The sequence below is a fragment of the Otoolea muris genome (assembly GCF_943193115.1).
Taxonomy (GTDB): Bacteria; Bacillota; Clostridia; order Lachnospirales; family Lachnospiraceae; genus Otoolea; species Otoolea muris.
In genome coordinates this window covers 1-115343 of record NZ_CALPCY010000006.1, presented here as the reverse complement: position 1 = coordinate 115343, position 115343 = coordinate 1, and the positions used below count along the sequence as shown (strand labels likewise).

Sequence of the window (115343 nt, the reverse complement as noted above, 5' to 3'; positions counted from 1 at the left end):
CCGAAGGGCAGGGACGCCGACCTCCAGCATATGCGGGGAGGCGTTGAACATGCCCAGAAGCTGCGGCGTGAACGCCTGGAAGATGATAAGGCCGCAGAGCATGATGCCGACCGCGATGGCGACGCCGAGCTTTATGGTATCCATGATGCGCTTACGGCTGGCCGCCCCGTAATTGTAGGCTACGATGGGGATCAGGCCGTTGTTCAGGCCAAATACCGGCATAAAAATAAAGCTCTGGAGCTTGAAATACACGCCCAGCACGGAGACGGCCGTCTCGGAAAACATGATCAGAATCCGGTTCATACCAAAGGTCATAACCGAAGTGATGGACTGCATGACAATCGAGGGCACGCCGACGGTATAGATGAGGCCGATGACGCGTTTATTGGGCTTAAAACCGCGCAGCGAGAGACGGATGTCGGGATTTTTGGTGTGATTTAAGTACACAGCCAGCAGCATGGCAATGATCTGCCCCGTAACCGTGGCGATCGCCGCGCCCCGTATGCCGAGCCGCGGGAAGCCGAAGAGGCCGAAGATCATGATGGGATCCAGGATAATGTTGATAATGGCGCCTGTCCCCTGGGTGATCATGCTGTAAAAGGTCCGCCCCGTGGACTGCATCAGGCGTTCAAAGGTCATTTCCCCGAAGATGCCGAAGGAGCAGATGAGGCAGATCGTCAGGTATTGCGCGCCGAATTCGATGACCTCGGGGGTCACGGTCTGGCTGGCAAAAAAGATGCGCGAGCCGAAGATGCCGAAGAGGGCAAACACGGCGCAGCTTATGACGGCCAGGAATACGCCGTTGGCCGCCGCCAGATTTGCCTCGTCCTGGCGGCGCTCGCCCAGGGAGCGCGACAAAAGCGCATTGATTCCGACGCAGGTGCCCGAGGACACGGCAATTAAAAGGCTCTGCACCGGGAAGGCCAGAGACACGGCTGTGAGGGCATTCTCGCTGATCTGCGCTACAAAGATGCTGTCCACGATATTGTAAAGCGCCTGGACAAGCATGGATGCAATCATTGGCAGGGACATGGAGACAAGCAGCCTATTAATGGGCATGGAGCCCATCTTGTTTTCGCCGCTGTAAGCAGTTTCTGACATGGCAGTTCCTCCTTATGTTTTGTATGTATCCCCCGGAGAGGACAGAGTCAGGAACGATGATTTTGTCCCTGAATTTAGCATGCTAACCAGTATAGCTTATATTAAAATTACTGTCAATCAAAATATGCTTGTCAGGGAATCTCTGTTTATGATATCATTAATTCAGCTTAAAAGCCGGCTGCATCGGCTTTTATGACAAAGGATACCAGGATCAGAAGGCTGGCGCAGCATTTCGCAGATACTGAGACACGAATCATCCGCTATTTGCGGCCGCTGCGCCTGCAAGAATAGGAGCGGCCTTTTGAACCGCATAACATGAACACATAGAAGACAGAAGGAGGAATTGAAGGGATGAAGCCTTACAGCGAATTGACGAGAGAAGAACTGTTAGAGCTGAAGAAAAGACTGGCTGCGGAGTACCATGAATTTCAGGGAAAGGATCTGAAACTGGACATGTCCCGCGGAAAGCCCAGCACGGAACAGCTTGATCTCTCGATGGGCATGATGGATGTGTTAAACAGCGAGATGGATTTGACCTGTGAGGACGGCACGGACTGCCGCAATTACGGCATTCTGGACGGAATCAAGGAGGCCAAGGAGCTGATCGGCGATATGATCGAGGTAGCGCCGGACAATATCATTATTTATGGAAACTCCAGCTTAAATGTGATGTATGATACGATCTCCCGTTCCATGACCCACGGCGTTATGGGAAATACCCCCTGGTGTAAGCTTGACAAGGTGAAATTCCTGTGCCCCGTGCCGGGCTATGACAGGCATTTTGCCATCACGGAATATTTTGGTATTGAGATGATCAATATCCCGCTCGACGAGGCCGGCCCGGATATGGACATGGTGGAGCGCCTTGTCTCCTCGGATGACACCATTAAGGGGATCTGGTGCGTGCCAAAGTATTCCAACCCGTCCGGGACCTCCTATTCGGATCAGACGGTGCGCCGCCTGGCGAGGCTTAAGCCGGCCGCTCCGGATTTCCGCATCTACTGGGACAATGCCTACGGCATCCATCATTTATACGACGACGAGCAGGACAATGTGATCGAGATTCTGGCAGAGTGCAAGAGGGCCGGGAACCCGGATATGGTATATAAGTTTTCTTCCACCTCGAAGATCAGCTTCCCCGGATCCGGAATCGCGGCGATCGCTACCTCCCACAACAATATGGAGGATATCAAAAAGCAGCTCCGCATCCAGACCATCGGCCATGATAAGGTAAATCAGCTCCGCCATGTGCGCTATTTCAAGGATATCCACGGCATGGTAGAGCACATGAGAAAGCATGCGGATGTGCTGCGGCCCAAGTTTGAGGCAGTGGAGGAGATCCTGGAGAACGAGCTCGGCGGGCTGGGGATCGGGAGCTGGACCAAGCCCAAGGGAGGCTATTTTATCTGCTTTGACTCACTGGACGGCTGCGCGAAAGAGATTGTGGCAAAATGTAAAAAGGCCGGCGTGGTGATGACCGACGCGGGCGCTACCTACCCATACGGAAAGGATCCGCGCGACCGCAATATCCGCATTGCCCCGTCCTATCCGCCGCTTCAGGATCTGGTGACTGCATCGCGGCTGTTTACGCTCTGCGTGAAGATTGTCAGTGTCAATAAGCTGTTGCATGAGATGGATCAGCCTGTTCCCTTGCAGGCCGGCGAGAACTGATAGATGATATGGTATGGGCGTCCCGGGGAGAGGCTGCCCATACCTTTTTCAATGCCTCCTGCTGTGGCTGAATATTTTCGGAAAGGAAACAGATATGCTCAGGGAAAAAATGGGAATACTGTGGGAAAGGTTTGTAAACAGAGAGACGATCTCCTATGTGATATTCGGGGTTCTGACAACGCTGGTGGACTGGGCGGTTTACCGGATCGTGCGCTGGCCCGGGTATTCGGTTGCGTTTTCTACCGCTGTTTCATGGGCGTCTGCTGTGCTCTTCGCATTTATTACGAATAAGCTGTTTGTGTTCCGGAGCCGGGCTTTAGGCATGGCCGCGCTGGCGAGGGAGTTTATTTCTTTTGTCTCATGCCGGGCATTTACCGGGGTCTTTACCATTGTTTTTATGGTGGCGGTCGTGGACTGGCTTGGCTGGAATGAATGGCTGGGAAAAGCAGCGGTATCGGCGATCTCTCTGGTTATGAATTATGTATTCAGTAAGCTGTTCATATTCAGGAAGAGTGAAAACCGCGATCACTCAGCGGAGTCTGCGCAGTCAATGCGCTGACAGCGAAAAAAGGGCGGCATTACAGCCAGGCAGGAGGTTGATGTCCATGGACAGGGAGAAGATGCCCGGGATCGACAGAGATTTCGGAGACATGGGGGAGATAGAGGAGCTGCTTGCGGACGAGGAGCCCTGTGAGGACAGGGAACAGCCGGAGGGAAGGGAGACGTCTGAATACGGGGAGGAACCGGAGGGGGGAAGGCTGTCGGGATGGATACCGGAATCCCTGTTAAAGACAGGGCTAGTGCGCCCTTCGGACGGGCTTCTGGCCGCATTTTTTGTCCCGGTGATCATTCTGGTCGTGATCTTTGCCCAGAGGGGGATCTTTCCCTTTGGGGAGGAAAGCTATTTAAGGACAGATATGTACCATCAGTACGCCCCCTTTTTTTCCGAATTCCGTCATAAGCTGACGACAGGAGGAAGCCTGCTTTATAGCTGGGATATCGGCATGGGGGTCAATTTTGCGGCGCTGTATGCGTACTACCTGGCGAGTCCTGTGAACTGGCTGGTAGCCCTGTGCCCGCAGGGGCTGGTCATTGAGTTTATGACGTACATGATCGTCCTGAAAACGGGCCTGTGCGGCTTAAGCTTTGCCTGGTACCTGCAAAAGCACAACCGGGTGGATCGGTTCGGGGCGGGTTATTTCGGCGTTTTTTACGCCCTGTCAGGCTACATGGCGGCCTATAGCTGGAATATCATGTGGCTGGACTGCATTCTCCTGTTCCCGCTCATCATGCTGGGCCTGGAGCGGCTGGTTCATGAGAAAAAAGGATATTTTTACTGTATCATGCTGGGGCTTTCGATCCTGTCCAATTATTATATATCCATCATGATCTGCATGTTCATGGTCCTGTATTTTATCTGCCTTCTGTTTCTGGAGGGGAGGAAGGGATGGAAGGATTATGCGGTGATCACGTTTCAGTTTGCGGGGTATTCGCTGCTCGCCGGCGCGCTTTCCGCGGCGGTGCTGTTGCCGGAGATCGCGGCGCTTAAGGCTACCGCGTCGGGAGATTTCAACTTTCCAAAGGCCTTTGAGATGTATTTCCCGATTTTCGATATGCTGGCAAGGCATATCGCGAATGTGGAGCCTGAGATCGGGCTGGGGCACTGGCCGAATATCTACTGCGGCGTGGCCATATTCCCGCTGTTTCTCCTATACCTGGCCAACAACCGGATTCCGTTAAAAGAAAAGATCGTGTACTGCGGCCTTTTACTGCTGTTTTTTGCCAGCTTTTCCATCAATGTATTTAATTTTGTCTGGCACGGTTTCCATTATCCGAACAGCCTGCCGTGCCGTCAGTCATTCATCTATATATTTTTGATGCTTGCGCTGTGTTTCCGCGCCTATCTTTTTTTGGAGCAGACGCCAAAGAAGCATATCGCGATGGCGTTCTGGGGTTCGGTCTGCTACATCCTGCTGGCCCAGAAGCTGGTGACCGGGGAGGACTACCATTTTGCGGTATTCTATGTGGCCATCCTTTTTCTGGCAGCCTATACAGGGCTGATGTACTATTACCAGAACCCGCGCTGCCTGGGAACCCTGGCGGCGCTCCTCACGCTGGCGGCGACAGCAGTGGAGGCGGCGGTCAACACGACGGTTACCAGCGTGACGATCACCAGCAGGGAGGCGTATGTAAAGGACAATGAAGATGTCCGCCTCCTGACCGGCAATCTGCGGGAGTACGGCGAATTTTACCGGATCGATAAAACGAATGCCAGAACCAAGAATGACGGCGCGTGGATGAACTTCCCTTCTGTTTCCCTGTTCTCCTCCGTGGCCAGCGCGGATATGACGGAATTTTTCAAACGGATGGGGTGCGAGGGCTCTACGAATGCATACAGTATTATGGGAAGCACGCCGTTTGTAGACTCCCTGCTTGGTATCCGCTATGCCCTCTGTGAGGGAAAGCAGGAGAATACGAGGCGCTCCTTAAACAGCTTTTCCGGGGAAACGTATCTGTACGAGAACCCGTACACACTGCCCGTGGGCTTCATGATGCCGGATATCATCGCGGACGGGTGGCATCTGGATCTGGCGAATCCCATTGATGTACAGAATGAGTTCGCCTCCCTGCTCGGGGCGCCGGATCTGCTGGTTTACGTCCCGGGAGAAGAGTCAGGAGAAACTTTTCACTTTACAGCGGCGCATGATGGGGAGTATTATATTTATATAGGAAACCGCCAGGTGCGTACGATCCGGCTGACGATCGGAGAAAAGACGGATACCATTGAGAATGTAAAGCGCGGCTTTCTGATAGAGACAGGATGGCTGAAGGCGGGGGAGACGGTGCGCGTCGAAAACAAAGATGGACCGGAGATATTGGACGCGGGCGCATACCTGTTCAAAGAGGACGGGCTTGCCGCCGTCTATGAGAAGCTGAACCAGAATCCCTTTGTGACAGAAGAATGGGAGGATACGCTCCTCAGAGGCTCTGTGGATGCGGGCCAGGGCGGGGTGTTGTTTTTTTCCGTTCCGTATGATGCCGGCTGGGAGATCCGCGTAGACGGAGAAGAAGCGCCGGCCAGGAAGATGCTGGATGCGTTTATGGGGGTGGAGCTTACGGAAGGGATGCATTCGGTGGAGATGTCGTACCGGCCGAAGGGGCTTTGGCAGGGGGTTGTGATAAGCGCGGGGGCTTTGGCGTGGGCGGTCTTGATTGCGGTATTTGGAAGGGCGAAGAAATATAAGAGGCGGGATGAAAGAACCGCGGGGGGGGGGGGGAGACTGTCCGAAAACTCAAAGGATGGAAAATTTTCTCCCACTAACAATGAGAAAACAGGCATAAATTGCCAATACATCTCCCACTTTAATGCCGAAAACTGTAATGAAAATGGGATAGAGTCACATCAATTGTTAGTTTTCGGACAGTCTGGGGGGGGACGCCTGCGCCAGGCAGCGGATCCGACAGAACCGCGCTCTCGCTCAGTGAAAAGCGCAGCGGGCACTAAGCTCGAAAAGACCCCGCTAAGTGCCGGCGGTTTTCAATGGGGTTCCTTACGGATCCGCTGCCTGGCGCAGGCTGTGTTTTCGGCTGGCCTTTGTTTGATAGTATGCTGTTTTTGGAAAATTTTTTCAATGGCCTGTTGTTTTAAAAAAGCAGGATCCAGGGCTTAGAAGGAAGTATCAATGCATATAAAGAAAAGAGGAGAGACAGATGAAAAAGTTAGAAGAGTATGTAAGAAGCATCCCTGATTTTCCGGAGCCGGGTATTATTTTCCGGGATATTACGACAATTTTGCAGGATCCGGACGGCTTGAAGCTTGCGATTGACGGGCTTCTGGCTTCGCTTGAGGATGTGGATTTTGACGTGGTAGTGGGGCCGGAATCCAGGGGCTTTATCTTTGGCGTTCCGGCGGCTTATGCGCTCCATAAGGGGTTTGTGCCGGTCAGGAAAAAGGGGAAGCTTCCGTGCAAGACCGTTTCCATGGAATACGATCTTGAGTACGGCAGCGCCGTAATTGAGATGCACGAGGACTCCATCACGCCGGGACAGAAGGTTGTGATTGTGGATGATTTAATCGCAACAGGCGGCACGACGGAGGCGATTATCAAGCTCATCGAAAAACTGGGCGGCGAAGTCGTAAAAATCTGCTTCGTAATGGAACTGGCCGGATTAAAGGGCAGAGAGAAATTAAAGGATTATCCGGTAGACGCCCTGCTCACTTATGAGGGAAAATAAAAGGAACAGTCCTGCCCAACCGGGCTGTTACTCAAAATAAAAGGGTTCGCACCCACAGACGGCGCAGCGGGAGCAGTCAGTCCCCCTGCGCCGTTTTAACACTTAGGAACTGTCTCGAAATAACTTCCCATTAGTCCGCAGGATTTTTCATCGGGAGCGCCGCTCAAAAATCAGGCGCATAGCGGGCTATGTAACTAATTTTTGAGCGGCGCTGTCGGAGAAAAAGACAAGGAATATGGGAAGTTATTTCGAGACAGTTCCTTACCCGGGCTGCCTTTTGAAAAAAGAAGGAAAAACCGATTAAGGTAGGGGTTGCAGGGAAATAATAATAGCAATACAATATATAAAACGGTTCATGTGAGGCACGGAGACGCTACTGGCGTCCGGATTTGTAAGAAGCTACAGCTATAAAGCTCCGGCATTTGTTTTTTGGAAAAGAAGCGCAATGGAAAAGAATGATCTTTCAGTCACATCTGAATTCCAAAAGCGCTCCCAAACTTCAGCCAGCCAGTAACGTAGCCCGCGCCGGCTTCTATATCCATAAGGAACCCGTAGAAAACCGCCGGGCTGTACCAGGTGTCCGCTGTGCTTTTCTCCGGGCGGAAGCGGGGTTCCGTTGGATATAGAAAGCCGGCGCGGGCGGCCCCTCTAAGGCGGCCCTTAAGCGCAGAACCCCAATATAAAGCATCCCCCCACAAAATGATTGCATTTTTTGACAAATATAATTATAATAGTGATTATTCTTTCATAAATCGATAACCAAGGGCGCACAAGCCCGAAGCCGGGAGGCATTGAGTATGGGAAATTCGGAAACAATTAAAAAGCTGGATCAGGAGCTCATGGCTCCCGCTGATTTTACCAGTCCGGAGACGCTTTACCAGGAGCTGATCGCAGCGATTCGCAAATACCATCCGTCTGATGACATTTCTATGGTGGAAAAAGCATATGACATCGCATATAACGCGCATAAGGATCAGAGGCGCAAGTCTGGCGAGCCGTATATCATCCATCCGCTTTGCGTGGCCATCATTCTGGCCAATTTAGAGCTTGACAAGGAAACCATTGTGGCAGGGATCCTCCATGACGTGGTGGAGGATACGGTTCTGACCGAGGCGGAGCTGACGGCCATGTTCGGGGAAGAGGTGTCGCTTCTGGTGGACGGGGTGACTAAGCTGACGCAGCTCTCCTGGTCTATGGATAAGGTGGAGATCCAGGCGGAGAATCTGCGCAAGATGTTCCTTGCCATGGCAAAGGATATCCGCGTGATTCTGATCAAGCTGGCGGACCGCCTTCACAATATGCGCACTCTGCAGTATATGAAGCCGGAGAAGCAGAAGGAGAAGGCCCGGGAGACGATGGATATATACGCCCCGATCGCGGATCGTCTCGGCATTTCGCGCATCAAGACAGAGCTGGATGATCTGTCTTTAAAATATCTGGAGCCCCAGGTGTACTATGATCTGGCGGAGAAGATTACCCTGCGCAAGGGGGTCCGCGAGGCGTTTGTACAGGGCATCGTGGAAGACGTGAAAAGGCACATGGTCGATTCCGGTATTGAAGCCAGCGTGGACGGCCGTGTGAAGCATTTTTTCAGCATTTATAAAAAGATGGTCAACCAGGATAAGACGCTGGATCAGATTTATGATCTGTTTGCGGTCCGTATTCTGGTGAATTCGATCAAGGACTGCTATGCGGCTCTGGGCGTGATCCACGAGCTGTATAAGCCGATTCCGGGCCGTTTTAAGGATTATATCGCCATGCCCAAGCCCAATATGTACCAGTCTCTACATACGACTCTGATTGGAAACAGCGGGCAGCCCTTTGAGATTCAGATCCGTACGTATGAGATGCACCGCACGGCCGAGTACGGGATTGCGGCCCACTGGAAATATAAGGAGAGCGGGAGCAGCAAAACGTCCACGGACAGTGCGGAGGCCAAGCTTTCCTGGCTGCGCCAGATTCTGGAGTGGCAGCGCGACATGTCGGATAACAAGGAGTTTTTAAGCCTCTTAAAGAGCGATCTGGATCTGTTTACAGACAGCGTATACTGTTTTACGCCGACCGGGGATGTGAAGAACCTGCCGAGCGGTTCCACGCCGATTGATTTCGCGTACGCCATCCACAGCGCGGTGGGCAATAAGATGGTGGGCGCGCGGGTCAACGGAAAGCTGGTGAATATTGACTATGTGATCCAGAACGGGGACCGGATTGAGATTATTACCTCCCAGAATTCGAGGGGCCCGAGCCGCGACTGGCTGAAGCTTGTAAAGAGCACGCAGGCAAAGAATAAGATCAACCAGTGGTTTAAGACGGAATTAAAAGAAGACAATATCATGCGCGGGCGCGACATGATCGATAAATACTGCCGTGCAAAGGGCATCAATTTCTCAGACCTGAACAAGCCGGAATTCATGGAAAAGGTCATGAAGCGGTATACCTATAAGGACTGGGATTCGGTGCTTGCCTCCATCGGCCATGGCGGCTTAAAGGAAGGCCAGGTCATCAATAAGATGATGGAGGAGCGGACCAAGAAGCTCAAGAAGGAGGAGACAGACGCAACCATCCTGGACAATATTGCCAGCGAGGGGAGCAAGATGCCGGTTCTGGCGGCCGGAAAGTCGAAGAGCGGTATTGTGGTAAAGGGTATCCATGATCTGGCGGTCCGTTTTTCGAGGTGCTGCAGCCCGGTGCCGGGCGATGAGATCGTGGGATTTGTCACGCGCGGCCGCGGGATTTCGATCCACCGCACGGACTGTATCAATGTGATCAACCTTCCGGAGGAGGAGAGGGGGCGCATCCTGGACGCGGAATGGCAGCAGCCTGAGACGCCGACCGGGCGGGAGAAATATTCCACGGAGATCAAGATATTTGCCAATAACCGCATCGGCATGTTTGTGGATATATCCAAGGTATTTACGGAGCGCCAGATTGACATTACGTCCATGAATGTCCGCACCAGCAAGCAGGGCAAGGCTACAATTACCATGACCTTTGATATCCATGGGATCGAGGAGCTGAATAAGCTGTCCGATAAGCTGAGGCAGATTGAGGGAGTGCTGGATATTGAGAGAACGACCGGATGACGGACCGGAATCGCGGGAACAGGGCGGTTAAGGGCCGTCAGCCCGGCGAAGGAGGAGATAAAAATTGGAGATAAAAAAGCTGATTGTCGGGATGGTGCAGACGAACTGCTACATTGCCATAAATCCCGGGACAAAGGAGGCTGTTGTGGTGGATCCCGGCGACGAGGCGGGCCGGATCCGCTCTGAGGTTGAAAGGCTCGGCGTGAAGGCGCAGGCTATCCTGCTGACGCACGGCCATTTTGATCATGTGATGGCCATGGAGGAGCTGAGGGACGGGTGGGGCGTTCCCATCTATGCGTGTGAGAAGGAAGCAGAGGTTCTGGCAGATCCCGGTAAAAATTTAACGGGCCAGTTCCTTGGAGGAGGCAGCGCGCTCAAAGCCGATGTACTGCTGAGCGATCAGGAGACAGCCAGCCTGGCCGGCTATGATTTCAGGCTTCTGCATACGCCGGGGCACACAGGAGGTTCCTGCTGCTACTATGTGGAATCTGAAAAGGTTTTATTTTCCGGCGACACGCTGTTCCAGGAATCGTATGGCCGGATCGATTTCCCAACAGGGAGCGGGCGCCAGATAGCAGAGTCGATCGTAAAAGTCCTTTTTGCCCTTCCGGACGACACGGCTGTGTATCCGGGGCATATGGGGGACACGACGATTGGGGATGAGAAGCTCTATAATCCGCTGGCCTCGTATATAGGGAGGCTCTGATGATCGCAATTCTTCTGAACGATGATTCCTTTGAACAGGATATCCGCGAGCTTTTGATGGCTTTTTTTCCGGGGGAGACGTTTACCCACAGGGAAGAGGAGGCCGGGCAGGCGCGCCTGTGCTTTACGGGGCGCAGGACAGGGGAGAGGGGCGAATGCTTTGAAATGGCGCTTGGCGGCGGGCATTCTGCATCCATCCGCCCTGATTTTTCGGATCGCACGCAGGCGAAAAATGCGATCAAGCGTTCCCTGTACAGGCTCCTCTGCGGCCTGACCGAAAAAGAGCTGCCCTGGGGGTCGCTGACCGGGATCCGCCCGGCGAAGATTGCCACATCAAAACTGGCCGAGGGGCGCGATGCAGCGTTCATCCGGGACTATATGAAAGAAACGTATTTTGCAAGCGATGAGAAGATTAAACTGTGCATCGATGTGGCAGAGCGGGAGCGGGAGATTCTAAAGCGTGTGGATTATCAGAACGGCTACAGCCTCTATGTGGGCATTCCGTTTTGCCCGGCCACATGCCTCTACTGCTCCTTTACCTCGTTTCCGATTGAAAAATGGAAGGGAAAGACGCATCTCTATTTAAAGGCGCTGTTTCATGAGATGGATTATGCAGCCGGCCGGATGAAGGGAAGGACGCTGGATTCCATCTATTTTGGGGGCGGGACGCCGACTTCCTTAAGCGCTGAGGATATGGACGCCATTCTCTGCAGGACGGAGTCAGTTTTTCCGGTGAAAGAGGCGCAGGAATTTACCGTTGAGGCCGGCCGGCCGGACAGCATCACCCGGGAAAAGCTTAAGGTGTTAAAGAATCACGGTATCACGCGTATCTCCATCAATCCCCAGACCATGAAGCAGGAGACGCTTGATCTCATCGGACGCCGCCACAGCGTGCAGGAGGTTAAGGATACGTTCCATCTGGCGCGGGAGATGGGCTTTGACAATATCAATATGGATGTGATCGTGGGCCTGCCGGGCGAGACGCCGGAGGATGTCCGAAACACCATGGAGGAAATCCGGGCATTGGGTCCGGACAGCCTGACGGTTCATTCCCTGGCCGTCAAGCGCGCGGCCAGGCTGAATATCGAAAAGGAGCGCTACAGCGGCTTTAAGCCGGAAAATACGCAGGAGATGATAGAGATAACGGCCCGCTGCGCGGCAGAGATGGGGATGTCGCCCTATTACCTGTACCGCCAGAAGAATATGGCCGGTAATTTCGAGAATGTCGGCTACGCGGTGCCGGGAAAGGAATGCCTGTACAATATCCTGATCATGGAGGAAAAGCAGACGATCATGGGCTGCGGCGCCGGCACGACGACAAAGATGGTTTATCCCGATAAGGATCGGATAGAGCGGGCGGAGAACGTGAAGGAGGTCGGTCAGTACATAGAGCGGATCGACGAGATGATTGAGCGCAAGGAGCGGCTGTTCAGATAAGGGCCGCATCTGGTAATGATGTGAATCGCAGCCATCCGGTCAGGCTAAGCGGATACAGGGATGTGAACTGTAACCATTTCAGCGTGGCCGGGCGGCTGCTGTGGATAAGGAGCAGGCTATGGCATTGAAGAAAAAACCGGTGACAGGAATGAAGGATATCCTGCCCGCGGAGATGGAGCTGAGAGACTATGTGCTGAATATCATCAGGGAGACGTACAAAAGCTTTGGCTTTTCCCTGATTGAGACGCCCTGCGTGGAGCACATTGCGAATCTGACAAGCAAGCAGGGCGGGGATAATGAAAAGCTGATTTTCCGGATCTTAAAGCGGGGGGAGAAGCTAAAGCTCGATACGGCGAAGGACGAGGCGGATTTGGTGGACGAGGGGCTGCGCTATGATCTGACCGTGCCGCTGTGCCGTTATTTCGCCAATAACGCTGCCAATCTGCCGTCGCCCTTCAAGGCGCTGCAGATCGGCAGCGTGTGGCGCGCCGACCGCCCGCAGAAGGGAAGGTTCAGGCAGTTTGTGCAGTGCGATATCGACGTGCTGGGCGACGCGGGCAATCAGGTGGAGATTGAGGCCATTCTGGCCATCACGACAGCGCTCACGCGCATCTGCCCCGACAGGGCGTACACGGTCCGCGTCAATGACCGGGCGATCTTAAAGGGAATGGCGGATTACAGCGGCTTTTCGGAGAGCGATACGGATAAGGTGTTTATTACCCTTGACAAGATGGATAAGATTGGCCTGGAGGGCGTCAGAGAGGAGCTTTTAGAGCTCGGCTACGCGCCGGAGTCCGTGGAGACGTACACAAAGCTTTTGTCCTCTCTGGGAAACGGGGCGGATGCGGTTCGGGCCCTGGGCCAGACCCTTTCCGGCGTCATGGATCCGGAAAGGGCGGAGAACCTCGCGTATATCATGGATACCGTGCGGGATGTGTCGGACATCCGCTTTGATCTGGCATTTGATCCGACCCTGGTGCGCGGCATGGGCTATTATACCGGAACGATCTTTGAGGTGTCCATGGAGGGCTTCGGCGGCTCTGTGGCGGGCGGCGGCCGTTATGACCGGCTGATCGGCAAATTTACCGGCGTGGATACGCCGGCGTGCGGCTTTTCCATCGGATTTGAGCGGATCATAACCATCCTCATGGACAGCGGCTTTCAGATTCCCGGCTCTGTGGGGAAAAAGGTATTTCTCTATGAAAAGGGGATCGGCAGCGCGCGCTTTAAGGAGGTATTAAAGGCGGCCCAGAAGGAGCGGGCGGCCGGAGTCCGCGTGCTGGTGGCGCAGATGAACAAGAACAAGAAATTCCAGAAGGAACAGCTATTAAAAGAGGGATATGAGGAATTCGTGGAATTTTACCGCGAGGCATTGAAAGAGTGAGATCAGGAATCGAAATCAGGAGGGACATAGAAATGGCAGAATCAATGGCAGGCCTTAAGCGCTCCCATCGCTGCGCGGAGCTGTCCGCGGCCAATATCGGCGAGACGGCGGCCGTGATGGGCTGGGTGCAGAAGAGCAGGAACAAGGGCGGAATTATTTTTGTCGATGTCAGGGATCGCTCCGGCATCCTGCAGGTAATATTCGAGGAGGCTGACTGCGGGGCAGAGAGCTTTAAAAAGGCAGAACGGCTCAGGAGCGAATTTGTCGTGGCCGTGACCGGCCGCGTGGAGGCCCGCTCCGGCGCGGTAAATGAGAACCTGAAGACAGGAGCGATTGAGGTGCGCGCCGCTTCCCTGCGCATCCTCTCCGAGTCCGAGACGCCGCCTTTCCCGATCGAGGAGAACTCAAAGACAAAGGAAGAGCTGCGCTTAAAATACCGCTATCTGGATCTGCGAAGGCCGGATCTGCAGCGGAACTTAATGACGCGGAGCCGTGTGGCGATTCTGACGCGCGCTTTCCTGGCAGATGAAGGATTTTTGGAGATTGAGACGCCGACCCTGATTAAGAGCACGCCGGAGGGAGCCAGGGACTATCTGGTGCCCAGCCGCGTCCATCCCGGAAGCTTCTATGCGCTTCCGCAGTCGCCGCAGCTTTTAAAGCAGCTTCTGATGTGCTCCGGCTATGACCGGTATTTCCAGATCGCCCGCTGCTACAGGGACGAGGATCTGCGCGCAGACCGCCAGCCGGAATTCACGCAGATCGACATGGAGCTGTCCTTTGTGGATGTGGAGGACGTGCTGGATGTAAATGAGCGGCTGTTAAAAAAGCTGTTTCAGGAGATCTGCGGCTATGATCTGAAGCTTCCGATCCCGAGGATGACCTGGCGCGAAGCCATGGACCGCTTTGGCTCAGACAAGCCGGATCTGCGCTTTGGCATGGAGCTGCACAACGTGTCAGACACCGTAAAGGGCTGTCAGTTCGCTGTATTTAAGGGCGCGCTGGAAAGCGGCGGTTCTGTCCGGGGCATCAATGCAAAGGGACAGGGCGGCATGCCCAGAAAGAAGATCGACGCCCTGGTCGAGTACGCGAAGGGCTTTGGGGCCAAAGGGCTTGCGTACCTTTGCGTGCAGGAGGACGGAAGCTATAAATCATCCTTTGCAAAATTCATGACCGAAGATGAGCTTTCCGCGCTTGTGTCCGCCATGGACGGACAAGCGGGCGATCTGCTTTTGTTTGCGGCCGATAGGGACAAGGTGGTGTTCGACGTGCTCGGAAACCTGCGCCTGGAGCTGGCGAGGCAGCTCGGCCTTTTGAAAAAGGACGATTACCGCTTCCTGTGGGTGACGGAATTCCCGCTTCTGGAGTATTCCGAGGAGGACAGCCGCTACGTGGCCATGCACCACCCGTTTACCATGCCCATGGAGGAGGATCTGCCGCTGTTAGAAAGCGATCCGGGAGCGGTGCGCGCGAAAGCGTACGATATCGTTCTGAACGGCACAGAGATGGGCGGCGGTTCTGTCCGTATCCATCAGGCGGACATCCAGTCCAGGATGTTTGAGGTTCTTGGCTTTACAAAAGAAGCGGCCATGGAACAGTTCGGCTTTTTGCTGGAAGCCTTTAAATACGGCGTTCCGCCCCATGCAGGCCTGGCTTACGGCCTGGACCGCATGGTGATGCTCATGGTGGGCGCGGACAGCATCCGCGATGTGATCGCCTTCCCCAAGGTAAAGGACGCCTCCTGCCTGATGATGGAAGCGCCCGCGCCGGTTGAGGAAAAGCAGCTTGCGGAGCTGGGAATTGAGGTTTCCGAAGAGGAAGAGGGCAAATAAACGAAGCTGTTAAGGGTATAGGAACGACGGCGCTGTGAACCGCATAACAGAGCTTTGCTCCGGGCAGGGAGAGATGCAGACGCATTCCCTCTTTGTCCGGAGCTTTTTTGTTTACTCAGAGAAGAATTCAACGTTATTTCTGATAACAGTTCAGACAGCCTGAACTGTTACGGCATCTGCCGCGTTTTCGTACGGTCAGCGCAGCAGGTGCGCTGACCTACCTGAACTGTCACTATTTCTGCACAGCCCCTAACAATCCAGCGTAAACCAGAATTCCACTCCATTCTCCCGGTTTCTCACGCCATACGCCTTGTGATGGGACTCCATGATCGCCTTGACAATGGAAAGCCCGATCCCGCTCCCTCCGTACTCCCTTGTCCGGGCCTTGTCCACCTTATAAAACTTGGTCCAGATTCTGGGAAGATCGTCCTCCGGAATGGGAAGGCCCGTATTAAAGACCGATACGAGGACTTCGCGTTTTCCATCCCTTTCCCGCGCGTCCGTCCGGATTTCGATGCGTTTTTCGCCGTCCGCATGGTTGATGGCATTTGTGACATAATTCGTCACCACTTCTTCGATCTTAAACTCATCCCCCCAGACATAAAGCGGCCCGGCGCAGGAAAAGTCCACGCCAATACCCTTCTGCTTTAAGAGCAGGCCGGACGATGTAAGAATGCCGTTTATCAGCTCTGTCAAATCAAAGCGCTCCATGGAAGCCTGCTCATTGCCGAATTCCAGCGCCGTGAGGGTGAGGAGCTGCCTGACCATCTGATTCATCTTGCCCGCCTCGTCCACAATGACGCCGCAGTAATAATCGCGGCTCTCCTTATCATCGCCCATGCCCTCGACCAGGCCCTCCGCATAGCCCTGAATCAGGGCGATAGGCGTTTTGAGCTCATGGGAGACATTGGCAATAAAATCCTTTCTCATCTCGTCGATCTGCGTCTTCTTTTCGATGTCAAGCTGAAGCTGGTTATTGGCTGATTTCAGCTCCCCGATCGTCTCCTTTAACTGATCGGAGAGGACATTCATGCTGTTCCCCAGTATATCAATCTCTTCCGTCGAATGCCTGGACGGCACATATTTTGCCTCAAAATCAAGCTGCGACATCTTTTCCGAGAGCTGTGACAGACGGTGGATCGGCGCTGTGATGCGTTTGGTAATAAAATAGAGGATCAGGCTGCCGCTCAGAATGACGAATAGCCCCACCCACATCAGAAAACGGTTGGAGATCGAAGCGCTCTCCCGGATGCTCTCTAACGGGGTTCTCATAATAAAAATCGTCCGGTTGTCGGAAAAAAAGCCCCAGCTCTCGAGATAAAAGGTCTTGCTGCGCGGATCAAAGGTTTTCTGAATCATATAATTGTCATGCTCGCGCAGGATTTCCCGCAGGTAGGCGTCATAGCCCACGATATACTGGCGCACGCGCTCGCGCAGCATGTCAATATCGCGCGAGGAAGAAACCATGGCCGTATCCTGCATGCTGTCATAGATGAGCAGCGTGATATTGGACCGCTCGCGCATCTGGAGGATCGTGTCAGATAAGCGCTTCGCCTCCTGCTCTCCGGAAAGCGGGGCGTCACCATTCAGCTCCCCCTCCGCCTCACTTAGGGCCTTTTCCCCCTCTGCCTGCTGTTCCCTTAAAATCGCGTCGATCGCGTGATAACCATTCTCCAGGATCCGGATCTTATAATTCTGGTAATACGACTCCAGGAACCAGTTGTTAATACACCAGACCGCGCCGACGGACAGCGCCATGAGGCTGACAAAAATGACGGTAAACCGGGAGCGGATCGAGGACTTCATTCCGTCACCTCAAACTTATATCCCATACCCCAGATCGTCTTGATATACTCTCCCTTTGCGCCGAGCTTGCTGCGCAGCTTTTTGACATGGGTGTCAATGGTTCTGGCATCGCCAAAATAATCGTAGTTCCAGACATTATTGAGAATCTTCTCCCTGGATAATGCGATTCCCTGGTTCTCCGCAAAATATGTCATGAGCTCGAACTCCTTGTAGCTCAGATCCACGGGCGCGCCGTCCACCATGACCTGATGAGCCGTCTTGTCGATCTCGATGCCCCCCGCGCGCAGGATATCCTGCGAAACCGCGCTGCTCCGGCGCAGTATAGCCTCCACCCGCGCCACCAGGATCTTGGGGCTGAAGGGCTTGGAGATATACTCGTCCACTCCCAGCCTAAACCCCTGCAGCTCGTCGCTCTCCTCCCCGCGGGCTGTCAGCATAAGGACCGGGATCTGGGAATACTTGCGGATCGTTTTTAAGACCTCCCAGCCGTCTAGCTTTGGCATCATCACATCCAGGAGGACCAGCGCGATATCCTTTTGTTCAAAAAAACGATCAAGCGCCTCCTCGCCGTCGGCGGCCTCCACCACGGAAAAGCCCTTGATGGAGAGGAAATCGCGCACCAGCTTGCGCATTCTGGCTTCGTCGTCTACTACTAAAATTTTTAAACCTTCCATAAGATAATACCTCAATGATTACTGTTTGGATAGTTGTTATGTGTTTTGGGTAGTTTTATTTTAGCAGATTATTGGGGGGGATTCCATAGGTTCACAGACATTTCACAAGTTTGGGGGGCGCGGTTGTTACTATCACGGATCAATGGCAGTTAGTTAAGCGGACGATTGCGGGATGTTGTTTATCGTGGGGAGGCCGCCGTCGCCAGCCCCTGTATCCAACGGAACCCCGCTTCCGCTCGGAGAAAAGCGCAGCGGTACTAAGCTCGAAAAGACCTCGCTAAGTACCGGCGGTTTTCTACGGGTTCCTTATGGATACAGGAGCTGGCGACGGCTACGTTATCAGCGGGCCGGGAATCCGTTTCATCTCTCCGTAAGTCTTGTAATACCTTTATCTGGCACAGGCATAAATATCCTCTGCTTGAATTGTTGAATAGTATTATCATATATTAGCTCAACAAAAATTTAACTGTTATCACGTAAAAAGCGGATACCCCATTGTCTGAGGTATCCGCTCTGCTCACAGCACACATTCAATCAAACTTTCAAATTCTCTATATTCTCTTTCGTGAGGCCAGTATATCGGATAATTTTTTCGACAGGTTCGCCACCTGATATCATATTCCGGGCAATTCCCAGTTTAGCGTTCCGATCCGCATTATATAATGCCTGCGCCTCATCATGCCTTGCTTTTGTACGAAGTCTCTCTTTTTCACGGAACTCCGATGAAGCAGTAATCGTATAATAAGCATCAATCGCCTGACTCATAACCGGCGTCTCCATCTCTTTAATCTTCTCCAGTTCCTCTTCGCGATATCCCAAAAAAAGGTTTGCTCCATAACATCAAAAATAAAATCTGCATAAAACATCCGGAATAAACTTGACAAAAAAGAGAAAAGAAAATATAATAACAACGTAACATGATTTAACAATTATGTAACAATTAGAAAACAAAGTTTAACAGATACCCACTATCCCTTTGTTTTCCAACAAATTTTAAACTGAATAAAGCAAATATAAGTAAGGGGATTTTGAATGAATTTTAATAAAACCAGGAAACAGTTAGGATTGTTCGTTATGTGTACCGCTTTTACAATGGCCGGCCATCAGGCGGCTTTTGCCGGCCCGGTGAACGGGATGGAGTGTGAGATGGTGGCAACCGTGGACAGAAGCGGCGTTTCGATTTACGCAGAAGAGGATGAGACATCATCCGTTGTTTCTATGGCGCAGTCAGGCGTTATCTACGATGTCCTGGAGGTGTGTGATGATAACTGGATTAAGGTAGCCTCACAGGGCATGGAGGGCTATGTCAGAGCGGACGGCGGCGTACAATTAATGGAAGTGGACGGGACGGAAGGCGAGTCTGATACGGATATGGGCGGGACGGCTGTCCGCCGGGAGGTTTCAGGCGACGCGCGGCGGCAGGATTTGGTTGATTACGCGCTTCAGTTTGTGGGAGGCCGTTACCGTTACGGCGGGAACGACCCGCATACCGGTGTTGACTGCTCCGGCTTTACGAGATATGTCATGCAGAATGGAGCGGGCGTATCGCTCAGCCGTTCCTCAGGCTCCCAGGCGGCGCAGGGCAGAAGCATCAGCGCAGAGGAGATGAGGCCGGGCGATTTGATTTTTTATGGAAATGGCCGCGGCATCAATCATGTGGCGATGTACATAGGCGATGGACAGGTTGTTCACGCATCAACCGAGCGCACCGGGATCAAGACTTCCCCGTGGAATTACCGCGCGCCGGTTAAGATTGTAGACGTATTGGGATAAGCCGAAAAATTCCTTCGCACAGCGGCGGGACAGGCTGTTTTAAATAACCAAAAATTTCATGCTGCCTCCTGTATATTTAGAGACGAAACCGCCATACTAACGGTGTAGTAAAAAATATTCAGGAGGTAATTTTTATGTCTAGCAGAAACAGCTACAATGATATGGACAACAACAGCTCCAGAAACAGCAGCCAGAACGGCTACCAGAACAGCTCAAAGGACTGCCACAGAAACGGCGGGCAGAACAGCTCTCAGAATAACAGCCAGAACAGTTCTCAGAACAACAGCTCCAGAAACAGCAGCCAGAACAGTTCTCAGAACAACAGTTCCAGAAACAGTTCCCAGAACGATTCTCAGAATTGCGGCTACAGAAATAATTACTAATCAGCCATATCTGAATATGAAAGGGCATTTTCCGCAAAACCCGGAAAATGCCTTTTCGTATGCTGCGCGCAGGAAAACTACAGGCATACATAACAAGATGAAGGGAAAGCGCAGCGCCCGCGGACGTACTTTTGCGCGCTTCAAACCCGGAAAAGGAACATGCTGTGCACAGCCTGAATATAATAAAGAAAACGAGGACAGGAGGCGCCGGGGGATGTATGAAACCATACCGATCCAGCAGTTGGATGAATGGCTGGAGCGGGGCTATACAGGGAGGATTATCGATCTGAGGGATGCAGGGGCCTTTTGCTGCGGGCATATTTACGGAGCAGAGAACTATCCGTTTCATGAGCTGATGCAGAACCCTTCGGTCCTGACCGCACAGGAGCCGCTTTTGTTTTACTGCACAAGGGGAAGCGAAAGCCTCCTTGCCTGTAATTATTACGCGCGGCAGGGATATCAGGTGTATAATGTGGCGAATGGACTGAGTTATTATTGCGGGAAATATCTGACGCTCTAAAATAGATTTTCAGGAAAAGAGAAGATTGACAGGAATAACAAGGTAAATTAGAATAATACTGTTAGAGAGAAAGAGGAAGTAACCGTTCAGGCTGCCTGGACGGTTACTGTGCATGAAAAAAGAGAGGACGGTATATTGGATCGGTTTGAACTGACCGCCCCCTGCCATTTCGGCCTGGAGGCGGTACTGAAGAGAGAGATTACAGATTTGGGATACAGGATCACAGAGGTGGAAAACGGACGCGTGTCCTTTGAGGGGGAGGCAGGAGCGGTCAGCCGCGCGAATGTTTTCCTGCGCACGGCGGAACGCGTGCTTTTGAAGGTGGGAAGCTTTAAGGCCGTGACGTTTGACGAGCTGTTTGAAAAGACGAGGGCGCTTGCCTGGGAGGATTATCTTCCAAAGGATGCGAAATGCTGGGTGAAAAAGGCGTCCTCCATCAACAGTAAGCTGTTCAGCCCGTCGGATATCCAGCGGATCATGAAAAAGGCGATTGCGGGGCGCATGCAGTCAAAATACGGGATGGAGAGGATGCCGGAGACGGGAAGCGAATACCCGCTGCGCGTCTTTTTCCATAAGGATCAGGCGACGGTGGCGCTTGATACGAGCGGGGATTCCCTGCATAAGCGCGGCTACCGCCAGGCATCAGTGAAGGCCCCGATCACGGAGACGCTGGCGGCGGCGCTGATCCTGCTCACCCCATGGCAGAGAGAGCGGATTCTGGTGGATCCGTTTTGCGGAAGCGGGACATTTCCCATTGAAGCGGCGCTGATGGCAGCCGGTATCGCGCCGGGGATGAACCGTTCCTTCCTGGCTGAGGACTGGAACCATCTGATTCCGCGCAAATGCTGGTACGAAGCCATGGACGAGGCGTCGGAGCGCGTGGACGATAAGGCGGAGACGGATATCCAGGGCTATGACATCGACCCCGCGGCGCTTAAGGCGGCCAGGGAGAACGCGAAGCGCGCCGGCGTGGATCGCCTGATCCATTTCCAGCAGCGTCCGGTGCAGGAGCTCAGCCATCCGAAGAAGTACGGCTTCCTGATCTCGAATCCGCCGTACGGGGAGCGGATTGAGGAAAAGAAGAACCTGCCGCAGCTTTACAGGGCGCTTGGGGAGCGCTATAAGGCGCTCGATTCCTGGTCCATGTACCTGATCACCGCCTTTGAGGATGCGGAGCGCTGCATCGGCAGGAAGGCGGATAAGAACCGCAAGATCTACAACGGCATGATGAAGACATATTATTATCAGTTTATGGGGCCAAGGCCGCCAAAAAGAAAAGCGGGAGAGAGCGTTGAGGCGTAGACATGTATATCTGGCGCTTCTGGCGGTTTTAACGGTATGCACGCTGTTAAAAAGCCAGAAGAGGTTTACGTATGAGAGTGTGGAAAAGGGGAGCACGGCGGCATTCTGGCAGCCGGACTGGTTCTCCATTATTTCCGGCGAGATCAACCGGAGACGGATTCATCTGCGTGTGGACGGGCAGGAGATCACGGAAAAACGGTTTCCGGTCAGGATGTCGGCAGAAGGCCATTTCCTGATTCCGCTTCCGCTCCTGGCAAAGGGCTTTTCCTGCTCGGCGCATGTATACGGGGGAAAGCGCCTGGTCATGGAGCGCGGCGTCACCCGGGCGGAGATAGACGAGGGAAGCCGGGAGCTTTCGGTAAACGGAAAAACGGTTTCCCTGGAGACGGAGCTTGTAAAGGAGGACGGCCTTTATTATCTGCCGCTCAGCGCGGTAGAGCAGGCATTTTCATATAAGAGGGACTGGAATGCCGCCGCGAATACGATGGAGCTTACCTATACCGGCCGGGAGACCGGTTATCTGCCGGACCGGTATGACTACCGGGAGGCGGGCCGCGCGCCGCAGGTGAAAAATCAGGGGAGCCTGGGGACGTGCTGGGCCTTTGCCTCCCTGATGGCCCTGGAAAGCCGGCTGCTCCCGGAGCAGAATGTAAGCTTTTCCGAGGATCACATGTCCCTCAGGAACAGCTTCCACATGGATCAGAACGCGGGCGGGGAGTATACGATGTCCATGGCCTATCTCCTGGCCTGGCAGGGGCCGGTCCTGGAGGAGCAGGACGTCTACGGGGACGGCTATTCGCCGCCGGGGCTTAAGCCGGTCTGCCACGTACAGGAGATTCAGGTGCTGCCGTCCAAAGACTATGAGGCCATCAAGCGGGCCGTGTACCTCTACGGGGGCGTACAGAGCTCCCTCTATACGTCCATGGTGACCGGGAAGAGGGATTCGCGCTACTACAACAAATCGCAGGGCGCGTATTATTACAACGGAAATGCAAGGCCCAACCACGATGTGGTGATCATCGGCTGGGACGACGGCTATGCGCGGGAGAATTTCAGCGTCGCGCCCGAGGCGGACGGCGCGTTTATCTGCGCCAATAGCTGGGGCGGCGAGTTCGGGGACGAGGGATATTTCTACGTGTCGTATTACGATGTCAATATCGGCATCCACAACGTCCTGTACTCCCGCGTGGATGAAACGGACCGCTTCCATCACATCTACCAGTCGGATCTGTGCGGATGGGTGGGGCAGCTCGGCTACGGCCGGGAGAATGCGTATTTTGCAAATGTATACACAGCGGGCAGGGGCGAGGAGCTCGCGGCAGCGGGATTTTATGCCACAGGGCCGGACACCTCCTATGAGGTCTATGTCGTGACCGGGTTTGAGGGAAGCGCCCAGCTCGGGCGGCGAAGGCTCATGGCCTCGGGAAAGCTTGAAAGCGCCGGCTTTTATACCATTGATTTCGACAGCCCCGTCGCGCTGGCGGACGGAGAAAAGTTTGCGGTGATTGTCAATATTGCCACGCCCGGCTCCGTGCATCCGGTGGCCATCGAATACAATTCGCCGGATAAGAAGCTTAAGGCTGACATAAGCGACGGGGAAGGCTATATCAGCTTCCGCGGGACTTCGTGGGAGCGGGTGGAGGAGAGCCAGAAGTGCAACGTGTGTCTGAAAGCCTATACAAGAGATCGGGAAAGGGAAGAAAAGCATGAGAGATAAAATCATATTTGCCACGGCAAATGAGGATAAGCTGCGCGAGATCCGGGCGATTATGTCCGGTCTGGACTGTGAGATCATAACCATGAAAGAGGCCGGCTTTGAGGGCGGGATCGCGGAGGACGGGAACACGTTCCGGGAAAACGCGGAGATCAAGGCCCGGGCGGTCTGGGCCGCGACAGGGGGCATTGTGCTCGCGGATGATTCGGGCCTTGTGATTGATTACTTAAACGGCGAGCCGGGCGTATACTCGGCCCGCTATCTGGAGGGAACCCCGTACCCGGAAAAAAACAGGATTTTAATCGAGCGGCTGAAAGACGCCAGGGGAGAGGAGCGCAGCGCCCGTTTCGTGTGCGATATCGCGGCCGTCTTCCCTGACGGGCGCGTGATCCATGCGGAAGCGGCCATGGAGGGCCTGATCGCAGAGACGCCGGCCGGGAGCGGCGGCTTTGGCTATGACCCGATCCTGTACCTGCCGGAATACGGGAAGACCTCGGCCGAGCTTCCCATGGAGGAGAAAAACCGGATAAGCCACAGGGGAAAGGCGCTGAAACGGATGGAGGAACTGCTGAAAAACGTGTTGGAGGAGAGAAGATGAAGATACTGATTGTGAGCGATACGCACCGCCGGGACGGAAATCTCCAGGAGGTGATAGAGAGAACCGCGCCGTTTGACATGCTGATCCATCTGGGGGATGCGGAAGGCAGCGAGGATCGCATCGCGGCGTGGTGCAGGGAGCAGAACGCGGACTGCGAGGTGCATATGATCCTGGGGAACAACGATTTCTTTTCCAGCCTTGAGAGGGAGAAGGAGATTTCGATTGGAAACTATAAAGCGTTTCTGTGCCATGGGCACTTCTACAGCGTTTCCGTGGGATACGAGCGCCTGGTGGACGAGGCGAGGGACCGGGGAGCGCAGATCGCCATGTTCGGACATACCCATAAGCCCTGCCTGGACATGCGCAAAGGTATCACGGTGCTGAACCCGGGCAGCCTCTCCTTCCCGCGCCAGGACGGGAGAAGGCCCAGCTATATGCTGATGGAGATTGACCGGGAGGGGGAGGCGCATTATACGGTGAATTATCTGTAAGGGGGAAATAAGGCAGCCGTTTCAGTTGCCTGCACTGTTATGAAATAAGAGGGGAATGTGAAAAAAACAATACGGAATGATGGGATCCTGTGCGCATTTCCGGCAGTCACATGCATCATCCTGCCGCTCTGTCTTCATGCGGTATTACAGAATTATCTGCGTTCTTTTGGCGGGCCGGCGGCGGGGATGGCGGTTTACAGCCTTATCAGTGTTTTCTATGCCGCTTTATATGGCTTTATGCAGTATTTTTTTATTGAGTGCAATAACAGGTATCATCTTGCCAGTGTGATTGCAGGTATGTTGGAAATGGCGGCCGCTTTTTTTCTGCTTCCGCGGTACTGCAGATTCTGTCAGGAAGCATTCTACGCAAGGGCAGGATGGATTTCCCTGACAACAGCCATGGGTGTTATGCTTTATGGTTATCTTTTTATAAAATCAGTGAAGCGCGGCGGTTCTTTATAGAATCAGGAGACGGGAAAAGGGAACAGAAAAATTTTATACCAGGCATCGGGAGGAGTTATCGTGGCAAGAACCGTCGGAATCGGAATCCAGAGCTTTGAAAAGCTGATAACAGAGCATTGTTTTTATATAGATAAGACCGATTTTATCAGAGAATGGTGGGAAAATAAAGATGATGTGACATTGATTGCCCGCCCCCGGCGTTTTGGGAAAACGTTAAATATGAATATGCTGGAACGCTTTTTTTCGATAGAGTATGCGGGCTGGGGCTCGGTGTTTGAGGGGCTCTCCATATGGAGAGAGGAGAGATACCGCGGGCTCCAGGGCACATATCCTGTGATTATGCTCAGCTTTGCAAGCGTGAAGGAGACAACCTATGAAAATACCCGCAAAAAACTGTGCCATATTATCACGGAGCTGTACAACCGCTATGATTTCCTGTTAGACAGCGAGTGCCTGAATGAAAAGGAAAAGGAATATTACCGGAAAGTTTCAGTCGATATGGAGGATTATACCGCCACAGAGGCTTTGAAGGCCATGTCGGGCTTTCTGATGCGGTATTACGGAAAAAAAGTGATTATTCTGCTTGATGAATATGATACGCCCATGCAGGAAGCTTATGTCTGTGGATACTGGGAAGAGCTGGCGGCTTTTACCAGAAGCCTGTTCAACGCCGCGTTTAAGACGAATCCTTATATGGAGCGGGCTATTATGACTGGAACCACCAGAATCAGCAGAGAGTCTATGTTTTCGGATCTGAATAATCTGGAGGTGGTGACTGCCACATCCGAAAAATATAAAGACCGTTTTGGTTTCACACAGGAGGAAGTGTCCGGGGCGCTGGAGGAATTTTCCCTGGCCGGTCGGGAGGAGGAAGTGAAGCAGTGGTATGACGGTTTTGTTTTCGGCAGCAGGGATGGCATTTATAATCCATGGTCTGTTTTGAATTACCTGGACAAGAAAAAGGCGGGGGCGTACTGGGCCAATACCAGTTCAAACAGCCTGGCAGGAACATTGATCCGCGAGGGCAGCCCGGAGCTCAAAATGGTGATGGAGAAGCTGCTGCAGGGAGAAACACTGCACACGGCTCTTGACGAGCAGATTGTGTTCAGCCAACTGGATCAGGGGGATGAGGCTGTGTGGAGCCTGCTGCTGGCAAGCGGGTATTTAAAGGCTGTGCATGCAGAGCTGAATATGGAGCGCCTGGAAATGGAATATGATCTGAAGCTGACCAATCTGGAGGTACGGTTTATGTTTCTGCAGATGATCAGGGGATGGTTCGGAGGATGCCGCCAGACGCAGAAAGCATTTCTGAAAGCGCTGCTTTCCGATGATCTGGAAGGGATGAACGAATATATGAATGAGGTGTCCTGTGAATTATTCAGCAGCTTTGACACAGGGAAAAAACCTTCCGGCAAAGCGCAGCCGGAGCGGTTTTATCACGGTTTTGTACTGGGACTTATGGTTGATCTGCAGGACAGATATGTGATAACATCGAACAGGGAGAGCGGGTTTGGCAGGTATGATATTATGCTGGAACCAAAGAGGGGCGGGCTGGACGGCTATATCATCGAATTTAAGGTGATCCATACAGAGCGCGGGGAGACGCTGGAGGATGGAGTTAAGTCAGCCCTGAAACAGATTGAGGAGAAACAGTACGAGACTGCGCTCCGGAGCAGGGGGACAGGGCCGGAACGGATTAAAAAGTATGGGTTTGCGTTTGAGGGGCGCAGAGTGCTGATTGGAAAAAATGGGGGAGAACAGGATGGAGCTTTACAGCGGAAGGCCAAAGGATACGAACGGGAGGCTCCCAAGGGAGATCCGAACCTACGATTTCCTTGACAGCCTGGGTATAGAATATAGCAGGACGGATCACGAACCGGCCAATAATATGCAGGCATGCAATGCGATCGACGCGGTTCTGGGAGTGCTGATCTGCAAGAATCTTTTCCTGTGCAACAGGCAGAAGACGAATTACTATCTCCTGATGATGCCGGGGGATAAAAAATTTAAGACAAAAGAGCTGTCGGGACAGATAAATTCGGCAAGGCTGTCGTTTGCCGATCCGGAGGATATGTTAAAGTATCTTGATATCGAGCCGGGAGCGGTGAGCATCATGGGGCTGATGAACGATAAAGGATGCGGGGTGCAGCTTCTTATCGACGAGGATGTGCTGAAAGGCGAATATCTGGGATGCCACCCCTGCGTGTGTACATCCAGCCTGAAGATGAGGACACAGGATGTGACGCAGAAGTTTCTTCCCGCTACGGGGCACGGATACAGAACCGTCCGCTTAACGGGCGGGGACTGACATGTACTTTCGGAAGCTCACAGAATCAGGCGCGGCGGGATTTCGAGAGTACATTTGACAGGAAGGTGTAATCATAAAGATATCTGTCTTGAAGCCCCTGCGCCTTCCGGCGTTTGATACGCTCCATGCGTTCCCTCCGTTCCTCCATGGCTTTCCGTTCTTCCTTCTTTTTGTCGGCGTTCACACAGCGCCGGATTGTGGCGGCATGGTTTTTATAGCCTTTTCCGCTGGATTCCATATACTCGGACAGCCGTTCAATGTACTGTTCCCAAAAAGAGGGGAGTTCCGCCAGTTCTGCAGAAGATAGAAATACATTCCGGTATCTCCAGTGACGTTTTGTAAAGGACTTTTTAATCAAATTCACAGAAAATATACATTTCAGGGAAAAAAATAAGGCCGGGAACTTGTTTTTAGATTCCCGGCCTACGGTTTTACTATGCTGTCCGTTCTGCTTTCAGTTTTTTCACTTCGTCAAGTGGAAGTCCTGCGTATTCCGCAATTTTTTCAAGTGTCAATATTCCATCTGTCAACATTCTTTTAGCAGTATTTATTGCCCCTTCTTTTATGCCCTCTTGTAAAGATTCTTTTCTCATATCCTCCATGACTTTGCACATGATTAAAATGCCCTCCTTACTTTCCTTGAAAAAACGAACTCTGTCTGCCAGTGTCGTATAATACATATCTGCCGCATTAGTACATGAAAAATCATGCATGAGTTTTCCGATTGGCGTATCTCCACGGTAAGCGCCATTTACATACAGTATGTGCGAACCGTCCTCAAATCTTTCCCCGGTTCCTAAAAAGCACCTCTCAATCGGATAGAGCGGCAGCCCTTTTCCCATTACGTCATTTTCTGTGATAAAGATTACCCACGTTTCCGGCAGCTTATCGAAGTCCTCGCCTTTTTTCAAAAGGTTTGCGTCCATCATGCCGCTGTTGTACCTTGCTCTTTTTCTCCCGGCTCCTTTGTCGGAGCGCTGTACCTCCACATTCAGTTTTGCCCCTGTGCTGTCCGTAGCCAGGATATCCAGCTTTACCGAACGGTTCAGCAGGTTCTCCACAAATACCTGGGTGCGGACATCCAGCGCCTTTAAATCCGGTTTTTCCAGCACAATCTGCAATACCAGTTCTATGCTTGCCGTATCTCCCTCAAAACACTTTGTGAGGAAATCATCATCAATCAGGCGAAAGCCTTTCAGCCTCTGTAAATCTTCCTGATGTTTCTGGTCTATCTGCTGCGTCACTGTCAATCTTCCCACCTGCTTTCCCTTCTGTTTTCGTATCTCCATACTACCATAAACCTCCTGATTTTACAAGCCGGGAGCCAGCGCATTTCTGAATCCCGGCCTGTTTCCGTTATCGCTTTTTTACATCTGCTGTATCTCATTTTTCAGCATACGCTTGATTTTCTCGCTACCCATAAATTCCCTTTTTCATGCAATTAAACTTTGTTATCCCTTACTCACAATCGCATGATTCCGGCTTTTAACCTCCCCCTCTGGTACTGTATAGTTAGTAACAGTATGTGACCGAAACGGACACACCAAAAGAAAAGGCGGCTGCCTGCCTTTTTCAGCCCGCAACCGCCTTTTCTTTACCATTCAATATCACTATCTTTCACATATTCCCCTCTGTCTATTCTCTGCTCTGCCGCTTCCAGCCGCTTCCGCTCTTCCGGCGTCAGCTTTGTAAAATCCGGGTCCCAGGCAAGCACCAGACGCTTGATAAGCTGGCTTGCAAGTTCCTGTTCGCTCTCTGGAAGCATTTCCAGCATTTTGACCGATTCCTGAATTACCTGTGTCATGCTCTCAACCTCCATTCTATTTATAAATATCTCCGCGGCTCCCGATCTCCATAACAATCAGATGTACTCTCGGAATCTCTCTGCGCCTGCTTTTGCGGCTGATTTTCCGCCAGATGCACCCAAATTTAATCAACGTACGCTCCACGTACGCCTCATAAATTTGTGCACATCTGACAAAAAATCATCTCACAAAATCAGGCGCAGCGAGATTCCGAGAGTACATTCAGTATTTCTATTTCTCCGTCCTGCGTATACCGATAAATCACGCGATATTTCCCAACCCTCAAACGGTGTCTGCCGTCTTTATAGCCCTGCATTGGCCTTATATCGCCTTTGGGCGGCTTCTGTGTCAGCCCTTTGATTGCGTCCCTTATGGAATCCCTTAATTTCTGCGGAAGCCCCTGCAGATACTTGACCGCCGCTTTATCATACCTGATTTCCATGTACCCCGCTTTTGTTCTTTCACTTGATTATTCCTCTTTCCATGTCAGTTCTTCCCCAGTATCCCTTTTATATTTTTCCTTTATGGCTTCCACTACATAACTGTTATAAGAAGAATAGCCCTGCTCTTTTGCTATCTCTTTCATACGCGCCTTAAATCCTTTTGGAACCGCCAGTTCCGCCCTGTCATAATTTTTATCACGGTATCGGTTTTTTGCCGCCGTTGCCGCCGGCCCCCTGGGTATTGTCCACTTTTTTTCCTGCGTCTGCTGTTCTGCCATTCCTCAATCTCCGTTTCTTTTTAATGTACTCTCGGAATCTCTCTGCGCCTGCTTTTGCGGCTGATTTTCCGCCAGATGCACCCAAATTTAATCAACGTACGCTCCACGTACGCCTCATAAATTTGTGCACATCTGACAAAAAATCATCTCACAAAATCAGGCACAGCGAGATTCCGAGAGTACATTTTATAGCTTATTGTATCACATTCTTTCTACTTACGGAAGTATGCAAAATGCACAAATCTACGGTTCAGATAGTAATGGGTTTAGAATCTGACGCCGGCGCCCTCCCGCGACAAACTCCCCCCGCAGCCGTTCACTTCGCTTAGCTAAATCGGATTCTGTTAATTTTTTAACATCTGTCTTGTCACATGAAAAGATATATGCTATACTGTTGCCAGAAAAAACGCCGGAAAAGGAAGCGCCGCAGGCGCATTCCCCACACCCGGCAGAATAGAGGGCAGCATGACAAAACAGGAGGAAATACAGAGATTAAAGGCAGAGAAAGACGCGGCTATTCTGGCGCATTTTTATGTGGCGCCGGAGATCCAGGAGGCGGCGGATTACATAGGGGATTCCTTTAAACTGAGCAGGATTGCAAAGGATCTCCCCAATCAGACGATTGTTTTCTGCGGCGTGTCATTTATGGGAGAGAGCGGTAAGCTTTTGAGTCCGGGAAAACGCATACTGATGCCGGCGCCGGACGCGGACTGTCCGATGGCCCATATGGTAACCAGACAGGAGGTGGAGCGCGCCAGAAAGCAGTACCCGGATCTGGCGGTTGTCTGCTATGTCAACTCCACCGCGGAGATCAAATCCTGGTCGGATGTGTGCGTGACATCCGCCAATGCGGTGAAGATTGTGAAAAATCTGCCGAACCGGAATATTCTCTTTATTCCGGATAAAAACCTGGGGCGTTTTGTGGCGGGGCAGGTTCCGGAAAAGAATGTGATGCTGGTAAATGGCTTCTGCCCGATCCATGAGGGGATGAAGGCGCAGGAGATAGAGGCTCTTAAGAAAGAGCGCCCCAAAGCAGAGGTGCTTGCCCATCCGGAATGCAATGAGGGCGTGCTTGCCATGGCGGATTACATCGGCTCAACGAGCGGGATCCTCGCGTATGCAAAGGAGAGCGGCGCGGAGGAATTTATCATCGGAACCGAGATCGGCGTCCTGCACGAACTGAAGAAGCAGAATCCGGGCAAGCGCTTTTTTGTTCCGGCCACGCCCCCGGTCTGTCATGATATGAAGAAAATCACGCTGGATCAGATCATCCGCGTATTAAAGACAGGGGATCATGAGGCGAGTGTGGACGGGCAGTACGCGGACCGGGCCGGGGCGGGCCTTTCCAGGATGCTGGAGCTGGCGGGCCGGTAAAAGAGAGCAGTCCAGGAGAGCAGTCCTTAAGAGCGGGGCGGTAAGAGTCAGGCGGAACGGCCGTCTGGCCAGGCAGGCCGGGCCAGAGCGCGAAAGGCGCAGGGACTTTCCGGACAGGAGGACGCAGGAAGGCGCATAAGCCGATGCGGCGAAGGAGATAAGATGACAAGGGATATTTATGTGGATGTGGCCATTGCCGGGTGCGGGGTGGCGGGCCTTTACACGGCCTTACATCTGCCAAGGGAAATGCGGGTTCTGCTCATCTGCAAGGAGGGCATGGAAGAGTGCGATTCCATGCTGGCGCAGGGCGGGATCTGTGTGATGCGGGATGAGGCGGATTACGATTCATATTTTGAGGATACGATGCGCGCGGGGCATTATGAAAACCGTCGGGAGAGCGTGGATATCATGATCCGCGCAAGCCGCGGGGTGATTGACCGGCTTTTAAGCTTTGGCGTTGAGTTTGACAAAACCCCCGACGGCAGTTTACAATATACAAAAGAGGGCGCGCACTCCAGGCCCCGGATCTGTTTTCACGAGGACATTACGGGAAAAGCGATCACGCAGACGTTGCAGCGCCATGTAAAGCGCCTTCCCAACGCGGCGATCCTGGAATACACGACGATGACGGATATTCTGGAGGAAAATGGGATCTGTACGGGGATGACGGCGCGGACAAGAGACGGCGGGCTCTTACGGATCCACGCGCAGGATACGGTGATGGCGACCGGAGGCATAGGGGGGCTGTTTGAGCGATCAACCAATTTTCCGAGCCTGACGGGCGACGCGCTGCGTGTGGCAAAGGGGCATGGGATCCGCCTGGAGCACCTGGATTATATCCAGATCCACCCCACCAGCCTGTATACGGAGAAGCCGGGAAGAAGCTTTCTGATTTCCGAGTCGGCCAGGGGCGAGGGTGCGGTTCTGCTGAACCAGAAGAGGGAGCGCTTTGTTGACGAGCTTCTCCCGAGAGATGTGGTGACGCAGGGGATCGAGCGGCAGATGAAGGAGGAGAACAGCCGTTATGTCTGGCTGTCGTTTGCGTCAGTGCCGCAGGAGACGATCCGGAGCCATTTTCCCAACATATATAAGAGATGCCTTGAAGAAGGCTATGATATTACAAGGGAGCCGATCCCGGTCGTCCCGGCCCAGCACTATTTTATGGGCGGAATCTATGTGGACAGCGAGTCCAGGACTACCATGGAGCATCTGTATGCGGTCGGGGAGACGAGCTGCAACGGGGTGCACGGGAAAAACCGGCTGGCCAGCAACAGCCTGCTGGAAAGCCTTGTATTTGCAGAGAGGGCGGCCGTCTCGATCGCGGCCGCCCGGAAAGAGGAGGTATCATATGAACCCGATTACCATGCTGCTTGCGGCTGATAAATATATCCGTCTTGCGCTGGAGGAAGACATCAACAGCGAGGATGTGTCCACAAACGCCGTTATGCCGGAGTACAGGAAGGGAGAGGTGCAGCTTATCTGTAAGGAGGACGGCATCATCGCCGGGCTTCCCGTATTCGGCCGTGTGTTTACCATGCTGGATCCGGACACAAAGATTGCGTATGACGTAAAAGACGGCGACGCGGTGAAAAAAGGCCAGCATCTTGCCGCCGTGACAGGAGATATCAGGGTCCTTCTTTCCGGAGAGCGCACGGCGCTCAATTATCTGCAGCGCTTAAGCGGAATCGCGACCTATACAAACACAGTGGCAAAGCTTCTGGAGGGGACGAAAACCACGCTCCTGGACACAAGGAAAACCACGCCCTGCATGAGGATATTTGAAAAATACGCGGTGAAGGTGGGCGGCGGCTCGAACCACCGCTACAACCTGTCAGACGGCGTCCTGCTCAAGGACAATCACATCGACGCCGCCGGAGGCGTAAAAGAGGCCGTGGAGGCCGCCAGGGCGTATGCGCCGTTTGTCCGGAGGATCGAGGTGGAAACAGAGAATCTTGACATGGTGCGGGAGGCCGTGGAGGCCGGGGCGGATATTATCATGCTGGACAATATGACGCCGGAGGAGATGGCGGAGGCGATCCGCATCATCGGCGGCCGCGCCCGGACCGAGTGCTCAGGCAATATAACAAAAGAAAACATCAAAACCATTATCAGCCTGGGCGTTGACTATGTATCCAGCGGCGCGCTGACCCACTCCGCGCCGATTCTGGATATCAGCCTGAAGCATCTGCGGGCATTTTCATAAAAAGCCGCCGGAAAGGGCCGCGCATAGTTTTAAAGATCTGGCTTCATGTACTCCCGGAATCCCACAAAATCAGGCGCAGGGAGATTTCGGGAGCACATTTTCAGAGAAAGGGGGATGGCAGATGGAAACAGCGATGACCGGAGCGGATCGCAGGAAGAGGATTCTGGCAATGATGAGGCAGTCTGCAAAGCCCCTGTCAGGCGGCGCGCTTGGCAGGGAGACCGGCGTGAGCCGTCAGGTGGTGGTGCAGGATATCGCGCTGCTCAGGACCGAAGGCCATCCCATCGTGGCTACTGCCAGGGGTTATATTTTAGACGAGCCGAAGCATGCGGTACGCCTGTTTAAGGTATTTCACACAAATGAACAGACCGGGGAAGAGCTGAAATCCATCGTGGATCTGGGAGGCTGCGTGCTGGATGTGGCTGTCAACCACCGCGTTTACGGGAAGATGTCGGCTCCGCTGAATATCAAAAACCGCCGGGATGTGCAGGTCTTTCTGGAGCAGCTAAAGAGCGGAAAATCTATCCCGCTGATGAATATTACCTCCGGCTATCATTTCCACAGAGTCAGCGCTGAGGAGGAGGAGATATTGGACGAGATCGAGGAGATGCTTCGGGAGAGGCATTTCCTGACCGAATTCATGCCGTATGAACAGGAGGGGTGAAGCGCGGGCTGCGTTATCAGCGGCCCTCTCACGACAAACAACGCTCCGCAATCCGGTATCAAAGGGGTCAAAAGACCTTTTGACCCCGACATCTTACCATTGACATGTGAAGAGTAATGGATATTTTACAAATGTAAACAATAAATAAAAATAAGTTGACAATTTACCCATGTTGCGCTATCATCATGAAAGAAACCATATTTGTTAATTCTGAGGTGATGCACAACATGGGTAAAGCGCTCTTTATTGCCGGAACCGGGACGGATGTCGGGAAAACGTACGCAGCCGGCCTGATTGTAAAAAAGCTTAGCCAGAGCGGCGCTTCTGCGGCTTACTATAAAGCGGCTGTGAGCGGAAACGTCCGGGGCGGGGACGGGAAGCTGATTCCGGGCGACGCTCTCTATGTAAAGACAATTTCAGGGATCTGCCAGCCGCTTGAGCAGATGTGTCCCTATGTCTATGAGCATGCGGTTTCCCCGCATCTGGCGGCCGGGATGGAGGGAAATCCGGTCCGGATGGATCGCGTGCTTGCTCTGTTTAAAGAGCTCTGCGGGACATATGAGTATGTGACCATGGAGGGCTCCGGAGGGATTCTGTGCCCGATACGCTTTGACGGGACGGAGATCTGGCTTGCGGATATCGTGAAAGCCTGCGGGGCGGGCTGCCTCCTTGTGGCGGACGCCGGCCTGGGGGCTATCAATGCGGCGGGCCTGACTGCTTTCTATATGAGGGAAAAGGGGATCCCCCTGAAAGGGATTATATTGAACCATTTCCGGCCGGGGGACGGGCTGCACGAGGATAACCGGAAGATGTGCGAGTATGTGACAGGAGTAAAGGTCGCAGCCTGCATAAAAGACGGCGACCGGGATCTGGAGCTTTCAGGAGACTGCTTAAAATCGCTGTATGAGGAGGTGCTGCAATGATCTGGTATCCGTATGAGCAGATGAAAACGATGAGGGCGCCTTACGAGATCGTGGATGCAGAGGGCGTTTATCTGTATACCAGGGAGAAAAAGCTGATAGACTCTGTGTCCTCCTGGTGGAGCGTGATCCATGGCTACAAGCACCCGGAGCTCAACCGGGCGCTTATTTCGCAGGCGGAAAAATTTTCTCACGTCATGCTCGGGGGACTGACCCATGAACCTGTAAAGCGGCTTTCGCAAAAGCTTGCAGACTGGCTTCCCGGGGATCTGGACTATACGTTTTTCTCGGATTCCGGAAGCGTGGCCGTGGAGGTGGCGCTGAAAATGGCGCTTCAGTATTATATGAACCGCGGGGAAACGGAGCGCACGATGATCCTGGCCCTTGAGCATGCCTACCACGGAGACACGTTTAAAACCATGGAGGCGGGCGACGACGAGGATTATCACTTCGTGCTGAAGGCGTACGGGCCCAGCCGCTATGTCGTACATATCCCAACTGAAATAAAAGCCCTGGAGCAGGCGTTTGAGGCATACCATGGCCGGCTCAACTGCCTGCTTGTGGAACCGCTTCTCCAGGGGGCGGGAGGCATGCGCATGTATGATGTCTCCTTCTTAAAGCGCGCCAGGGAGCTCTGCGACCGATACGGAGTGCTCCTGATCTTCGACGAGGTGGCCACAGGCTTTGGACGCACAGGGAATCGCTTCGTATCGGATCTGGTGCTGCCGGATATCCTGGTTCTCGGAAAAGCGCTGACCGGAGGCTATATCGGCCACGCGGCGACGGTAGCGAGGAAAAGGGTGTTTGACGGCTTCTACGACGAGCACCCGGAGCACGCGCTGATGCACGGCCCGACCTTCATGGGAAATGCCCTTGCGTGCAGCGTGGCGCTCAAATCCATCGAGCTCTTTGAAACAGGGGACTACATGTCAAAGATCAAAAGAATTGAAGCAGTCACGCGCCGGGAGATGGAGGGCTTTACGGATCCGCGCATCCGCGAGATCCGGATCATGGGCGGGTGCGTCTGCGCAGAAGTGACGGATGCATCTGTGCTCAAAGGGTATCAGCAGTTTGCCTTTGAAAGAGGCGTGTTCAGCCGCCCGTTCCTCAACTGCCTGTATGCGATGGTTCCTTATGTGATCCGGGAAGAAGAGCTGGTAAAGGTGCTGGATACCATGAAAGCGTGGTTTCGGGTTTAACTGCGGCAACCGTTTGCTTCTCTTAAACTGTAACGCTTTTTGTTAGGTATGCCATTCTTCAAAGAGCCAGAGAATCAAAGCATTCCTCAATTTATGACATACCTAACTTGAATTCGTTACAGCTTAAAATTACCATTAGCTTAGTGTTATCTGAACTGTTACACGGACCGCGAAAAAAACAGAACAGATGAATTCGCAAAAATATGCTTGACAGCAGAGGAGATTTAGTATATACTACCTTTGCTGTCAATCAATCCGGTCAGGCCGATTCGACAGCATACAAAGTGAATATGAGTCTGTAGCTCAGTTGGATAGAGCAACGGCCTTCTAAGCCGTGGGTCGGGGGTTCGAATCCCTTCAGGCTCGTTGAATCTGCAGGAAGACTGCCTCAGATTCATTGAATGTGGTGGGTATAGCGCAGCTGGTTAGCGCGCCAGATTGTGGCTCTGGAGGCCTAGGGTTCGAATCCCTATATCCACCTTTTTTTTCTGATTATACGGGAGATTGTATAGTGAGAAAGCCCTCCGGGCGGGATCGCGTCACGGCGGATCGATGTCGCTTAGGCGGCCTTTTCTATTGCTGATGGGCTATCGCCAAGCGGTAAGGCACAGGACTTTGACTCCTGCATTCGTTGGTTCAAATCCAACTAGCCCAGTTGAATAAGGGGTATTAGCTCAGTCGGCAGAGCACTTGACTTTTAATCAAGTTGTCCGGGGTTCGAATCCCCGATGCCTCATGGTATGGAAAGCCTTGTAAACATAGATTTTTTCTGTGCTTACGGAGGCTTTTCGTTTTCTATTTGACAAAATTGCAGGCGATCTTTATAATAAAACCAGAGGCAGAGAGGATGTGGAATATGAACTTTTTCAGAAAGCTGGAACGGAAGTTTGGTAAATACGCGATTCCGAATCTGATGTATTATATTGTCGGGCTGTACATCGTCGGCCTTGCGGTTCATCTTGTGAATCCGATGATTTATTATATGTATTTATCGCTGGACGCGGGGGCTGTTCTGCACGGCCAGGTCTGGCGGCTGGCGACGTTTCTGATCTGTCCGCCTTCTTCAGGCATATTTTTTAACCTGATTGCCCTGTACCTTTACTATTCCCTTGGATCCACGCTGGAGCAGGTATGGGGGACATTCCGTTTTAACGTCTACTTTTTTATGGGTGTGCTGGGGCACATCGCGGCAGCGTTTATCATCTATGCGCTGTCAGGCGTTTCTTATCCGATGAGTACCTATTACCTGAATGAATCGCTGTTCCTGGCCTTTGCCGCCACCTTCCCGCAGACGCAGTTCTGGGTGATGGGCATACTGCCTATCAAGGCAAAGTGGCTGGGGATCTTTGTCGGCGCGCAGTTCCTTTATGATTTCATCGTGGGAGGCATGGCGGCGAGGCTCAGTATCGGCTTGGCGCTGCTCAATTTTGTCGTGTTCTTCCTGATAACGAGGAACTATACGTCCGTGAGTCCCAGGGAGCTGAAGAGGAAGCGGGCTTTTAAGTCAGAGGTAAAGCGGGCGAAGATCCAGAAGATCGCGCTCAGCCATCATAAATGCGCAGTCTGCGGCCGCACGGAAAAGGATGACCCGAATCTGGAGTTCCGCTATTGCTCGAAGTGTGCGGGCGGGCTGGAATACTGCATGGATCATTTGTATACGCATAAGCATGTGACAGAAGAAGATTTGTAGGGACGGCAGGATATGGCTGCCGCAGCCTATAGAATTTATAGAAGGGGAACAGGAGGCAGAACAGAGGAATGAAGAAGACAAAGATTGTCTGTACGATGGGGCCGAATTCGGATGACCGGGAGGTTCTCCGGCAGATGGCGCTGAACGGGATGGACGTGGCGAGGTTTAATTTTTCTCATGGCGATCATGAGGAGCACAGGAAGCGTCTCGCGCTTCTGGAGAGCGTCAGGGAAGAGCTTGATCTCCCGATAGCCGCCCTTTTGGACACCAAAGGACCGGAGATACGCACAGGAACGCTTAAGGGCGGGCGGAAGGTTATGCTGAAGGAGGGCGGTACGTATGTGCTGACCACGGAAGAGATCACAGGGGATGAAAATCGGGGGTTCATCAACTATGACGGTCTTGTGGAGGACGTACAGGCAGGAAGCAGGATTCTCATTGACGACGGCCTGATAGAGCTGGAGGTGAGGGAAATCCGCGGCTGTGAGATTGTGTGCCGCATTATAAACGGAGGGGAGCTGGGCGAGAGGAAGGGCGTGAATGTGCCCAATGTAAAAGTTCGCCTGCCTGCCCTGACGGAAAAGGACCGGGAGGATATCCAATTCGGGATCGAGGCGGGCTTTGATTTTGTGGCGGCCTCGTTTGTACGGAATGCGGAGGCGGTCCGTGAGATCCGCCGGCTTCTCGACGAAAACGGCTCGCGGATGCAGATTATTTCCAAGATTGAGAACGCGGAGGGGATTGAGCACATCGACGAGATTATCGAGGCCAGCGACGGGATCATGGTGGCGCGCGGCGACATGGGCGTGGAGATTCCGGCGGAGAAGGTTCCCCATATTCAGAAGATCCTGATCCGCAAGTGCAATGAAGCCTGCAAGGTGGTGATCACAGCCACGCAGATGCTGGATTCCATGATCCGCAATCCCCGCCCCACCCGCGCAGAGGTGGCGGATGTGGCGAATGCCGTTTATGACGGGACGGATGCGGTGATGCTGTCAGGGGAGACGGCGATGGGAAATTATCCGGTGGAGGCAGTGCGGATGATGAGCCAGATCGTAGAGGATTCAGAGCAATATCTGGATTATCTGTCCTATCAGAGGAGAAGAGTCAGAGGGGAACATGCGGGGAATATTTCCAATGCTGTCTGCTATTCGTCTGTGGCAACGGCCCAGGAGCTCGGCGCAAAGGCGATCGTAGCGCCTACCATCAGCGGCTTTACGGCAAGGATGCTTTCCAAGTGGCGTCCGAAGACGCCGGTTGTGGGCCTGTCGCCCAGCATGGCGTCCGTGAGGCAGATGCAGCTTTACTGGGGAGTAAAGCCCTTTCACGCCAAGCGCGCCGAATCGACGGATGTGCTGATTTATTCTTCGATGGAACTTTTAAAGAGCAGAGGTATCATAAAAGAACAGGATTTGGTGGTTGCCACGGCCGGCGTGGTGACGCACTCAAACCGTCATGAACCGGCGACAGATACGAATATTATGCGCGTGGTTGTGACAGACTGAGCCCGGCCGCTGCTCCATACAAATGGGGAGGATTTATGAATATGACAAAGAATAAGATGACGAAATCAGCGAAGACGAAGCTGTTAAGTATCGTTACGATTATCCTGATTCTTTTATGCGCGTTTTCCATGTTTTCTGTGGCGCGTTTTAACAGCAAGCTGACGCTTGCCCTGGGCAACCAGACGAATCTGATTGTCGCTGCGAACGGCTTTTCGGATGCATCGACCTATCTGACCAAGGAGGTCAGAAGCTATGCCGTGACAGGAAAAAAGGAGTATTACGATAACTACTGGAAGGAAGTCAATACGGATAAGAACAGGGAAAAGCATGTGGCGGCGATGAAGGCGATCGGCCTTACTTCAGAGGAATCCGCCATGGTGGATCAGATTTCCTCGCTGTCCAACAACCTGGTTCCCCTGGAGGAAGAGGCCATGGAGCTGACGGAGCAGGGGCACAGGGAACGGGCGTATACGATTCTTTATGGAGATCAATACGAGTCGGGCGTGCAGCAGATCCAGGATGTCGTGAACAAGTTTGACGCGGCTATCAAAAAGAGGATGGAGGCTGAGGTCAGCAGCATATACCGCAAGGTTGTGATCTTTACGGCGATTGTCTATGTCTGTGTGGGAATCATTCTGTGCGCCCAGATTTGCGTTATCCTGTTCGTCTTAAAGGAACTGATTGATCCGATTATCAAGTTTGAGAGGAAGATGAAGGAATTTTCCGAGGGAAATTTAAACGGTTCCTTTGAACTGGAAGAGGATAACACGGAGATCGGCAGGACGGCGGCTTCCATCAAGCGGTTCCAGCAATTCCAGAAAGAGATCATTGAGGATATCGGCTATCTGTTAGGCGAGATGGCGAACGGCAATTTCTCGATCCGCACCAGATGCGAGGGCAATTATATAGGCGATTACAAGAATGTCCTTCTATCCTTAAGGCAGATTAACGGGATGCTCAGCTCCACCCTGAGAGACATCAGGGAGGCATCGGAGCAGGTGAACAGCGGCGCGGATCAGGTTTCCTCCGGCGCGCAGGGACTTTCCCAGGGCGCGACCGAGCAGGCGGCCTCTGTGCAGGAGCTGTCGGCCTCCGTGGCGGATATTACGAATGATCTCCACAAGATGGCGGATCAGACGCAGACAGCCGCTGAGCTTGTAGGGCAGGCGGAGACTGCCCTCAACAACGGCATGGAGGAGATGGAGGAGATGGTAAAGGCCATGCACAATATCGAGCGCTCTTCGCTTGAGATTGAGCATATTGTGAAGACCATTGATGACATCGCATTCCAGACGAACATTCTGGCCCTGAATGCGGCGGTGGAGGCCGCGAGGGCCGGTTCCGCGGGCAAAGGCTTTGCGGTTGTGGCGGACGAGGTGCGCAACCTGGCGCAGAAGTCGGCGGAGGCGGCCAAGAGCACGACGTCCCTCATTGTAGAGTCCTCCAGGGCGGTAAAAGAGGGCATGGATATTGCCGAGAGGACCGAGGGCGCCGTGGGCCAGGCGGCAAAGAATTCAAAAGAAGCGGCCGGTATTGTGATGAATATCAAGAACACCTCCTATGTAGAGGTGGACGCGGCGAACCAGATGCTCCAGAATATCGATCAGATCTCAGCGGTCGTGCAGAACAACAGCGCTACGGCCGAACAGAGCGCCGCCGCCAGCGAGGAGCTCTCCGGACAGGCGAACATGCTCAAGGCCCTGATTGGAAAATTCCGGCTGCGGGATGCTTAAGATTTTGAGTATGGTAACAGTTTGGATAACCTCAGAACTGTCACTGAGTATAAACTTTGGTTTTTCGGGTTGTTGACTAATTTTTAAAAGTAGTGTATAAATAACAGGAAAAGACAAGGGAGTCTGATCCGGCTGCGGGGAATGTGTTGCCTCCGCTTCCGGTTCAGGCTTCTTTGATACGTTTGGAGGAGATTAAAAAGTGGAAAAGAAGCCGTTTGTTACCCTGGAACAGCTCCGGGAGATGAAAAAGACCTATCCGACCCCGTTCCATCTCTATGATGAGAAGGGGATCCGCAAGAATGCAAAGAAGTTACAGGAGGCGTTTTCCTGGAATCCCGGTTTCCGGGAATATTTTGCCGTGAAGGCGACGCCGAATCCGTTTATCATCAACATTTTAAAGGAGCTGGGCTGCGGGGTGGACTGTTCCTCGGAGACCGAGCTGATGATGGCGGAGGCCATGGGATACAGGGGAGAGGGTATCATGTTTTCCTCCAATGACACGCCGCCGGAGGAATTCCGGCTCGCGGACAGGCTGGGGGCCATTATCAACCTGGATGATTTTACGCATATTGAATTTCTGGAGAAAACCATTGGCCGTATTCCGGAAACGATTAGCTGCCGTTATAATCCGGGCGGGCTGTTTAAGATCAGCAATGACATCATGGACAACCCGGGCGATTCCAAGTACGGCATGACGGCGGATCAGCTAAAAGAGGCGTTCCGGGTCCTTAAGGAAAAAGGGGCGAAGCGGTTCGGGATCCACGCTTTTCTGGCCAGCAATACAGTGACCAATGAGTATTACCCCATGCTGGCAAGGGTTCTGTTTGAAAAGGCCGTGCAGCTTAAGGAAGAAACCGGGGCTGACATCCGCTTTATCAACCTTTCCGGCGGAATCGGAATCCCCTACCGCCCGGATCAGGAGCCAAACGATATCGCCGCCATCGGAGAGGGGGTCAGACAGGCATATGAAGAGATCCTCGTCCCGGCCGGCATGGGAGACGTGGCGCTCTGCACAGAGCTGGGCCGTTTCATGCTCGGCCCCTACGGCTGTCTGGTAACCACAGCGATCCACGAGAAGCACACGCACAAGGAATACATCGGAGTGGACGCCTGCGCCGTCAACCTCATGCGCCCGGCCATGTACGGCGCGTATCACCACATCACCGTAATGGGCAAAGAGGACAGGCCCCATGATCACAAGTACGATGTAACAGGTTCTCTTTGTGAAAATAATGACAAATTTGCCATTGACCGGATGCTGCCGGAGATCGAAAAGGGGGATATTCTTGTGATTCACGATACGGGAGCGCACGGGTTTTCTATGGGGTATAATTATAATGGCAAGCTTCGGTCGGCGGAGCTGCTTTTGAAGGAGGATGGGTCTGTGCAGATGATCCGCCGCGCGGAGACGCCGGAGGATTATTTTGCTACGTTTGATTTTAGCGGGTTGTTTGGTTCTGTAGGCAATAGGTGAATTACGGGGAGGCCGCCAGCGCCAGGTTCTATATCCAACAGAACCCCGCTCCCGCTCGGAGAAAAGCGCAGCGGATGCTAAGCTCGAAAAGACCTCGCTAAGCACCGGCGGTTTTCTACGGGTTCTTTATGGATATAGAACCTGGCGCTGGCTACTTGATCGGCTGGCCAGGGATCTGTGACAGCCGAAAGGCCCGGTATGGGGGTAAAAGATCATATATTTTAAAGTATGGAGTGATGACATCCATCCAAAAGGCAGCGCAAACCCCATAAGATAAGTTAAAAATTGCAATAATGCAGAAACAGTCATTTTTATTGCATGGTAAATTGGAATATTAAGAATTTCTTCATAATTTATTCAAATACTATACAAACATTTTACGGCGAAGCGTGCTATACTATAACCATAATAAATGCACGATACAAACGCTAGAAAGTCCTTAGAACTTTTTGAAATTCCGAAATCCCAAATGAATGAGTCCTTTGCCGGGTGGCAGGGGGCTTTTTCATTTGCACCATATATTTTATGCCCCTGTTAAAGCCTGGGCGTTTTACGGCAGTAGACTTCGCCAGAGCATTTTTCAAATACGCTCCACGGCTGTACCACAGCGTTGCATAGATACCTTATAGATATCAGTGAATATCGGGTGCTGAATTCACCTTTATTTGTGCAATACTGTAGTGTAATACATTCAGGCTCATGAAAAAACAGGCATCAGGCATTCAAAAATCACAGCCAGCCAGTAACGTAGCCAGTGCGGGCTTGTATATCCATAAGGAACCCGTAGAAAACCGCCGGCACTTAGCGAGGTCTTTTCGAGCTTAGTGTCCGCTGCGCTTTTCTCCGAGCGGGAGCGGGGTTCTGTTGGATATACAAGCCCGCACTGGCGGCCCTTTCGCGCCCGCACTGGCAGCTCTTCACTGAAAGTTATTCACAAAAGCAAATTCACAAAACTAACAAACGGTTGCGCGAACCCCAAAAAGATGATATATTTTACTGTAATCTCCGAAACCCGGAAACATTGAAAAAAGAGAGGAATATCAAATGGCAGCAGAGCAGAGCAGAATCAGGAATTTCTGCATTATTGCCCACATCGATCACGGCAAGTCAACCCTTGCGGATCGGATTATAGAGATGACAGGACTTCTGACCAGCAGGGAGATGCAGTCGCAGGTTCTGGATAATATGGATTTGGAGCGTGAGCGGGGAATCACGATCAAGGCCCAGGCCGTGCGCACGGTTTACCAGGCAAAGGATGGGGAGGAGTATATCTTTAACCTGATCGACACCCCGGGCCATGTGGATTTTAATTATGAGGTGTCGAGAAGCCTGGCGGCCTGCGACGGGGCTATACTGGTGGTGGACGCCGCGCAGGGGATTGAGGCCCAGACGCTGGCCAATGTGTACCTGGCATTGGATCACGATCTGGACGTTTTCCCGGTGCTGAATAAGATCGACCTTCCGAGCGCTGATCCGGAGCGGGTGGCGGCGGAGATTGAGGATGTGATCGGGATTGAGGCCGCGGACGCGCCGCGGATATCGGCTAAGACGGGGCTGAATGTGGAAGAAGTGCTGGAACGGATTGTAAAGGAGCTCCCGGCCCCGTCAGGGGATCCGGACGCGCCGCTGCAGGCCCTGATCTTTGACTCCCTGTATGATTCGTATAAGGGCGTGATCGTATTCTGCCGGATTAAGAACGGGACCATCCGCAAGGGGACGCCGGTGAAGATGATGGCCACAGGGGCTGTGGCGGACGTTGTGGAGGTGGGCTACTTCGGGGCGGGGCAGTTTATCCCCTGCGAGAGCTTAAGCGCCGGTATGGTGGGCTATATGACGGCCAGCATTAAGAATGTGCGCGATACCATGGTGGGCGATACGATCACAAACCGGGAGGTTCCCTGCGAGGCGCCGCTTCCGGGGTATAAAAAGGTGACGCCTATGGTGTACTGCGGCCTGTACCCCGCGGACGGGGCAAAGTATCCGGATCTGCGCGACGCGCTGGAAAAGCTGCAGTTAAATGACGCCTCCCTGTTTTTTGAGGCGGAGACCTCGATCGCGCTGGGGTTTGGCTTCCGCTGCGGCTTTCTGGGCCTTTTGCACCTGGATATTATTGAAGAGCGCCTGGAGCGGGAATACAACCTGGATCTGGTGACGACGGCCCCGGGCGTTGTCTACCGCGTCCACAAGACGAACGGGGAGGTCATGGATCTGACGAATCCGTCGAATCTGCCGGATCCGTCGGAGATTGATTACATGGAGGAGCCGATCGTGTCGGCGGAGATTATGGTGACCACCGAATTTGTGGGGGCTATTATGACGCTCTGCCAGGAGCGGCGGGGCGTTTACCTGGGCATGGAGTATATTGAGACGACGCGCGCGCTGCTTAAGTATGAGCTTCCGCTGAATGAAATCATCTATGATTTCTTTGACGCGCTGAAATCGCGCTCGCGCGGCTATGCCTCGTTTGACTATGATTTAAAGGGCTACCAGGAGTCAAAGCTTGTGAAGCTGGATATCCTCGTCAACCGCGAGGAGGTGGACGCGCTCTCGTTTATCGTGTTTGAGGGCTCTGCCTATGAGCGGGGGCGGAAGATGTGCGAGAAGCTGAAGGAAGAGATTCCGCGCCATTTATTTGAAATCCCCATCCAGGCGGCGGTGGGCGGCAAGATCATTGCCCGCGAGACGGTGAAGGCCATGCGCAAGGATGTGCTTGCCAAATGTTACGGCGGCGATATCTCGCGTAAAAGAAAGCTCTTAGAGAAGCAGAAGGAGGGCAAGAAGCGGATGCGCCAGATCGGCAGCGTGGAGATCCCGCAGAAGGCGTTTATGAGCGTCTTAAAGCTCGACGATGAATAGGAGAGCGCCGGAAGCGGGAGATAATAAGGGAGACAGCCTGGGCCTTTACCTGCATATTCCGTTTTGCGCGAGGAAATGCCTGTACTGCGATTTCCTGTCTTTTCCGGCTTCGGAGGAGACGAGGAGGCTCTATATCAAAAGGCTTTCCGAGGAAATCAGGGCCTGCGGGCGGCGCGCGGGGATGCGGGAGCGGATTGTGGACACGGTTTTTATAGGGGGCGGGACTCCGTCGCTTCTTTTGCCGGAGGAGACAGAGGCGCTTCTTGAGGCGGCGCGGGCTTCGTTTCGGGTGGACGCGGGCGCGGAGATCACTATGGAGGCCAATCCCGGCTCCTTTGGGCGCGCCGCGGCCGGGCGTCTGAGAAGGGCGGGCGTGACGCGCTTAAGCCTGGGCCTTCAGTCCGCCTGCGACGGGGAGCTTGCGCGTCTTGGGCGGATCCACACATGCCGGGCGTTTCTGGAGAGCTTTGACGCGGCGAGAGAGGCCGGATTTGACAACGTAAACGTGGATCTGATGTCCGGGCTTCCGGGGCAGACGGCGGAAAGCTTTGAGAAAACGCTGGCCTTCACGGCGCGTCTCGGTCCGGAGCATATCTCGGCGTACGGCCTGATAATCGAGGAAGGGACGCCGTTTTATGAGACGTATGGGGCGATGAAGGCGGATCTGGAGCGGTACGGGGAATGGGAGGACATTCCGCCGGGAAGGAGAGCCGCTTATCAGGGGACGCTTCCTCTTCCGGGGGAGGCGGCGGATCGCGGGATGTACCATATGACAAAGGAATTTCTCATGGAACAGGGATACGGCCGCTATGAGATCTCCAATTATGCAAAAACAGGCGGGGAATGCCGCCATAATATCCGCTACTGGACCGGGAGCGATTACCTGGGCCTGGGCCTTGGGGCCGCTTCGCTCATGGACGGGGCGCGTTTTACGGTTACGCGTTCGCTAAAGGAGTATCTGGGGCGGACGCCGGAGGATTTCCGGCTCGGAAAGCAGTACAGAGAGACGCATGTCCTGTCTGTGCGGGAGAAAATGGAGGAATTTATGTTTCTTGGCCTCAGGATGATCCGGGGCGTCGAAGCCGCCGGCTTTTCCCGCCGCTTTGGGACACGGCTGGAAGCTGTTTACCAAAAAGCCTGCGCGGGCCTCATGGAGGACGGGCTCCTGGCGTCGTCGGGCGAAGGGGACGAAAAGCGTTATTACCTGACGGAGCGGGGGCTGGATGTGAGCAACTGCGCCCTGGCTGAATTTTTATTTGACTGACCGCAAAATGGCCAAATGGCTGTCCGGGGCGGCTGGATGGTAAAAGCCCATGCGCAGGCCGGACGGCTTTCCGGCCGGGCGCGGGGACCGCGGCGAAGAAAGAGGGAATCATTGTGAAATGGAAAAAATATACGCTGACCACTACGACGGAGGCGGTGGATCTGATCAGCAGCAGCTTTGACGAGATCGGGATTGAAGGGATTGAGATCGAGGATCATATCCCTCTGACCGAAAAAGAGACAAAGGGGATGTTTATTGATATCCTGCCTGAGCTTCCCCCGGATGACGGCGTGGCAAAAGTCAGCTTTTATCTGGACGCGGCGTCGGACACGGAGGAGATGCTTTCGCGCGTCCGGGAAGCGCTGGAGGAGCTGCGCCTGTTTACGGATCTGGGCGCCTGCGAGATTGAGGAGTCGGAGACAGAGGATAAGGACTGGATCAATAACTGGAAGCAGTATTTTAAGCCCTTTACAGTGGATGACATTCTCATCAAGCCTACCTGGGAGACGGTTCCTAAGGAGCATGAGGACAAGCTTCTGATTCAGATCGATCCCGGCACGGCATTTGGCACGGGGATGCATGAGACGACGCAGCTCTGTATACGCCAGCTTAAGAAATACGTGGGGAATGGCGACCGCGTGCTGGACGTGGGCACAGGCAGCGGGATTCTGGGCATTACGGCCTTAAAGCTGGGGGCGGGTTTCGTCCTGGGCACGGATCTGGATGAAAATGCGATCGCGGCAGTGGGCGAAAATCTGGAGGCCAACGGTATTTCCGGGGAAGCGTTCCGTGTGATTCAGGGAAATATCATCGATGACAGGGCCGTGCAGGATGCGGCCGGCTATGAAGTCTGGGACGTGGCTGTGGCGAATATTCTGGCGGATGTGATCCTTCTTCTGCAGCAGGAGATCGCGGTTCATCTGAAAAAGGGCGGCATATGGATTACCTCCGGCATCATTGACATGAAGGAGGAGGCCGTGAGGGAGGCGTTTTTGTCCAATCCGGCGTTTGAGCTCCTGGAGACGACGCGGCAGGGCGAATGGGTGTCCTTTACGGTGAGGAAGAGGTAGCGCGCGGATGTTTCATTTTTTTGTGGAGGAAGAGCAGATTAACGGGAGCGGGATTCTTGTCACAGGCCCGGATGTGAACCATATCCGCAATGTGCTCCGCATGAAGCCGGGCGAGCGGGCGCTCATCAGCAGCCGCGGCGGCGGCGATTATCTCTGCGAGGTAAGGGAGCTTTTGCCGGATTATATCCGGATGGAGGCAGTGGAGAAAAAGGCGGACAGCATGGAGCTGCCGGCCCGGATCCATCTCTTCCAGGGCCTGCCAAAGAGCGATAAAATGGAGCTCATTATCCAGAAGGCCGTGGAGCTGGGGGCGTATTCTGTCATTCCCGTGGCGGCGAAGCGCTCCATTGTGAGGCTGGATCCGAAGCGGGAGCAGGCCCGCGTAAAGCGGTGGCAGGCCATTGCCGAGAGCGCGGCGAAGCAGTCAAAGCGCAGCATTGTTCCTGAGGTGCGGCCCGTGTCCGGGTTTCCGGATGCGTTAAAAGAGGCGGCGGGCTTTGCGCTTTCGCTCATGCCGTATGAGCGCGCGGGGGATATGGGACAGACGAGGCGGCTTCTCAGAACAGCGGGTCCGGGGATGGATATTGCCGTGTTCATCGGCCCTGAGGGCGGATTTGAGGAGGAAGAGGTAAGGCAGGCCGTGGAGGCGGGGGTGAAGCCCATTACGCTGGGAAAACGGATTTTGAGGACGGAGACGGCGGGGCTGTGCGTCCTGTCGGCGCTGATGCTTTTGCTGGAGTGACATGTACTCTCGGAATCCCAAAAATCAGCCGCAAAGAGACTCCGGGAGTACATCGACGGAAAAGGGAGGACTATGGAGGCATATTTTGACAATTCAGCCACCACGCAGGTGTTTGACTGTGCGAAGGAGGCCGTTCTTCGGGCCATGACAGTGGACTACGGGAACGCGGCGGCGCGCCATATGAAGGGCGTGGAGGCGGAGCGGATCATTAAGGAGGCCCGGAAGGAGATTGCAAACTCCTTAAAGGCTCAGGAAAAAGAGATTTTATTTACCTCAGGTGGAACGGAATCGAACAATATGGCCGTTATCGGGACGGCGTTCGCGAATCAGAGGGCGGGAAAGCACATTATTACCTCCTCCATCGAGCACCCGTCCGTGTACAATGCCATGGCTTTTCTGGAAAAGCAGGGGTTTGAGGTCACGTATCTGCCTGTAGACGCCTGCGGCCATATCTCCATAGGGGAGCTGGAGGCGGCGGTGCGGGAGGACACGGTTCTCGTCTCCATCATGTATGTAAACAATGAGATCGGGGCCGTGGAGCCGGTGGAAGAGATTTCCGCCTGCTTAAGGCAGAAAAATCCGGGTATTTTGTTCCACGCGGACGCTGTCCAGGCATATGGGAAATACGAGATCCGGCCGAAACGGCAGGGGATCGATCTCCTGTCCGTCAGCGGCCACAAGATCCATGGGCCCAAGGGCGTGGGTTTTCTGTATATCAATGAACGGGTGAAGATCTTACCGCTCCTCTACGGAGGCGGCCAGCAGAAGGGCATGCGCCCCGGCACGGAAAATGTGCCGGGCTGCGCGGGGCTCGGCGCGGCGGTAAAGGAGATTTACACGGATCACGGCGCGCGCGCCGAGGCGCTTTATGCGCTTCGGGAGCGCCTGATTGCGGGGCTTAAGCAGATGAAGGGAGTGACTGTCAACGGCTGTGAGGATCGGAGAAACGCGCCGCAGATCGTGAGCGCGGCCTTTAAGGGCGTGCGCAGCGAGGTGCTGCTGCACGCCCTGGAGGAAAAAGGCGTCTATGTATCCTCCGGCTCGGCCTGTTCCTCGAACCATCCGGGGCACAGCGGGACGCTGAAGGCAATCGGCGCGGGCCGGGAGATCCTGGATTCCACCCTGCGCTTCAGCTTCGGCGCATTTAATACGGAAGCAGAGGTTGACTATGCGCTCTGGGCGCTGCGGGAGCTGCTTCCTGTGCTGCGGCGTTACAGGGCGAAATAGAAAGGAAATCAGATATGTTTCAGTCATTTTTGATTAAATATGCGGAGATCGGCATTAAGGGAAAAAACAGGTATCTGTTTGAGGACGCCCTGCTGTCGCATATCCATCACGCCTTAAAGAGGCTGGACGGGCAGTTTACAGTCACAAAAGAGTCAGGGCGCATCTATGCCCACGCAGGCGCTCCGTTTGATTACGACGAGGTGACAGAGGCCCTTACATGCGTATTCGGCGTGGCGGCGGTCTGCCCTTTAAAACGGGTGGAGGATCTGGGCTTTGAGGCTTTAAAGAAACAGGTGGTGGAATATATTGAAGAGACGTACCCGGATAAGTCCTTTACCTTTAAGGTGAATACAAGGCGCGTTAACAAGCAGTATCCGGGAAGCTCGGAGCAGATCAACCGGGATCTGGGCGAGGTGATTCTGGAGACATTTCCGCAGACAAAAGTAGATGTCCATCAACCGGATGTCCTCTTAAACGTGGAGATCCGGCCTAAGGGGGTCAACCTGTATTCCCGCGTGATTCCCGGCCCCGGCGGTATGCCGGTGGGAACCAACGGGCGGGCGATGCTTCTCTTATCCGGCGGGATCGACAGCCCGGTGGCGGGCTATATGATCGCCAAACGCGGCGTTACGATCGAGGCCGTCTATTTCCATGCGCCGCCGTACACGAGCGAACGGGCCAAGCAGAAGGTCGTGGACCTGGCCCGGGAGGTATCGCGCTACTCGGGGCCGATTAAGCTTCATGTCGTGAATTTTACGGATATCCAGCTCGCGATCTATGATAAATGCCCCCATGAGGAGCTGACGATCATCATGCGCCGCTATATGATGCGGATTGCAGAGGAGCTGGCCGTAAAGGACAACTGCCAGGGCCTGATCACCGGCGAGAGCATCGGCCAGGTGGCCTCGCAGACGGTCCATTCCCTGGCGGTGACGAACGAGGTCTGCGCGCTTCCGGTATTCCGGCCGGTCATCGGCTTTGACAAGCAGGATATTGTGGATATCGCGCTGAAAATAGGCACGTATGAGACGTCCATTGAGCCGTATGAGGACTGCTGCACGATCTTTGTGGCCAAACATCCGGTGACAAAGCCGGTTCTGGAAAAGATCAGAAAATCCGAGAGAAACCTTGAGGAGCAGATAGACGGGATGCTTAAGGAAGCCGTGGAAACGGCGGAGGTTGTGTGGTGTTGACGGCGCCGCCGGCGCTTTCGGATGTAGAGGACAGGAAACTTAAAAACCGCCGCACGGCGTGGAAGCGGTGCAGCGGTTTTTTTTACGCATTAAACGATGTAAGGGGCTAAAATCGTCAGGATCTCGTCAACCTGTGTCTCGGAATGGATATTTAAATCAATGGGCTTGGAGAGATCCAGGCTGAAGATACCCATGATGGACTTGGCGTCGATCACATAGCGGCCGGACACCAGATCAAAGTCAGCGTCAAATTTTGCCAGATCATTCACAAACGATTTTACCTTATCGATGGAATTTAACGAAATACGAACTGTTTTCATGAAAAGAACCTCCTCTTGCTGCGTTATACTCAGCATAAATATGTTTGGATAAAAATAGCTGCGCGCCGTAAGGGCTGCAAACGGCCGGGCGGCAGAAATATATGGCAGTTATGGGATATCCATAGCTGAAATCCTGATTCTATACTACAAACTTATGGAAGAAAAGTCAAGAGAGGATTGCGTGAACAGTAACAATTTTTGGGCGAGGAGATGACAGAGAATGAGAAAAGCAGCGTTCCACAATCTGGGATGTAAGGTAAATTCTTATGAGACAGAAGCGATGCAGCAGCTTCTGGAGGAAGCGGGGTATCGGATTGTCCCGTTCGGGGAAGAGGCGGATGTCTGTATTATTAATACCTGCTCGGTGACAAATGTGGCTGACAAGAAGTCGAGACAGATGCTGCACAGGGCAAAGAAACAAAATCCGGACGCTGTGGTGGTGGCGGCGGGCTGCTATGCGCAGGCGGCCGGGGAGGCGCTTTTTGAGGACAGCGCGGTGGATTTGGTGATCGGAAACAATAAAAAGAAGGATTTACCCGCGATTCTGGAGCGGTATTTTGCAGATCGCAGCCAGAACCGGGAGATTGCGGACATCAGCGGGGAGCGGGAGTATGAAAGGCTGCATATCAGCCGGGCCGCAGAGCACACGAGGGCTTTTATGAAGGTGCAGGATGGCTGCAACCAGTTCTGCAGCTACTGTATTATTCCGTATACCCGCGGACGGGTCAGGAGCAGGATGCTTTCGGAGGCTGTCCGGGAGGCAGAGGAGCTGGCGGCGGCCGGGTATAAGGAGATTGTGCTGACAGGGATCCACTTAAGCTCATATGGGACGGATCTGCATGCCTGCGGGAAGGGGGAGGAGCCGGCGGATTTGCTGAGCCTTGTCACGCGCCTGGATGAGATACCCGGAATTGAGAGAATCCGTCTGGGCTCTCTGGAGCCGCGTATCATCACCAGGGAATTCGCCGGAGCCCTGGCCTGCCTGCGGACGGTCTGCCCGCATTTCCACCTCTCTTTGCAGAGCGGCTGCGGGGCCACCTTAAAGAGGATGAACCGCCATTATACGCCGGAGGAATACAGGGAACGGTGCGGGATTTTACGGGAGGCATTTGAAAATCCGGCGATTACCACGGATGTGATCGCGGGCTTTCCGGGAGAGACCGAGGAGGAATTCCGGGAAACCATGGCCTTTGTGGAGGAAATTGGTTTTTACGAAATGCATGTGTTTAAATATTCCAAACGGGCCGGCACGCGTGCGGCCGGGATGGAAGGGCAGGTGCCGGAGCCGGTAAAGGCGCAGCGGAGCAACGAGCTGCTGGCGTTGGGCGGGCGGCTGTCCGGCGTTTACCGCAGAAGCTTTTTGGGGCGGGAAGAAGAAGTGCTCCTGGAAGAGGAGACGGCGCTGAACGGGAAAGCTTATATGGCGGGGCACACGCGGCAGTATGTAAAGGCAGCGGTTCCTTACCGCGAAGGGCTTAAAAATCAGACCGTCAGGGGGACTTTTAGCCATTTTCTGGACGGGGAAACCCTTTTTTTAGAGGAAAATGGCGGACGGTAATAAATTTTTGAAACAATGCCGGGATACGGTTCACAGGCAGTATTCCGCAAGGCGTTTTTGTGAGTGAAGAGCAAAGGAAGTCGCAAAAAACCCGGAACCATTTGGCAGAGATTGGGATTGACAAGGGAAAAGACATATGATAAAATGCTAACCAATTCACCGGTGTAAAGTGATAACAAAATAAACAGGCTTTAGGGATAACGAGGTCGTTATATGTGGATACGATCTCGTTTTTTTAAAACACAGGAGGAGGATGTATGAAAAAGAAAGTAATGTCTGTGCTGCTGGCAGCGGTTATGGCATGTTCCCTTGCCGCCGGGTGCGGCGGGAACAGCGGAAGCGCCCCGGAAGAAGATACAAAGGCAGCGTCAACGGATAAGACGCTGCGCATTACACAGTCGTCCGGCGGCGTGATCGATCCGGGGATTGAAGTGGACGCCACATCGTGCGTTGCCTATGTGAATTTATATGATTCCCTGGTGTACATCGATCTGGAGAACGAATCCAGGCCGCAGCTCGCAACGGACTGGGATGCCTCCGCGGACGGGCTCACATGGACCTTTCACTTAAGGGAAGACGCCAGATTCCACGACGGGACTGAAGTCCTGGCAAACGACGTTGTGTTTTCGATGGAACGTCTTCTCACGATGGGAGAAGGCTTTGCCTATCTGTTTGCAGGCTATGTGGACAGCGTGGAGGCAGCGGATGACCACACGGTAGTCTTTACCTTAAAGCAGCCGTTCGCCCCGTTTTTGTCGATTCTCCCGCGGCTTTATATACTGAATGAAGATCTGGTGACAGAGAATCTGGAGAGCGGCCAGTACGGTGAATACGGCGATTATGGGAAGGCGTATCTGGCGGAGCATGACGCGGGAAGCGGAGCGTATCAGCTAAGCGCGATTGAGACGGGATCGAGCTTTACCATGACCCGCTTTGATGATTACTATGAGGAGTGGGATCCGGACGCTCCAGAGACGGTAGAGGTGATAATGAATACGGAAGCGGCTGCCATAAGGACCATGATGAATAACGGAGAGCTTCACATCACGGATCAGTGGCAGACGAATGAGGCGTATGAGGCCCTTTCCCAGATTGAGGGGGTGGAGGTCGGAGATTTCACGAACGGCCAGATTCTTTATCTGATGCTGAATACCAAAAAGATTCCGACCGACGACGCGCATGTCCGGCGCGCGCTGGCCTTTATGCTGGATTACGATCAGATTTGCGGGACGCTGTTCCCGAATTACGGAAAAGTGAGCTCCTCGGTTCCGCAGAATGCATTCGGGTTCAGCGCGGAGGGATATGATTATACGTTTGATCTGGAGAAGGCAAAAGAAGAGTTAAAGCAGTCCGAATATTATGATCAGCTTATGAGCGGGGAAATCCATATCGAGGTGGAGTGGATTTCCGACGTGCCGGATGAAGAAAAGATCGCCCTCCTTCTCCAGTCCACAGCGGCCCAGCTCGGAGTGAAGGTGGATGTGACGAAGGTTCCGTGGGCGACGCATGTGGATAAATGCGGAAGCATTGAGACAACGCCCAACTGTGCGACCTGCTTTATGGCAGGAGATTACAGCGAGGCCGGCGCGTTCCTGTTTAAGCGGTTTTCTTCGGATACGGCCGGCACATGGCAGCAGTGCGAATGGCTTCAGGACGCGCAGCTTGACGCGATGATAAACGGCGCGCTCACAACGCTGGACGGGGAGGCGCGAAAAAAAGCTTACGCCGAGATTCAGAAAAAGGTAAATGAAGAATGCCTGGGCATCCCCATCGCGGAGCAGGCCGAGAAGCACGCGTATTTCAGCAATATTGAGATCCCCTGTATGGAGAGCGCTAAAAATGGCGGTTCTACGGCGCTGCCGCTGGGATATAATTTTATGTTTAAGGATTATCGGATCCATCCGCTTGCGGCGGGACAGCCGCAGTGAGAAAGTGACAGCCAGGGCTGTTGCGGATGAGGAGGTAAGGAGATTATGAAAAAGAAAATTTTATCGGTAATGCTCATTGCGGCGATGGCCGTAAGCTTTGCGGCCGGGTGCGGAAGCCGCGGCGGGGATGCGGCGGAAACAGCGCCCGGGACGGCGCCTGCGGGCGAAGGAGTGCTTCGGATTTCCCAGTCGTCCGGCGGAGCGCTGGATCCCGCGGTGGGCAGCGACTGCGCGTCCAGCATTGCCTATGTTAATCTGTATGATGCGCTGGCATATACGGATCTGAACAATGAATCGCAGCCGCAGCTCGCGGAAAAATGGGATATGTCCGAGGACGGCTCTGTATGGACGTTCCATTTAAGGAAGGATGCGAAATTCCACGACGGAAGCGGCGTCCTGGCCAGCGACGTTGTATTTTCCGCGAACCGCCTGCTGACAATGGGCGAAGGTTTTGCATATATGTTTGGGGATTATGTGGATACCGTCGAGGCCCCGGACGACTATACGGTCGTATTCCGCTTAAAAGAGCCGTTCGCGCCTTTTATCTCGATCGTTCCCAGGATCTATGTCCTGAATGAAGATCTGGTGATGGAGCATATTGAAGACGGGCAGTATGGGGAATACGGAGATTACGGGAAAGCGTATCTGGCGGAGCATGACGCCGGGAGCGGCGCGTATGAGCTTGCCTCGGTGGAAACCGGCTCCAGCTTTACCATGACGCAGTTTGCGGATTATTATGAGGAGTGGGACGAAAGCGCGCCGAAAAGCGTGGAGGTCATCATGAATACAGAGGCCGCGACGGTCCGCACCATGATGAATAACGGGGAGCTGCAGATTTCCGACCAGTGGCAGTCCAACGAGGCTTACGAGGCGCTGGCAAAGATCGACGGCGTTGAGGTCTGCAGCTATACGAACGGCCAGCTTCTGTACCTGATGATGAATACGAAAAAAGCCCCCACCGACGACGCGCATGTGCGGCGCGCGATCGGTTATATGCTGGATTATGAACAGATTTGTACCGCGCTGTTCCCGGGATATAAGATCCCTACGTCGAATGTATCTTCCAATGTGTTCGGCTACAGCACGGACGGCTTTGATTATACGTTCGATTTGGAAAAGGCGGAGGAAGAGCTGAAGCAGTCGGTATATTATGATCAGCTTAAGAGCGGGGAGCTGCACATTGAGGCGGAGTGGTGTTCCGACGTGCCGGATGAGGAGAAAATCGCTCTTCTTCTCCAGGCGACGGCTGCGCAGCTCGGGATTAAAGTGGATGTCATCAAAGTGCCCTGGGCGACCTTTATCGACAACTGCGGGAGCGTGGATACGACCCCCAATACGGGCGTGTGCTTTGTGCAGGGGGATTATGCGGAGGCAGGCGCATACCTGTTCCAGAGATACTCTTCCAACACGGCGGGCACATGGCAGCAGTGCGAGTGGCTTGAGGATGCAGAGCTTGACGCTGAGATTGCGGAGGCGCTGACCACTGTTGACAGGGACAAACGGGCAGAGAAGTATGCTGCGATCCAGAAGCAGGCGGCTGAGGAATGCTGGGGCATTACGGTGGCGGAGCAGGCGGAGAAGCATGCGTACTATTCCAATATTGAAATACCGTGCGTTAAGAATTCGGAAAGCGGCGGTTCCGTGGCGCTGCCGCTGGGATACAACTACATGTTTAAGGATTACCGGATCAAGTAAGGTTGCGGTTCCCCCCTGCCGGGCTGCGGCCGGGAACCAATGAAGGACCGTATCCGCCCCCCGGGCGGCGCGTTCCGGTCTGTGCTGGCCGGCAGTTTTGTTCATCACAGGCTGCCGGCAGGAAAGGATAACAAAACATGAACCTGAAAAAATTTATAATACATCGAATTTTGTTATCAATTGTCGTACTTTTTGGTCTGTCAATCGTGATTTTTACCATTGCGAGAATTGTACCGGGCGATCCGGCGAGGATGGCCCTAGGGGCGACGGCCACGCAGGAGGCTCTGGAGAATTTCCGGGCGGAGAATCACCTGAACGAGCCGCTCCCGGTTCAGTATGTGTACTGGCTGACCGGCGTCCTGTGCGGGGATTTTGGGAAATCGACGGTGACAAACCGCGCTGTTGCAAAGGATATCCTCCAGTTTCTTCCGGCGACCTTTGAGATTGTGATTTTTTCCACGATTTTAATGATTGCCGGAACGATCGGCATCGGAAAGCTGGCGGCAAAGCATAAAAATACGGCGATTGACGGTATTGTGCGGGTATTTTCCTATGCAGGCGTTGCGATGCCCGGGTTTGTGGTGGCGATTCTCCTGCTCCTGTTATTCGGCTATGTGTGGAAGATCATTCCGGTCTTTGGCCGGCTGAGCTTTGGGATAGACGCGCCGAAGCAGATTACGGGATTGTATGTGCTGGACGGACTTCTTACAGGAAAGCCGGCCGTATCCTGGAACGCCCTGTTACATATCCTGATACCGGCCGTGGCGCTGGCCCTTGGCGGTATGTTTCAGGACGCGAGGCTTTTGCGCAACGCGATGGTGGAGAATTCGTCAAAGGATTACCTGGCGGCCATGAAGGGCTATGGGGTGCCGGAAAAGCTGATCACGGATCGGTATCTTTTAAAGCCGTCCCTGATACCGGCCGTGTCCTGTATGGGCATGGATATCGCCGCCTTAATGGGAAACGCATTCCTGATTGAAACGATCTTTAGCTGGCCGGGCATTTCCAAATACGGGCTTACCGCCATGCTCTCTAAGGACTTAAACGCCATTTCCGGCGTTATTATGGTATTTGGCCTGGTTTTTGTCGTGGTAAATATTATTGTGGATATTATTGTGGCATACCTTGACCCCAGAATCCGGTTAGGGGGTGGAAATTGATGGCAGTAAACAGAGAAAAGGAACTGAAAAAGGCGCTTGCCATTGAGGCAAAACGGCCGGAAGTCCGGCCGGAGGCCGATTTAGAGAACCGCGGTTCCGAGAAGCTTAAGAAAGCCTGGTATAAATTTTCAAGAAACAAATTATCCGTGGCGGGCCTGGCGATCGTGATCCTTGTCATAGCCGCCGCTTTTCTGGCCCCGGTGATCACGCCGTATCCGGAGCATGCGGGGGCGTACACGGATTTTGCCAATTCGATGAAAGCGCCCTGCGCGAAGTACCTTCTGGGGACGGACAATATGGGCAGGGATATTCTTACCAGGCTCATCTATTCGTTCCGCGGCGCGCTGTATATGTCTGTGCTGGTGCTGGCCATTGCCGTGCCGGCGGGCTCCATCCTGGGAATGATTGCCGGTTATATGAAGGGAACCGTTGTGGATACGCTCATCATGCGTCTGACCGATATCTTCCTGTCCGTGCCGGCGATGATCCTTGCGCTGGCGGTCGCGTCGATCCTGGAGCCGAACCTGCGAAATTCCATGATAGCCGTGACGATTATGTGGTGGCCGTGGTACTGCCGCATCGTATACGGCACGGCGACTTCCTGCCGCCAGGAGAATTTTGTGATCGGGGCGGAACTGATGGGAGCGGGAAAGCTGCACATTATTTTTAAAGAAATTCTGCCAAACTGCCTGTCCTCAATTTTTACCAAGATGGCCCTGGACGTTGGCTGGGTTATCCTGATGGGGGCCACCTTAAGCTATGTGGGGCTTGGGGAGCAGCCGCCGACCCCGTCCCTTGGCCAGATGATTTCCGACGGGGCCAGATATATGCCGGACGGATGGTGGATGACGATCTTCCCGGCGCTTGCGATTGTGATCATTATCCTGGGATTCAATTTTATGGGCGACGGAGTCGGAGATATGCTGTCGAAGGGAGAGGGCAAGAATGAGTGATGAGAATGTAATCCTGGAAATAAAGGACTTAAAGCTCTGGTATAAGGTCTATAAAGGATATACCAAGGTGCTGGACGGCGTGAACTTAAGCGTAAGGAAGGGAGAAAAAGCCGGGATCGTGGGCGAAGCCGGGTGCGGAAAGACAACGACGGTCAAATCGATCCTCCAGATTATCCCGGAGAACCAATATCTGATCCCGGAGGGGGAGATCCTCTACAAGGGGAACGATATTCTGAAGATGAACGCAAAAGAGATGAACCGGATCCGCTCCGGGGAGATTTCCATGATTTACCAGGAGCCGGCGAATGCGCTGAATCCTGTATTTACGATTGGGCAGCAGATGACGGACGTGGTGAAATATTCGGAGCAGGGGAGAGGAAAGACAAAAGAGGAGCAACGGGAGATGGTCCTCCAGGCAATTAAGGATGTATTTATCCCGGATCCGGAGCGCATTTTTGATTATTACCCGAATCAGCTTTCCGGCGGGATGAAGCAGCGGATCTGTATTGCCATGGCGATCATGACGCAGAGGGATATGATGATCGCGGACGAACCGGGAACGGCCCTGGATGTTACGATTCAGGATCAGATTCACAAAACCTTAAACCGCCTGGTGGATGAGCGGAACATGTCCCTGATCATGATCACGCATTCCCTGGGCGTGGCGAGGGAGCTGACGGACAGCATCAACGTGATGTATGCGGGGACGGTGGTGGAGTCGGCCCCGACGGCGGAGGTGTTTAAGCATACGCTCCACCCGTATACGGCGGGCCTGATGGAAGCAGTCCCGAGGCTTGGCGGCGGAGGCATCCAGTCCGGCATCTACGGCGCGATCCCGGATTACCAGTATCCGCCAAAGGGCTGCCGTTTTGCGCCGCGCTGCGGCAGATGCAGCGAACGGTGCAAAAGCGCGAAGCCAGAGCTTCAGGATGTCGGAAACGGGCATAAGGTCGCCTGTTTTAACATATAGGAAGGAGGGATTGGATGTCAGAAGAGATTATTTTAAAGATCGATCATCTGAAGCAGTATTTTCCGGTCCATAAAAAGGATGAGAACGGGAACCCTCTTTTCGTGAAGGCAGTGGACGACGTCTCGCTTGATATAAAGCGGGGGGAGGTGATCGGCCTGGTCGGTGAAAGCGGATCCGGCAAAAGCACGATCGCGTATTCCGTGATCGGGATGTACCGGCCTACGGCGGGGACGCTTCTGTTTAAGGGACAGGATCTGAATGCGTCCGGAAAGAGAAGCCTTTCCATGAAAAAGGATATGCAGATCGTGTTTCAGGATCCGGGCTCGTCCATGAACCCGCATCAGACGATCAAAGAGATTCTGGAGCTTCCGCTGAAAATCCACGGCATCTGCAGGACAAAGGAGGAGAGGTTTAAAAAGATAAAGGAGCTTCTTGAGATGGTGGAGCTGCCGGAAAGCTACATGTGGAAGACGCCGGGAGCCATTGGGGGCGGTGAAAAGCAGATGGTGGCGATTGCGAGAGCGCTTGCCTGCGAGCCGGAATTCCTGATTCTGGATGAGCCGACCTCCTCCCTGGATGTCTCAATACAGGCCAAGATTATCAATATGCTTCTCCGCATCAGGAAGGAGAGAAACCTTACGTATCTCTTCATCACCCATGATCTGAGCCTGATGAGGAATATTGCGACCAGGGTTGCCATCCTCTATCTCGGGAAAGTGGCGGAGATTGCGCCGGCGGAAGAATTTTTCTACCGCCCGGAGCATCCCTATACGCGGATGCTGATTTCGTCCATTCCGGTTGTGTCTGAGGAAGAAGAGGCCCTAAAGCCTGACAAGATCGAGTCCCGGGGCGAGATTCCGTCTCCGGTGAACATTCCTCCGGGCTGCAGCTTCCATATGCGGTGCCCGTATGCAATGGACATCTGCAGCCGGGAGGATCCGGTGATGTTTTCTGTGGATGAAATCCATCGCGTGAGATGCCATCTGTGCGAGCAGAATATGGCCGGAAGGGCGGGGCTTACCCCCTGACCGCTTTTTGGTATGGCTGCAGGCAGCGGTTCCGATGGTCCGAACGGTTACGGTTATTGAAATAAAGGAGGCAGAATATGAGAGTAGCAACAGACATTGGCGGCACATTTACGGATATTGTATACATTGATGACAGCGGAAAGGTATGTGTGAATAAGAGCCATACGACGCCGCCGAACTTTGAACAGGGTGTGATCGATGTAATCGAAAAGTGCGATATTGATTCAAAGGCGGTGAAGGATCTGACGCATGGGACGACGGTCGTGATCAATGCCCTGACGGAGAGGAAGGGGGCCAAGACCGGCCTGATCACCACAAAGGGCTTCCGCGACATTATCGAGATCGGGCGCGGCAACCGGCCGGACTTATTTAACTTTAATTTTAAGAAGCCGCAGCCCTTTGTGCCCCGGTATCTGAGGCTGGAAGTGGAGGAGCGGCTGGATTATCAGGGCAATGAGCTGGTTCCCTTAAATGAGGAGGATGTAAGGGCCTGCGCAGAGGCGCTTAAGAAGGAAGGGGTGGAGGCCATTGCGATCGTGTTCCTTCATTCCTATGTAAACGCCGCGCATGAGAAGCAGGCCAAGGCGCTGGTGGAAGCGCTGTGCCCGGAGATCGCCGTGACGGCCTCCTACGAGGTGTCAAGGGAATGGAGAGAATATGAGCGGAGCACAACCGCAGTCCTCAATTCCTATGTAAAGCCCCTGGCAAAAACGTATATTGATAAATTATACAATAAGCTGGAGGAAATGGATATCCGCTGCCCGAAGTATATTATGCAGAGCAACGGCGGGACCACGACGTTTGAGGATGCAAAGGAAGTCCCGATCAACATGGTGGAATCCGGTCCGGTGGCGGGCATCTACGGATCGGCCATGCTGGGCGAAATGCTGGGCGAAGACAAGGTGATTGCCTTTGACATCGGCGGGACCACCGCGAAATGCTCCCTGGTTGACGGGGGCGAGGTGAAGACCACCACAGAATATAAGATCGAGAAAAACAATGTATTTCCCGGCTATCCCATCCGTGTGCCGGTTGTAGATATCGTGGAGATTGGCAATGGCGGCGGCTCGGTGGCCTGGATTGACAAGACGGGTTCGCTGCGCGTGGGCCCGCAGTCGGCCGGAGCGCTTCCCGGCCCGGTGGCGTACCAGAAGGGCGGCACGGAACCGACCACCACGGACGCCAATCTGGTGGTTGGAAGGCTGTCTCCCGGGAACTTTGATATGGACGTAGACATGGACAAGGTCAAATCCGCCATTGAGGAAAAGGTGGGGAAAGCCTATGGGATCGACGCGGAGGAAGCCGCGATGGGCATTATCCGCGTGGCAAATTCGAATATGCTCAACGCCCTGAAGCTGGTATCGGTCCGGAAAGGGTATGACCCCCGCGAGTTTGCGCTGGTGGCCTTCGGCGGCGGCGGCCCGATGCATGCGGCGGCTCTTGCAAAGGAGCTGAACATTAAAAAGGTGATTATCCCGCTGGCTGCCTCTGTATTTTCCGCATGGGGAATGCTGATGACGGATCTCCGCTCCGATGATATCCAGACCTACAATGTAAAGCTCACAAAGGACGCGGATCTGGACGCCGTGAATGCGGAGTGGGCAAAGCTGGAGGAAAAGGCATACGCTGACAACGCGAAGAAGGGCATCGGCAAAGAGGACGTCTATTTCCAGCATTATCTCGACATGCGCTACGAGGGGCAGGATCACACGGTCAAGGTGCGCGTGCCGAACGACGCGCTCACGGCGGAAAACGTCCGTGAATTCATCGAGTGCTTCCACAGGGAGCATTACCAGAATTATTCGTTCCGCCTGGACGACAGCGGGGTGGAGATCGTCAATATGCACCTCGCGTCCTTTGGAAAGATCGAGAAAACTCCGATCAAAGAGCTCGCTCCGCTCCCCTACAGCCTGGAGGAGGCGGTGAAGGAAGAGCGCCCGGTTATTTTTGAGGAAATCGGAAAGACAGCGACGAAAATCTATGACAGGGACAGGATGTCTGCCGGAATGGAGGTAGAGGGGCCGTGCATCATCGAGGAGGTCAGCGCCTCGACGGTCGTATATCCGGGCATGAAAGCGTCCATTGACAAATACGGCGATATCATCATCGAAACGGGGGTTTAGGACATGGGAAAGAAGAATGTAGATTTAATCACACTGGATATTATACGCGACTCGCTTCTCGCAATCGGGGAAGAGATGTTTATCGCAGTGGCAAGGACATCCAAGAGCCCAATCATTTATGAGTGCCTGGATTTTGCGTCGGGCATCACGGACAAGAACGGACGCCTGCTCACGCAGGGAAACGGCGCCTGCGGCTTTCTGGGCATGCTGACTTCCCTCGCGCATTCGGTGGTTGAGAAATATGCGAAAACCGGGAATCTCCATGAGGGGGACGTTATTATCTGTAATGATCCGTACGGCGGCGGCGGTTCACACCTGCAGGATGTGGGCCTGATTCTCCCGGTGTTTGTAAACAACGAAATCTTTGCCTATTGCGTCAATAAATGCCACTGGTCGGAGCTGGGCGGCAAGGATCCCGGCTATGCGGTGGATTCGACGGAGATCTACCAGGAAGGGCTGCAGTTTACGTGCCTGAAATTATTTGACCGCGGGCAGATAAACGAGACGCTGATTGATATTATCCGCGCCAATGTCCGCCTCCCGGAGATGTCGATCGGCGATATGTGGGCGCAGATATCGGGCCTGCGCACCGGGGAGAAGCGGATTCACGAGCTGTGCGAGAAATATAACACAGAGATCGTGGATATGGCCATTGACCGCCTGCTGGAGAGCAGCGCCGAATCCTCCAGAAGGCAGGTGGCGGCCCTGCCGGACGGCGTGTACACGAACGAGGGCTGGATGGATCGGTCGATTAACGGCGGCGGCCCCTTCCATATACAGGTGAAGATCACCATAGAGGGAGATCAGATGTACTGCGATTTCAGCGGCTGCGCGCCCCAGACGAACGCGCCGATTAACCTAGCGTATGACGGGCTGGTGTCCGCGATCCGCTCCATTTTCCTGGCGTGTACGGATCCGTCCCAGAATGTCAATGACGGGGTGTTTGAGAATCTCCACGTGACGGCGGACGAGGGAACCATCTTTAACGCGGTCCGTCCCGCGGCGGTTTCCTGCTATTATGAGTCCATGCAGTTTGCGCAGGATCTGATCTGGCAGGCCATGTCCCGGATTGTGGAAAAGGGAAAGCTGACGGCAGGCCATTTCCTGACGGTAGGCGCGTATTCCATCTCCGGAACGCATTCGGTGACAGGGGAAACCTTTGTGGATGTCGGCCCCACGCTCGGCGGATGGGGAGCCGGTTATGACCGCGACGGCGATTCGGCGCAGTTTTGCACCGGGGACGGCGAGACCTATAATATCCCGGCGGAGGTCCTGGAAGCAAAGTTTGGCTACCGGGTGACGGAATATTCCCTGAATACAACGGATGCGGGCGCCGGGGAGCACCGCGGCGGCTGCGGGATCATCCTTGGGCATGAAGCGCTGAATGACGGTATGACGTTTTCGGGGACATACGGAAGGTTCGATTATCCGGCCTGGGGATTTGACGGCGGTATGCCGGGCTCCCCGAACGGGTTTGATTTCATCCGCGCCGACGGGACGTATGTGCCGATCCGCGGGACCGGATCCAAGATTCCCATGGAAAAGGGCGATATTGTCCGCATGACGACCGGGGCGGGCGGGGGGTACGGCAACCCGCTTAAAAGGCCGGCCGGGAAGGTGGCCATGGACGTGAAAAACGGGTATGTAACCCTGGAAGGCGCGAAGAACATTTACGGGGTGATCGTAAATCCGGACACGTTTGCCGTGGAAGGGCTTACAGGCGAGAGGGACGCGCTTGGCCATGAGTAAGAAGAACCCGGTTGCAACGATTTTAATGGAAAATGGGGCGAAGATCGTGATTGAGCTTCTCCCGGAGGCCGCGCCGAATACGGTGAACAGCTTTCTGTATGCCGCGAAGCGGCGCGTATTTGACCATCATGCGATCGAGCGGATCGTCCCGGACAGTTGGATCGATATGAGCTACACAGGTTTTCGGAAAAAGGAGGGGCAGTACCTGATCCCCTATGAAAGCAGGCTTCACCCGGAGATTACGCCGCCTGACACAATATTCGGATGCGTGGCGATGGGAGGCTACGGAGAGCTGGGGCAGGCGGGCTGCGAGTTTTTCTTTCCGCTGCGGGACTGCCCGGAGCACAAGGGGATCTATCCCGTGTTCGGGAAAGTCCTGGAGGGGACGGAGGAAATCCTACGCCTCAAGGATGTAAGGACCAGGCCGGTGGAGGATTTTCCGTACGATGTGGCGGTTAATACCCCGGTTGAGCCCCAGGTGATACGGGAAGTTACGGTGGAAACCTTTGGCGAAGCATATCCGGATCCGGTATTTGTGGATATGGATGCGTCAGGGCTGCCTCTTACGTGGAAGAGATTCAGGGAAGGGAAACTGTGACGCCGCAGGCAGAGCGGGCCTGGTACATCATTGCGTAAATTCAAACTATAGATATGCAATCCCCGGTTGTATGCAGATACGATCGGGGATTATTTCGCGGAAAAATTTTACTTGCCGAATACCACATTTTGGAGTAGAATAGAAAAGAATAGTTAAAAGGACGTGAATAAGATCATGGGCGATATCAGTAATACACAATATTTTAGGGCGGTACAGGAGAAAAAGCTGGACGTGCGCGAGGTTCTGGAGGACGTTTATTTCGCTCTGACTGAAAAGGGGTACAATCCCATCAATCAAATCGTGGGATACATTATGTCCGGAGATCCGACCTACATTACCAGCCATAAGAGTGCAAGAAGCCTGATCATGAAGGTGGAGCGTGACGAGATTCTGGAAGAACTGATGAAGGTCTATGTCGAGACAAGACTGAAGTGAGCCAGCAAACCCGCGCGCGTCCGCTTTGCGGCGCCAGCCCGGTATCAGACAGAAGGGAAAAGGATAAGCGCCGCTGTCCGCAGACAGGATTTGCCGGGCGGCGGCGTAAGAGCTATACAGATGGGGAGAAGGCAGTTGGCAGTATGCCAGCTTGTTTTTTAATGGGTAAAATAAGAAATGAAAACAAGAGTATTAGGACTTGATTTTGGTTCAAGGACCACGGGCGTGGCGGTCAGCGATCCGCTTGGCGTGACGGCCCAGGGCCTGGAGACGATCGTGCGAAAGGATGAGAACAAGCTGCGCCGCACCTGCGCGCGGATTGAGGAGCTGATTCGGGAATACAAGATTGAAACTATTGTTTTAGGGTATCCTAAAAATATGAATAATACGCTGGGCGAGCGGGTGAAAATGACGGAGAGCTTCAAGGCCATGTTAGAGCGCCGCACGGGCCTTCCTGTGATCTTATGGGACGAGCGTCTGACAACGGCTGCCGCCGAGGCGGTTCTTAAGGAGAGCGGCGTGCGCCGCGAGAACCGCAAGGCGGTGATTGATAAAGTGGCGGCCTCCCTGATTCTTCAGGGCTATCTGGATCGGCAGTCTATGCCGGATAAGGATCCGGATGAGCGCGGGGGCGCGGATGGAAAGGAAGAATGCGATGAGTCATCTTGATGATATGTTAAATGAAGTAAACGATATGGAAAACAGCATTGTGTTAAAGACAGACGACGGCGAGGAGCTGCGCCTTTATGTGCTGGAACAGACGCAGATCAACGGGGAGAGCTATCTTTTGGCGGCTGATTCAAAGGATGAGGACGGCGAGTGCTATCTTTTAAGAGATACGTCAGGCCCGGAGGATCCGGAAGCCTCTTATGAATTCGTGGACGAGGACGGGGAGCTGGAATATATGTCGCGGATTTTTGAAGAGCTGATGGGCGATCTGGGAGTGGCGATCGAGAAATAAGTATATGAATAAGGCGGCGGGAGGACGACTCCGGAACCGCCGGAAAAAGAACGTGAAATTCTTAACGGAGGTGCAGATTGAAACAGGAAAACAAACAAAATAAGGTGAAGATCATCCCCCTGGGAGGGCTGGAGCAGATCGGCATGAACATGACTGCCTTTGAATACGAAGACAGTATTATTGTCGTGGACTGCGGGCTGGCGTTTCCGGGCGACGATATGCTGGGGATTGATCTCGTGATTCCGGACGTGACCTATTTAAAAAATAATCTTGATAAGGTAAAGGGCTTTGTGATCACGCACGGACATGAGGATCACATCGGCGCTCTGCCGTATGTGCTCAAGGATGTCCCGGCGCCGGTTTACGGCACCAAGCTGACCATCGGCCTGATTGAAAACAAATTAAAGGAACACAATATGATGAAGACGGTCCGCCGCAAGGTGGTGCGGCACGGGCAGTCGATCAACTTAGGGTGTTTCCGCATTGAATTTGTGAAGACAAACCACAGTATCGCCGACGCATCGGCCCTGGCGATCTTTACGCCGGCCGGGATTATTGTCCACACAGGCGATTTCAAGATCGATTACACACCGGTATTCGGCGAGCCGGCGGATCTGCAGCGCTTTGCAGAGCTGGGGAAAAAGGGCGTGCTGGCTCTGATGTGCGACAGCACCAACGCGATCCGGCCGGGATTTACGATGTCGGAACGCACGGTGGGGCGCACGTTTGACTCGATTTTTGCAGAGCATAAGAATAACCGCATCATTGTGGCCACGTTTGCCTCGAATGTGGACCGCGTGCAGCAGATCATCAGCTCCGCGTACAAGTACGGCCGCAAGGTCGTGGTGGAAGGCCGCAGCATGGTGAACGTGATCGGAACGGCCAGCGAGCTGGGCTATATCAACATTCCGGAGAACACGCTGATTGATATTGAGCAGCTTAAGAATTATAATAAAGAGGACACGGTTCTCATCACGACCGGAAGCCAGGGAGAGTCCATGGCCGCCCTGTCGCGGATGGCGGCGAGCCTTCACAAAAAGGTGTCCATCATGCCGGGCGATGTGGTGATTTTAAGCTCCACGCCGATTCCCGGCAATGAAAAGGCGGTTTCCAAGGTAATCAACGAGCTCTCCATGCAGGGGGCCGAGGTGATCACGCAGGATACGCATGTTTCAGGACATGCCTGCCAGGAGGAGATCAAGCTGATGTACTCCCTGATCCGCCCGAAATTCTCGATTCCGGTTCACGGGGAATACCGCCATCTGATGGCTCAGAAGGGACTGGCTGAGTCCATGGGGATCCCGAAGGAGAATGTCATTATCATGTCCTCAGGCGATGTGGTGGAGATAAACGCCGACGGCTATAAGGTGACGGATCATGTGCCGGCCGGGGGTATTCTGGTGGACGGCTTAGGGATCGGGGACGTGGGGAATATCGTACTGCGCGACCGCCAGAACCTGGCCCAGAACGGGATCATTATCGTGGTGCTGACGCTGGAAAAATACAGCAACCAGCTCTTAGCCGGCCCGGATATTGTTTCCAGGGGTTTTGTGTATGTGCGCGAGTCCGAGGATCTGATGGAGGAAGCGCAGAGAGTTGTGGACGACGCGATCCAGGGCTGTCTGAAACGGCGTGTGAACGACTGGGGAAAGATTAAGAATATTATCCGGGACAGCTTAAGCGATTTTTTGTGGAAAAAGATGAAGAGGAATCCCATGATCCTGCCGATTATCATGGAGGTGTAGGCATATATGAGCCGTACAACGCGTGACATTAACCGGATTACAACGGCTATTATTGGCATTTCGGCCAGGCTTATCGTGTTTGCCGCTGTGTTTGTGCTGATGTACGAGGGGGCGACAAAGGGCTATCAGTTTGGCCATGCGATCTTTGCGCCGGAGGCGGTGGACGCAGAGCCGGGTATTGTGAAGGAGATTGTGATAACAGAGGGGGAGTCCTTAAGCGATGTGGCAAAGAAGCTTGAAGAGGAAGGTCTGATATCTGACCGCTTTGCCATGATGGTACAGGCAAAGTTTTATGAGTATGAGGTGCGCCCCGGCGCCTATGAGCTGAGTACATCCATGACTTCAAAGGAGATGCTCAAGCTGATCGACGCGGCGAAGGCAAAGGACGAAGACGGGGAGTAAGCGGCATTTACAACACGGAGAGCATATGATAGTTAACGACAGGATTACATCGTATATCCATTCCCTTGACAGCGGGAACGGGAGCCTGTGCGATGCGATCGAGGAGGAGGCCGCGCTTTTGCGCATCCCGGTTATCCGCCGGGAGACAGCGGCATTTTTAAAGACCCTGGTGGCGCTTAAGCGGCCGGGGGCGATTCTGGAGGTGGGGACCGCGGTGGGCTATTCGGCGCTCCTGATGTGCCGGGCGATGCCAGAGGACTGCCACATCACGACCATTGAAAAGTACGAAAAGCGCATACCGGCTGCAAAGGAAAATTTTAAAAGGGCGGGAGAGGAGAAGCGTATCACTCTTGTGGAGGGCGACGCGGGCGAGGCGCTTTACACACTTTCCGGCCCTTATGATTTTATCTTCATGGACGCGGCCAAGGGGCAGTATCCGGGCTGGCTTGACCGGCTGCTCTTTTTGCTTTCCGACGGAGGCGTGCTGGTATCGGACAATATCTTCCAGGACGGCGATATCATCGAATCCCGTTACGCGGTGGAGCGCCGGAACCGGACGATCCATGCCCGGATGCGGGACTATCTGTACCGCCTGACGCATATGGAGGAGCTTGAGACATCGCTTGTCCCCATTGGGGACGGCGTGGCGGTGAGCGTGAAAAAGGAGAGGGTGAAAGCATGAGGAAACGGGAGCTTCTGATTCCGGCCGGGGGCCCGGACACGTTAAAGGCGGCCGTGATCTACGGGGCCGACGCGGTATATTTGGGAGGCGGTGCGTTCGGGCTGCGCGCCAAGGCCCGCAATTTTACGAACAAGGAGCTTCGGGAAGGGATCGCGTTTGCCCATGCGCATGGCGTGAGAGTCTATATCACAGCCAATATTCTGGCGCACAATGACGATCTTCCGGGCGTAGAGGCGTATTTTGAGGAATTAAAGGAGATCGGCCCGGATGCGCTGATCATCTCCGATCCGGGCGTCTTTGCCATCGCGAAGCGGATCCTGCCGGAGATGGAGATCCATATCAGCACCCAGGCGAACAATACGAATTACGGGACATACCGGTTCTGGTACGGGCTGGGCGCGAAGCGCGTGGTGTCCGCCAGGGAGCTTTCCTTAAAAGAGATCCGTGAGATCCGTGAGAATATCCCGGAGGATATGGAGATCGAGAGCTTCATCCACGGGGCGATGTGCATTTCCTATTCCGGGCGCTGCCTGCTCAGCAACTACCTTACGGGAAGAGATGCGAACCAGGGCTCATGTACGCATCCCTGCCGCTGGAACTATGCGGTTGTGGAGGAGACAAGGCCCGGCGAGTATATGCCGGTCTATGAGAATGAGCGGGGAACCTTCCTGTTTAATTCTAAGGATCTGTGCATGATTGAGCATATCCCGGAGATGATGGAGGCCGGCATTGACAGCTTTAAGATCGAGGGCCGGATGAAAGGCGCGCTCTATGTGGCGACGGTGGCGCGCGCGTACAGGAGGGCCATTGATGATTATCTGGAGAGCCCTGAGAAATACAGGGCGGGCCTTGAGTGGTACCGGGAGGAGATCGGCAAATGTACGTACCGCGAGTTTACGACGGGCTTCTATTTTGATAAGCCGGGCGCAGAGGCTCAGATTTACGGAAACAGCACATATGTAAAAAATTACACATATCTGGGTATGATAGAAGAGGTAAGGGCAGACGGCCTTGTGCGGATACGCCAGAAAAATAAGTTCTGCGCAGGCGGGACGGCGGAGGTGATGAAGCCGGACGGGCGGAATCTGCCGGTCACGGTCCGCGCTCTGTACGACGGGGACGGGAACGCCGTTCCTGACGCGCCCCATGCCGGGCAGGTTTTATGGGTGGATCTGGGGCCGGGGCCGGATGTAAATGACATCATCCGCAGACAGGAGGCGGCGTCGGGCGCGCAGGCGGGCTAAAACGCCGGCATATGCCGCGGGACGTTCTATGGTGCGGTAACTATTCCGGGAGCACATCATACAAAGGAGGAGAAGCATGACCTGGATATTGGAGGGCGCGGCCCTGTTCTGTGTGGTTTATTATGTGATCCTGACGGTATATGCGGGCTTTTCCGTTTCGTTCTCCCTGTTCTGGCCGGCGCTGGCCGCTGTGTTTATCCTTCTGGCCGCGGGGCTGCATTTCCTGCGCCGCCATGAGGGGCGCGCGCCGTCCTGGGTCTTTGTCTCGGCTGCCACGGCCCTCCTGGCGGGCTTTGTGATTTTTGCTGTGACCGAGGCGCTTATTGCCTTTCATGCCCTCACGGCGACAAGGCAGGCCGCGGATTATGTGATCGTGCTGGGGGCCCGGGTGAAGGACCGCGAAATCAGCCGTTCCCTGAAACGGCGGCTTGACAGGGCTGTGGAATACGCGGAGGCGAACCCGAACACGATTCTGGTGCTTTCAGGAGGCCAGGGAAAGGATGAGCCGGTGAGCGAGGCCAGGGCCATGTATGAGTATCTGGAGTATAACGGCGTCGCGCCGGAGCGGCTGCTTCTGGAGGATCAGTCTTCCAACACGGCGCAGAATATCACCTTCAGCCGCAAGGTGATTGAGCGCCAGGAATTTTATAAGGCGCAGTCCGCGCAGGCCCGTCTGCAGGAATACTATCAGGAGCGCTCTGAGGAGGATCCGGTGCGGATCGCGGTGCTGACAAGCGATTACCACCTCTTCCGAGCCAAATCCATTGCCAGGAAGCAGGGCTTGTCCGCTGTGACGGGCATCGCGGCCCCGGGCGATCCGGTGCTCGCCATCCACATGTGGGTGCGGGAGTGCTTTGCTGTGCTGAAGGATAAATTTATGGGCAGGATGTAGGCGGACCATTCCTTACTGTATGCGCCGGAAAGTGCGAAGCGGCGCGGCGGCCAGAGCATACAGTAATATAAATTGTATATGGAAAAGGAAGATGAGAATGACAGTAAAGGATTTAAACAGCTATCAGATACTGGAAGAACGGACGGTAAAGGAGCTTGGCTCAAAGGGAACCGTTCTGGAGCACAAAAAGACCGGAGCCAGGATATTTCTCCTCTCAAATGACGACGAGAACAAGGTCTTCTGTATAGGCTTCCGCACGCCGCCTTCGGACAGCACGGGGGTTCCCCATATTTTGGAGCACAGCGTATTATGCGGCTCTGACAAATTTCCGGTCAAGGATCCCTTTGTGGAGCTGGTGAAGGGCTCTCTGAATACCTTTTTAAATGCCATGACGTATCCGGATAAGACCGTGTACCCCGTGGCGAGCTGCAATGACAAAGACTTCCAGAACCTGATGGATGTCTACATGGACGCGGTGCTGCACCCGGCTATCTATAAGGAAGAAAAGATCTTTCTGCAGGAGGGCTGGCACTATGAGCTGGAGTCCGAGGACGGCCCTGTGACGTACAACGGCGTGGTGTATAATGAGATGAAGGGCGCGTTTTCCTCCCCGGAGAGCGTCCTGGATCGCTATACGAGGAACGTGCTGTTCCCGGACACCTGCTATGCGCACGAGTCGGGCGGCGCGCCGGACGATATCCCGTCCCTGACATACGAAGCCTTTCTGAATTTCCACAAAACCTACTATCATCCGTCCAACAGCTTTATTTACCTGTACGGAAATATGGATATGGCGGAAAAGCTTGACTGGCTGGACAGAGAATATCTCTCCCGCTATGACCGCCAGCCGGTGGACTCGGCGATCGCGTCGCAGGAGGCGTTCGCCTCCCCGGTGGAAAAGGAGATTTTCTATCCCATTACCGACGCGGAGAGTGAGGAGCAGGCGACCTATTTATCTGTCAATACCGTGGTCGGAGACGATCTGGACCCGGCGCTCTATATGGCGTTCCAGATCCTGGAATATGTCCTGATCGACGCGCCGGGCGCGCCCTTAAAGGAGGCGCTTATTGGGGCCGGGATCGGCCAGGATATCATGGGCGGATATGAAAACGGCATCCTGCAGCCCTATTTCTCCGTGATCGCCAAAAATGCCTCAAAGGAACAAAAAGGCGAGTTTCTGGCGGTGGTGAAGGGAACCCTGCGCAGGCTCGCGGATCAGGGGATCGGCGAAAAGACGCTCCTGGCCGGAATCAATTACTATGAATTCCGCTACCGTGAGGCGGACTTCGGAAATGCGCCCAAGGGCCTGATGTACGGCCTCCAGTGCCTGGATAGCTGGCTTTACGACGGCGATCCCTTTATGCACCTCGCATATGAGGACACCTTTGCCTTTTTAAAGAAGGGCGTAAAGGAGGGCTGGTTTGAGGGGCTCTTAAAGAAATACCTGCTGGATAACCCCTTTGAGGCCGTGATACTGGTGAGCCCGGAAAAGAATTTAACGGCAAAAGAGGAGGAAAAGCTCAGGATAAAGCTTGAGGCGTATAAAAACTCCCTCGCGAAGGAGGAGCGACGCGCCCTGATTGAGAGGACAGAGGCGCTCAAGGAATATCAGGATACGCCGTCCCCGAAGGAGGATCTGGAGAAGATTCCCCTGCTGTGCAGAGAGGACATAAAGCCGGATCCGGAGCCGCTGATCCTTGAAGAGCGCGTGATAGACGGGACAACGGCGCTGTGCCATCCCATGAACACCTCAGGGATCGGCTATTTAAAGGTGATGTTTTACACAGACCGGGTTCCGTCAGAGGATCTGCCGTATGTGGGGCTCTTAAAATCCGTGCTGGGCTATGTGAACACTACAAAACACACCTACAGCGATCTGTCGAATGAGATCAACTTAAACAGCGGCGGCATCAGCTTAAATGTGACAGCCTATCCGGACGCGCAGTCCCCGGAGCGCTTTACAGGCGTGTTCAACGCGAGCGCCAGAGTGCTCTATGACAAGCTGGATTTCGGCTTTTCAGCGATCGCGGAGATCCTCCTGGACTCTGTGTTAGACGACGCGAAGCGCCTCGGCGAAATCCTGGCCGAGATGAAGTCGCGCAGCCAGATGAAGCTGAATTCCGCGGGCCACTCGGCGGCCATGATCCGCAGCCTGTCGTATTTTTCGCCGGTTTACAGCTTCCACGATCAGACAGGGGGCATTGCGTATTACCATTTCCTTGAGGACATGGCCAGACACTTTGAGGAGAAGAAAGACACCCTGACAGATAAGCTTAAGGAAACGGCAAAGCGGCTGTTTACGGCTGAAAACATGGTGATCAGCTATACGGCCGACGAGGAAGGGCTAAAGAGTCTTGAAGGCAGCCTTGCGCTGTTAAAGGACCGCCTGCCCGCAGGGGACGGAACGACATATCCCTTTGCGTTTGAAAAGAAGAACAGGAACGAGGGCTTTATAACCTCGTCCCAGGTCAACTATGTGGCGCGCAGCGGAAGCGTCTTTAAGAAGGGGCAATCGTACACCGGGGCGCTGCGCATCCTGAAGGTGATCCTGGGCTATGATTACCTGTGGCTGAACGTCCGGGTCAAGGGCGGCGCGTACGGGGTCATGAACGGCGTGGGCCGTTTTGGCGACGGGTATTTTGTATCCTACCGCGATCCGAAGCTTCAGGAAACGGCGCAGGTTTACGAGGGAGTGCCGGCGTACATTGAGAGCTTTGACGCGGATGAGCGCGATATGACCAAGTATGTGATCGGCACGATCAGCGATCTCGACGCCCCGCTGCTCCCGCCCTACAAGGGGGCAAAGGCCGATTCCGCGTGGTTCTCGCATGTCACGGACGAGATGTTTGAGCAGGAGCGGCGCGAGATCCTGACCGCAGGGCCGGAGGATATACGGGCGCTTGCGGGGATTGTGCGCGAGGTTCTGTCAGAGGGGAGTCTGTGCGTGATTGGGAATGCGGAATGTATTCGGAAGTGTGAGGGGATGTTTGGGGAGATTAAAAATTTGTTTCAGATGTAGATAACGTTTGATATTTAAGAATCTTGGGTCGGAGTGTATGAGGGCCGTGCTTTGGCGTGAGGGGGCAGCCATCGTCAGGTTCTATATCCATAAGGAACCCGTAGAAAACCGCCGGCGCTTAGCGGGGTCTTTTCAAGCTTAGCGTCCGCTGCGCTTTTCTCCGGGCGGGAGCGGGGTTCCGTTGGATATAAAGCCTGACGCTGGCGGCCCCCTCACGACAAACCAAAGTGGCCAATTATTTCATAAAGGAAATGATGTTGTCATTTGAGGTATCCAGGCTGTTTGTAATACAAGGAGGAAAAGATATTTCGCATAGCGGCTCGTCTGCCCATGCAGCGCCGTTTCTGAGGGGAGAAGATATGCAGAAAGAGTTAAAATCAGGCTTTGCGGCGCTGATCGGGCGGCCGAATGTGGGGAAATCCACGCTGATGAATCATTTGATCGGACAGAAAATCGCGATTACTTCCGAAAAGCCGCAGACAACGAGAAACCGGATCCAGACGGTTTTGACAGATGAGCGCGGGCAGATCGTATTTCTGGACACGCCGGGTATTCACAAGGCGAAAAATAAGCTGGGCGAGTATATGGTCAGCGTGGCGGAGCGCACGTTGAAGGAAGTGGATGCGATCCTCTGGCTGGTAGAGCCCACGACCTTTATCGGGGCCGGGGAACGCCATATCGCGGAGCAGCTAAACCGCGTGAAAACACCGGTTCTTCTGGTGATCAATAAGATCGATACCGTGAAAAAGGAGGAGATCCTGGCCTTTATCGCGGCTTATAAGGATATCTGCGATTTTGCGGAGATTGTTCCGGTCTCGGCGCTTAAGGAGATAAATCTGGAGGATTTGAAGGAGTGTATCTTTAAATATCTGCCAGAGGGCCCATGCTTTTATGATGAGGATACGATCACGGATCAGCCTATGCGCCAGATCTGCGCGGAGCTTGTGCGCGAAAAGGCCCTGCGGCTTTTGGATGATGAGATACCGCACGGGATCGCGGTGGTGGTGGAGCGGATGAAGGAACGGCCGAACGGGCTGATCGATGTGGATGCCACGATCGTCTGCGAGCGCGATTCGCATAAAGGGATTATTATCGGAAAGGGCGGATCGATGCTTAAGCGGATCGGGACGGCGGCGCGCACGGAGATTGAGAACCTGATGGACGCCAGAATTAACTTGAAGCTGTGGGTTAAGGTGCGCAGGGAGTGGCGCGACAGCGATCTCTATATGAAGAATTACGGATATAATCCCAGGGAAATTGGGAGTTAGGCATAAGGGGCGGATGGTATGCGGGATCTCGTGCAGGCGACGGGGATGGTTCTGATGGCCGCCCCGTCCGGGGAATATGACAAGCGTCTTGTGATTCTGACAAAGGAGAGGGGGAAGATCACAGCGTTTGCCAGGGGGGCCAAGCGGCCCGGAAGCCTTCTTCGGGCGCCCGGCCGGCCGTTTGCGTTCGGGAGCTTTACTCTGGCGCAGGGGCGGGACGCTTACAGCCTCTACGGCGCGGAAATCGAGAATTATTTTGAAGGGCTGGAAAAGGACGTGGAATGCGCGTGCTATGCCTCGTATTTTGCGGAATTCGCCGCCTATTACGGGCGGGAGGGCATTGACGGGGGAGAGACGCTGCGCCTTTTATACCAGTCCTTTCGGGCGCTTTTAAAGCCGGCTCTCCCCAATTCGCTGGTCCAGCGCATCTTTGAGCTGAGGATCATGGTCATAAACGGGGAGTACACAAGCAAGCCTCCTGTATCCACGGGCGATTCGGCTGCGTATGCCTGGGAGTATACGGCGTTTTCGCCGATCGAAAAGCTGTATACATTTCTCCTTAAGGAGGATGCTTTTGGGGAATTCAGGCGGTGCGTGGAGGAGAATAAGAGGCGGTTTATTGACAGGGAATTTCATTCTCTTGAAATTCTGCGGGCGCTGCAGAGGGAGTGATGTTTCGTAACAGTTCAGACGGGCGGGAGGATACCCCGTTCGGCCTGTTACGATGTTTCAAATATGCTCTGGCAGAGGTGTGAACCGAAACTGGATAAGAAAACCGGGGAGAATACAGATTATGGCAGAGAGAAACAGGCAGGATAAGGAGGGCGCGCGCCCGGCTGCGGGTTCGCCTGTTAAAGGGATCCGTCTGAACAAATATTTAAGTGAGGCGGGCGTCTGCTCGCGGCGTGAGGCGGATCGGAGGATCGCGGCCGGCGAGGTGTTTGTGGACGGGAAACGGGCGTCAACCGGGATGCGGGTATTTCCCTCCCAGGAAATCGTGTGCGGCGGCAGGCGGGTGACAGGGGGAGAGCGCCCGGTGCTTCTGGCGGTCAATAAGCCCAGGGGGATCGTGTGTACGACCTCGGATAAAGACCGCGCGGAGAATATTGTGGATTTTATCAAATTTCCCTCCCGCATTTACCCTGTGGGGCGCCTCGATAAGGAATCAGAGGGGCTGCTTCTGATGACGAACCAGGGCGGGCTCTCGGATCAGATCCTGCGCGCCCGGAACGGCCATGAAAAGGAGTATGAGGTGACGGTCAGCCGTCCGGTAAACGATGCGTTTATCCGCCGTATGGCGGGCGGCGTGCCGATTCTGGGGACAGTCACAAGGCCCTGCTATGTGGAAAAGACGGGAGAGCGTTCCTTTCGTATCACACTGACCCAGGGGATGAACCGCCAGATCCGCCGGATGTGCGAGGCCCTGGGCTTTGAGGTGACGGCCTTAAAGCGGGTGCGTATCATGAATATCAGGCTGGCAGGCTTAAAGACAGGGGAGTACCGCGAGGTTACGAAGGAAGAGTGGGAGGAGCTTTCAAGGCTTCTTAACGGGAACGGGAGACAGCCGGCGCGCTGAGTGCAGAGGACGCGGACCGCGGGTGATGTCCCCCGGGAATGGATGCGATGATGTATGATGCGCCGTGCAGACGGGCAGTTGCAGAAATGGATGGGATCAGAATGCAGTATAAAACGCAGGACAGAGTGCAGACAGAGGAGGAAAAGGGGCAGGAGGCCGGGCAGGCCGGCGCTGTCAGGAGGATCCGCGAACTGGTTGAGCGGCTGAGAGAGGCCGGGCGCGCCTATTATCAGGAGAGCCGCGAGATCATGAGCAATCTTGAGTACGACAGGCTTTACGACGAGCTGCTTTTGCTGGAAAAGGAAACGGGCGTGGTGCTGAGCGGCAGCCCGACGAGAAACGTTGGCTTCGAGGTCGTGAGCTCGCTTCCAAAGGAGCGCCATGAGAGCCCGATGCTGTCGCTCAACAAGACAAAGAGCGTGGAAGAGCTGGGAGAATGGCTCGGAGAGCAGGCGGGACTGCTCTCCTGGAAGCTGGACGGGCTGACGATTGTACTGACCTACGATAAAGGGGAGCTCCAGAAGGCCGTGACGCGCGGCAGCGGGGAGATCGGGGAGGTTATCACAAGCAATGCCCGCGTATTTGCCAATGTGCCGCTGCAGATCGCGTTTCAGGGAAAGGCAGTCCTGCGGGGCGAGGCGGTCATCCGCTACCCGGATTTTGAGCGGATCAATGAACAGATTGAGGATGTGGACGCCCGCTATAAGAATCCGCGGAATCTCTGCAGCGGCTCGGTCCGCCAGCAGGACAGCGCGGTGACGGCCCGCCGGAACGTACGTTTCTATGCGTTCAGCCTGGTAAGCGCGGACGGGGTGGATTTCAATAATTCCCGGAAGGAGCAGTTTGTATGGCTCTCCTCCCAGGGCTTTGATGTCGTGGAGTATCAGGAAGTGGAGCGGGAGACGCTGGCCGAAGCGGTCCATGCGTTTTCCGGCCGGGTGGGGCAAAACGATATTCCCTCTGACGGCCTGGTTCTCCTGTATGACGACATTGCATACGGCCGCTCGCTGGGGCGCACCGATAAATTCCCAAGGGATTCCATTGCCTTTAAATGGGCGGACGAGCTGCAGGAAACGACGCTTTCCTATATTGAATGGAGCGCCTCAAGGACAGGGCTTATCAATCCCGTGGCCGTATTTGAGCCTGTGGAGCTGGAGGGGACGACGGTCAGCCGCGCCAGCGTCCACAATTTAAGCATACTCGAGGGGCTTGAGCTGGGAGCCGGCGATCGGATCACGGTGTATAAGGCCAATATGATCATCCCTCAGATTGCAGAAAATTTAACAAAGAGCGGCGTCCGCGATATACCAAAAACGTGCCCGGTGTGCGGCGGGCCGACGAAGATCCGGCAGATGAATGACGTGAAGGCCCTGTACTGCACAAACCCTGAGTGCCAGGCAAAGAAGATCAAGAGCTTTACATTGTTTACCAGCCGGGACGCCCTCAATATCCGCGGGCTTTCCGAGGCGACGCTTGAAAAATTCATCGGCGTGGGTTTTGTCCATGAGTACGCGGATCTGTTCCATCTGGACAGACACGAGGATGAGATCGTAAAGATGGACGGCTTTGGCCGGAAATCATTTGATAACCTGACGGAGGCGACAAAGGCCGCGTCGGAAACGACGCTTCCGCGGGTGATATTCAGCCTTGGAATCACAGGGATCGGGCTGGCAAACGCGAAGATGCTCTGCCGCCATTTTAAGAACGATTTTGAAGCGATGCGAAACGCGGACCGGGAAGAGCTGGTGTCTGTGGACGGCATAGGAGAGGTGCTGGCGGACGCCTGGATCGAATTTTTCTCGGACAAGGGCAATAATGGGATTGTGGACCGGCTGCTTGCGGAGCTGACCATTACCGCCCCGCCGGACGGGGAGGACGATGGCGAAGAGGCGGCGCTTGCAGGGCTGAACTTTGTCATCACCGGGAGCGTGGAGCATTTTAAGAACCGTAAGGAGCTGAAGGAGCGGATCGAGGCGCTGGGGGGCAAGGTGACCGGATCTGTGACGGGAAAGACGAATTACCTCATCAACAATGATACCGCTTCCGCCTCCTCAAAAAACAAAAAAGCCCGTGAGCTGGGCGTTCCGGTGATTTCAGAGGAGATGTTTCTGGCTTTGCTTGAGGAGAGAGGCGGAGGGGACGGCGCGGCAGAAGGCGGCGAAGAGATGGAGGACGGCGCAGCAGCAGGCAGCGGCAAAGCACCGAAGGATGACACAGAACCGGGGGACGGCAGGGATGCTTTAGACCTGCCTGTACAGCAGAAGAAAGAAGGAGACGAACATGCCGATTAAAATACAAAGGGGTCTGCCGGCAAAGTCCGTGCTGGAATCTGAAAATATATTTGTCATGGATGAGGATCGGGCGTTAAGCCAGGATATCCGCCCTCTGGAGATCCTGATCCTGAACCTGATGCCGATCAAAGAGGATACGGAGACGCAGCTTCTGCGCGCATTGTCCAATACGCCTCTGCAGGTGGACTGCACGTTCCTGATGATTGCCTCGCACGAATCGAAGAATACTTCGGCAAGCCATCTGAATAAATTTTATATCACCTTTGACGAGGTGAAAAACAGCCGGTTTGACGGGATGATCATTACCGGAGCGCCGGTGGAGAACCTGGAATATGAGGAGGTCCATTACTGGCCGGAGCTGTCCGCTATTATGGAGTGGAGCAAGAGCCATGTGACCTCCACGCTGCACATCTGCTGGGGCGCCCAGGCCGGTTTGTATTACCACTACGGCATTCCGAAATACGCGAGGAAAAAGAAGCTCTCCGGTATTTACCGCCATAAGGTTCTGGACCGCAAGGTTCCTCTGGTGCGCAGCCTGGATGATTATTTTTACTGCCCGCATTCGCGCTATACCGAAGTGCGCAGGGAAGATATTGACAAGCGCCCGGAGCTGACGGTGCTGGCCCGGTCGGAGGAGGCCGGCGTGTTCCTTGTCATGAGCCGGGACGGAAAGCAGATCTTCATGCAGGGCCACCCGGAATATGACAGGATGACTTTGAATAACGAGTACCACCGCGATTTGAAGAAAGGGCTTGATCCGGAGCTGCCGTGCAATTATTATGAAAACAATGATCCCTTCTCCATGCCGGCGCTTACGTGGAGGAATATGGCGAATACGCTGTACTCGAACTGGCTGAATTATTACGTTTACCAGGAGACGCCGTATGATTTGTATGGGAAGGCGTGAGAGGGCAGGCGATGTGAACGCTTTGGGGAGAGGTAAGCTATAAGCACAGCAGATATTTTGCAGCTTATGAGTCTTTAGCGCCTGAGACTGGGAGGGTGGATAAAATGAACAATGTCAATATTCCTGTCGGCCTTTCCGATTTTAAATTCATCAGAAAAAAATGGCTTTTATTATATTGATAAAACCGGGTTAATTGAGGAGCTGCTGAAAACAGACGCCACACAGGTTCCCCTGATTACACGTCCCAGACGTTTTGGAACAACCCTCGGCATGAGCATGATGGCTGAATTTTTTGATATCCGGAGGATATATTATTGAACCGATTGAGCCCAACCTGACCTATGATGCGCTGCATTCTTCTGAAAGGAATATCCGGACACTGCTGTATTTCGCTGGTTATCTGATCAGGATGCGGCCAAAAGATATCCCGGAGACTCCCGGTAGCGGGAGCCTCGAACTGACGATACCGAACGCTGAAATCAGGGCCTTATTCAGGAAAAGCGTCAATGAATGGTTCCTGGCAAAAACCGAAGCCGGCGGCCGTTCAGCACTGTTTGACGCGCTGTGGAAGGGTGATGCCAGGAGGCGGCAGGAGTATATAAACGGCCCGCTGTTTGATACAATTAGTTTTTACGGCTATCAGGAAAACATTTACCACGCATTCCTGGCCGGACAGCTTTCCCGAACAGGATAAGACGATCATTTATCTTCCTAACACCTTTTTCCTGTAAGCGTCAAGCGCCCCCTCGGGCACCACCTTTCCGTCATTGGTATCAATGGCGCTGTTGCGCTCCTTCAGAAGCGCCATGAGAGCCTGCCCGGCGGCTTCCGTTGTGTCGGAGGTGTCAGTGACTCCATTGGAAGCGATCAGCGTAATGGCCAGGCCATGGATCTTTTTGGAGCGTTTTCCGGTGTTGATGTAATATGTATAATCGTTGAAGCAGCAGGCCCTTACATCCTTCACCCGCATGACAATCAGGGCGGGATTTGCCAGGTAAATATAGTCTCTTGTGAGCAGTCCGTCCTTGTTAGTGGCGCTTGAGAGAACCCGGTCAATACCTGCTGTCAGCTTTAAGATGAATGTGTCGGAGGCGACGGCCTGCCGGTCAAAGGCTTCGATCTCGCTCTCCGGCAACTGGCTCTTTTTCGCGGAAAGTTTGATATAATCGCTCCTTTTCTGCCTCGTGTTCCTGATGAAGAAATAAAGGATGATCCCGGAAATCAGCGCGATCACAGCGAAGAAGCCGCAGATCACCAGGCCCACTCCCAGCATATCATCCTGCCCCTCAGCCATAAATTCCATGGTTCTTCCAATGCCCCAGAAGAGCCCGAAAAGAGCGCCGATTACCCACACGCCGATGACGATAATCCCGACGAAGCTGCGGCGTTTTAAGGTTTTGGAAGCGCTCTCAAATACGGATCCGGTGGGGAAATGCTTCTGCGCATATCCCTCATTCATTTTCTGAAAAAAGTCTGTCATATAAATACCTCTTTCATCCCGCGGACAGCGGGCCGGGCGGGTATGCCTGCCTGCACAATTGGCCCTCTGCCGCGGGGGTGTTGATTGATAAACTGCCGGGGCCATTATAGCATACCCGGCCGAAATTGTCCAATGGGTACAATGCAGTTAAATACTATTCTTTGATCTTATCAATGTCTGCCAGATTTACGCCTGATACATTAAGCAGTGCTTTTATTGTCAGATATTCATCTTTCAATTTTGCATATGTTTCAGTGGCATTCTCCTTTTTTGCTAATAACATATATTCCTGGATCTTTTTGAAATCATCAAGCGCGGCTTTTATCACTTCAATACCATCTGGCATAAATTCACCTGCTTTCTATGAGTGTTTGGTTACATGTATCGGTTGCTTTCATTATAGCAATTAATGTCAGGGGTGTAAAGCCCTTTGACAGACAAACAGGGGCGCCAGACTGTGTTTTTTGCGGTTTGTGTGCATCGCGAAGCGTGTTACGGTTCACGGAAACGGCTGCTTTTAGCCGCCGTGAATCGTAACAACTAATTTCATACTTACAGGCATACATAACGCCTCTTAGGTATAGTTTATAAAAACGGCTCTGTCTGAGGCGCAGACAGGGCCGGAACGTTCAGGAGGCAGTGGATGCAGCAGTTTGTGGTTGGGATTATGAATTCCTACGGATATGCGGGTATTTTTGTATTGATTCTGGTGGAAAATCTGTTTCCGCCGATTCCGTCGGAGGTGATTCTGACGTTTGGAGGTTTTATGACAACGTATACGCAGATGAAAAGCGCGGGGGTGATTGCGGCCTCCACGGCGGGTTCCGTGGCCGGCGCGGTGATTTTGTATTATGTGGGGCGCCTGATTCCGGCGAGGCGGCTGAGCGCTCTTCTGGAGGGGAGAGTGGGGAAGGGGCTGCATTTTGAGGCCGGGGATGTGCGGGACGCGGAGGGGTGGTTTGACAGGAAGGGGAAAAGCACGGTGTTTTTCTGCCGGTGCGTGCCGATTATCCGCAGCCTGATTTCGATTCCGGCCGGCATGGCGGGGATGCGGATGGTTCCGTTTCTTCTCCTGACAACGGCCGGAAGCCTGCTCTGGAATACGGCTCTGGTGACGGCCGGTGCGGCGGCGGGCGCTTCGTGGGAGCGGATTTTGGGAGCGCTTCACACGTATTCAAACGCCGCGATCGCAGCGGCCGGTGCGGCGGCGCTTCTTGGGAGCAGCCTGTACTTCCGGAAACGGGCGGGACGGGAGGTCTGAGCGGAGCGCGGGAAGCCTGAGGATAAAACGGCTGCCGCCTCCGGGACGGTCGCAGACCCGTATCGTTCCGCCGTGAAGGCGCATAAGCTCCCTGGCGATGCTGAGCCCCAGGCCGAAGTGTTTTTTCGCGCTGCGCGAGGAGTCGGCGCGGTAGAAGCGGTCAAAGATCTGTGTTTTAAGAGAATCCGGGATGCCGGGGCCGCTGTCCGCGACTTCAAATTCCAGGGATGCCGGCGCGTCCTGGCAGAAGGACAGCGACAGATGGACTGTCCCCCCGGCCGGGGTGTAAGAGACCGCGTTGTCAAGAAGGATCGCAAGCGCCTGCCCGATTCTCTGGGAGTCGCCATAGAAGCGGGGGCCTGCCTCCCGGGGCAGGGTGATGGAGAGGGAGATGGATTTCTGCCGGCAGAGGGGGAGGAAGGTTTCGTATGTGTCCATCAGGAGCGTATCAGCGTCCAGCTCAGTGGGCTCTAAGGTCCATGTACCCGCGTCGGCGGACGCCAAAAGGAGCATATCGTTTACAAGGCGGGCCATGCGGCTGCATTCCCGTTCCATATTGGAGAGGATGCGGGGCAGGGACAATCCACTTTCGCCTGCGGCGTCCGGATTGCCCTTGTGGGCCTGGGACGCGGCCTGCAGGGCGGTAAAGCACCCGGAGCGTATCACGGCAAGAGGGGAGCGGAGCTCATGGGAGGCGGCGGCGATAAATTCCGCCTGCCTGACAGCGGCTTCCCTGGCCGGGCGCAATGCCCGTCCGGTGATATAGCGGCTGACAAACCAGATGCAGAGCGCGCCGAGGGCAGCGGCAAAGGCATAGAGGGGAAGCTGCTGCCTTACGAGAACCGCGAGCGGGGTGATATGGCAGAGGAGCAGGAGGCTTTTGGCGCCTTTCCCGGACGGGAGGACGAGCAGCCGGCCGTAGTAGGCGTCGCCTGCGCTGCCGCGGATCTGGAATTCCCCGGTCTGGTTCTCGGAGGAGGAGACAGGGGGAATCTGGGGGAAAACGCCCTCCTTAGCCGCGCGCGCCATGGCGAGGCGGATCAGGCTTTCCCTGGCGCTTTCCGGCTGCCATGCGCCGGGGAAGAAGAAGGGGACGCCGTTCTCCTCGATGTAGACAATGGCGTGATGGGCGGCCTCAGTCTGCGCCAGATAGGAATCATTTATGGAAGGGGTTATCCGGAACTGGGAGCTTATGGACATCCACAGGCTTTGGAAGGCGGCCTCCCCGCCGCGCCTCTGAATGGCGATATTTCTTGTAAAGAGGACGGATAACAGCAGAAAAAGGACAGCGCCGGCCATGGCGGTACAGAGAAGGGCCAGCTTTCTCTGCACCTGATCGAACATGGCCGTTTCTCTGTTCTGCCTGTCTGGCGCGCTGCCTGCGTCTGCCTGCTTTCTGCCGGATTTGTCTGCCTGCGCGTCTGTATGGAATCTGTTTCCGGCCGCTTTGTTCTCAGATGGGGCGTCATGCGTCCCATCTCTGCCTGCGCTGCCCTTATACATGTCCGTTTCCTTCCTCTTCTGCGGCCGTTTCTTCCATGCGGTATCCGGTTCCGTGGGCGGTGACGATGCGGACAGGAGCCTTGAGCGCGCGCAGGCGGCGTCTCAGAAAATAGATATAATTGTCGAGATTTCCGTCCTCCACCTCGCTTAGGGAGCCCCAGGCATAGTTTAAGATGGCGCTGCGGCTCAGGGTCCGTCCGGGATTTTTGAGGAAATACTCAAACAGGGCCGTCTCTTTTTTGGAGAGGGAGATCCTCGCCTCCAGATAGGAGAGCTCCCTGCGCGCGGGATCAAGGCAAAGGCCCTGTAAGGACAGCGTTTCATCATCCGCGATGCGGCCGGGCCTGCGGGTAACGGCGCGGATCCTGGCCAGCAGCTCCTCGATGGCATAGGGCTTTACCAGATAGTCGTCCGCGCCGGCGTCGAGGCCGCGGACGCGGTCATGGAGCCCGTCTAAGGCAGTTGAAAAGATCGCGGGCGTTGAGACGCCCTGCCGCCGCAATGCCTCTAACAGGGTGAGTCCGTCCATTTCCGGCAGCATCCGGTCAATGATCAGGCAGTCGTAGATGCCGGAGGAGGACAGGAGCAGCCCGTCCGTCCCGGTATGGCAGGCATCCGCCCCATAGCCGGCCTGCTTCAGGGCCAGAAGCAGGGATTCACAAAGCGCTTTATCATCTTCAATCAGCAGTATTCTCATTGCGGTTCCCCTATTCGTGTGCATTTCATTTCCTTCCATATTCCCTCAAGTATATCACAGAAATCTCTAAAAAAACTGAAAAAACAGAGGATCCGTTTCCAGTTTTTTTAGAGAAAAAACGTGTAGAATAGGGAAAAAGGCGTAACCGTCCGGGATCTCTGAAAGGAAACGTCCTGGTTACGCTTTACAGTTACACGGATAAGGAGGAGAGGATCAGATGCATAAAAAGCGTATATTCGCGGCGGCGCTGGCCGTGGCGTGTACAGCGGCGCTTACAGGCTGCGCAGGAGGAACAGGGAGCCGGGAGGGCAGTGCGGACAAAAGTACAGACAGTCCGGCCGCTGAGGCAGACGGCGCGTCCGGCAAGGGCCGTTTTATGGAGGAGGAGATTGAGCTTCCAGAGGAGATGGGGGAGAATGGTATCGAGGACGTCGCGTCCCTTCCGGACGGAAGCCTTGAATTTGTGGTCCGCCCTGAGGGGGAGAACGCCAGGCGCTACCGCTATGACGGCTCTGGCTGGACAGAAGCCGGGGAGATTCCCGCGCCGGAGAGAGTCAATGTGTCGAAGCTGTTTTACGGAGGGGATGGCGCCCTGTATTATGGAGGTTTTGACACGGACTATGTGTTCCACCTATGGACGCAGGAGGAAGGCGGCGGGATAAATGAGCGGTTTTCTGATGTGTTTGCCGTTCCGGAGGGAGAAGAGTATGGACTGATTCCTGATTTTGTGGGTATTCTCCCGGATCAGCGCCTTCTTGCCTCGGATATCTCGGAAGCCGCGCTTTATAATGAAGATGGAAAAAGGGGCTTTGTGCTTCCTCAGGATTTTCTGGGGACAGATAGCCGGAGCGCGGCGGCTCTTTCCGGAACGGATTATTATACGTTTTACAATCAGGAGATCGTCCGCTACGATCTCCTGACCGGGAAACAGTCCGGGTCATTTCCCATGCCGGGCCAGGAGGCGGACGATTTCTATAGCTGGGGCCTGTTTACGGACGAGGGCTTTCTCTATGCGGCCGGAGCGTCAGGGCTTTACCGTATCAGTCAGGACGGGACAGTGTGGGAGCAGCTTATTGACGGAAGCTTAAATTCCATGGGACGGCAGGATATCTATTTAAAGAGATTTGCAAAGGGTGCGGACGGGGATTTTTACGGAATTTATACGAATTATGACAAGGCGCATCTGTTCCGCTATTATTTTGACGAGACGGCGGACGCGGTTCCTGCGCAGACGCTGACGATCTATGCGCTGCGCGATCACGCGACCGTGCGGCAGGCGGCGGCGATATTCCAGAAGGAGAATCCGGGGATCCGTGTGGATTACCGCATCGCGGTGGAGGATCCGCGGGAGGCGGTGTCAGAGGACGTGATCCGGGCCCTGAATACGGAGCTTTTAAACGGGGGCGGGGCGGATATCCTGATTCTGGACGGCCTTCCGGCCGAAATCTACAAAAAGAAGGGGATTCTGGCCGATTTAAGCGGGACTCTGTCCGATATGCGCGCCAGCCTTCTTCCCAATATGCTTTCCAATTATCTGGATGAGGAGGGGAAATGCTATTATCTCCCGGCGAGGGTGATGACGCCTGTCATGTTCGGTAGCAGGGCGGGCTGCGAAGCGCTGACGTCCCTGGATAAAATGGCGTCTTACGCGGGCGATACGCCGCTTTTTGCCCCGGATCTGTATGAAAATATCCTGCGCTTTACGGCGTATACGTGCTATGAGGAGATTTTTGAGCCCTCGGGAAAGATCCGCGACGGGGCGCTGCTGCGCTGGCTTTTGGCCGTAAAAAGCGCCGGCGGGAGAGGGCAGGCGAAGACGTCCTTTAATGAGAGTGAAATGGATCGCTTAAGTGTGGATAACAGCGTCTTTTTGGACGGCTTTGCGCGCCAGTGCGATTATAACCTGGCCCTGGGGCGCTCCTCGGCGGCGGCGGAGCTTTTAACCTCCCTGGACGATGTGATGCTGCCGTTTGCGGCAGTGGAGATGCTTTCCTGCGAGGTTCCGGTATCGGGGCTTAAGAAAACCTTTGCGCCCTCCGTGGCAGCCGGGATCAACGCCTCATCCGGCAATCAGGAGGCGGCGGGAGCGTTCCTGCGCGTTTTATTCGGCGACGAGGTGCAGCGGGAATCGCTCGGGGACGGGTTTGCCGTGCGGACGGACAGCCTGGAGAGCTGGGCGGATATGGAAAAGGATATTTCCACGAGCACAAGCATGCGCGGCACGGATGTGCGTCTCGAGGGGAAATGGCCGGATCGCCAGAAACGCGAGAATATCATAGGAATCGTGCGCCTGGCCTCTGTGCCGGCAGCGGTGGACGAATCGATCCTGCAGATTGTGGCCGACGGGTCTAAGGCATATTTTGAGGGAACGGAAAGCGCTGAGCAGGCGGCGGAGGCGATCGGGAATAAGCTGCAGCTTATGTACAGCGAGAGGGAATAGAGGTGGACCGTTCTTTACAGAGCGCTGCGCCAGGCCGCGGCCGGCGGCCTGGCAGGGGCATGGGGAGACGGAAACGGGCGGGGAGAGATACGCGAAAGGCCCTGCCGTTCCTGCTCCTCAGCATGACAGGCGTCGCGGTTTTCGCGCTCTTTCCCTTTTTCGACGCGGTTGGGCGGACAAAAGGGCTTGCCGTCTACCGCGAGGTGCTTGCAAACCGGGCGTTTCGCCTGGCGGCGGGGAATACGGCGCGCTTTATGGGAACCGCCCTGCCGCTTTTGATGGCCGTGTCCTTTTTCCTGGCCCTGCTGGTCAGCCGTTCCTGCAAAAAGAGCCGCTTTTTTAAAACCGTGCTCGTGCTTCCGGCGGCGGTTCCGGCGGCCGGGGTTGCTCTTTTATGGAAAATGGTATTCTGCGGGGACGGGATTGTAAACCGCCTGGCCGGCCTTTCCGTTGACTGGATCCACGGATCTCAGTCGTTTGCGGTGCTGGTGTTTGCCTATCTGTGGAAAAATACGGGCTACCAGATGCTCCTGTGGCTGGCGGCGCTGGCCGCGATACCGGATGAGCTTTACGAGGCCGCTGAGGTTGACGGGGCGGGGGAATTCAGAAAGCTTATCCATATCACGCTGCCGCAGGTCAGGCGGGCGTCTGGGATGATCCTGTTTCTGGCCGTGATCAATTCCTTTAAGGTCTTCCGCGAGGCTTATATTGTGGCGGGGCCGTATCCGCATGAGCGGATCTACATGCTGCAGCATTTATTTAACCACTGGTTTCTGAATCTGGAGATCGAAAAGATGAGCGCGGCCGCAGTGATGCTGACTGCGTGCATCGTCGGGACGATGGGCGTGTCTGCGCTTTTGCCGCGGATGCTGAAAAGGAGATAACAGCCCGGGCCGCCTGGGACATGTTTTAAGCAGGCGCGGAGAGATTCCGGGAGTACATTATTATACAAAAGGAGGCGGACGTCATGAAAAAAGCAAAGAGAAGAAAGGGGAGGTACAGCGGATTCCTTCTTCTGGCGGTCAGCGTATGCTTTGTGATACTTCCCCTGCTTTTGATGGGCGCCGCGTCCTTTATGGCAGGGGATGAGCTTGCCTTCCGCTATCTGGAAGCGCTGGGGCTGGGGAAGGGGCCGGTGCGGCCGGCGTTACTCCCCGATTATCCGACCATCGCGCCGTACAGAGAGCTTTTCCTGCATTCGCCCGGCTTCTTTGTCATGTTCTGGAATTCCTGCCTGCAGGTTTTCGGGATCCTGGCAGGGCAGCTTCTGGCAGGGATGCCGGCGGCCTGGGCCTTTGCCCGTTTCCGTTTCCCGGGAAAACGGATTTTATTTCTCCTGTATCTGCTGCTGATGATCATGCCTTTTCAGGTAATGATGGCGCCTTCTTACCTGATTCTTGAGCGGCTGGGCCTTCTGGATACGCATCTGGCGATCCTCGTTCCCGGGATTTTTTCCACCTTTCCGGTCTATATCATGGAGCGTTTTTTTGAGAGTATCCCGAACTCGCTTCTCGAAGCCGCGTATATCGACGGGGCCGGGGAATGGACCGCTTTTGTGCGCGTGGGGATCCCCATGGGCTTTCCGGGTGTCATGACGGCTCTTTTGCTGGACTTTTTTGAATACTGGAGCGCGCTGGAGCAGCCGCTTACCTTTTTAAAGGATAAGACGCTCTGGCCGCTGTCCCTGTACCTGCCGAATGTGACGGCCGACAAGGCGTCCGTGGCCTTTGCCGCGGGCGCAGTCGCTATCCTTTTGCCGGCGCTTCTTTATTTAAACGGGCAGACATGGCTGGAGCAGGGGATCTATGCGTCAGGGATCAAAGAATAGATGTACAAGAAGATGAGTCCCGTGAACCAATAGTAATTAGTTAAGCGGAACGATTGCAGGGCGTTGTTTGTCGTGAGAGGGCCGCCGGTGTCAGATTCTAAATCCATAAGGAACCCGTAGAAAACCGCCGGCGCTTAGCGAGGTCTTTTCGAGCTTAGCGTCCGCTGCGCTTTTCTCCGAGCGGGAGCGGGGTTCCGTTGGATACAGGAGCTGGCGACGGCGGCCTCCTCACAATGAACCATAGCCTACATATATTTTAACTTCGTTCCAGGAGAAAGGGAAGGACAACAAGAGGATGGAAGACAGAAAACGCCGGATATACAGAGGCGCGCTGGCCGCCTTTTTTGCCGTTATGGCGCTGTTTACGGTTTTATCCCGGATCGTGGATGCCAGGGAGACGGCGAAGGTGAAGCTGACCTATGCCAGCCGGGGCAATGTTACGAAAACGGTCAGGGGGAGCGGCACAGTGGAGGCCGGGGCGGAGATCGGGATCCGCCTGACGCCGGGACTGCGGGTGGGAGAGATAACCGCCCTGCCGGGAGCTTTTGTCAGGGAGGGGGATCTCCTGTTTTGCTATACAGAGGCTTCCATCCTCGAGCGCCTGGAGGAGGTGGGCAAGGAGATCCGCCGGCTGGAGCTTGAAATGGAGCAGGAGACAATACGGGCTAATTCCTTTCAGGGCGTGACAGAGGCCGAGGCGGCCGAACAGGCATTGGGCTTTGCCAGGAAAGAGCAGGAGCGCTTAAGCAGAAAGGAGCGCGAGGCAAACGCGGAATATGAGCGCCAGGCTGAGAGGCTGCGTTCCTACTATAAAAAGCGCCTGGATTTATCGGAGGAGGAACTGATCCGCGCAAGCTACGGCGATTACGCCATGAGCCGCACGGACTATAAGAGCGCAAAGATGGACCGCGAAAGCCGGGTCAAAGAGATTGAGCGCAACATAAAGGAGACAGAGACAGCGAGAAAGAGGCTGGAAAAGAAGCGGGAAAAGGCGCAGGAGAAGGCCGATTCAGAAGACGCGACGGATGCGGACGCGGCGGCGCTTCTGCAGATCGAGGAGGAAATCGAGGACTGCGAGGAACGGCTTGAGGAGCTTTCGGAGGATCTGGAGGATACAAAGGATCAGATGGATCTCAAGGTCGAACGGGCGCGGGAGGAAATGGAGGAAAAGGAGGACATTTACGACCGCGCGGGCGAGGAGGCGGACAGCGCCAGGCTGGCGTTAAAGGAAAGCTATGAAAACGGGCTGCGCCAGGAGTTTAACCTTGTCAAATCAGCCGGGGACGCCAGGGAGGCGGCTGACCGCGCGGTGGAGGCGGCCCTTGTGGAGCTTGAAAACGCCAGGAAAAACGACAGGGCCAGGGAATTAACCGCCGAACAGGCAAGACGGCTGGCAGCTTTGCAGAACGAGGCGAGACGCCTGGATCTTGAGGATCTTAAGGAGGAACAGGCGGCCCTTACGGCGCTTTTAGACGCGGGCGGGGCGGTAAGGGCCGAAGGCTCCGGCAGCGTTACCAGAGTGGAGCTGGAGACGGGAAAGGTGATAAATGGGTCGGAGCGCTTCCTGTTATCCACCGGAGATTTCCGGTTTACAGGCAGCTTTGACAGGGAGACGGAAGGCAGCGTGCAGGCTGGGGAAGCGATTGATATCACTCTGGAGGGGGAGACGTATCCCATGCCGTCCGTGATTTCGCAGGTGGATCTCGTCTCGGATCCCGGCGCGGGAACCCTGACGGCCCCTCTCGCGGGCGGGGCCGCGACACTGGGCCAGAAGGCGTCCTTTGAGGTAAAGAGAAACGGGGAGATTTATAACACCGTGATTCCGGCCGCGGCGCTGCGAAAGGACACAGAAGGCTGGTACTGCCTCGCGGCCCGCCGGCAGAAGACGATTCTGGGCGAGGAGTACCGGGCGGTGCGCATCGATCTGCGCCTGTTGCTGGCAGGGGACGCCTCGGCGGCGGTGGAGGGCGCTTTGTCAGCGGAGGAGCCGGTTATCACAGGAAGCGACCGGGTCGTAAACGCCGGGGACCGGGTGCGGCCGATGTCAGAGCTTTTGGAGTAGCGCAATGAATACGGAATGGATGAAGCGTGTAAAAAAATTTGTTTTGCCGGCGATGGGGATCGTTCTTTTCGGGCTTTGGATCCTGTATATCGGCCTTGGCTTCGGCTTTTTTAAGCCGTGGGGCGGGATTTTAGGCTCACAGCAGCCGCGCCGTGCGGAATGTGATCTGTCGTTTCGCAATGTGTCCATGGAGGAATTGGAGGCGCTTGAGGAAGAACAGAGGGGCGGGCCGGCGGGACTGGCCGCTGTGGCGGCCTGGCGCACGGAAACAGGCGGGCCGGTGCGGGACGGCGTAACCGGAAAAGAGGTGAACGCCGGCGTGATCCGCGTGTACGGGCCCTTTGATCTGGCGTTTCCGTCGCGGGTCCTGAGCGGATCCTTAAGCCAGAATATGAGGCCGGGGGACTGTGTGTTGACCGGCGCGCTTTCATGGGAGCTTTTTGGGTCTGTGGATACGCAGGGGTGCGAGCTGAGCTTTGGGGGCGCGTCCTACCGCGTGGCAGCGGTTGTTGACCGGAAGGAGAAGGTGATTTTTTTCGCCGCTTTAAAGGGGTGGGCGCAGAGGGCGGCGTTTGCGTTTCGCAGCGGGGAACGGATAGGGGAGAAATTGGAGGCGATTGGGTTTGGGGGGCGGTGAACCAATGGCATTTAGTTAAGCGGACGATTGCGGGATGTTGTTTATCGTGGGGAGGCCGCCGTCGCCAGCTCCTGTATCCAACGGAACCCCGCTCCCGCTCGGAGAAAAGCGCAGCGGTACTAAGCTCGAAAAGACCTCGCTAAGTACCGGCGGTTTTCTACGGGTTCCTTATGGATACAGGAGCTGGCGACGGCGGCGTTATCAGCGGGCCGGGAATCCGTTTCATCCCTCCGAAAGTCCTGTAATACGTTTGTCTGGCATAGACGGGCAGGAATATCCTTTGCCCGAATTGCAGATAATCAGCATAATTGTTTTATATATTCTGTTTTATAATGATTCGATGAATATTTAACTGATATATTTTGTGATTTTATCACCCCCCAATTGACTCTTTCTAGGTTTGTTCATTCGACAAACACTTCATGGTATAAATGCAAATATATCATGTTTTTACACAATGGTAACAATCTTTTCAACTAAATTTGGAAAGAAGCAAAAAATTATTCGTATGCTATAGCCATGATGATCCATATTATTTGATATTTTTATTATAGCCTGGCGGCCCTCTCACGACAAACTACGCCCCACGATCGTTCATTTCGCTTAACTAATTACCATTGGGCGGTGAACAGTAACAGCGGAAAAATAAGTTATAAAGGATTCATGAAAGATTTGTTGCATTAGCCGATATAAGATAATAAAATAGAGATACAAAAGTATGAATTGCAGCGGAAGAACCATACTGACAAAGGAGGTGTTTATTATGGCAGCTTCAAGTATCACAAAGGATTTTGTCATTTCCGGCAAGGAACAGGTAGAGATATTTATCAATGCGATTGAAGAATCTGCCAGGAAATGATAAGTTTTTTTCGGTAATATCCGTGAGTATTTGGCATTGGGGAACGACGAAGAAGCCGGAGAGCCAGCGCTGGTTGAATTGCTTTCCGGCTTTTCCAGTCCGGAGAATAAGGACGTGGAACGTTTTTTGAAAAAGAGCGCCATAGGGTTCACGAAAAAGAACCAGTCCGTCCATACCTTGTAGTCTCAGCAGAGGATGTCAGGTTGCTTGGATATTTTACACTCGCTAAAAACAAGTTCCCGGCCTTATCAGGAATGAATGGAATAAAGAAAGGAGGGAGTTTATATGCCGGCTATGATGGATGATATGCTTGGACAGTATGTAGAAGAAGTAAGGAAAATTTATGGAAATCATTTAAAGTCTGTGATCCTTTATGGATCGTATGCCAGGGGAGATTTCAGGCCGGATTCTGACATTGATATTATGATTCTGGTGGATCTGACAGACCTGGAGATTGAAAAATACCGGAAACACCTGTCATGGATTACGTTTGATTTTAATGATGAACATGATACGGATATCAAACCGATTGCAAAAAGCGACGCGCATTTTAAAAAATGGCTGAGTGCTTATCCCTTCTACGCCAATGTCCGAAAGGAAGGAGTGGAATTGTATGGGGCAACCTGAAAGAGGAGACGTGAATGATTTGGCGCGCTACCGTCTGGAGACGGCAAAGAGTGATCTACAGTCAGCGAATATATTGATCAGGGAAAAGGAGTACAGGGGAGCGAATAACCGGGCTTACTATGCCATTTATCACGCGATTTCGGCGGCTCATGCATTGGACGGAAGGTCGTATAAAAGACATAAAGATACGCTGGCTAATTTCAATAAAGACTATGTAAAGACAGGAATTTTTCCAAAAGAATTTGGGAGAAAAATTGCACTGGCAGAGGAGATCCGTCATGCCAGTGATTATGATGATTTTTATCTTGCAACAAAAGAGAAGGCCGAGGAGCAGGCTTTAACGGCCAAAGAACTGATTAAGCAAATTGAAACATATTGCGTAAATCGAATGAAGGATTGCTTTTGAGCCCAAAGCATGAGCGCCGCCTCCCCCTTCCAGGGCGGGTCATTCCATCTCCGCCTCAGTAACTCCGGGATTTAAAAACACAGAGGCATAGAAAACTCCGGATTTATATTTAAAATCAGCGATCCCGTGATACTGCAGGGCAATATTGCGGACCGAAGCCGTGCCGGTTCCATTGCCGGGATGCCTGGACGACAGAAAATAGCCGTCCTTCATGGCAGGAGCGCCCGGACAGGAGTTATCCACCGTGATGGAAATCGCCTGTTCCCCGGCGGCTTTGGCATGGATCCGGATAAAGGCGGATGCTCCGGGCATCCTGGCACAGGCTTCCACGGCGTTTTCTAAAAGATTGCCGAAGAGGATACAGATATCAGGCTCATGGATCGAGAGCTGCTGGGGGAGAAGGATATGGGAGTCAAAGCGGATATGGCGCTCCGCGGCCATCTCTGCGTAATGCCGGACAACCGCGTCCACCGCATAATTGCTGCAGTAGGTTTTGGGAGTAAGCGCGGAAAGCTTCTGCCCGTATTTGGCAATATAATCCTTTAGCAGCTCCACATCCCCGCATTCCAGACAGCCCTGGATGACATTGAAATGCTGCCGTAAGTCGTGACGGGCATGGCGCGTCGCCTCGATCTGCTTTTGAAGCATGGAATACTGCGCCCGCTGCATCGCCATAATCTGTTCCTGATTCCTGGCTCTTTCTTCCGCCTCTCCCTGGAGCTTTAATGACTCCAAGGACGAGACAAGCAGGTAATAGACAATTAAAACCATAATGAGGAGGCAGACCCTTGCCAGAAGAAAGGCCAGTCTGGCCACTGATATTACGTTCAGATTATAGGTAAAGATGAGGACAATAAAAGATGTAAGCGCGGGAATCATCCAGATCGTCCGCCAAAGCTTGGGGGCGTGGCTGTGGAGAACCCGCTCTTTTGTAATATTCAAAAAGCTAAGCATAAAGGGGCTGGTCACGACAGTCGGAACCATGCGGCTTATGGTAACGGAAGGCGCGCCGAGAAGATGGAGGGGTTCTCCCGGTTCTGTAAAAAAGCAAATTTCCAAAAATATGCCGGTTCCCCTGGCAATCATAATATAATCCACAATCAGCGTATAGATAAACAGGAGCTTGGGAATGTTCGTTTTCACACAGGACATATACGTGACCATGAAAATAAGGGCAACCGAGATATCGAAGGGACGGGCGTCGGCTCCTATGCCGTACAGGTAAACGTAGCCCAAGCACTGAACGGACATAAGGACTGCGTTTATAAAAACAACAGCCCATAAGGGAAAGCGGAACTGCCCCCGGAAGGGATAATAAGCCAGAAGATGGAAGGGGAGGAGCTCCACGATATAGCTGAAAGAGGAAAGCAGGGCCGAAGGGGTAATCAACATAGAAACCTCCTGTTAATCAATCATATTTCTTGTCTTGGAAAACAGATAGTTGGCATAGGCTGTCTTCATCGCTTTATATTTGGGACGGCTAATGGGGACGCTGCTTCCGTCATGCATCAGGAAATTCGAAACCTTGAGCGAGCGGACGTGATCCAGAGACACCACATAGCCCCGGCAGCAGTTCTGGAACCGGAGTCCCGGCAAAGATTCGTCGTATTCCCCAATCTGCTGCAGGAGGGAGAGGAAATATTCCAGTGTCATATAAGGCTTTATGACGCCCGAAGCAGTCTGGATTTCCAGAAAATGCCCGGTGGAGCGCACATACAGGATGTCGTCCGGATTCACGTAGCGGGTTATGCGGTTTTCCTTGACTTCGATGATGTGCCGGCATTTCTTTTGGCCTGTCAGGCGGTTCATGATAGAAAAAAGGCGATCCTTTGAGACAGGCTTTAAGATATAGTCCATGGCCTGCACCGTGTATCCTTCCAGGGCAAAGCTTTCTTCAATTGTAATAAAGATAACAGGGATGGACGAATCAAGGCTCCTGAGACGTCTGGCCGTCTCTATGCCGTTAATGCCATCCATGAGAGTGTCCAAAAACACAGCGTCGAATTTTCCCGGACAGAAGTCGGCAAGAAATTCTTCTCCGCTGAGATATAAATAATAATTCGATTTTTCGTGAATCAATGAAAAGTATTCTGAAAATAATTTTTGCAAAGCGTTCAAATCGTAATCTAAGTCATCTACTAATGCCAAATTCATCTATAAGCCCCCATAAATCGACAACCGGATTAACGTGTTTCCTTAAATTATAGCAAACCTGTACACCTATTGTATCACAATTCAGGCGAAAAAGAATCAGTTCGCGCTAAATGCCTTGAAAGGAAAGAACTGCCACGGTATTATAAAGTGAAAAACTAAGGAGGGCGCGCTATGCAGTCAGTCAGGATACCGGCTTCTATGGAACAGTTATGCAGGGTCATGTCCCTGACAGGACAGCTTTTAGAAGAGGCTGGGTTCGGGGAAGATGACAGGCGTCTGATCGAGATATCCGTGGAGGAGATTTTTACCAATATTGCTTCCTATGCATACAAAGAAGAGGAAGGCATGGTATGGATCCAGTGGGATATCCGGGAAGCGGGGGAGGCGGGGAAGGAAGCCGTGATCCGTTTTCAGGATGAGGGAGTCCCCTATGACCCGTTTGCCAGAAGGGATCCGGATCTGAATCTGCCTTTTGAGGAACGCCCTGTGGGTGGCCTGGGAGTCTATATGGTGAAACAGTTTATGGATACAGCCAGCCATTGTTATGAAGAGGGACACAATGTGACGGTTATCAGAAAAGTTGTAACTGTTCAAACTACATAAACAGTTTTGAAAATGTCCTGCGCGCTGTGACAGGCGAAGGGGGGAAAACGCATGAGGCATACCTATGACACAGAAGCTTTGGAGGCGCAGATCTTCGGCAGCGGCCCCGGCTGGACGGACGTGGAGGAACCGGACACGGAAGAGGCGGACACAGAGGAGCTGGAGGACGCCGGGCTTGCCGGGACGGCCGATCCCGTGATCATGGAAGTCACCCTGGAAGACGGGACGCAGACAGAGTACATAGTAGCAGGCGTTTTCCTGGAAGGGGAGAAGGAATACATTGCCCTGCAGACCCGGGAAGGCGATATCCACATCATGGAGCTTTCGGAAGGGGAGGAAGGAGAGGCGGCGCTTCTCCCGGTTAGAGATAAAGAGGAGCAGGAACGGGCCATCGAGGCGTTTTATTATTATTTTGAGCAGCCACAGGCAGAGAATCCATCAGAAAGAGAGAATGAAGATGACAGAGATCAGGACAGAGAAGAAAATTGACGGCGTGACGGCCCCGAAGCTGGATGCCAGGCTTAAGGAAGCGCTGGCAGGAGGGGAGACAGAGCTGGTGATTGATATGGATGAGACTACCTACATATCCTCCGTGGGGCTGAGAGCGTTTGTTTCGGCCCAGAAAAAGATCAATAAGACAGGCGGTTCCATGGTGCTCACCCATGTAAAACCATGCATCCTGGAAATTTTTGAGGTGACTGGCTTTGCGGGAGTTCTGACCATTGAAAGCTGAAAAGATGCCGTTTGGGCAGAAGCGTGAAAAGATGCCGTTTGAACAGAAGCCGGATCAGATGTCGTTTGAGCAGAAGCTGTGGAAGGGGATGCAGACGCTCATATGGGCAGTCAGGCCGGCGCTCCTGTATCTGTTTCTCCCGCCGCTTTTGATGAGTGTCGGAATGGCCCTCTTTGGCGGGAGAAGCGCCGGCAGGGTGATTGCGGACAGCGGCAATTTCTATTATGCGCTGGGGATTTTACTGACGCTTGGGCTGCTTTATAAGAGGAGCAGGAAAAACGGCGGCTCCCTGTTCGAGGAATCGGGGCTGGAGCTTAAAAGGCCGGATGGAAGGCGCATCGCGCTTTTGGCGGCGACGGGGCTGGGACTGGCGGTTTTCTTTTCGGCGGTGATCACTATTATTCCGTTTCCCGGGGGCCTTAAGGAGTCCTACCGCAGTTCTTCGGATCTCTTAAGCAGTAAAACCGATTTGGCCCTGGCTATGATCAGCACGGTTTTTCTGGCGCCTGTGGCGGAGGAGATCGTGTTCAGGGGATATATGCTGGGGCGTCTTTTGCGCTGGTTTACCGAGAGGCAGGCAATTCTTTTATCAGCCGTGCTGTTTGCTGTCTGCCATGTATCTCCGATTTGGGTGCTCTATGCCTGCCTGATGGGCATTATGCTTGCGTGGGTGTCCATACGGGAGGACAACACTCTCTATTCCATAGCCCTCCATATCGGATTCAACGCGAGCGTGCTGCCTGTAAGCTTTATGAACGGACACCCGGCGTGGGAGAGACTGTTTTTTGGAAGCCGTTTTCGTATCGCCCTCATCGGAGGGGCTGCTCTTGCCATGGCTGTCCGGGCCTTTGAGATATGGAGGAAATCAGATGATTAAGAAAATAGGACTGGGCGTATTGGGATTTTTTCTCGGGACCGTCCTTTTGGGATATGGCGCCAATATCCTTGTGCTTCGCCTTATCCCGTCGCTTCTTGGCATGTATGAGGGGAAGATAGCGGATATTACTCTTTTGTTCCGGGCCGACACGTATCTCTACGGGGCGGTCTTAAGCGCGCTTCTCATTTTGCTTGCCGCGCTGTTTGCAAGGCCCTCGGCCGGCCGCGCAAAGAAGATGATGAAATCCAAAGCGGAAAATTTTGAAAGCAATCTGGAAAATTCCCGTTTTATGACAGATAAGGAGAAGGACGATAATTTTGCGCCTTATAAATTCACGAAGCTTTCCGAGAGCGCAAAGGACGGGATCCCTGTCTACGCGAGTTTTAACAAAAAGCGCCGGGAGCTGGATGTGAATCTGGCCTCTCCCATGCACGGCCTTGTGATCGGCGCTACGGGCAGCGGTAAGACGACCACGTTTATCAATCCTATGATTCAGATTCTGGCCCGGTCAGGGGCAGGGTCCTCCATGATCTGTACGGATCCCAAGGGAGAGCTGTTCCAGCTCCACAGCGGGCTTTTAAAGGAGCGGGGATATAAAGTGATGGTCCTGGATCTCAGGGATCCGTACAGCTCGTTTCGGTGGAATCCCCTCTCGGATCTCTATGACCGCTACCAGATGTATTTAAACACAGGGGAGGGCATTTTCCTGCGTTCTGATTCCGCGCCGGAGAGCGGTCTTACGCTTGTGAACGGGCCGGATCAGTATGGGGAGGAATGGTACGAATATGAGGGAAAGGCATGGGCTGTGCGCCGGGAGCTTCTGGCCCATATCAAGATAGCGAGGCAGAAGATCTTTGATGAGGTATATGAGGATTTAAACGATTTAATCAGCGTCATCTGCCCTGTGGAATCCCAGGACGATCCGGTGTGGGAAAAAGGCGCGCGTTCCTTAATTATGGCCGTTTGCCTGGCTATGCTGGAGGACAGCGAGTATCCGGAGCTGGAGATGACAAAGGAGCGGTTCTGCTTCTACAACATCAACAAGGCCATCGGCAACTCGGACAATGACTATGCAGCCTTAAGGGAATTTTTCCAGGGGCGCTCCCCGGTATCCAAGGCCGTGGGGCTGTCAAAGCAGGTGCTGTCCGCGGCGGAGAGCACCATGGCGAGCTATATGTCCATTGCCTTTGACAAATTGTCCATGTTCAACGACGAGGGGCTCTGTTCCCTTACCTCGGCTACGGATATTGATCCGGTGGGGTTCGCCATGGAGCCCACGGCCCTGTTCCTCAAGATACCGGATGAGAAGGATACAAGGCACGCCCTGGCGGCGGTGTTTATCCTCTGTATCTACAAGGCGCTGATTAAGGTCGCGTCGTCCAGGGAGGATTTAAGCCTTCCCAGAAATGTGTACTTTATCCTTGATGAATTCGGCAATATGCCAAAGATTGATAAATTTGACAAGATGATCACCGTAGGCCGTTCCAGAAAGATCTGGTTCAATATGGTAGTGCAGTCTTATGCCCAGCTTGACAATGTATACGGGGATAAGGTGTCCAACATTATCAAGAGCAACTGCGGCATGAAGATGTTTATCGGTTCCAATGATATTGAGACGTGCGAGGAATTTTCCAAGCTGTGCGGCAACATGACCGTTTCCACGTCCAGCGTTTCCACCTCCATGGGGGATAAGCAGGGCAATATCAATGTCTCCAGCCAGCTTCAGACCCGGCCTCTCATCTATCCGTCGGAGCTTCAGAAGCTGAACAACAAGACGAGCACAGGCAATGCCATTATTGTTACCTTTGGCAATTATCCTCTGAAAACAAAGTTTACCCCCAGCTACAAGTGCCCTCTGTACCAGATGGGGACAATGGATCTGTCTGAGGTGCGGATGAATGCCTTTTTCGGGGATGAGATTTACTATGACTTGGATGAGCGCAATTATATTATGGAGTCCCTTAAGGAACCGGAAGAGGAACCGGAACAGGATGTGCGGGAGGCATGATCATGAGGAGAAGATACAAAGGAGCGATAGCTGCCCTCGTGTGCGGAGCAGGACTTTTCATGGGAAGCATGAAAAGCCCTGGAGAGGTATATGTGGCGGATACGCCCTATGACTGGGAGGATAATGCGGACAGCGAAGAGCGCTATGACCGATCGGAACCCATGGAGGAGGCCGCCAGCGGGCCGGGCGTGGTTCCCGACGCGGAGGATCCGCAGACGGCGCAGGGCCCTCTGGTCACCCAGGTTTCCCTGACGGAACAGTACCATGATGAGTATCAGGTGTATGAGGAATCCATCAATAACCGTTTCTTTTTCTACACCAGCGTATCCAACGGAGGCATCACGGACAAAACCGTGACCATGGATATTCCCCATAATGTATTCTGCACGGTGGAAAAAGACGGGGCGGAGTATAACTACACGCCGGGCCAGTCATTCAGCGAGCACGGAACTTATGTGGTGAAGATCACCGCGGTGGAGGATACTTCCGTTCCGTTTTCGGAGCAGGAGGAGTACCGGGCCCTGTTCCGGTTCCGGATCCAGTCAAAGCCGCCCCAGGAGACGGAAGCGGAAAACGGCCTTCTGACACAGCCCGGAGGGGGCGCGGGCAGCGCCCAGGGCTGGCAGGGAGGCGGGATCTTTCCTGAGGGCAGGGGAGAGCAGGCCGGGGAAAGCCAGCCGGAATCCGGGGAAGGGGAGACAGAAAGCCCGCAGCCGGGAGAAGGGGAGGAAGACGCCCGGGAAACCGCGGGCGGGGAGACGTCCGGCGCTGAGGAAACGGGCGGAGAGGAAGCTTCGGAGGACGGGGAAGAGGAAAACGGCGCTCCGGACGCCGGGGAAGAAGCGTTGTCCGGCTCTTACAGCGAGAGAACCCAGGCGTATGACAGCGCTGCGGGAAGGTATCTGGTAACGTTCCAAAACGGAAGGACGCTCACGTCCAATGTGCCGGAGGGATACATGGGGCCTTCGGCGGTGGAGCTGTCCGTTTCGGAGGGGGAGGCAGAGCTGTACCGCGATGATGAGCCTGTGGAATATACGCGGAATATGAGTATCAGCGAACAGGGATACTACCGTCTCGATGTGGACGGACAGATATGGTCCTTTACCATTGCCTCTGCGGTGAACCGGATGGAATACTACCTGCTCCCGGCGGGCATGGAGGTTACCGGCGTTTCGTTAGACGGGGAAGCGCTGGAGACGCCGGAGGGGCGGTATGTACATATGAAGGACGACGGGCAGTACCGGATCGCCATGGCGGGGAAGGACGGGGATGTCCTGGAGGCGGTTATCAGGAAGGACACAGAGCCGCCGCAGTTTTCAGTGGATGTGAAAGGCGGGACCGCCCATATCCAGTACCTGTCGGAGGATATCGCGCGCACGGTCCTTGAGAAGAACGGGGAGGTCCAGGAGGGATTCTCCGGCTACGCCATAAGCAGCCCGGGAAGTTACCGCCTGTCCGCCGTCGATGAGGCGGGCAACGTTTCCAGCGTAAGCTTTACCCTGAAATACAAGGTGAACAAATACGGGATTGCGGCGGTTGTCCTTGTGATCCTTCTGCTTGCGGGGGGCGCGGTATTTGTGATCCGTATCAAGAAGACGGTGAAGGTCAGATAGGAGGCGGAGCATTTGGAAATCAGCTATCTTGGAATTTCTTTTATAGAATCCATCATGCATATTTTCAGGGTCATTTTTGAGGAAGTGTTTTCTCCTGTTTTGAAGAATATTCTTGAGGTGTTCGTTGAGTACGTCATCTCCGTCATCTGGTCCATGTGGTCCGAATGGCTTTTGGCCCTTTTTACGATCCTGTGCTCGCTGGTGGATTTCCTGGAACAGATTTTTAATGTGTTTGCCGGGGTCAGCCCTGTGAAGGTAGATGGGCAGGAGACGTATCTCCTGGATGCGTTTTTCCAGATGGAGAAGGTGACGGCCGCCTTTGGCTATATAACGGTCATGGCGGTCGCCATCTGTTTTATCTTCACCATCTATAAGACGGCAAAGTCCATCTCCGATATGGCCTTAGAGGATCGGAACCCTGTGAGCAAGGTGCTGGCAAACGGCATGAAGGCGGCGGTGACCTTTATGCTGATCCCCTTTTTATGCATTGCCCTGCTCCAGATCGCCACGCTGGTGACCAAGCAGGCGGTCAGCGCCTTTAACGCGGGGCAGGGAGGAAGCGGCTCCCTGGGGACCGTGGTATTTCTCTCGGCCGGGCTGGACGCGGATAAGGCGACCACCAAGAGGCGGGACGCGGTGAGCGGGCAGTTGGAGGACAACCGGACAGGAAGGAATCCGCATTTTTCCGATACTGTGCGCATTGATTACCTGTCCGGCAAGAAGGATTACCGGGATCTTATACAGGTCAAAAAGGATTTTTACGCGTCCAATTTTAATTTCGTAGAGGGATTTACCAGCGGCGTGCTCATGCTTTTTATACTGGCGGGGGCGGCGATCATTTTTGTCAGGCGGCTGTTTGAAATTCTTCTTCTGTACCTGGTGTCCCCTTTGTTTGTGTCAACCATCCCGCTGGACGACGGGGCTACCTTTGCCAGATGGCGCGACCTTTTTGTGGCAAAATTTTTCTCCGGCTTTGGCGTGATCTTTTCCATGAGGTACTATATGCTGCTGGTTCCCACTATTGCGGGGAGCAATCTGTACCTTTACGGCAAGGATCTGCCGAATTCGGCTATGATCAACAGCGTGCTGAAGATGTTCATGATTCTGGGCGGCGCGTGGGCGGTGTATAAGAGCCAGAATCTGATTCTGCAGATCCTCAACCAGGAGGCGGCCGCGGCGGAACAGCAGTCGGGGGCCCTGATGTCGGGGATGATCATAGGCAGCGTTACCACCGCCGCCAATATGGCCGGCGCGGCGGCCAGCGGAGGCACGACGGCGGCTCTGGGCGGCCTTGGCGGTCTCGGGAGCCTTGGCGGCTCAGGAGGCGCCGGCGGCGGTATGGGCGGCCTCGGCGGCCTGGGGAAGATGGCCAAAGCGGCCGGGGAAATGAGCGAAAACGACGGGCAGAAATATACCGGGAAGAGCTGATAAGGGCCCCGGCGTCTGCTGCAGAACGCGGAAACGGCAGGCGGGCCGGTATAAAGGAGGCGGGAAATTGGAGTATGTATATCTGGGACTGTTCAGGAAAGTGTTCGAGTGGGTTTTAAACAGGATCATAGACCCGGTATACCGTTTTGTATCAGGTCTTCTGGTAACGGTATTTAGCTGGATTTTTAATGAGGTCCTGGCCCCGGTTTTGATGCCGGTTCTGAAGGATGTCCTGAATTTCTTTATTCACCTGTGGCTGGAGATCTACAGTAATCATCTGTACCTGCTGTTTTCCGGCATATTAAAGATTATTGATTATCTCGAAATGGCCTTTGATATCTTTATCGGCCTTAAGGATGTCACATTCATCGATCCGGTCACGGAGGTTAAGGTGGAAGGAACGCTGCTGGAGGTGCTGATGCAACAGAATTCCATCAGCACCGTATTCTGGATGATTACCCTGGGGGCGCTGGGAGTGGCGCTGATCCTGACCATTTACGCGACGGCAAAGTCGGCGTTTGATCTGGATTTTGAGAATAAGCGTCCTGTCTCCAAGGTTCTTACGGCCATGATGAAGACCTTCATCCAGTTTTTTTCAGTGCCGTTCCTGGTGTTTTTTATGTTAAAGCTGTCCGCGGCTATTTTGAAGGGCGTGACGAGCGCGATGAATTTCGGGGCGACTACGTCGCTGGGACGCATTGTCTTTATGATCGCTTCCCTGAATGCGGCGAAGGATGAGACCCTGAACGCGGCCACCCTGTCGGATCCGGAGATCGTGCTCGGCACGAGCGTTGCTGATAAGGCACGCTATCCGTTCTATGCCCTGGAAGCCGGGGAGGGCATAGAGGGCATAACGCTGAAGGATTACGGCAATATAGAGCAGGTGTCGGATGTGTTTCATCTGGCTTCCTTTGATTATCTGATTGGTTTCATCGCGGCTATATTTCTTCTGCTTACCATTGGGATGTGCCTGTTTGTCTTTGTGCAGAGGATTTTTGAGGTGATGCTTCTCTATCTGGTCTCCCCCTATTTTGTCTGCATGATCCCGCTGGACGACGGGGAGAAGTTTGGCCGGTGGCGGGAGATGTTCATCGGGAAATGCTTCAGCGGCTTCGGGTCGGTCGTAGGCATGCGGCTGTTTCTGCTGATCTGCCCCATTGTGATGGGCGGCACCATTAATTTCTGGGCCGGCCAGGACGGGGCCTCTGTCAGCGGGGAAATGAACTATTTGATGAAGCTGTTTTTCCTGGCCGGAGGCGCATGGGCGGTGTATAAGTCCGGTTCCATGATCACGTCCTTACTCAGTTACCAGGCGGGATCGTCGGAGGCAGGTACGGCGGCGGTGGCGGGGGGCATGCTCTTTGGCCACACGATCGGATACGCCATGTCCAAGGGGCGGCAGGCCATACACAGCGGGATCTCAGGAGGCCGGGCCAGGGCGGGCCAGGCAGGCGCAGGCCCCGCGGGAAGCGGGGCGGGCGCGGCCGGAGGAGGCAGGTTTACGGGCTCTAAGGGAGACGGCGCGCAGGGCGTCATGAAGAGGCCGGGAATCGGAAAGCGGTTCAATAATACCCTGGCGGCCGGCTCGGAAGCGGCGGATCATATCCGCAAGCTCGGCGATTCCGTGTTCGGGCCGAACAGGGGCATTAAGACAGCGGCCAGGCAGGCGGTGCGATCCTATGACAGCATCCGCAATATCTCCAGGGCCAGGGCCGGGCTGGAGAAATCCTCGGGCCTTGAGATGAAGATTGACAAGACCGTGGGGGCCTTCCGGAAGGGCATGAGCGCCATGGGCGCGAGCTTTGACGCCACGGAAAAGAGTATGAGGGCAAGCAAGGAAAGCGTGGGCAGGACCTTTAAGACCCTGGCCGGGCCGGGAAGCTTTGCCGATAAGATGGGAAGCATAGGGACAACGGCGAAAAGCATCTACGGGACCTCCAAACAGTTTGTGAAGATCGGTGAGAACTATGAGAAGATGAAGGTGGATATCCATAAGGGGATGCACCACAGGGAGAATCTGGGGGCGTTTAAGCTCACGCTTGATTCCGACAATTCCGTGCTTGCGAGGGAATTCCCCGGCGCGAGGTTCACCGGGAATCCTGCGGACGATCCGGAGAAGCTCAAAATCAATTTCGAGAGCATGGGCCTTACCGGCAGCCTGGAGAGCGCGGGAAGCAGCGGAGGTTCTGAAGGCTATGGCGGGGGCTCTGAGAGCTATGGCGGGGACGACGGCAGCAGTTCGGCAAGCGGCGTCCCGGGAAGCAAAAGTTCGGGAAGCGGCGTCCGGATCGGCGGCATAGCCGGGACGTCCGGCGGACTGAGGGGAAAGACGACTCCGTGGACGGCGGGAAGCGTCCGGCCGTACCAGGTGAGATGTACGGTTCCCGCGGTGCAGAAGGTAACTACCACCTCCGCCGGGACGAAGGTCAATTACACAAGCTTAAGCGTCCGGGGAGTTCAGTTTAGGGGAACGCCGGGAATCGGACAGAGGACCAGGAGGAATTCGATATGAGAATCATACCCAAGAAAACCAAAGTAGCGATGGAGTTTTTCAAGGGCGTGGAAGTTCCCGACGTGTTTGTGGGAATCATCGGAATCACGATTGTCATCTCCGTCGTGTTCTCGAATCTGCCGTTTAGGCTGTATATCGGCGCGGCCGTGGCCGTGTTGTTCGGCGCGAGCGTGGTGCCGGTGGAGGGCGAGAAGGCTTACATGATGCTTTATAATTTACTAAAGTATCTGGCCAGATACCGCGTGTTCCAGAAGGCGCCTGACAAAAAGGGCGTTCCCAGGGTAACGGATATCACCCCGTTCACCGGGATAGACGGGCCCTTCATTGAATATAACGGGGAGTATTACGGGGTGGCTGTGAGCATCCCGGATGTGGAGTTTAAGTTTTATACGCTGCAGCGCCAGAACCAGATGATCGACCAGGTTTTCGGCTCCGTGCTGCGCACCATTTCCGGCACGGAGACCGGCGCTTTGGTGAAGATCGACCGGCCGGTGCTCTACGACACCTATATTGAGACGGAAAAGAGAAAGATCGGGGAGCTGGAGGAGGCGTTTGTCAACGGGCTGTTAAATGAGGATGAGCTGACGACCCGGGTGGGCATCATCTATGACCGGATGGAGCAGATCCAGTATATCAATGAGAGGGAAAAGGTGTATGTGCCCTTTCACTATATGCTGTTTTTCCACAAGGACAAAGAGATGCTGATGAGCCAGGCGGAGAACATGGTGAGAACCATGAACAGCGACGATATGGAGTGCCATATTCTCTCGGAGAAGGAGCTGGCAGTGTTTTTGAAGTATAATTACACCTTAAACTTTGACGAGAGGGAGGCGCGCAGCCTGACAAAGGACCAGTATATGGACTGGATTCTGCCAAAGGAGATCCGCTTTACCAGCCGGACGGTCCAGTATGATGATCTCATCACCCATAACTTCCGGGTCACGGATTATCCCACCATTGTGGGAAATGCCTGGGGCAGCAGCCTGTTTAACAGGCCGGGCACGAGAGTGGTGATGAAGATGAAGATGGTGGACCGCTACAAAGGGATCCGCCAGATCGACCGGGCCATTGACGAACTGAGGGAGCAGGCCAATTCCACGGGCAAGACCAGCCGCCTTATGGAGCTGCAGACCCATGTGGATACCCTGGCGGAGGTGCTTGCCATGCTCCAGAGCGACAATGAGACGCTTCTGGACGTCAATGTGTTCCTGACAGCATATGACTATGAGCTGTCCTGGCAGATGGGCCTTCCGGAAAACGAGAGGAAGAAGGCGTCCGCCTCCACGCTCTCCTTAAAGAAGCAGATTAAGAGGGCCCTGTCGGAGGAAAGCTTCCGCTCCACAGATAACTATGTGCAGCAGTTTGAGGCGTATGCCTCCAGCCAGATCTCAGGGTATGACGTCTACCGGAAGGTGAGCAGGGGAATCCATTCCAGCTCCGTGGCGGCGGCGTTTCCATTTGTCAATAAAAGCCTCAGCGACCCCAACGGGGTATGCATCGGCAACAGCGGCGGGAAGCCGGTATTTATCGATTTTTTTGTGAGGAATAAGGATCGGGTAAACAGCAACATGGTGGTCATCGGCAAGTCGGGAAGCGGTAAATCGTACGCGACCAAGACGATACTGTCGAACCTGGCGGCGGATAACAGCAAGATCTTTATCCTGGACCCGGAGAATGAGTATTTCGGCCTGGCCCAGAACCTGCACGGCAAGATTATCGACGTGGGAAGCGCCACCCAGGGGCGGCTCAACCCCTTCCACATTATTTCCAGCCTTTCGGACGAGGAGGAGAGCGAGGAGGAGTCGGTCAACACCAGCTTCAGCACCCATCTGCAGTTCCTGGAGGAGTTCTACCGCCAGATTCTGCCCGGGATTGAGGCGGACGCCCTGGAGTATTTAAACAACATTACCATGCGTATGTACGAGGCCAAGGGCATAGACAACGAGACGGATTTAAGCGAGCTGGCGCCGGAGGATTATCCGATTTTTGACGATCTCTACGACAAGATCTTAAATGACTACCAGCTTGCCACCGGGGAATACAGCAAGGAAAACTTAAGGGTGCTTTTAAACTACATATCGAAGTTTGCCACAGGGGGAAGAAACGCCCTTTTGTGGAACGGGCCGGCTTCCGTCTCGACCAACGAGAATTTTATCGTGTTTAACTTCCAGTCCCTCCTGGCCAATAAGAACAACACCATTGCCAATGCGCAGATGCTTCTGGTGCTTAAATGGCTGGACAATGAGATTATCAAGAACCGGGATTACAATATCCGCTACGGGGCCCAGAGAAAGGTGATTGTGGTGATCGACGAGGCGCATGTGTTTATTGACAGCAAGTTCCCCATCGCCCTGGACTTTATGTACCAGCTTGCGAAGCGTATCCGCAAGTACAACGGGATGCAGATCATCATCACCCAGAATATCGCGGACTTTGTGGGTACAGAGGAGCTGGCAAGAAAGTCAACGGCCATTATCAACGCCTGCCAGTATTCCTTTATCTTCCCGCTGTCGCCGAATGATATGCATGATCTGTGCAAGCTGTATGAAAAGGCGGGCGCGATCAATGAGAGCGAGCAGGAGGAGATTGTGAATAACGGAAGAGGGCGGGCCTTTGTGGTGACGTCGCCTTCCAGCAGGACCGGGATTAATATTACAGCCAGCCAGGATATGGAGAGGCTGTTTACAGTGTGACATGGGCTGCGGCAGAACAGTGATGAGGCTGCGGGGCGAAAAGGAGCGGGGAATGAAGAGACGGATGAAGACGAATGTGAAGAGGATGCTGGTTTTAACTCTGGCCCTTGCTCTGGCGGCGGCTCCGGCGGCGGGGTGCGCGAAAAAGAGCAGCAATGAAGCGGAGCAGATTAAGGCGTCCGGGGTATTCCGGGTGGCGATTGTGAACACAGGGAGCCGGTATATGTACATGGCCGGAGATACGCCGATGGGAGTGGAGCCGGATCTGGCGAAATATATCGGCGACGCCCTGGGGGCGGAGGTGCAGTATCAGGTGTGCAAAAAGGCCGAGGCCCTCGCGGCGGTGACGGCGGGGGAGGCGGATGTGGCTGTGGGGTGCATCAACCGCTCAGGCAGCTTAAGCACGGAGTACCTGATGTCCGACAGCTACGGAAAGGGATATTTTTACGCGGTGACAAAAGCGGGCGATTATGCCCTGACCATCGGGGCTTTGAAGAATTCGGCCGTGGGAGTGGATCAGGGGCTGGATGAAGATACCAGGTCAAAGCTCTACCAGGCGGAGGAGATCCGGCTGACGGATTACGGCTCCGCGAAGGAAGGCGGGGACGACGTGAAGGAAGGCGTGATCCGCGCCTACATCTGTTATGAGGATCAGGCCAGAATCCTTTTGGAGGATGAAGCGCTCCAGGTGCAGAATATAACCAACCTGGATCCGGAGGAGTTTGTCATCGTGGCAGGCCGGTCTGACACCACGTTAATAAACGGGATCAATACGCTGATACAGCAGTTTCTGGAAAGGGAATAGGGCGATGGCATATTTTGACAGTTCAAAAAACAGGGCCCTGTGGGAGATCCGCCTTGGGGAGCTGAAAAAGGAGCGCGCGGCGAGGGAGGCGGGCGGCGGCGGGAGCGTCCGGGAGGAGGCCCCCAAGGAGATGACAGGAAAGGTCCGGATTCCCATCAGTTATCAGGAGCTTTTGAAGAGGGAGGCCATGGAAAACGGCAGGGAGCGCGCGGCCAAAGACCAGGTAAGGGAGAGAGCCCGTCAGAGACAGAGGGAAAGGCAGCAGGAGAGGCAGGCCCAGGCATGAGCGGGCGGGGGGGACGGCGGGAAGCCGCGCGGTTTTGGCGGTTTTTCTGCGGGAAGAGGGCGGCGTTTTCTTACGTGTTCCTGCTCTGCGTGCTTTTTATGGGAGGCGGGACGGTTTCCCTGGCATCGCAGGCGGGGCTTAAGCCCGGGACAGAGGGCGGCGAAGCCGCGGGGCCTGACGGCCTGGATTCCGGCGGTTTTGATGAAATGGATGCGGGAGATGAGGACGGGGAGGATTTTGACCTGTCCGCCTATGAAGGCGACGTGACGGAGGAGGAGCTTGATCAGGCCCTGGAGGAGTATATCCGGCAGATGGACCTGGATGCCCTGATTCAAAGCGGCGAGGCGGCGGGAAAGGTGGAGGATCCGCCTCTCACGATGGAGTGGGAGGACGGCGCTTTTAAGTACACCCTGCCCAACGGGAATTTCTTCCTCAGCTCCGTACCCAACGGCATGATCACCGCGGAGCGGGTGGAGCTGAAGCTGCCGGAGGGCGCCATAGGGCTGGCGCGCTTTAATGATGAGTCGGAGAAATTCGTCAATTCCCGGTATTTTGCGGAGAAGGGAAGCTACAGCATGCGGCTCCTCATGTTTCAGCAGCCGGGAGACATGGCGACGGATTATAACCTGTATGAGGTTCATTTCTGTTTTACGATCATCGGGAAACAGGAGAAGGCCCTGGGAGCGTTCCCGGCCCCCCAGGGATTTGATATAAAGGAAGTAAGGAGAAACGGGACGCCGGTAAAGCCTGACAGTGAGAGATGCTTTTTCCTCGGAGAGGACGGCTATTACGAGATCCGCTGCGAGTCAGAGGCCGGGGAAGGGCTTTTTGTGGAAACCGGGTTTTTTAAGGATACCACGGCGCCGTTTCTGTCCTTTTCAGAGGAGAGGGAGCCTGGCGGAATCACGGGGCCGGTGGAATTCTATCCCTCGGAGGAGGGCTGCCGGATTTATATGGATTATAACGGAAACCGGGGATACGCGGTCGGCAATGTCCTGACAGCGGCCGGGAATTATGAGCTGTCCGTGGAGGATGCGGCGGGCAACCGGAGAGCGTACCGCCTGCGGATCCGGCAGACGTATGATCTGATGGACGGGAGATTGCTTCTCCTCATCCTGATTATGCTCGCCATAATAGGGATCCGGCTTGCGGCGGCCAGGCGGGACATGAGAGTCCTGTAGGAAACGGTTTGTTATCATTCCTTTATCAGAAGGACAGGGGAATGATTGCAATTATATAACAAAAATAAGGAGGAATGGAAATGTATCTTTTGTTGACAGCAAACCCATTTGACACGGTCAGCAAGCCGATTATCAGCCTTCTGGAGATGGCTCTGACGCCGGCTCTGGGAATCGTGGGAGCGCTTGGGGCGATCTACTGCATCATTCTGGGCGCGAAGCTCGCCAAGGCGGAGGAGCCGCAGGACAGAGAAAAGGCGAAAAACAGCCTGAAAAACGCAATCATAGGATTTGTGCTGATTTTTGTGCTCATCGTAGTGCTGAAGCTGGGCATGACGGCGATGAGGACCTGGATGGAAGGAGCGACCAAGGCTACGGCCGCGGCCATGGATCTCTACTGGATGTAGGGCATGCGCCGCTCCCGGAGCGTGTTTTAAAACACAATGTACTCCCGGAATCCCGCGGGGGCTGATTTTGCGAGATGAGTATTTGTCAGATGCGCACAGATTTATGAGGCGTACGTTGACTGAATTTGGGCGCGTCTGGCGGAAAATCAGCCGCAAAGAGACTCCGGGAGTACATCACATGAAAAAGGAGGTGCGGATTGTGAAAAGGATATTAACAGCGGGCTTTTGCTGCATGGCGGTTACTGTGTTTTTCACAGGCTGCAGCTCCCTTATGGGTTCCATGGAGGTGGACGTTGACGCGATTCAGTCGTCGGCTGCCTCGGAGGTCATGACCAATGAGAGCGGGGAAAACCGCCTGGGGATCACGGATGAGAAGAAGAAGACGCCGGATTATTTCGAGACAAACATGACCGAGAAGTTTAAGGATCTGAAGGGGAAGGCAGCGTTTCGGATAAAGGACGGACATTCCGCGAAGCCGGAGGATATTGAGAGCTTTCAGATCGCGGATCTGAGGGACGGCGATACCTTTGTCTACGGGTATACGACGCTTGTGGCAGAAGGGGACGACGCGGGAAAGCCCGTGCACTGCGGCGCGTTTTATAATTATCAGACCGAAGAGCTCCATGTGTTCCATGAGAAGATATTCAGCCGGGACGAGGAGGATGAGGAATCGTTCTTTCTTCAGCTCTGTGATTCCACGGGGGATATTTTCGTCTATGACAACGGCCACGCCTGGCTCTATGACAGCGCCGGGACGAGGGAGAAATTCCATGCGGATGTGGAAGGATTCGTGCGGAAGCAGTTTCAGGATGTGTTTTCCGTGTCTGTGGATCATGCGGTGACGGACGGGCAGAACAGGATCTATCTGGAGGTTTCCATAGAAAAGGAGGCCGTGGAGGTTCCGGAAGGGGATGAGGTCAGCATCCATCAGGAGACAATCGATAAGGAGCAGATTGCCGAGGAGTCGGAAGACTTAGACGGGGAAGTGGAGGGAAAGGTGGAGTCCCGGATTCTCGTCTATGAATTCCGGTGGATCAATTCCGGCATGGATCAGGTGAATGAGGCGTTTGAGGATCAGAAAAAGGCATGGATTTCCATGACGGAGGGAAAGGAATTTACAGAAGAGCCGGATCCATATGAAGACTGGGAAAAGGCGGTTGCGGCGCACCCTGACTGGTGGGGCGCGGCATATTTAGGGGGGATGGGCGATATCAGGGTATATCAGTGGAAGGAGGAGCCGGACTTTCAGAAGGAGGATGGGATTACCGATTTCCTGTCAACGCCCGGCTCGTATGTGAATTTCCGGGACGTGAAGGAGGACTGGATACTGGAAGGGCTGTTTATTCCCCTGGAGAATAAGTACAGCGAGCTGTTTGGGAAGACAGAAACGTTCCGCTACTATAATCCCCAGACCATAGAGAGGGAGTATACCATCGTGTGGGAGGAGACGGTGACAAACGGCGATGAAACCTCGGTCGTCGAACACAGTGAGACGCGCACCCAGACGCTGGGAAAGATCAACAATAAACGGTATGCGCCTTTGCAGAACGCTTATGTGGAATCCTACTGGGCCATGGACCCCAAAAAGGCGGTTTCTCTGGGAAAATGCGTGGGCGGCGAGATCCAGTGTACCGGGGAGGACGAAAAAGTGCGCTGGATTCAGCCGGGGGGAGATTTAAAGGATACCCCCTATAAGGTGACGGAGAACATCCAGGCAGGGGCGTTTACGGATGAGGGAAATGTCTATTATGTGGAGTTCGGCCTGGATTTTATGGCCGTGAGGCTGGATGAGAGCCATGGCGGCGATGGGGACGCGCCGGATGAGGCGCATGGCGGCGATGGGGACGCCAGGCCGGAGGTGATCCCATACAGGGAGCTGGCCGGGGCGTATGAGCAGGGGGATTCGGCGCATGACGCCATTCTGCAAAAGAAGCTTGAGGAGGATCTGCCGGAGGTGGACAGTGTGTATGGCAGCGACTACTATACAGACGATCAGGTGCTGCATGCCCGGCTGAATCTCAATACGGCGCTGGCTGTGGAGCTTGCGGCCAAAGGGGGCGGGGGCGTCTGCGAGCTGGTACAGGGAGGCAGCGAGAAGGGATATCTCCTCACCTCCCAGGAAAAGGGCCTGGTGTACTATGCCCCGGCTTCGGGGCGGAGCGCGGTTCTGGAGGGCGGCTCATGGTTCAGAAGCTGGAAAAACGGGGAGAACTGGATCTCCGTGGGCTTCCTGAAAGGCGACGCTTCCTACAGCGGCAGCGATTTGGCCTTTGCCAGGGTGTATGAGTATAATCTGTCAGAGCTGTGCAATGATGGGATGAAAACAGCCCTGGAGAATATAAAGAAGGCGGAGGAGGAAGCGGCCATCCGGGAGGCGGAGGAAGCTTCCAGGGCGGAGGAGACGCGCGGACAGGAGGTAGAGGAACAGGAGACGGTGCAGGATCCGCTGGATCGGTGGAATGAGGAGTTTAAGGAGAAGTATGAGGCGACGTATCCGGCGGAGTGAGGATGCGCGGGCAGATGGAAAACAATATTTAAGTAACAGGCAGGAAGCTTAAACTGCTATAAACACCCGAAAGGAGGAGCTATGGATTTATTTGGAAAGCAGCATGCGGGGAACCTGCGCGGAAGAACCTGGGTTATGGAGGAGTTTGAAAGTTACTTCGGACAGGAGGCGAAAAGCAGGGGAAATTCGGCGCAGTTTGAGGAGGTGGCGCAGGCCCTCGCGGAATTAAACCGTGTAAAGGAGGGCCCGGACACGAAAGAAAACCATCAGGCCCGGCTGGACGCGGGCGACCGGCTGATGAGGGCCTGCCAGGCGTATTCCGACAGCCATAAGGACGCAAAGTCACCGAAGGGACGGGAGAGGCTGGCCGTGATCGACAAACTGTCGGAGTTCCAGCTAAACCAGAGTCTGCGGGATGCCGAAGCGGTGAGGGATCGGGAGTGGGATCTGGAGACGCTGGGGAATTATTTCCGGGATCACGAGGAGCTAAAGGCGTCTTCGCCGGAGTTCCAGGCGGCGGCCCGGGCCTTTGAGGAGTTTGCGGGACACCGGGATGAGGTGATCACCCCGGAGAGCGCCATGGCTATGATAAAGTCCAGCGACAAGCTGAAAAAAGCCTGCCAGGCGTTTTCCGACAGCCAGAAGGGGACCATGCTGGCGTCGGGGCTGGAGCATCAAGGGTTTATCGACGGGCTTTCCAGGTTCCATGAGGATCTGAATCTCGACCAGGCCAGGGACCGGAGGATTCTCCGCGATTATGAGGGGAAGACCTGGGGGGAGGCCGGGAAGTTTAAGATGGCCGAGATGGTCCTGGACGGAAGAAAACTGGATATGGTAGGGGCTAATGTAAACCAGCGGTTTAAAGTGGACTATGAGGGAAAGAAAGGATTCTTTACGGAGCGGCTGGAGATGAAGAGCCAGGAAGGATATGTGAGGGATCTCATCGAGGAGGTTGACAGGACGCAGGATCCGGGGCTTTACCGGACTTTGAAGGAGCATGAAAACGATCTGAATGAACGGATCACCCTCATTGGGGGTATGGAGAGCGGGGAATCAAATCTGGAAGCAAACCGCGTAGCCTGCTGCATGGGAGAACACTGGAACCAGATGGAGGCGGGG

Annotated in this window: 98 protein-coding genes, 4 tRNA genes and 4 pseudogenes (1 of these 106 running past the window's edge); 89 read left to right on the top strand and 17 right to left on the bottom strand. The window is 54.2% G+C overall.

Translation table 11 applies throughout. The features are described 5' to 3' along the window. Positions 1 to 1101 carry the 5' portion of an MATE family efflux transporter gene (locus NFS31_RS06105; RefSeq protein WP_251492629.1) on the bottom strand. It extends 276 nt beyond the left edge of the window, so only the first 1101 of its 1377 coding nucleotides appear in the window; it begins with the start codon at positions 1099 to 1101; its stop codon lies beyond the left edge, outside the window. Between the two features lie 351 nt (positions 1102 to 1452). Between NFS31_RS06105 and NFS31_RS06100 the strand changes: the two genes are divergently transcribed. From NFS31_RS06100 to aspS, 9 genes are all read left to right on the top strand, one after another. Next, positions 1453 to 2772 carry an aspartate aminotransferase type Ic gene (locus NFS31_RS06100; RefSeq protein ID WP_251492627.1) on the top strand — a complete coding sequence of 440 codons (1320 nt, stop codon included), beginning with the start codon at positions 1453 to 1455 and terminating at the stop codon, positions 2770 to 2772. 94 nt (positions 2773 to 2866) lie between these two features. Then, the gene (locus NFS31_RS06095; RefSeq protein WP_251492625.1) at positions 2867 to 3331 is read left to right on the top strand and encodes a GtrA family protein; all 465 of its coding nucleotides are present in this window, start codon (positions 2867 to 2869) and stop codon (positions 3329 to 3331) included. A 46-nt stretch (positions 3332 to 3377) separates the two neighbouring features. Further along, entirely contained in the window at positions 3378 to 6443 is a 3066-nt protein-coding gene (locus tag NFS31_RS06090) for a YfhO family protein (protein WP_251492624.1), read from the top strand. A gap of 40 nt (positions 6444 to 6483) precedes the next feature. Further along, the gene (locus tag NFS31_RS06085; RefSeq protein WP_251492622.1) at positions 6484 to 7008 is read left to right on the top strand and encodes an adenine phosphoribosyltransferase; all 525 of its coding nucleotides are present in this window, start codon (positions 6484 to 6486) and stop codon (positions 7006 to 7008) included. Between the two features lie 797 nt (positions 7009 to 7805). Then, a complete protein-coding gene (locus tag NFS31_RS06080; protein ID WP_251492619.1) occupies positions 7806 to 10091 on the top strand; it encodes a RelA/SpoT family protein in 2286 nt (761 codons plus the stop codon). Between the two features lie 64 nt (positions 10092 to 10155). Continuing rightward, positions 10156 to 10797 (top strand): MBL fold metallo-hydrolase, encoded by a 642-nt coding sequence (locus NFS31_RS06075; RefSeq protein WP_160225107.1) that lies wholly within the window; start codon positions 10156 to 10158, stop codon positions 10795 to 10797. Then, positions 10797 to 12233 (top strand): coproporphyrinogen dehydrogenase HemZ, encoded by a 1437-nt coding sequence (gene hemZ / locus NFS31_RS06070; RefSeq protein ID WP_251492618.1) that lies wholly within the window; start codon positions 10797 to 10799, stop codon positions 12231 to 12233. The genes NFS31_RS06075 and hemZ overlap by 1 nt, the downstream gene beginning before the upstream one ends. A 118-nt stretch (positions 12234 to 12351) precedes the next feature. Next, on the top strand, positions 12352 to 13617 hold the full coding sequence (gene hisS / locus NFS31_RS06065; protein WP_160225105.1) for a histidine--tRNA ligase: 1266 nt from the start codon (positions 12352 to 12354) through the stop codon (positions 13615 to 13617). Between the two features lie 32 nt (positions 13618 to 13649). Next, positions 13650 to 15446, top strand: coding sequence for an aspartate--tRNA ligase (aspS, locus tag NFS31_RS06060; protein WP_251492616.1), 1797 nt, complete (start codon positions 13650 to 13652; stop codon positions 15444 to 15446). A gap of 249 nt (positions 15447 to 15695) precedes the next feature. Here the strand turns inward: aspS and NFS31_RS06055 are convergent, their stop codons facing one another. From NFS31_RS06055 to NFS31_RS06045, 3 genes are all read right to left on the bottom strand, one after another. Further along, complete coding sequence (locus tag NFS31_RS06055; RefSeq protein WP_251492614.1) at positions 15696 to 17252, bottom strand: sensor histidine kinase; 1557 nt, start codon at positions 17250 to 17252, stop codon at positions 15696 to 15698. Continuing rightward, entirely contained in the window at positions 17249 to 17926 is a 678-nt protein-coding gene (locus NFS31_RS06050) for a response regulator transcription factor (RefSeq protein ID WP_251492612.1), read from the bottom strand. Before NFS31_RS06050 ends, NFS31_RS06055 begins: the two co-directional genes overlap by 4 nt. A 534-nt stretch (positions 17927 to 18460) precedes the next feature. Continuing rightward, positions 18461 to 18745 carry a hypothetical protein gene (locus tag NFS31_RS06045; RefSeq protein ID WP_251492610.1) on the bottom strand — a complete coding sequence of 95 codons (285 nt, stop codon included), beginning with the start codon at positions 18743 to 18745 and terminating at the stop codon, positions 18461 to 18463. Positions 18746 to 18958: 213 nt separating this feature from the next. Between NFS31_RS06045 and NFS31_RS06040 the strand changes: the two genes are divergently transcribed. From NFS31_RS06040 to NFS31_RS05995, 10 genes are all read left to right on the top strand, one after another. Then, the gene (locus tag NFS31_RS06040; RefSeq protein ID WP_251492608.1) at positions 18959 to 19699 is read left to right on the top strand and encodes a C40 family peptidase; all 741 of its coding nucleotides are present in this window, start codon (positions 18959 to 18961) and stop codon (positions 19697 to 19699) included. Positions 19700 to 19833: 134 nt separating this feature from the next. Beyond that, positions 19834 to 20082: a hypothetical protein gene (locus tag NFS31_RS06035; RefSeq protein WP_251492606.1), complete on the top strand. Its 249-nt coding sequence runs from the start codon at positions 19834 to 19836 to the stop codon at positions 20080 to 20082. Positions 20083 to 20296: 214 nt separating this feature from the next. After that, positions 20297 to 20602: a rhodanese-like domain-containing protein gene (locus NFS31_RS06030; protein ID WP_251492604.1), complete on the top strand. Its 306-nt coding sequence runs from the start codon at positions 20297 to 20299 to the stop codon at positions 20600 to 20602. A gap of 135 nt (positions 20603 to 20737) precedes the next feature. Beyond that, a complete protein-coding gene (locus NFS31_RS06025) occupies positions 20738 to 21904 on the top strand; it encodes a THUMP domain-containing class I SAM-dependent RNA methyltransferase (RefSeq protein WP_251492674.1) in 1167 nt (388 codons plus the stop codon). Then, positions 21894 to 23621, top strand: coding sequence for a lectin like domain-containing protein (locus tag NFS31_RS06020; RefSeq protein ID WP_251492602.1), 1728 nt, complete (start codon positions 21894 to 21896; stop codon positions 23619 to 23621). The genes NFS31_RS06025 and NFS31_RS06020 overlap by 11 nt, the downstream gene beginning before the upstream one ends. Further along, positions 23611 to 24216: an RdgB/HAM1 family non-canonical purine NTP pyrophosphatase gene (gene rdgB / locus NFS31_RS06015; RefSeq protein ID WP_251492600.1), complete on the top strand. Its 606-nt coding sequence runs from the start codon at positions 23611 to 23613 to the stop codon at positions 24214 to 24216. The genes NFS31_RS06020 and rdgB overlap by 11 nt, the downstream gene beginning before the upstream one ends. Next, on the top strand, positions 24213 to 24707 hold the full coding sequence (locus NFS31_RS06010; protein ID WP_251492598.1) for a metallophosphoesterase family protein: 495 nt from the start codon (positions 24213 to 24215) through the stop codon (positions 24705 to 24707). The genes rdgB and NFS31_RS06010 overlap by 4 nt, the downstream gene beginning before the upstream one ends. Before the next feature lie 57 nt (positions 24708 to 24764). Continuing rightward, positions 24765 to 25169 (top strand): hypothetical protein, encoded by a 405-nt coding sequence (locus NFS31_RS06005; RefSeq protein ID WP_251492596.1) that lies wholly within the window; start codon positions 24765 to 24767, stop codon positions 25167 to 25169. 60 nt (positions 25170 to 25229) lie between these two features. Beyond that, positions 25230 to 27008, top strand: a complete 1779-nt coding sequence (locus NFS31_RS06000) for an AAA family ATPase (protein ID WP_251492594.1) — start codon at positions 25230 to 25232, stop codon at positions 27006 to 27008. Further along, positions 26932 to 27477, top strand: coding sequence for a prolyl-tRNA synthetase associated domain-containing protein (locus NFS31_RS05995; protein ID WP_251492592.1), 546 nt, complete (start codon positions 26932 to 26934; stop codon positions 27475 to 27477). The genes NFS31_RS06000 and NFS31_RS05995 overlap by 77 nt, the downstream gene beginning before the upstream one ends. Before the next feature lie 52 nt (positions 27478 to 27529). Here NFS31_RS05995 and NFS31_RS28225 read toward each other — a convergent pair. The 6 genes and pseudogenes from NFS31_RS28225 to NFS31_RS05965 form a co-directional block, all read right to left on the bottom strand. Then, positions 27530 to 27640: pseudogene (locus NFS31_RS28225) on the bottom strand (ATP-binding protein); the annotation flags it as partial. Continuing rightward, positions 27626 to 27802: pseudogene (locus tag NFS31_RS05985) on the bottom strand (phage replisome organizer N-terminal domain-containing protein); the annotation flags it as partial. The pseudogenes NFS31_RS05985 and NFS31_RS28225, both read right to left, overlap by 15 nt. Positions 27803 to 27911: 109 nt before the next feature. Then, complete coding sequence (locus tag NFS31_RS05980) at positions 27912 to 28766, bottom strand: PD-(D/E)XK nuclease family transposase (RefSeq protein ID WP_251492590.1); 855 nt, start codon at positions 28764 to 28766, stop codon at positions 27912 to 27914. A 305-nt stretch (positions 28767 to 29071) separates the two neighbouring features. Continuing rightward, positions 29072 to 29281, bottom strand: coding sequence for a hypothetical protein (locus NFS31_RS05975; RefSeq protein WP_251492589.1), 210 nt, complete (start codon positions 29279 to 29281; stop codon positions 29072 to 29074). Between the two features lie 194 nt (positions 29282 to 29475). After that, on the bottom strand, positions 29476 to 29724 hold the full coding sequence (locus tag NFS31_RS05970; protein WP_251492587.1) for a type II toxin-antitoxin system RelE family toxin: 249 nt from the start codon (positions 29722 to 29724) through the stop codon (positions 29476 to 29478). Between the two features lie 27 nt (positions 29725 to 29751). Further along, a complete protein-coding gene (locus tag NFS31_RS05965; RefSeq protein WP_251492585.1) occupies positions 29752 to 30003 on the bottom strand; it encodes a hypothetical protein in 252 nt (83 codons plus the stop codon). Positions 30004 to 30468: 465 nt separating this feature from the next. Between NFS31_RS05965 and nadA the strand changes: the two genes are divergently transcribed. The 20 genes from nadA to thiI all read left to right on the top strand — a co-directional run bounded on the left by nadA (position 30469) and on the right by thiI (position 51117). Further along, a complete protein-coding gene (gene nadA / locus NFS31_RS05960; RefSeq protein ID WP_251492583.1) occupies positions 30469 to 31377 on the top strand; it encodes a quinolinate synthase NadA in 909 nt (302 codons plus the stop codon). A gap of 162 nt (positions 31378 to 31539) precedes the next feature. Then, positions 31540 to 32757, top strand: a complete 1218-nt coding sequence (locus tag NFS31_RS05955) for an L-aspartate oxidase (RefSeq protein WP_251492581.1) — start codon at positions 31540 to 31542, stop codon at positions 32755 to 32757. After that, complete coding sequence (nadC, locus tag NFS31_RS05950) at positions 32726 to 33580, top strand: carboxylating nicotinate-nucleotide diphosphorylase (protein ID WP_251492579.1); 855 nt, start codon at positions 32726 to 32728, stop codon at positions 33578 to 33580. The genes NFS31_RS05955 and nadC overlap by 32 nt, the downstream gene beginning before the upstream one ends. A 121-nt stretch (positions 33581 to 33701) precedes the next feature. After that, the gene (locus NFS31_RS05945; protein WP_251492577.1) at positions 33702 to 34244 is read left to right on the top strand and encodes a transcription repressor NadR; all 543 of its coding nucleotides are present in this window, start codon (positions 33702 to 33704) and stop codon (positions 34242 to 34244) included. A gap of 227 nt (positions 34245 to 34471) precedes the next feature. Continuing rightward, on the top strand, positions 34472 to 35167 hold the full coding sequence (bioD, locus tag NFS31_RS05940) for a dethiobiotin synthase (protein WP_251492575.1): 696 nt from the start codon (positions 34472 to 34474) through the stop codon (positions 35165 to 35167). Continuing rightward, the gene (gene bioA, locus NFS31_RS05935; RefSeq protein WP_251492574.1) at positions 35164 to 36363 is read left to right on the top strand and encodes an adenosylmethionine--8-amino-7-oxononanoate transaminase; all 1200 of its coding nucleotides are present in this window, start codon (positions 35164 to 35166) and stop codon (positions 36361 to 36363) included. The genes bioD and bioA overlap by 4 nt, the downstream gene beginning before the upstream one ends. Before the next feature lie 292 nt (positions 36364 to 36655). Beyond that, positions 36656 to 36729 (top strand) — tRNA-Arg (locus NFS31_RS05930). A gap of 40 nt (positions 36730 to 36769) precedes the next feature. Next, positions 36770 to 36843 (top strand) — tRNA-His (locus NFS31_RS05925). Positions 36844 to 36946: 103 nt separating this feature from the next. After that, positions 36947 to 37018: transfer RNA gene (locus NFS31_RS05920), tRNA-Gln, on the top strand. A gap of 8 nt (positions 37019 to 37026) precedes the next feature. Further along, positions 37027 to 37099, top strand: a tRNA-Lys gene (locus NFS31_RS05915). Between the two features lie 120 nt (positions 37100 to 37219). Beyond that, positions 37220 to 38053, top strand: coding sequence for a rhomboid family protein (locus NFS31_RS05910; protein ID WP_251492572.1), 834 nt, complete (start codon positions 37220 to 37222; stop codon positions 38051 to 38053). A gap of 68 nt (positions 38054 to 38121) precedes the next feature. Further along, a complete protein-coding gene (gene pyk, locus NFS31_RS05905) occupies positions 38122 to 39558 on the top strand; it encodes a pyruvate kinase (RefSeq protein WP_251492570.1) in 1437 nt (478 codons plus the stop codon). A 41-nt stretch (positions 39559 to 39599) separates the two neighbouring features. Next, positions 39600 to 41291, top strand: coding sequence for a methyl-accepting chemotaxis protein (locus tag NFS31_RS05900; RefSeq protein ID WP_251492567.1), 1692 nt, complete (start codon positions 39600 to 39602; stop codon positions 41289 to 41291). Positions 41292 to 41490: 199 nt separating this feature from the next. Further along, entirely contained in the window at positions 41491 to 42765 is a 1275-nt protein-coding gene (locus tag NFS31_RS05895; protein ID WP_251492565.1) for a diaminopimelate decarboxylase, read from the top strand. Between the two features lie 1044 nt (positions 42766 to 43809). After that, a complete protein-coding gene (gene lepA / locus NFS31_RS05890) occupies positions 43810 to 45621 on the top strand; it encodes a translation elongation factor 4 (protein WP_251492563.1) in 1812 nt (603 codons plus the stop codon). Further along, complete coding sequence (gene hemW, locus NFS31_RS05885) at positions 45614 to 46885, top strand: radical SAM family heme chaperone HemW (RefSeq protein ID WP_251492561.1); 1272 nt, start codon at positions 45614 to 45616, stop codon at positions 46883 to 46885. Before lepA ends, hemW begins: the two co-directional genes overlap by 8 nt. A gap of 113 nt (positions 46886 to 46998) precedes the next feature. Continuing rightward, complete coding sequence (prmA, locus tag NFS31_RS05880) at positions 46999 to 47955, top strand: 50S ribosomal protein L11 methyltransferase (RefSeq protein ID WP_251492559.1); 957 nt, start codon at positions 46999 to 47001, stop codon at positions 47953 to 47955. Between the two features lie 7 nt (positions 47956 to 47962). Beyond that, on the top strand, positions 47963 to 48697 hold the full coding sequence (locus tag NFS31_RS05875; protein ID WP_251492557.1) for a 16S rRNA (uracil(1498)-N(3))-methyltransferase: 735 nt from the start codon (positions 47963 to 47965) through the stop codon (positions 48695 to 48697). Between the two features lie 72 nt (positions 48698 to 48769). Then, positions 48770 to 49924: a cysteine desulfurase family protein gene (locus NFS31_RS05870; RefSeq protein ID WP_251492555.1), complete on the top strand. Its 1155-nt coding sequence runs from the start codon at positions 48770 to 48772 to the stop codon at positions 49922 to 49924. 14 nt (positions 49925 to 49938) lie between these two features. Then, complete coding sequence (gene thiI / locus NFS31_RS05865) at positions 49939 to 51117, top strand: tRNA uracil 4-sulfurtransferase ThiI (protein WP_251492553.1); 1179 nt, start codon at positions 49939 to 49941, stop codon at positions 51115 to 51117. A gap of 89 nt (positions 51118 to 51206) precedes the next feature. On the opposite strand, the gene NFS31_RS05860 is transcribed toward thiI, so the two are convergent. Further along, positions 51207 to 51437: an HPr family phosphocarrier protein gene (locus NFS31_RS05860; protein ID WP_251492552.1), complete on the bottom strand. Its 231-nt coding sequence runs from the start codon at positions 51435 to 51437 to the stop codon at positions 51207 to 51209. Positions 51438 to 51657: 220 nt separating this feature from the next. Between NFS31_RS05860 and mtaB the strand changes: the two genes are divergently transcribed. The 26 genes and pseudogenes from mtaB (at position 51658) to NFS31_RS05735 (ending at position 81315) form a co-directional block, all read left to right on the top strand. After that, complete coding sequence (gene mtaB, locus NFS31_RS05855; protein ID WP_251492550.1) at positions 51658 to 52995, top strand: tRNA (N(6)-L-threonylcarbamoyladenosine(37)-C(2))-methylthiotransferase MtaB; 1338 nt, start codon at positions 51658 to 51660, stop codon at positions 52993 to 52995. 257 nt (positions 52996 to 53252) lie between these two features. Continuing rightward, positions 53253 to 54923 (top strand): ABC transporter substrate-binding protein, encoded by a 1671-nt coding sequence (locus NFS31_RS05850; protein ID WP_251492548.1) that lies wholly within the window; start codon positions 53253 to 53255, stop codon positions 54921 to 54923. A gap of 45 nt (positions 54924 to 54968) precedes the next feature. After that, positions 54969 to 56618: an ABC transporter substrate-binding protein gene (locus tag NFS31_RS05845; protein ID WP_251492546.1), complete on the top strand. Its 1650-nt coding sequence runs from the start codon at positions 54969 to 54971 to the stop codon at positions 56616 to 56618. Positions 56619 to 56755: 137 nt separating this feature from the next. Next, positions 56756 to 57778, top strand: a complete 1023-nt coding sequence (locus NFS31_RS05840; protein ID WP_251492544.1) for an ABC transporter permease — start codon at positions 56756 to 56758, stop codon at positions 57776 to 57778. Next, positions 57778 to 58731, top strand: coding sequence for an ABC transporter permease (locus NFS31_RS05835; RefSeq protein ID WP_251492542.1), 954 nt, complete (start codon positions 57778 to 57780; stop codon positions 58729 to 58731). Before NFS31_RS05840 ends, NFS31_RS05835 begins: the two co-directional genes overlap by 1 nt. Next, entirely contained in the window at positions 58724 to 59701 is a 978-nt protein-coding gene (locus NFS31_RS05830; RefSeq protein ID WP_251492539.1) for an ABC transporter ATP-binding protein, read from the top strand. Before NFS31_RS05835 ends, NFS31_RS05830 begins: the two co-directional genes overlap by 8 nt. A 14-nt stretch (positions 59702 to 59715) precedes the next feature. Continuing rightward, positions 59716 to 60729: an ABC transporter ATP-binding protein gene (locus tag NFS31_RS05825; RefSeq protein ID WP_251492537.1), complete on the top strand. Its 1014-nt coding sequence runs from the start codon at positions 59716 to 59718 to the stop codon at positions 60727 to 60729. A 77-nt stretch (positions 60730 to 60806) separates the two neighbouring features. Then, positions 60807 to 62852, top strand: coding sequence for a hydantoinase/oxoprolinase family protein (locus tag NFS31_RS05820; protein WP_251492534.1), 2046 nt, complete (start codon positions 60807 to 60809; stop codon positions 62850 to 62852). A gap of 3 nt (positions 62853 to 62855) precedes the next feature. After that, complete coding sequence (locus NFS31_RS05815) at positions 62856 to 64601, top strand: hydantoinase B/oxoprolinase family protein (RefSeq protein WP_251492532.1); 1746 nt, start codon at positions 62856 to 62858, stop codon at positions 64599 to 64601. Beyond that, the gene (locus NFS31_RS05810; protein ID WP_251492530.1) at positions 64594 to 65199 is read left to right on the top strand and encodes a peptidylprolyl isomerase; all 606 of its coding nucleotides are present in this window, start codon (positions 64594 to 64596) and stop codon (positions 65197 to 65199) included. Before NFS31_RS05815 ends, NFS31_RS05810 begins: the two co-directional genes overlap by 8 nt. Positions 65200 to 65373: 174 nt before the next feature. Then, positions 65374 to 65634 (top strand): IreB family regulatory phosphoprotein, encoded by a 261-nt coding sequence (locus tag NFS31_RS05805; protein WP_251492528.1) that lies wholly within the window; start codon positions 65374 to 65376, stop codon positions 65632 to 65634. 177 nt (positions 65635 to 65811) lie between these two features. Further along, positions 65812 to 66303 (top strand): Holliday junction resolvase RuvX, encoded by a 492-nt coding sequence (ruvX, locus tag NFS31_RS05800; RefSeq protein ID WP_251492526.1) that lies wholly within the window; start codon positions 65812 to 65814, stop codon positions 66301 to 66303. Then, the gene (locus NFS31_RS05795; RefSeq protein WP_251492525.1) at positions 66290 to 66595 is read left to right on the top strand and encodes a DUF1292 domain-containing protein; all 306 of its coding nucleotides are present in this window, start codon (positions 66290 to 66292) and stop codon (positions 66593 to 66595) included. The genes ruvX and NFS31_RS05795 overlap by 14 nt, the downstream gene beginning before the upstream one ends. Before the next feature lie 77 nt (positions 66596 to 66672). Next, positions 66673 to 68340: a ribonuclease J gene (locus tag NFS31_RS05790; protein WP_251492523.1), complete on the top strand. Its 1668-nt coding sequence runs from the start codon at positions 66673 to 66675 to the stop codon at positions 68338 to 68340. A 6-nt stretch (positions 68341 to 68346) separates the two neighbouring features. Further along, on the top strand, positions 68347 to 68742 hold the full coding sequence (locus NFS31_RS05785) for an endolytic transglycosylase MltG (RefSeq protein ID WP_251492521.1): 396 nt from the start codon (positions 68347 to 68349) through the stop codon (positions 68740 to 68742). 25 nt (positions 68743 to 68767) lie between these two features. Then, on the top strand, positions 68768 to 69424 hold the full coding sequence (locus tag NFS31_RS05780) for an O-methyltransferase (protein ID WP_251492519.1): 657 nt from the start codon (positions 68768 to 68770) through the stop codon (positions 69422 to 69424). Then, positions 69421 to 70668: a peptidase U32 family protein gene (locus tag NFS31_RS05775; RefSeq protein ID WP_251492517.1), complete on the top strand. Its 1248-nt coding sequence runs from the start codon at positions 69421 to 69423 to the stop codon at positions 70666 to 70668. The genes NFS31_RS05780 and NFS31_RS05775 overlap by 4 nt, the downstream gene beginning before the upstream one ends. Positions 70669 to 70744: 76 nt before the next feature. Further along, positions 70745 to 71560: a YdcF family protein gene (locus NFS31_RS05770; RefSeq protein ID WP_251492515.1), complete on the top strand. Its 816-nt coding sequence runs from the start codon at positions 70745 to 70747 to the stop codon at positions 71558 to 71560. Positions 71561 to 71651: 91 nt separating this feature from the next. Next, on the top strand, positions 71652 to 74579 hold the full coding sequence (locus NFS31_RS05765) for an insulinase family protein (RefSeq protein WP_251492514.1): 2928 nt from the start codon (positions 71652 to 71654) through the stop codon (positions 74577 to 74579). Between the two features lie 359 nt (positions 74580 to 74938). Further along, positions 74939 to 75847 carry a GTPase Era gene (gene era, locus NFS31_RS05760; protein WP_251492513.1) on the top strand — a complete coding sequence of 303 codons (909 nt, stop codon included), beginning with the start codon at positions 74939 to 74941 and terminating at the stop codon, positions 75845 to 75847. An 18-nt stretch (positions 75848 to 75865) separates the two neighbouring features. Then, the gene (gene recO, locus NFS31_RS05755; RefSeq protein ID WP_251492511.1) at positions 75866 to 76519 is read left to right on the top strand and encodes a DNA repair protein RecO; all 654 of its coding nucleotides are present in this window, start codon (positions 75866 to 75868) and stop codon (positions 76517 to 76519) included. Positions 76520 to 76640: 121 nt separating this feature from the next. Then, entirely contained in the window at positions 76641 to 77423 is a 783-nt protein-coding gene (locus NFS31_RS05750; RefSeq protein ID WP_251492509.1) for a pseudouridine synthase, read from the top strand. A gap of 86 nt (positions 77424 to 77509) precedes the next feature. Next, positions 77510 to 79543, top strand: a pseudogene (gene ligA / locus NFS31_RS05745) (NAD-dependent DNA ligase LigA); the annotation flags it as partial. Positions 79544 to 79703: 160 nt separating this feature from the next. Then, entirely contained in the window at positions 79704 to 80621 is a 918-nt protein-coding gene (gene metA, locus NFS31_RS05740) for a homoserine O-acetyltransferase MetA (RefSeq protein ID WP_251492505.1), read from the top strand. 104 nt (positions 80622 to 80725) lie between these two features. Further along, positions 80726 to 80927: pseudogene (locus NFS31_RS28220) on the top strand (AAA family ATPase); the annotation flags it as partial. Then, complete coding sequence (locus tag NFS31_RS05735) at positions 80914 to 81315, top strand: hypothetical protein (protein WP_251492503.1); 402 nt, start codon at positions 80914 to 80916, stop codon at positions 81313 to 81315. The pseudogene NFS31_RS28220 and the gene NFS31_RS05735, both read left to right, overlap by 14 nt. A gap of 9 nt (positions 81316 to 81324) precedes the next feature. Here NFS31_RS05735 and NFS31_RS05730 read toward each other — a convergent pair whose 3' ends face one another. After that, positions 81325 to 82101, bottom strand: a complete 777-nt coding sequence (locus tag NFS31_RS05730) for a hypothetical protein (RefSeq protein ID WP_251492501.1) — start codon at positions 82099 to 82101, stop codon at positions 81325 to 81327. A gap of 154 nt (positions 82102 to 82255) precedes the next feature. Beyond that, a complete protein-coding gene (locus NFS31_RS05725) occupies positions 82256 to 82447 on the bottom strand; it encodes a hypothetical protein (protein ID WP_251492499.1) in 192 nt (63 codons plus the stop codon). 297 nt (positions 82448 to 82744) lie between these two features. On the opposite strand from NFS31_RS05725, the gene NFS31_RS05720 reads away from it, so the two are divergent. Next, positions 82745 to 83362, top strand: a complete 618-nt coding sequence (locus NFS31_RS05720) for a DedA family protein (RefSeq protein WP_160226883.1) — start codon at positions 82745 to 82747, stop codon at positions 83360 to 83362. On the opposite strand, the gene NFS31_RS05715 is transcribed toward NFS31_RS05720, so the two are convergent. Next, positions 83276 to 84865 carry a sensor histidine kinase gene (locus tag NFS31_RS05715; RefSeq protein WP_251492497.1) on the bottom strand — a complete coding sequence of 530 codons (1590 nt, stop codon included), beginning with the start codon at positions 84863 to 84865 and terminating at the stop codon, positions 83276 to 83278. The genes NFS31_RS05720 and NFS31_RS05715 overlap by 87 nt on opposite strands. Continuing rightward, a complete protein-coding gene (locus NFS31_RS05710) occupies positions 84858 to 85562 on the bottom strand; it encodes a response regulator transcription factor (protein WP_251492495.1) in 705 nt (234 codons plus the stop codon). The genes NFS31_RS05715 and NFS31_RS05710 overlap by 8 nt, the downstream gene beginning before the upstream one ends. A 217-nt stretch (positions 85563 to 85779) precedes the next feature. On the opposite strand from NFS31_RS05710, the gene NFS31_RS05705 reads away from it, so the two are divergent. From NFS31_RS05705 to NFS31_RS05670, 8 genes are all read left to right on the top strand, one after another. Beyond that, the gene (locus NFS31_RS05705) at positions 85780 to 88002 is read left to right on the top strand and encodes a hypothetical protein (protein WP_160226879.1); all 2223 of its coding nucleotides are present in this window, start codon (positions 85780 to 85782) and stop codon (positions 88000 to 88002) included. A gap of 59 nt (positions 88003 to 88061) precedes the next feature. After that, a complete protein-coding gene (locus NFS31_RS05700) occupies positions 88062 to 88886 on the top strand; it encodes a carbohydrate ABC transporter permease (RefSeq protein ID WP_251492493.1) in 825 nt (274 codons plus the stop codon). 83 nt (positions 88887 to 88969) lie between these two features. Further along, positions 88970 to 89830 (top strand): carbohydrate ABC transporter permease, encoded by an 861-nt coding sequence (locus tag NFS31_RS05695; protein ID WP_251492491.1) that lies wholly within the window; start codon positions 88970 to 88972, stop codon positions 89828 to 89830. A gap of 295 nt (positions 89831 to 90125) precedes the next feature. Then, positions 90126 to 91892 (top strand): coiled-coil domain-containing protein, encoded by a 1767-nt coding sequence (locus NFS31_RS05690; protein WP_251492489.1) that lies wholly within the window; start codon positions 90126 to 90128, stop codon positions 91890 to 91892. A gap of 4 nt (positions 91893 to 91896) precedes the next feature. Then, positions 91897 to 92529: a hypothetical protein gene (locus NFS31_RS05685; RefSeq protein WP_251492487.1), complete on the top strand. Its 633-nt coding sequence runs from the start codon at positions 91897 to 91899 to the stop codon at positions 92527 to 92529. A gap of 895 nt (positions 92530 to 93424) precedes the next feature. After that, positions 93425 to 93571: a hypothetical protein gene (locus NFS31_RS27015; RefSeq protein ID WP_331482532.1), complete on the top strand. Its 147-nt coding sequence runs from the start codon at positions 93425 to 93427 to the stop codon at positions 93569 to 93571. 102 nt (positions 93572 to 93673) lie between these two features. Then, positions 93674 to 94015: a nucleotidyltransferase domain-containing protein gene (locus NFS31_RS05675; RefSeq protein ID WP_160226869.1), complete on the top strand. Its 342-nt coding sequence runs from the start codon at positions 93674 to 93676 to the stop codon at positions 94013 to 94015. Further along, the gene (locus NFS31_RS05670) at positions 94002 to 94421 is read left to right on the top strand and encodes a HEPN domain-containing protein (protein WP_251492485.1); all 420 of its coding nucleotides are present in this window, start codon (positions 94002 to 94004) and stop codon (positions 94419 to 94421) included. The genes NFS31_RS05675 and NFS31_RS05670 overlap by 14 nt, the downstream gene beginning before the upstream one ends. Before the next feature lie 39 nt (positions 94422 to 94460). On the opposite strand, the gene NFS31_RS05665 is transcribed toward NFS31_RS05670, so the two are convergent. Then, a complete protein-coding gene (locus NFS31_RS05665; RefSeq protein WP_251492483.1) occupies positions 94461 to 95813 on the bottom strand; it encodes a sensor histidine kinase in 1353 nt (450 codons plus the stop codon). A 12-nt stretch (positions 95814 to 95825) separates the two neighbouring features. Beyond that, positions 95826 to 96575, bottom strand: coding sequence for a LytR/AlgR family response regulator transcription factor (locus tag NFS31_RS05660; protein ID WP_160226861.1), 750 nt, complete (start codon positions 96573 to 96575; stop codon positions 95826 to 95828). A gap of 171 nt (positions 96576 to 96746) precedes the next feature. Here NFS31_RS05660 and NFS31_RS05655 point away from each other — a divergent pair, with 171 nt between their 5' ends. The 15 genes from NFS31_RS05655 to NFS31_RS05585 form a co-directional block, all read left to right on the top strand. After that, positions 96747 to 97178 (top strand): ATP-binding protein, encoded by a 432-nt coding sequence (locus tag NFS31_RS05655; protein WP_160226859.1) that lies wholly within the window; start codon positions 96747 to 96749, stop codon positions 97176 to 97178. Positions 97179 to 97229: 51 nt separating this feature from the next. After that, the gene (locus tag NFS31_RS05650) at positions 97230 to 97667 is read left to right on the top strand and encodes a DUF1292 domain-containing protein (RefSeq protein WP_160304214.1); all 438 of its coding nucleotides are present in this window, start codon (positions 97230 to 97232) and stop codon (positions 97665 to 97667) included. Continuing rightward, on the top strand, positions 97636 to 97911 hold the full coding sequence (locus NFS31_RS05645; RefSeq protein ID WP_251492481.1) for an STAS domain-containing protein: 276 nt from the start codon (positions 97636 to 97638) through the stop codon (positions 97909 to 97911). The genes NFS31_RS05650 and NFS31_RS05645 overlap by 32 nt, the downstream gene beginning before the upstream one ends. Further along, complete coding sequence (locus NFS31_RS05640; RefSeq protein ID WP_160226853.1) at positions 97901 to 98788, top strand: CPBP family intramembrane glutamic endopeptidase; 888 nt, start codon at positions 97901 to 97903, stop codon at positions 98786 to 98788. Before NFS31_RS05645 ends, NFS31_RS05640 begins: the two co-directional genes overlap by 11 nt. After that, entirely contained in the window at positions 98781 to 100796 is a 2016-nt protein-coding gene (locus NFS31_RS05635; protein WP_160226851.1) for a type IV secretory system conjugative DNA transfer family protein, read from the top strand. The genes NFS31_RS05640 and NFS31_RS05635 overlap by 8 nt, the downstream gene beginning before the upstream one ends. 2 nt (positions 100797 to 100798) lie before the next feature. Next, the gene (locus NFS31_RS05630; protein ID WP_160226849.1) at positions 100799 to 102409 is read left to right on the top strand and encodes a hypothetical protein; all 1611 of its coding nucleotides are present in this window, start codon (positions 100799 to 100801) and stop codon (positions 102407 to 102409) included. Between the two features lie 12 nt (positions 102410 to 102421). Beyond that, positions 102422 to 103837, top strand: a complete 1416-nt coding sequence (locus NFS31_RS05625) for an Mbov_0396 family ICE element transmembrane protein (protein ID WP_251492479.1) — start codon at positions 102422 to 102424, stop codon at positions 103835 to 103837. A gap of 67 nt (positions 103838 to 103904) precedes the next feature. Then, positions 103905 to 106349: an Mbov_0396 family ICE element transmembrane protein gene (locus tag NFS31_RS05620; RefSeq protein WP_251492478.1), complete on the top strand. Its 2445-nt coding sequence runs from the start codon at positions 103905 to 103907 to the stop codon at positions 106347 to 106349. Then, positions 106346 to 109042 (top strand): VirB4 family type IV secretion system protein, encoded by a 2697-nt coding sequence (locus NFS31_RS05615; protein WP_251492476.1) that lies wholly within the window; start codon positions 106346 to 106348, stop codon positions 109040 to 109042. Before NFS31_RS05620 ends, NFS31_RS05615 begins: the two co-directional genes overlap by 4 nt. Positions 109043 to 109094: 52 nt before the next feature. After that, positions 109095 to 109847 (top strand): substrate-binding periplasmic protein, encoded by a 753-nt coding sequence (locus tag NFS31_RS05610; protein ID WP_160226844.1) that lies wholly within the window; start codon positions 109095 to 109097, stop codon positions 109845 to 109847. Positions 109848 to 109851: 4 nt separating this feature from the next. Beyond that, entirely contained in the window at positions 109852 to 110133 is a 282-nt protein-coding gene (locus NFS31_RS05605) for a hypothetical protein (protein ID WP_160226842.1), read from the top strand. Beyond that, positions 110130 to 111314, top strand: coding sequence for a hypothetical protein (locus NFS31_RS05600; protein ID WP_160304209.1), 1185 nt, complete (start codon positions 110130 to 110132; stop codon positions 111312 to 111314). Before NFS31_RS05605 ends, NFS31_RS05600 begins: the two co-directional genes overlap by 4 nt. 80 nt (positions 111315 to 111394) lie before the next feature. Further along, complete coding sequence (locus tag NFS31_RS05595) at positions 111395 to 111718, top strand: Mbov_0395 family pilin-like conjugal transfer protein (protein WP_251492474.1); 324 nt, start codon at positions 111395 to 111397, stop codon at positions 111716 to 111718. 199 nt (positions 111719 to 111917) lie between these two features. Then, complete coding sequence (locus NFS31_RS05590) at positions 111918 to 114224, top strand: hypothetical protein (RefSeq protein ID WP_160226836.1); 2307 nt, start codon at positions 111918 to 111920, stop codon at positions 114222 to 114224. An 81-nt stretch (positions 114225 to 114305) separates the two neighbouring features. Next, positions 114306 to 115343 (top strand): hypothetical protein (locus NFS31_RS05585; protein ID WP_251492472.1); only part of this gene is annotated, 1038 nt, incomplete at its 3' end.

Excerpts from the sequence above, each read along its gene's own strand:
- NFS31_RS05605 (WP_160226842.1), top strand. The coding sequence starts at position 109,852 with ATGGCATATTTTGACAGTTCAAAAAACAGGGCCCTGTGGGAGATCCGC.
- NFS31_RS05615 (WP_251492476.1), top strand. The coding sequence starts at position 106,346 with ATGAGAATCATACCCAAGAAAACCAAAGTAGCGATGGAGTTTTTCAAG.
- NFS31_RS05690 (WP_251492489.1), top strand. The coding sequence starts at position 90,126 with ATGGAAGACAGAAAACGCCGGATATACAGAGGCGCGCTGGCCGCCTTT.
- NFS31_RS05980 (WP_251492590.1), bottom strand. The coding sequence starts at position 28,766 with ATGGAGATACGAAAACAGAAGGGAAAGCAGGTGGGAAGATTGACAGTG.
- NFS31_RS05675 (WP_160226869.1), top strand. The coding sequence starts at position 93,674 with ATGCCGGCTATGATGGATGATATGCTTGGACAGTATGTAGAAGAAGTA.
- NFS31_RS05730 (WP_251492501.1), bottom strand. The coding sequence starts at position 82,101 with ATGACAGACTTTTTTCAGAAAATGAATGAGGGATATGCGCAGAAGCAT.
- NFS31_RS06010 (WP_251492598.1), top strand. The coding sequence starts at position 24,213 with ATGAAGATACTGATTGTGAGCGATACGCACCGCCGGGACGGAAATCTC.
- NFS31_RS06050 (WP_251492612.1), bottom strand. The coding sequence starts at position 17,926 with ATGGAAGGTTTAAAAATTTTAGTAGTAGACGACGAAGCCAGAATGCGC.
- NFS31_RS06035 (WP_251492606.1), top strand. The coding sequence starts at position 19,834 with ATGTCTAGCAGAAACAGCTACAATGATATGGACAACAACAGCTCCAGA.
- NFS31_RS05945 (WP_251492577.1), top strand. The coding sequence starts at position 33,702 with ATGGAAACAGCGATGACCGGAGCGGATCGCAGGAAGAGGATTCTGGCA.
- lepA (WP_251492563.1), top strand. The coding sequence starts at position 43,810 with ATGGCAGCAGAGCAGAGCAGAATCAGGAATTTCTGCATTATTGCCCAC.
- NFS31_RS05975 (WP_251492589.1), bottom strand. The coding sequence starts at position 29,281 with ATGACACAGGTAATTCAGGAATCGGTCAAAATGCTGGAAATGCTTCCA.
- NFS31_RS06095 (WP_251492625.1), top strand. The coding sequence starts at position 2,867 with ATGCTCAGGGAAAAAATGGGAATACTGTGGGAAAGGTTTGTAAACAGA.
- bioA (WP_251492574.1), top strand. The coding sequence starts at position 35,164 with ATGATCTGGTATCCGTATGAGCAGATGAAAACGATGAGGGCGCCTTAC.
- nadC (WP_251492579.1), top strand. The coding sequence starts at position 32,726 with ATGAACCCGATTACCATGCTGCTTGCGGCTGATAAATATATCCGTCTT.
- recO (WP_251492511.1), top strand. The coding sequence starts at position 75,866 with ATGCGGGATCTCGTGCAGGCGACGGGGATGGTTCTGATGGCCGCCCCG.
- NFS31_RS05845 (WP_251492546.1), top strand. The coding sequence starts at position 54,969 with ATGAAAAAGAAAATTTTATCGGTAATGCTCATTGCGGCGATGGCCGTA.
- NFS31_RS05645 (WP_251492481.1), top strand. The coding sequence starts at position 97,636 with ATGACAGAGATCAGGACAGAGAAGAAAATTGACGGCGTGACGGCCCCG.
- NFS31_RS06100 (WP_251492627.1), top strand. The coding sequence starts at position 1,453 with ATGAAGCCTTACAGCGAATTGACGAGAGAAGAACTGTTAGAGCTGAAG.
- NFS31_RS05765 (WP_251492514.1), top strand. The coding sequence starts at position 71,652 with ATGAGAATGACAGTAAAGGATTTAAACAGCTATCAGATACTGGAAGAA.
- NFS31_RS05995 (WP_251492592.1), top strand. The coding sequence starts at position 26,932 with ATGGAGCTTTACAGCGGAAGGCCAAAGGATACGAACGGGAGGCTCCCA.
- NFS31_RS06080 (WP_251492619.1), top strand. The coding sequence starts at position 7,806 with ATGGGAAATTCGGAAACAATTAAAAAGCTGGATCAGGAGCTCATGGCT.
- NFS31_RS05610 (WP_160226844.1), top strand. The coding sequence starts at position 109,095 with ATGAAGAGACGGATGAAGACGAATGTGAAGAGGATGCTGGTTTTAACT.
- NFS31_RS05785 (WP_251492521.1), top strand. The coding sequence starts at position 68,347 with ATGAGCCGTACAACGCGTGACATTAACCGGATTACAACGGCTATTATT.
- NFS31_RS05810 (WP_251492530.1), top strand. The coding sequence starts at position 64,594 with ATGAGTAAGAAGAACCCGGTTGCAACGATTTTAATGGAAAATGGGGCG.
- nadA (WP_251492583.1), top strand. The coding sequence starts at position 30,469 with ATGACAAAACAGGAGGAAATACAGAGATTAAAGGCAGAGAAAGACGCG.
- NFS31_RS05695 (WP_251492491.1), top strand. The coding sequence starts at position 88,970 with ATGAAAAAAGCAAAGAGAAGAAAGGGGAGGTACAGCGGATTCCTTCTT.
- NFS31_RS06030 (WP_251492604.1), top strand. The coding sequence starts at position 20,297 with ATGTATGAAACCATACCGATCCAGCAGTTGGATGAATGGCTGGAGCGG.
- metA (WP_251492505.1), top strand. The coding sequence starts at position 79,704 with ATGCCGATTAAAATACAAAGGGGTCTGCCGGCAAAGTCCGTGCTGGAA.
- NFS31_RS05900 (WP_251492567.1), top strand. The coding sequence starts at position 39,600 with ATGACAAAGAATAAGATGACGAAATCAGCGAAGACGAAGCTGTTAAGT.
- NFS31_RS05860 (WP_251492552.1), bottom strand. The coding sequence starts at position 51,437 with ATGAAAACAGTTCGTATTTCGTTAAATTCCATCGATAAGGTAAAATCG.
- NFS31_RS05835 (WP_251492542.1), top strand. The coding sequence starts at position 57,778 with ATGGCAGTAAACAGAGAAAAGGAACTGAAAAAGGCGCTTGCCATTGAG.
- NFS31_RS05650 (WP_160304214.1), top strand. The coding sequence starts at position 97,230 with ATGAGGCATACCTATGACACAGAAGCTTTGGAGGCGCAGATCTTCGGC.
- NFS31_RS05725 (WP_251492499.1), bottom strand. The coding sequence starts at position 82,447 with ATGCCAGATGGTATTGAAGTGATAAAAGCCGCGCTTGATGATTTCAAA.
- NFS31_RS05910 (WP_251492572.1), top strand. The coding sequence starts at position 37,220 with ATGAACTTTTTCAGAAAGCTGGAACGGAAGTTTGGTAAATACGCGATT.
- NFS31_RS05630 (WP_160226849.1), top strand. The coding sequence starts at position 100,799 with ATGAGGAGAAGATACAAAGGAGCGATAGCTGCCCTCGTGTGCGGAGCA.
- NFS31_RS05655 (WP_160226859.1), top strand. The coding sequence starts at position 96,747 with ATGCAGTCAGTCAGGATACCGGCTTCTATGGAACAGTTATGCAGGGTC.
- NFS31_RS05770 (WP_251492515.1), top strand. The coding sequence starts at position 70,745 with ATGACCTGGATATTGGAGGGCGCGGCCCTGTTCTGTGTGGTTTATTAT.
- mtaB (WP_251492550.1), top strand. The coding sequence starts at position 51,658 with ATGAGAAAAGCAGCGTTCCACAATCTGGGATGTAAGGTAAATTCTTAT.
- ruvX (WP_251492526.1), top strand. The coding sequence starts at position 65,812 with ATGAAAACAAGAGTATTAGGACTTGATTTTGGTTCAAGGACCACGGGC.
- NFS31_RS05830 (WP_251492539.1), top strand. The coding sequence starts at position 58,724 with ATGAGTGATGAGAATGTAATCCTGGAAATAAAGGACTTAAAGCTCTGG.
- NFS31_RS05825 (WP_251492537.1), top strand. The coding sequence starts at position 59,716 with ATGTCAGAAGAGATTATTTTAAAGATCGATCATCTGAAGCAGTATTTT.
- NFS31_RS05600 (WP_160304209.1), top strand. The coding sequence starts at position 110,130 with ATGAGCGGGCGGGGGGGACGGCGGGAAGCCGCGCGGTTTTGGCGGTTT.
- NFS31_RS06090 (WP_251492624.1), top strand. The coding sequence starts at position 3,378 with ATGGACAGGGAGAAGATGCCCGGGATCGACAGAGATTTCGGAGACATG.
- NFS31_RS05710 (WP_251492495.1), bottom strand. The coding sequence starts at position 85,562 with ATGAGAATACTGCTGATTGAAGATGATAAAGCGCTTTGTGAATCCCTG.
- thiI (WP_251492553.1), top strand. The coding sequence starts at position 49,939 with ATGTTTCAGTCATTTTTGATTAAATATGCGGAGATCGGCATTAAGGGA.
- NFS31_RS05715 (WP_251492497.1), bottom strand. The coding sequence starts at position 84,865 with ATGTATAAGGGCAGCGCAGGCAGAGATGGGACGCATGACGCCCCATCT.
- NFS31_RS05705 (WP_160226879.1), top strand. The coding sequence starts at position 85,780 with ATGCATAAAAAGCGTATATTCGCGGCGGCGCTGGCCGTGGCGTGTACA.
- NFS31_RS05660 (WP_160226861.1), bottom strand. The coding sequence starts at position 96,575 with ATGAATTTGGCATTAGTAGATGACTTAGATTACGATTTGAACGCTTTG.
- rdgB (WP_251492600.1), top strand. The coding sequence starts at position 23,611 with ATGAGAGATAAAATCATATTTGCCACGGCAAATGAGGATAAGCTGCGC.
- hemW (WP_251492561.1), top strand. The coding sequence starts at position 45,614 with ATGAATAGGAGAGCGCCGGAAGCGGGAGATAATAAGGGAGACAGCCTG.
- NFS31_RS05670 (WP_251492485.1), top strand. The coding sequence starts at position 94,002 with ATGGGGCAACCTGAAAGAGGAGACGTGAATGATTTGGCGCGCTACCGT.
- aspS (WP_251492616.1), top strand. The coding sequence starts at position 13,650 with ATGGCAGAATCAATGGCAGGCCTTAAGCGCTCCCATCGCTGCGCGGAG.
- hemZ (WP_251492618.1), top strand. The coding sequence starts at position 10,797 with ATGATCGCAATTCTTCTGAACGATGATTCCTTTGAACAGGATATCCGC.
- NFS31_RS05720 (WP_160226883.1), top strand. The coding sequence starts at position 82,745 with ATGCAGCAGTTTGTGGTTGGGATTATGAATTCCTACGGATATGCGGGT.
- NFS31_RS05700 (WP_251492493.1), top strand. The coding sequence starts at position 88,062 with ATGGGGAGACGGAAACGGGCGGGGAGAGATACGCGAAAGGCCCTGCCG.
- NFS31_RS05970 (WP_251492587.1), bottom strand. The coding sequence starts at position 29,724 with ATGGAAATCAGGTATGATAAAGCGGCGGTCAAGTATCTGCAGGGGCTT.
- NFS31_RS05795 (WP_251492525.1), top strand. The coding sequence starts at position 66,290 with ATGAGTCATCTTGATGATATGTTAAATGAAGTAAACGATATGGAAAAC.
- NFS31_RS05805 (WP_251492528.1), top strand. The coding sequence starts at position 65,374 with ATGGGCGATATCAGTAATACACAATATTTTAGGGCGGTACAGGAGAAA.
- NFS31_RS05870 (WP_251492555.1), top strand. The coding sequence starts at position 48,770 with ATGGAGGCATATTTTGACAATTCAGCCACCACGCAGGTGTTTGACTGT.
- era (WP_251492513.1), top strand. The coding sequence starts at position 74,939 with ATGCAGAAAGAGTTAAAATCAGGCTTTGCGGCGCTGATCGGGCGGCCG.
- NFS31_RS05780 (WP_251492519.1), top strand. The coding sequence starts at position 68,768 with ATGATAGTTAACGACAGGATTACATCGTATATCCATTCCCTTGACAGC.
- NFS31_RS05815 (WP_251492532.1), top strand. The coding sequence starts at position 62,856 with ATGGGAAAGAAGAATGTAGATTTAATCACACTGGATATTATACGCGAC.
- hisS (WP_160225105.1), top strand. The coding sequence starts at position 12,352 with ATGGCATTGAAGAAAAAACCGGTGACAGGAATGAAGGATATCCTGCCC.
- bioD (WP_251492575.1), top strand. The coding sequence starts at position 34,472 with ATGGGTAAAGCGCTCTTTATTGCCGGAACCGGGACGGATGTCGGGAAA.
- NFS31_RS05840 (WP_251492544.1), top strand. The coding sequence starts at position 56,756 with ATGAACCTGAAAAAATTTATAATACATCGAATTTTGTTATCAATTGTC.
- NFS31_RS05875 (WP_251492557.1), top strand. The coding sequence starts at position 47,963 with ATGTTTCATTTTTTTGTGGAGGAAGAGCAGATTAACGGGAGCGGGATT.
- NFS31_RS05635 (WP_160226851.1), top strand. The coding sequence starts at position 98,781 with ATGATTAAGAAAATAGGACTGGGCGTATTGGGATTTTTTCTCGGGACC.
- NFS31_RS05850 (WP_251492548.1), top strand. The coding sequence starts at position 53,253 with ATGAAAAAGAAAGTAATGTCTGTGCTGCTGGCAGCGGTTATGGCATGT.
- NFS31_RS05775 (WP_251492517.1), top strand. The coding sequence starts at position 69,421 with ATGAGGAAACGGGAGCTTCTGATTCCGGCCGGGGGCCCGGACACGTTA.
- NFS31_RS05665 (WP_251492483.1), bottom strand. The coding sequence starts at position 95,813 with ATGTTGATTACCCCTTCGGCCCTGCTTTCCTCTTTCAGCTATATCGTG.
- NFS31_RS06085 (WP_251492622.1), top strand. The coding sequence starts at position 6,484 with ATGAAAAAGTTAGAAGAGTATGTAAGAAGCATCCCTGATTTTCCGGAG.
- NFS31_RS05750 (WP_251492509.1), top strand. The coding sequence starts at position 76,641 with ATGGCAGAGAGAAACAGGCAGGATAAGGAGGGCGCGCGCCCGGCTGCG.
- pyk (WP_251492570.1), top strand. The coding sequence starts at position 38,122 with ATGAAGAAGACAAAGATTGTCTGTACGATGGGGCCGAATTCGGATGAC.
- NFS31_RS05595 (WP_251492474.1), top strand. The coding sequence starts at position 111,395 with ATGTATCTTTTGTTGACAGCAAACCCATTTGACACGGTCAGCAAGCCG.
- NFS31_RS06055 (WP_251492614.1), bottom strand. The coding sequence starts at position 17,252 with ATGAAGTCCTCGATCCGCTCCCGGTTTACCGTCATTTTTGTCAGCCTC.
- NFS31_RS05685 (WP_251492487.1), top strand. The coding sequence starts at position 91,897 with ATGAATACGGAATGGATGAAGCGTGTAAAAAAATTTGTTTTGCCGGCG.
- NFS31_RS05820 (WP_251492534.1), top strand. The coding sequence starts at position 60,807 with ATGAGAGTAGCAACAGACATTGGCGGCACATTTACGGATATTGTATAC.
- NFS31_RS06040 (WP_251492608.1), top strand. The coding sequence starts at position 18,959 with ATGAATTTTAATAAAACCAGGAAACAGTTAGGATTGTTCGTTATGTGT.
- NFS31_RS05955 (WP_251492581.1), top strand. The coding sequence starts at position 31,540 with ATGACAAGGGATATTTATGTGGATGTGGCCATTGCCGGGTGCGGGGTG.
- NFS31_RS05965 (WP_251492585.1), bottom strand. The coding sequence starts at position 30,003 with ATGGCAGAACAGCAGACGCAGGAAAAAAAGTGGACAATACCCAGGGGG.